The organism is Erythrobacter litoralis (genome assembly GCF_029760855.1).
Lineage (GTDB): Bacteria > Pseudomonadota > Alphaproteobacteria > Sphingomonadales > Sphingomonadaceae > Qipengyuania > Qipengyuania litoralis_A.
Genome location: NZ_SOSI01000007.1, coordinates 1 through 113,705, shown reverse-complemented (window position 1 = coordinate 113,705; position 113,705 = coordinate 1). Strand labels below are relative to the sequence as shown.

At 62.6% G+C, this 113,705-nt stretch carries 106 protein-coding genes, 2 tRNA genes and 1 pseudogene (1 of these 109 running past the window's edge); 71 read left to right on the top strand and 38 right to left on the bottom strand.

Features of this window, described 5'->3' with window-relative positions; all coding sequences use genetic code 11:
- The 3 genes in view from E3U23_RS13120 to ileS are tightly spaced (each overlapping or abutting the next) and all read right to left on the bottom strand, a layout consistent with a single transcriptional unit that may run on beyond the window.
- Positions 1–125, bottom strand: the 5' portion of a protein-coding gene (locus E3U23_RS13120) for a DUF3035 domain-containing protein (RefSeq protein ID WP_279351732.1). Its footprint begins 289 nt before the window's first position; the window shows 125 of its 414 coding nt (coding positions 1–125); it begins with the start codon at positions 123–125; its stop codon lies beyond the left edge, outside the window.
- Positions 125–664: a signal peptidase II gene (gene lspA / locus E3U23_RS13115; RefSeq protein WP_279351731.1), complete on the bottom strand. Its 540-nt coding sequence runs from the start codon at positions 662–664 to the stop codon at positions 125–127. Before lspA ends, E3U23_RS13120 begins: the two co-directional genes overlap by 1 nt.
- The gene (gene ileS, locus E3U23_RS13110; protein ID WP_279351730.1) at positions 661–3,501 is read right to left on the bottom strand and encodes an isoleucine--tRNA ligase; all 2,841 of its coding nucleotides are present in this window, start codon (positions 3,499–3,501) and stop codon (positions 661–663) included. Before ileS ends, lspA begins: the two co-directional genes overlap by 4 nt.
- Before the next feature lie 174 nt (positions 3,502–3,675).
- Between ileS and E3U23_RS13105 the strand changes: the two genes are divergently transcribed.
- Entirely contained in the window at positions 3,676–6,000 is a 2,325-nt protein-coding gene (locus E3U23_RS13105; RefSeq protein WP_279351729.1) for a glycosyltransferase family 4 protein, read from the top strand.
- Positions 5,975–7,291 (top strand): glycoside hydrolase family 130 protein, encoded by a 1,317-nt coding sequence (locus tag E3U23_RS13100; protein ID WP_279351728.1) that lies wholly within the window; start codon positions 5,975–5,977, stop codon positions 7,289–7,291. Before E3U23_RS13105 ends, E3U23_RS13100 begins: the two co-directional genes overlap by 26 nt.
- 14 nt (positions 7,292–7,305) lie before the next feature.
- Here the strand turns inward: E3U23_RS13100 and E3U23_RS13095 are convergent, their stop codons facing one another.
- The gene (locus E3U23_RS13095; RefSeq protein WP_279351727.1) at positions 7,306–10,089 is read right to left on the bottom strand and encodes a phosphoenolpyruvate carboxylase; all 2,784 of its coding nucleotides are present in this window, start codon (positions 10,087–10,089) and stop codon (positions 7,306–7,308) included.
- A 167-nt stretch (positions 10,090–10,256) separates the two neighbouring features.
- Between E3U23_RS13095 and mtnP the strand changes: the two genes are divergently transcribed.
- The 3 genes from mtnP to putA all read left to right on the top strand — a co-directional run bounded on the left by mtnP (position 10,257) and on the right by putA (position 15,841).
- The gene (gene mtnP, locus E3U23_RS13090; protein ID WP_279351726.1) at positions 10,257–11,129 is read left to right on the top strand and encodes an S-methyl-5'-thioadenosine phosphorylase; all 873 of its coding nucleotides are present in this window, start codon (positions 10,257–10,259) and stop codon (positions 11,127–11,129) included.
- Entirely contained in the window at positions 11,126–12,613 is a 1,488-nt protein-coding gene (gene glpD, locus E3U23_RS13085) for a glycerol-3-phosphate dehydrogenase (RefSeq protein ID WP_279351725.1), read from the top strand. Before mtnP ends, glpD begins: the two co-directional genes overlap by 4 nt.
- 75 nt (positions 12,614–12,688) lie before the next feature.
- Complete coding sequence (gene putA, locus E3U23_RS13080; RefSeq protein WP_279351724.1) at positions 12,689–15,841, top strand: bifunctional proline dehydrogenase/L-glutamate gamma-semialdehyde dehydrogenase PutA; 3,153 nt, start codon at positions 12,689–12,691, stop codon at positions 15,839–15,841.
- 98 nt (positions 15,842–15,939) lie between these two features.
- Here putA and E3U23_RS13075 read toward each other — a convergent pair whose 3' ends face one another.
- Together E3U23_RS13075 and gyrB are read right to left on the bottom strand one after the other, a co-directional pair.
- On the bottom strand, positions 15,940–17,037 hold the full coding sequence (locus E3U23_RS13075) for an AI-2E family transporter (protein WP_279351723.1): 1,098 nt from the start codon (positions 17,035–17,037) through the stop codon (positions 15,940–15,942).
- A complete protein-coding gene (gene gyrB, locus E3U23_RS13070) occupies positions 17,030–19,558 on the bottom strand; it encodes a DNA topoisomerase (ATP-hydrolyzing) subunit B (RefSeq protein ID WP_279351722.1) in 2,529 nt (842 codons plus the stop codon). Before gyrB ends, E3U23_RS13075 begins: the two co-directional genes overlap by 8 nt.
- Positions 19,559–19,686: 128 nt before the next feature.
- On the opposite strand from gyrB, the gene E3U23_RS13065 reads away from it, so the two are divergent.
- The 7 genes from E3U23_RS13065 (at position 19,687) to E3U23_RS13035 (ending at position 27,866) form a co-directional block, all read left to right on the top strand.
- Complete coding sequence (locus tag E3U23_RS13065) at positions 19,687–21,069, top strand: L-serine ammonia-lyase (RefSeq protein WP_279351721.1); 1,383 nt, start codon at positions 19,687–19,689, stop codon at positions 21,067–21,069.
- The gene (locus tag E3U23_RS13060) at positions 21,069–21,767 is read left to right on the top strand and encodes a ZIP family metal transporter (protein ID WP_279351720.1); all 699 of its coding nucleotides are present in this window, start codon (positions 21,069–21,071) and stop codon (positions 21,765–21,767) included. The genes E3U23_RS13065 and E3U23_RS13060 overlap by 1 nt, the downstream gene beginning before the upstream one ends.
- A 37-nt stretch (positions 21,768–21,804) precedes the next feature.
- The gene (locus tag E3U23_RS13055) at positions 21,805–23,364 is read left to right on the top strand and encodes a class I adenylate-forming enzyme family protein (protein ID WP_279351719.1); all 1,560 of its coding nucleotides are present in this window, start codon (positions 21,805–21,807) and stop codon (positions 23,362–23,364) included.
- Positions 23,365–23,694: 330 nt separating this feature from the next.
- Complete coding sequence (gene guaA, locus E3U23_RS13050; RefSeq protein WP_279351718.1) at positions 23,695–25,269, top strand: glutamine-hydrolyzing GMP synthase; 1,575 nt, start codon at positions 23,695–23,697, stop codon at positions 25,267–25,269.
- A 164-nt stretch (positions 25,270–25,433) separates the two neighbouring features.
- A complete protein-coding gene (locus tag E3U23_RS13045; protein WP_279351717.1) occupies positions 25,434–26,018 on the top strand; it encodes an endonuclease III domain-containing protein in 585 nt (194 codons plus the stop codon).
- Between the two features lie 60 nt (positions 26,019–26,078).
- The gene (locus E3U23_RS13040) at positions 26,079–27,212 is read left to right on the top strand and encodes an alkene reductase (RefSeq protein WP_279351716.1); all 1,134 of its coding nucleotides are present in this window, start codon (positions 26,079–26,081) and stop codon (positions 27,210–27,212) included.
- 3 nt (positions 27,213–27,215) lie between these two features.
- Positions 27,216–27,866: an endonuclease III domain-containing protein gene (locus tag E3U23_RS13035; protein WP_279351715.1), complete on the top strand. Its 651-nt coding sequence runs from the start codon at positions 27,216–27,218 to the stop codon at positions 27,864–27,866.
- Here the strand turns inward: E3U23_RS13035 and E3U23_RS13030 are convergent.
- From E3U23_RS13030 to E3U23_RS13015, 4 genes are read right to left on the bottom strand one after another with little or no spacing between them, the layout of a single operon-like run.
- Positions 27,856–28,407: a DUF924 family protein gene (locus tag E3U23_RS13030; RefSeq protein WP_279351714.1), complete on the bottom strand. Its 552-nt coding sequence runs from the start codon at positions 28,405–28,407 to the stop codon at positions 27,856–27,858. The two genes, E3U23_RS13035 and E3U23_RS13030, sit on opposite strands and share 11 nt — an antisense overlap.
- Positions 28,404–28,829, bottom strand: coding sequence for a hypothetical protein (locus tag E3U23_RS13025; protein WP_279351713.1), 426 nt, complete (start codon positions 28,827–28,829; stop codon positions 28,404–28,406). The genes E3U23_RS13030 and E3U23_RS13025 overlap by 4 nt, the downstream gene beginning before the upstream one ends.
- 53 nt (positions 28,830–28,882) lie before the next feature.
- Entirely contained in the window at positions 28,883–30,310 is a 1,428-nt protein-coding gene (gene tldD, locus E3U23_RS13020) for a metalloprotease TldD (protein WP_279351712.1), read from the bottom strand.
- A 39-nt stretch (positions 30,311–30,349) separates the two neighbouring features.
- On the bottom strand, positions 30,350–30,610 hold the full coding sequence (locus E3U23_RS13015) for a zinc-finger domain-containing protein (RefSeq protein ID WP_279351711.1): 261 nt from the start codon (positions 30,608–30,610) through the stop codon (positions 30,350–30,352).
- Positions 30,611–30,666: 56 nt separating this feature from the next.
- Between E3U23_RS13015 and E3U23_RS13010 the strand changes: the two genes are divergently transcribed.
- Together E3U23_RS13010 and nadB are read left to right on the top strand one after the other, a co-directional pair.
- The gene (locus E3U23_RS13010) at positions 30,667–31,605 is read left to right on the top strand and encodes an ABC transporter ATP-binding protein (RefSeq protein WP_279351710.1); all 939 of its coding nucleotides are present in this window, start codon (positions 30,667–30,669) and stop codon (positions 31,603–31,605) included.
- A 343-nt stretch (positions 31,606–31,948) separates the two neighbouring features.
- Entirely contained in the window at positions 31,949–33,544 is a 1,596-nt protein-coding gene (gene nadB, locus E3U23_RS13005) for an L-aspartate oxidase (RefSeq protein WP_279351709.1), read from the top strand.
- A 12-nt stretch (positions 33,545–33,556) separates the two neighbouring features.
- On the opposite strand, the gene pyk is transcribed toward nadB, so the two are convergent.
- On the bottom strand, positions 33,557–35,041 hold the full coding sequence (gene pyk, locus E3U23_RS13000) for a pyruvate kinase (RefSeq protein ID WP_279351708.1): 1,485 nt from the start codon (positions 35,039–35,041) through the stop codon (positions 33,557–33,559).
- A 50-nt stretch (positions 35,042–35,091) separates the two neighbouring features.
- Between pyk and E3U23_RS12995 the strand changes: the two genes are divergently transcribed.
- From E3U23_RS12995 to E3U23_RS12980, 4 genes are all read left to right on the top strand, one after another.
- Positions 35,092–35,406, top strand: coding sequence for a DUF1244 domain-containing protein (locus E3U23_RS12995; RefSeq protein WP_279351707.1), 315 nt, complete (start codon positions 35,092–35,094; stop codon positions 35,404–35,406).
- An 84-nt stretch (positions 35,407–35,490) separates the two neighbouring features.
- On the top strand, positions 35,491–35,724 hold the full coding sequence (locus E3U23_RS12990) for a DUF2312 domain-containing protein (protein WP_279351706.1): 234 nt from the start codon (positions 35,491–35,493) through the stop codon (positions 35,722–35,724).
- Positions 35,725–35,834: 110 nt separating this feature from the next.
- A complete protein-coding gene (locus E3U23_RS12985; RefSeq protein WP_431732689.1) occupies positions 35,835–36,713 on the top strand; it encodes an SDR family oxidoreductase in 879 nt (292 codons plus the stop codon).
- Between the two features lie 59 nt (positions 36,714–36,772).
- The gene (locus E3U23_RS12980) at positions 36,773–37,120 is read left to right on the top strand and encodes a heavy metal-binding domain-containing protein (RefSeq protein ID WP_279351705.1); all 348 of its coding nucleotides are present in this window, start codon (positions 36,773–36,775) and stop codon (positions 37,118–37,120) included.
- A gap of 7 nt (positions 37,121–37,127) precedes the next feature.
- Here E3U23_RS12980 and E3U23_RS12975 read toward each other — a convergent pair whose 3' ends face one another.
- Positions 37,128–37,910, bottom strand: coding sequence for a CPBP family glutamic-type intramembrane protease (locus E3U23_RS12975; protein ID WP_279351704.1), 783 nt, complete (start codon positions 37,908–37,910; stop codon positions 37,128–37,130).
- Positions 37,911–37,962: 52 nt separating this feature from the next.
- On the opposite strand from E3U23_RS12975, the gene E3U23_RS12970 reads away from it, so the two are divergent.
- Positions 37,963–38,709, top strand: a complete 747-nt coding sequence (locus tag E3U23_RS12970; protein ID WP_279351740.1) for a YebC/PmpR family DNA-binding transcriptional regulator — start codon at positions 37,963–37,965, stop codon at positions 38,707–38,709.
- A 16-nt stretch (positions 38,710–38,725) separates the two neighbouring features.
- Positions 38,726–39,196, top strand: coding sequence for a crossover junction endodeoxyribonuclease RuvC (ruvC, locus tag E3U23_RS12965; RefSeq protein ID WP_279351703.1), 471 nt, complete (start codon positions 38,726–38,728; stop codon positions 39,194–39,196).
- 78 nt (positions 39,197–39,274) lie between these two features.
- Here the strand turns inward: ruvC and E3U23_RS12960 are convergent, their stop codons facing one another.
- Positions 39,275–39,685 (bottom strand): energy transducer TonB, encoded by a 411-nt coding sequence (locus E3U23_RS12960; protein WP_279351702.1) that lies wholly within the window; start codon positions 39,683–39,685, stop codon positions 39,275–39,277.
- Between the two features lie 148 nt (positions 39,686–39,833).
- On the opposite strand from E3U23_RS12960, the gene E3U23_RS12955 reads away from it, so the two are divergent.
- The gene (locus tag E3U23_RS12955; RefSeq protein ID WP_279351701.1) at positions 39,834–40,199 is read left to right on the top strand and encodes an arsenate reductase; all 366 of its coding nucleotides are present in this window, start codon (positions 39,834–39,836) and stop codon (positions 40,197–40,199) included.
- Here the strand turns inward: E3U23_RS12955 and E3U23_RS12950 are convergent.
- Genes E3U23_RS12950 through E3U23_RS12925 form a run of 6 tightly spaced genes read right to left on the bottom strand, consistent with a single transcriptional unit; the run spans position 40,196 to position 44,032 of the window.
- Entirely contained in the window at positions 40,196–41,125 is a 930-nt protein-coding gene (locus E3U23_RS12950) for a bifunctional riboflavin kinase/FAD synthetase (RefSeq protein ID WP_279351700.1), read from the bottom strand. The genes E3U23_RS12955 and E3U23_RS12950 overlap by 4 nt on opposite strands.
- Positions 41,122–41,628 (bottom strand): dihydrofolate reductase, encoded by a 507-nt coding sequence (locus E3U23_RS12945; RefSeq protein ID WP_279351699.1) that lies wholly within the window; start codon positions 41,626–41,628, stop codon positions 41,122–41,124. The genes E3U23_RS12950 and E3U23_RS12945 overlap by 4 nt, the downstream gene beginning before the upstream one ends.
- Complete coding sequence (locus E3U23_RS12940) at positions 41,625–42,680, bottom strand: 5-(carboxyamino)imidazole ribonucleotide synthase (protein ID WP_279351698.1); 1,056 nt, start codon at positions 42,678–42,680, stop codon at positions 41,625–41,627. Before E3U23_RS12940 ends, E3U23_RS12945 begins: the two co-directional genes overlap by 4 nt.
- A gap of 7 nt (positions 42,681–42,687) precedes the next feature.
- Positions 42,688–43,170, bottom strand: a complete 483-nt coding sequence (purE, locus tag E3U23_RS12935; protein WP_279351697.1) for a 5-(carboxyamino)imidazole ribonucleotide mutase — start codon at positions 43,168–43,170, stop codon at positions 42,688–42,690.
- Between the two features lie 2 nt (positions 43,171–43,172).
- Positions 43,173–43,859 (bottom strand): 2,3-diphosphoglycerate-dependent phosphoglycerate mutase, encoded by a 687-nt coding sequence (gene gpmA / locus E3U23_RS12930; protein WP_279351696.1) that lies wholly within the window; start codon positions 43,857–43,859, stop codon positions 43,173–43,175.
- A 32-nt stretch (positions 43,860–43,891) separates the two neighbouring features.
- Positions 43,892–44,032: a hypothetical protein gene (locus E3U23_RS12925; RefSeq protein WP_279351695.1), complete on the bottom strand. Its 141-nt coding sequence runs from the start codon at positions 44,030–44,032 to the stop codon at positions 43,892–43,894.
- Between the two features lie 116 nt (positions 44,033–44,148).
- On the opposite strand from E3U23_RS12925, the gene E3U23_RS12920 reads away from it, so the two are divergent.
- From E3U23_RS12920 to E3U23_RS12905, 4 genes are all read left to right on the top strand, one after another.
- Positions 44,149–44,223 (top strand) — tRNA-Thr (locus tag E3U23_RS12920).
- Positions 44,224–44,342: 119 nt separating this feature from the next.
- A complete protein-coding gene (locus E3U23_RS12915; RefSeq protein WP_279351694.1) occupies positions 44,343–46,139 on the top strand; it encodes a BCCT family transporter in 1,797 nt (598 codons plus the stop codon).
- A 203-nt stretch (positions 46,140–46,342) separates the two neighbouring features.
- Positions 46,343–48,997, top strand: coding sequence for a TonB-dependent receptor (locus E3U23_RS12910; protein ID WP_279351693.1), 2,655 nt, complete (start codon positions 46,343–46,345; stop codon positions 48,995–48,997).
- Positions 48,998–49,084: 87 nt separating this feature from the next.
- Positions 49,085–51,052: a tetratricopeptide repeat-containing sulfotransferase family protein gene (locus tag E3U23_RS12905; protein WP_279351692.1), complete on the top strand. Its 1,968-nt coding sequence runs from the start codon at positions 49,085–49,087 to the stop codon at positions 51,050–51,052.
- Here E3U23_RS12905 and E3U23_RS12900 read toward each other — a convergent pair.
- On the bottom strand, positions 51,049–51,387 hold the full coding sequence (locus E3U23_RS12900; RefSeq protein ID WP_279351691.1) for a tRNA-binding protein: 339 nt from the start codon (positions 51,385–51,387) through the stop codon (positions 51,049–51,051). The two genes, E3U23_RS12905 and E3U23_RS12900, sit on opposite strands and share 4 nt — an antisense overlap.
- A 65-nt stretch (positions 51,388–51,452) precedes the next feature.
- On the opposite strand from E3U23_RS12900, the gene E3U23_RS12895 reads away from it, so the two are divergent.
- From E3U23_RS12895 to E3U23_RS12880, 4 genes are read left to right on the top strand one after another with little or no spacing between them, the layout of a single operon-like run.
- Positions 51,453–52,694: an MFS transporter gene (locus E3U23_RS12895; protein WP_279351690.1), complete on the top strand. Its 1,242-nt coding sequence runs from the start codon at positions 51,453–51,455 to the stop codon at positions 52,692–52,694.
- 21 nt (positions 52,695–52,715) lie between these two features.
- Positions 52,716–53,885 (top strand): acyl-CoA dehydrogenase family protein, encoded by a 1,170-nt coding sequence (locus E3U23_RS12890; protein WP_279351689.1) that lies wholly within the window; start codon positions 52,716–52,718, stop codon positions 53,883–53,885.
- A 31-nt stretch (positions 53,886–53,916) separates the two neighbouring features.
- Positions 53,917–54,405, top strand: a complete 489-nt coding sequence (locus E3U23_RS12885) for a PH domain-containing protein (protein WP_279351688.1) — start codon at positions 53,917–53,919, stop codon at positions 54,403–54,405.
- Positions 54,402–55,916, top strand: coding sequence for a PH domain-containing protein (locus tag E3U23_RS12880; protein ID WP_279351687.1), 1,515 nt, complete (start codon positions 54,402–54,404; stop codon positions 55,914–55,916). The genes E3U23_RS12885 and E3U23_RS12880 overlap by 4 nt, the downstream gene beginning before the upstream one ends.
- Here the strand turns inward: E3U23_RS12880 and E3U23_RS12875 are convergent.
- Positions 55,913–56,200 carry a GNAT family N-acetyltransferase gene (locus tag E3U23_RS12875; protein ID WP_279351686.1) on the bottom strand — a complete coding sequence of 96 codons (288 nt, stop codon included), beginning with the start codon at positions 56,198–56,200 and terminating at the stop codon, positions 55,913–55,915. The genes E3U23_RS12880 and E3U23_RS12875 overlap by 4 nt on opposite strands.
- Positions 56,201–56,253: 53 nt before the next feature.
- Between E3U23_RS12875 and E3U23_RS12870 the strand changes: the two genes are divergently transcribed.
- Together E3U23_RS12870 and E3U23_RS12865 are read left to right on the top strand one after the other, a co-directional pair.
- Positions 56,254–57,249 carry a threonine aldolase family protein gene (locus tag E3U23_RS12870; protein WP_279351685.1) on the top strand — a complete coding sequence of 332 codons (996 nt, stop codon included), beginning with the start codon at positions 56,254–56,256 and terminating at the stop codon, positions 57,247–57,249.
- Positions 57,246–58,190 (top strand): DMT family transporter, encoded by a 945-nt coding sequence (locus E3U23_RS12865; protein WP_279351684.1) that lies wholly within the window; start codon positions 57,246–57,248, stop codon positions 58,188–58,190. The genes E3U23_RS12870 and E3U23_RS12865 overlap by 4 nt, the downstream gene beginning before the upstream one ends.
- Here E3U23_RS12865 and E3U23_RS12860 read toward each other — a convergent pair.
- Positions 58,174–58,965, bottom strand: a complete 792-nt coding sequence (locus E3U23_RS12860; protein ID WP_279351683.1) for an SDR family NAD(P)-dependent oxidoreductase — start codon at positions 58,963–58,965, stop codon at positions 58,174–58,176. The genes E3U23_RS12865 and E3U23_RS12860 overlap by 17 nt on opposite strands.
- 42 nt (positions 58,966–59,007) lie before the next feature.
- Here E3U23_RS12860 and pepN point away from each other — a divergent pair, with 42 nt between their 5' ends.
- The 9 genes from pepN to E3U23_RS12815 all read left to right on the top strand — a co-directional run bounded on the left by pepN (position 59,008) and on the right by E3U23_RS12815 (position 68,737).
- Complete coding sequence (gene pepN, locus E3U23_RS12855) at positions 59,008–61,671, top strand: aminopeptidase N (protein WP_279351682.1); 2,664 nt, start codon at positions 59,008–59,010, stop codon at positions 61,669–61,671.
- The gene (gene pgeF / locus E3U23_RS12850; protein ID WP_279351681.1) at positions 61,664–62,329 is read left to right on the top strand and encodes a peptidoglycan editing factor PgeF; all 666 of its coding nucleotides are present in this window, start codon (positions 61,664–61,666) and stop codon (positions 62,327–62,329) included. Before pepN ends, pgeF begins: the two co-directional genes overlap by 8 nt.
- A 233-nt stretch (positions 62,330–62,562) precedes the next feature.
- Positions 62,563–63,135 (top strand): ubiquinol-cytochrome c reductase iron-sulfur subunit, encoded by a 573-nt coding sequence (gene petA / locus E3U23_RS12845; RefSeq protein ID WP_279351680.1) that lies wholly within the window; start codon positions 62,563–62,565, stop codon positions 63,133–63,135.
- Positions 63,136–63,160: 25 nt separating this feature from the next.
- Entirely contained in the window at positions 63,161–64,453 is a 1,293-nt protein-coding gene (locus E3U23_RS12840) for a cytochrome b (RefSeq protein ID WP_279351678.1), read from the top strand.
- A 30-nt stretch (positions 64,454–64,483) separates the two neighbouring features.
- The gene (locus tag E3U23_RS12835) at positions 64,484–65,350 is read left to right on the top strand and encodes a cytochrome c1 (protein WP_279351677.1); all 867 of its coding nucleotides are present in this window, start codon (positions 64,484–64,486) and stop codon (positions 65,348–65,350) included.
- Between the two features lie 87 nt (positions 65,351–65,437).
- A complete protein-coding gene (locus E3U23_RS12830) occupies positions 65,438–65,971 on the top strand; it encodes an adenine phosphoribosyltransferase (RefSeq protein ID WP_279351676.1) in 534 nt (177 codons plus the stop codon).
- A 93-nt stretch (positions 65,972–66,064) separates the two neighbouring features.
- On the top strand, positions 66,065–67,939 hold the full coding sequence (locus E3U23_RS12825; protein WP_279351675.1) for a cation:proton antiporter: 1,875 nt from the start codon (positions 66,065–66,067) through the stop codon (positions 67,937–67,939).
- Entirely contained in the window at positions 67,936–68,601 is a 666-nt protein-coding gene (locus E3U23_RS12820; protein WP_279351674.1) for an OmpA family protein, read from the top strand. Before E3U23_RS12825 ends, E3U23_RS12820 begins: the two co-directional genes overlap by 4 nt.
- Positions 68,602–68,663: 62 nt before the next feature.
- Positions 68,664–68,737: transfer RNA gene (locus E3U23_RS12815), tRNA-Gly, on the top strand.
- Positions 68,738–68,742: 5 nt separating this feature from the next.
- On the opposite strand, the gene panC is transcribed toward E3U23_RS12815, so the two are convergent.
- Positions 68,743–69,591, bottom strand: coding sequence for a pantoate--beta-alanine ligase (panC, locus tag E3U23_RS12810; protein WP_279351739.1), 849 nt, complete (start codon positions 69,589–69,591; stop codon positions 68,743–68,745).
- A gap of 136 nt (positions 69,592–69,727) precedes the next feature.
- Here panC and E3U23_RS12805 point away from each other — a divergent pair, with 136 nt between their 5' ends.
- Genes E3U23_RS12805 through E3U23_RS12790 form a run of 4 tightly spaced genes read left to right on the top strand, consistent with a single transcriptional unit; the run spans position 69,728 to position 73,503 of the window.
- Positions 69,728–70,537, top strand: coding sequence for a division plane positioning ATPase MipZ (locus E3U23_RS12805; protein WP_279351673.1), 810 nt, complete (start codon positions 69,728–69,730; stop codon positions 70,535–70,537).
- Positions 70,534–70,836 (top strand): J domain-containing protein, encoded by a 303-nt coding sequence (locus E3U23_RS12800; protein WP_279351672.1) that lies wholly within the window; start codon positions 70,534–70,536, stop codon positions 70,834–70,836. Before E3U23_RS12805 ends, E3U23_RS12800 begins: the two co-directional genes overlap by 4 nt.
- Positions 70,833–72,236 carry a phosphoglucomutase/phosphomannomutase PgmG gene (pgmG, locus tag E3U23_RS12795; RefSeq protein ID WP_279351671.1) on the top strand — a complete coding sequence of 468 codons (1,404 nt, stop codon included), beginning with the start codon at positions 70,833–70,835 and terminating at the stop codon, positions 72,234–72,236. The genes E3U23_RS12800 and pgmG overlap by 4 nt, the downstream gene beginning before the upstream one ends.
- 52 nt (positions 72,237–72,288) lie before the next feature.
- Positions 72,289–73,503, top strand: a complete 1,215-nt coding sequence (locus E3U23_RS12790; protein WP_279351670.1) for a hypothetical protein — start codon at positions 72,289–72,291, stop codon at positions 73,501–73,503.
- 52 nt (positions 73,504–73,555) lie between these two features.
- On the opposite strand, the gene E3U23_RS12785 is transcribed toward E3U23_RS12790, so the two are convergent.
- Positions 73,556–74,458 carry a BON domain-containing protein gene (locus E3U23_RS12785; protein ID WP_279351669.1) on the bottom strand — a complete coding sequence of 301 codons (903 nt, stop codon included), beginning with the start codon at positions 74,456–74,458 and terminating at the stop codon, positions 73,556–73,558.
- A 229-nt stretch (positions 74,459–74,687) separates the two neighbouring features.
- Here E3U23_RS12785 and E3U23_RS12780 point away from each other — a divergent pair, with 229 nt between their 5' ends.
- The gene (locus E3U23_RS12780; protein WP_279351668.1) at positions 74,688–77,150 is read left to right on the top strand and encodes a ligase-associated DNA damage response DEXH box helicase; all 2,463 of its coding nucleotides are present in this window, start codon (positions 74,688–74,690) and stop codon (positions 77,148–77,150) included.
- 546 nt (positions 77,151–77,696) lie between these two features.
- Here E3U23_RS12780 and E3U23_RS12775 read toward each other — a convergent pair.
- From E3U23_RS12775 to E3U23_RS12755, 5 genes and pseudogenes are all read right to left on the bottom strand, one after another.
- Complete coding sequence (locus E3U23_RS12775; RefSeq protein WP_279351667.1) at positions 77,697–78,104, bottom strand: ExbD/TolR family protein; 408 nt, start codon at positions 78,102–78,104, stop codon at positions 77,697–77,699.
- Positions 78,105–78,222: 118 nt separating this feature from the next.
- Complete coding sequence (locus E3U23_RS12770; protein WP_279351666.1) at positions 78,223–78,654, bottom strand: ExbD/TolR family protein; 432 nt, start codon at positions 78,652–78,654, stop codon at positions 78,223–78,225.
- Positions 78,655–78,703: 49 nt separating this feature from the next.
- The gene (locus E3U23_RS12765; protein WP_279351665.1) at positions 78,704–79,234 is read right to left on the bottom strand and encodes an ExbD/TolR family protein; all 531 of its coding nucleotides are present in this window, start codon (positions 79,232–79,234) and stop codon (positions 78,704–78,706) included.
- Positions 79,235–79,578: 344 nt separating this feature from the next.
- Positions 79,579–80,182: pseudogene (locus E3U23_RS12760) on the bottom strand (MotA/TolQ/ExbB proton channel family protein); the annotation flags it as partial.
- A gap of 51 nt (positions 80,183–80,233) precedes the next feature.
- Positions 80,234–80,929 carry a TonB family protein gene (locus tag E3U23_RS12755; protein WP_279351663.1) on the bottom strand — a complete coding sequence of 232 codons (696 nt, stop codon included), beginning with the start codon at positions 80,927–80,929 and terminating at the stop codon, positions 80,234–80,236.
- A gap of 342 nt (positions 80,930–81,271) precedes the next feature.
- On the opposite strand from E3U23_RS12755, the gene E3U23_RS12750 reads away from it, so the two are divergent.
- Positions 81,272–82,108, top strand: a complete 837-nt coding sequence (locus E3U23_RS12750) for a hypothetical protein (RefSeq protein WP_279351662.1) — start codon at positions 81,272–81,274, stop codon at positions 82,106–82,108.
- A gap of 97 nt (positions 82,109–82,205) precedes the next feature.
- Positions 82,206–83,513, top strand: coding sequence for a homoserine dehydrogenase (locus E3U23_RS12745; protein ID WP_279351660.1), 1,308 nt, complete (start codon positions 82,206–82,208; stop codon positions 83,511–83,513).
- Here E3U23_RS12745 and E3U23_RS12740 read toward each other — a convergent pair.
- A complete protein-coding gene (locus tag E3U23_RS12740; RefSeq protein ID WP_279351659.1) occupies positions 83,467–84,102 on the bottom strand; it encodes a hypothetical protein in 636 nt (211 codons plus the stop codon). The genes E3U23_RS12745 and E3U23_RS12740 overlap by 47 nt on opposite strands.
- Before the next feature lie 87 nt (positions 84,103–84,189).
- Between E3U23_RS12740 and glpX the strand changes: the two genes are divergently transcribed.
- The 3 genes from glpX (at position 84,190) to hisN (ending at position 86,991) form a co-directional block, all read left to right on the top strand.
- Positions 84,190–85,164 (top strand): class II fructose-bisphosphatase, encoded by a 975-nt coding sequence (glpX, locus tag E3U23_RS12735; RefSeq protein WP_279351658.1) that lies wholly within the window; start codon positions 84,190–84,192, stop codon positions 85,162–85,164.
- Positions 85,165–85,269: 105 nt separating this feature from the next.
- Positions 85,270–86,205 carry a ribose-phosphate pyrophosphokinase gene (locus E3U23_RS12730; RefSeq protein WP_279351657.1) on the top strand — a complete coding sequence of 312 codons (936 nt, stop codon included), beginning with the start codon at positions 85,270–85,272 and terminating at the stop codon, positions 86,203–86,205.
- Positions 86,206–86,991 carry a histidinol-phosphatase gene (hisN, locus tag E3U23_RS12725; RefSeq protein WP_279351656.1) on the top strand — a complete coding sequence of 262 codons (786 nt, stop codon included), beginning with the start codon at positions 86,206–86,208 and terminating at the stop codon, positions 86,989–86,991.
- Between the two features lie 9 nt (positions 86,992–87,000).
- Here the strand turns inward: hisN and E3U23_RS12720 are convergent, their stop codons facing one another.
- On the bottom strand, positions 87,001–87,543 hold the full coding sequence (locus E3U23_RS12720; RefSeq protein ID WP_279351655.1) for an acyloxyacyl hydrolase: 543 nt from the start codon (positions 87,541–87,543) through the stop codon (positions 87,001–87,003).
- A gap of 61 nt (positions 87,544–87,604) precedes the next feature.
- Positions 87,605–88,354 carry an SDR family NAD(P)-dependent oxidoreductase gene (locus E3U23_RS12715; protein ID WP_279351654.1) on the bottom strand — a complete coding sequence of 250 codons (750 nt, stop codon included), beginning with the start codon at positions 88,352–88,354 and terminating at the stop codon, positions 87,605–87,607.
- A gap of 110 nt (positions 88,355–88,464) precedes the next feature.
- Between E3U23_RS12715 and E3U23_RS12710 the strand changes: the two genes are divergently transcribed.
- The 9 genes from E3U23_RS12710 to E3U23_RS12670 all read left to right on the top strand — a co-directional run bounded on the left by E3U23_RS12710 (position 88,465) and on the right by E3U23_RS12670 (position 96,707).
- Positions 88,465–89,229, top strand: coding sequence for an SDR family NAD(P)-dependent oxidoreductase (locus E3U23_RS12710; RefSeq protein ID WP_279351653.1), 765 nt, complete (start codon positions 88,465–88,467; stop codon positions 89,227–89,229).
- A gap of 1 nt (position 89,230) precedes the next feature.
- The gene (locus E3U23_RS12705) at positions 89,231–89,977 is read left to right on the top strand and encodes an SDR family oxidoreductase (protein WP_279351652.1); all 747 of its coding nucleotides are present in this window, start codon (positions 89,231–89,233) and stop codon (positions 89,975–89,977) included.
- 119 nt (positions 89,978–90,096) lie between these two features.
- Positions 90,097–90,300: a 50S ribosomal protein L35 gene (gene rpmI / locus E3U23_RS12700; RefSeq protein WP_279351651.1), complete on the top strand. Its 204-nt coding sequence runs from the start codon at positions 90,097–90,099 to the stop codon at positions 90,298–90,300.
- A gap of 26 nt (positions 90,301–90,326) precedes the next feature.
- Positions 90,327–90,686, top strand: coding sequence for a 50S ribosomal protein L20 (rplT, locus tag E3U23_RS12695; RefSeq protein ID WP_279351650.1), 360 nt, complete (start codon positions 90,327–90,329; stop codon positions 90,684–90,686).
- 107 nt (positions 90,687–90,793) lie between these two features.
- Positions 90,794–91,720: a helix-turn-helix domain-containing protein gene (locus E3U23_RS12690; protein WP_279351649.1), complete on the top strand. Its 927-nt coding sequence runs from the start codon at positions 90,794–90,796 to the stop codon at positions 91,718–91,720.
- Between the two features lie 77 nt (positions 91,721–91,797).
- Positions 91,798–92,934 (top strand): phenylalanine--tRNA ligase subunit alpha, encoded by a 1,137-nt coding sequence (pheS, locus tag E3U23_RS12685; RefSeq protein ID WP_279351648.1) that lies wholly within the window; start codon positions 91,798–91,800, stop codon positions 92,932–92,934.
- Complete coding sequence (pheT, locus tag E3U23_RS12680) at positions 92,931–95,321, top strand: phenylalanine--tRNA ligase subunit beta (protein WP_279351647.1); 2,391 nt, start codon at positions 92,931–92,933, stop codon at positions 95,319–95,321. Before pheS ends, pheT begins: the two co-directional genes overlap by 4 nt.
- On the top strand, positions 95,318–96,061 hold the full coding sequence (locus tag E3U23_RS12675) for an SDR family NAD(P)-dependent oxidoreductase (RefSeq protein WP_279351646.1): 744 nt from the start codon (positions 95,318–95,320) through the stop codon (positions 96,059–96,061). Before pheT ends, E3U23_RS12675 begins: the two co-directional genes overlap by 4 nt.
- Before the next feature lie 106 nt (positions 96,062–96,167).
- Complete coding sequence (locus E3U23_RS12670) at positions 96,168–96,707, top strand: Dps family protein (RefSeq protein ID WP_279351645.1); 540 nt, start codon at positions 96,168–96,170, stop codon at positions 96,705–96,707.
- A 66-nt stretch (positions 96,708–96,773) separates the two neighbouring features.
- On the opposite strand, the gene E3U23_RS12665 is transcribed toward E3U23_RS12670, so the two are convergent.
- On the bottom strand, positions 96,774–97,430 hold the full coding sequence (locus tag E3U23_RS12665; protein ID WP_279351644.1) for a hypothetical protein: 657 nt from the start codon (positions 97,428–97,430) through the stop codon (positions 96,774–96,776).
- A gap of 152 nt (positions 97,431–97,582) precedes the next feature.
- On the opposite strand from E3U23_RS12665, the gene E3U23_RS12660 reads away from it, so the two are divergent.
- From E3U23_RS12660 to E3U23_RS12640, 5 genes are all read left to right on the top strand, one after another.
- Positions 97,583–99,157, top strand: a complete 1,575-nt coding sequence (locus E3U23_RS12660; RefSeq protein WP_279351643.1) for a peptide chain release factor 3 — start codon at positions 97,583–97,585, stop codon at positions 99,155–99,157.
- Positions 99,158–99,202: 45 nt separating this feature from the next.
- Positions 99,203–100,084 (top strand): alpha/beta fold hydrolase, encoded by an 882-nt coding sequence (locus E3U23_RS12655; RefSeq protein WP_279351642.1) that lies wholly within the window; start codon positions 99,203–99,205, stop codon positions 100,082–100,084.
- 43 nt (positions 100,085–100,127) lie between these two features.
- A complete protein-coding gene (locus tag E3U23_RS12650) occupies positions 100,128–100,841 on the top strand; it encodes an endonuclease/exonuclease/phosphatase family protein (protein ID WP_279351641.1) in 714 nt (237 codons plus the stop codon).
- 131 nt (positions 100,842–100,972) lie between these two features.
- A complete protein-coding gene (locus E3U23_RS12645; protein WP_279351640.1) occupies positions 100,973–101,311 on the top strand; it encodes a P-II family nitrogen regulator in 339 nt (112 codons plus the stop codon).
- Between the two features lie 17 nt (positions 101,312–101,328).
- Positions 101,329–102,699, top strand: a complete 1,371-nt coding sequence (locus E3U23_RS12640) for an ammonium transporter (protein ID WP_279351639.1) — start codon at positions 101,329–101,331, stop codon at positions 102,697–102,699.
- Between the two features lie 119 nt (positions 102,700–102,818).
- On the opposite strand, the gene E3U23_RS12635 is transcribed toward E3U23_RS12640, so the two are convergent.
- From E3U23_RS12635 to E3U23_RS12625, 3 genes are all read right to left on the bottom strand, one after another.
- Positions 102,819–104,405, bottom strand: coding sequence for a GMC family oxidoreductase (locus tag E3U23_RS12635; protein ID WP_279351638.1), 1,587 nt, complete (start codon positions 104,403–104,405; stop codon positions 102,819–102,821).
- 81 nt (positions 104,406–104,486) lie between these two features.
- Complete coding sequence (locus E3U23_RS12630; RefSeq protein WP_279351637.1) at positions 104,487–104,924, bottom strand: TIGR01244 family sulfur transferase; 438 nt, start codon at positions 104,922–104,924, stop codon at positions 104,487–104,489.
- A complete protein-coding gene (locus E3U23_RS12625) occupies positions 104,921–105,733 on the bottom strand; it encodes a TerC family protein (protein WP_279351636.1) in 813 nt (270 codons plus the stop codon). Before E3U23_RS12625 ends, E3U23_RS12630 begins: the two co-directional genes overlap by 4 nt.
- Positions 105,734–105,986: 253 nt before the next feature.
- Between E3U23_RS12625 and E3U23_RS12620 the strand changes: the two genes are divergently transcribed.
- The 7 genes from E3U23_RS12620 to E3U23_RS12590 all read left to right on the top strand — a co-directional run bounded on the left by E3U23_RS12620 (position 105,987) and on the right by E3U23_RS12590 (position 112,686).
- Entirely contained in the window at positions 105,987–106,691 is a 705-nt protein-coding gene (locus E3U23_RS12620) for a cold-shock protein (protein ID WP_279351635.1), read from the top strand.
- 131 nt (positions 106,692–106,822) lie between these two features.
- On the top strand, positions 106,823–108,016 hold the full coding sequence (locus E3U23_RS12615) for an aspartate aminotransferase family protein (protein WP_279351634.1): 1,194 nt from the start codon (positions 106,823–106,825) through the stop codon (positions 108,014–108,016).
- Positions 108,016–108,984, top strand: coding sequence for an ornithine carbamoyltransferase (argF, locus tag E3U23_RS12610; RefSeq protein ID WP_279351738.1), 969 nt, complete (start codon positions 108,016–108,018; stop codon positions 108,982–108,984). Before E3U23_RS12615 ends, argF begins: the two co-directional genes overlap by 1 nt.
- A gap of 31 nt (positions 108,985–109,015) precedes the next feature.
- Complete coding sequence (locus E3U23_RS12605; RefSeq protein ID WP_279351633.1) at positions 109,016–109,918, top strand: Hsp33 family molecular chaperone HslO; 903 nt, start codon at positions 109,016–109,018, stop codon at positions 109,916–109,918.
- A gap of 31 nt (positions 109,919–109,949) precedes the next feature.
- Positions 109,950–110,348 (top strand): DUF3617 domain-containing protein, encoded by a 399-nt coding sequence (locus tag E3U23_RS12600; RefSeq protein WP_279351632.1) that lies wholly within the window; start codon positions 109,950–109,952, stop codon positions 110,346–110,348.
- Positions 110,349–110,386: 38 nt separating this feature from the next.
- A complete protein-coding gene (queC, locus tag E3U23_RS12595) occupies positions 110,387–111,103 on the top strand; it encodes a 7-cyano-7-deazaguanine synthase QueC (RefSeq protein WP_279351631.1) in 717 nt (238 codons plus the stop codon).
- A gap of 38 nt (positions 111,104–111,141) precedes the next feature.
- Positions 111,142–112,686: a spinster family MFS transporter gene (locus E3U23_RS12590; protein WP_279351737.1), complete on the top strand. Its 1,545-nt coding sequence runs from the start codon at positions 111,142–111,144 to the stop codon at positions 112,684–112,686.
- Between the two features lie 6 nt (positions 112,687–112,692).
- Here E3U23_RS12590 and E3U23_RS12585 read toward each other — a convergent pair whose 3' ends face one another.
- Entirely contained in the window at positions 112,693–113,223 is a 531-nt protein-coding gene (locus E3U23_RS12585; protein ID WP_279351630.1) for a superoxide dismutase family protein, read from the bottom strand.
- An 88-nt stretch (positions 113,224–113,311) separates the two neighbouring features.
- The coding region (locus E3U23_RS12580) for an OmpA family protein (protein ID WP_279351629.1) at positions 113,312–113,705 on the bottom strand (394 nt) is incomplete at its 5' end.

Here is a 113,705-nt window from a genome sequence, read left to right as displayed (position 1 = left end):
AATGGGGCCTGACGCTGCACGGCGAACTCGTCGGGCCGGTCGCGGTTGAGGAAGCCGCCACTGCCGCATCCGGCAAGGAGGGCGGCGGAGCCGGCCAGAAGGGCGAGGCGGGTAAAGGTAATCATCAATTGCTCTCCGCGGCGTCGGCCGGTTGTTTGCCGTCCATCAAGTCGTCCACCTCGCTGTTGCGCATGAAGAACGCACGGGCAAGGATGATGACGACGCCGATGGTGATGGCGGCATCGGCGATGTTGAAGATGAGAAAGGGGCGAAAGTCCCCGAAATGCAAGTCGGCATAGTCAATGACATAGCCGAGTTCGTAGCGATCCTTGATGTTGCCGAGCGCGCCGCCGAGGATCAGGGCAAGACCCAGTATGTCGCCCAGCTTGGTTTCGCGCAGCATCCATATGGTGACGACCAGCGCGATTGCGGCGGTGACTAGGACGAGCAGCCAGCGTGTTTCCATGCTGGTCGCCTCGAACATGCCGAGCGAGACGCCGAAATTCTGCGTCCAGCGAAGGTCGAAGAAGGGCAGCAGATCGATGACGCCGCGATCACGCAGGCGCAGCGTCCACAGGATGTGCCACTTCACCCATTGGTCGATTCCGAAAATTCCGAAGGCGAGGGCGACGCCGATCAGGCGGTTGCGCAGGACCGGGCTCATGCCGCCGCATCCATGTCGGCGACCACGCTTTCGCACCGGTCGCACAGCGCGCCGTCCTCGGGCACGGACGGCAGCAGGCGCCAGCAGCGGCCGCATTTGGCCTCCGGAGAACGGGTGACGGTCACTTCGTCGCTATCGGAGCGGGTCACTGACGCGGTGATGAACAATTCGGCGAGGTCGGCGTCGCTGAAGCCTTCCGGCACGGCGGCGGCAGGCACGGTTACCGCGGCTTCGTTGCTGGAGCGGATCGTCTTGTCGCGTCGCAGCGGCTCGATCGCTTCGGTCACGCGCTCGCGCAAGTCGCGCAGCTTCGCCCAGCGCGCGCCATCGGCAGTAACGCCGGGAACCTGCGGCCATTCGAGCAGATGAACGCTGCCGCCGTCCGGATAGCGCGTCGTCCAAACCTCCTCCGCCGTGAATACAAGCACCGGGGCGGCATAGCGGACCAGCGCGTGGAACAGGATATCGAGCACGGTGCGATACGCGTTACGGCGGGTCGAGTCGGGCCCGTCGCAATAGAGCGCATCCTTGCGGATATCGAAGAAGAAGGCGGAAAGGTCTTCGTTACAGAAATCGACGAGGCTGCGGATATAGGCGTCGAAATCGTAGGTCTCGATCGCGGCCCGCAGCTTGCCGTCGAGTTCGGCGAGAAGCGCGAGGATGTAGACTTCCAGCTCCGGAATTTCCCCGGGATCGCCCATGTCGCCGACGAAACCGTCCAGCGCACCGAGGAGATAGCGGAAAGTGTTGCGCAGGCGCCGATACTGGTCGCCGACGCCCTTGAGGATCTCATCGCCGATGCGGTGATCCTCGGTGTAATCGACACTCAGCGCCCACAGGCGAATGATGTCGGCCCCGTACTGCTCCATGATCTTAAGCGGATCGATGGTGTTGCCGAGGCTCTTCGACATTTTCTTGCCGTCGCTCGCCATGGTGAAGCCGTGGGTGAGCACCGCATCGTAGGGCGCGCGGCCCCGCGTGGCAGAGCTTTCGAGCAGGGAGGACTGGAACCAGCCGCGATGCTGGTCGCTGCCTTCCAGATACAGGTCGGCGGGCCAGCGCTGATCGGGCCAGCGCCCGCTTTCCAGTGTGAAGGCATGGGTGCAGCCGCTATCGAACCAGACGTCGAGAATATCGGTGACCATCTCGAATTCGTTCGGATCATGGTCCGCGCCGAGGAACTCGGCCTTGCGGCCTTCGACCCAGGCATCGACGCCCTCCTGCCGGATCGCCTCGACGACGCGAGCGTTCACGGCGGGGTCCTGCAGGTAGCTGCCGTCCTTGCGCACGAACAAGGTGATCGGCACGCCCCATGCGCGCTGGCGGCTGAGCACCCAGTCGGGCCGACCCTCGACCATCGACCCGATGCGGCGGCGACCTTTTTCGGGATAGAACTTTACCCGCTCGATTTCGGACACCGCGGTTTCGCGCAGCGTCTTGCCATCGGGCGTGGTGCCGTCCTTGTCCATCGGCACGAACCATTGCGGCGTGCAGCGATAGATGATCTTGGCTTTCGAACGCCAGCTATGCGGATAGGAATGCTGGTAATCGTCGCTTGCCGACAGTAGCGCGCCCGCTTCTCGCAAGTCTGAACAGATCGGACCGTCGGGCGCGTTGAACTGCTTGTTGATCACCGCACGGCGGCGCTCGTCGTCGCCGCCCAGCCATGGCCAGTCGTCGCGATAGCGCCCGTCGCCCATGACGGCGAATTGCGGCTCGATGCCGTGCTCGCGGCAAAGCAGGAAGTCGTCCTCGCCATGGTCGGGCGACATGTGGACGAGACCCGTACCGCTGTCGGTGGTGACGAAATCACCCGCGAGCAGCGGACGCGGCTGGGCGTAGAACCCGCCGAGGTGATGCATCGGGTGGCGGGCGAGGGCTCCAGCGAGTGAAGCACCACCTTTAAAATAGGTTTGCACCGTATCACTGTTGTCGAATTCACAGCCGATACGCTTAAGAAAGGAGGGGACAAGCTCGGTCGCGACCAGCAATTGCCTCCCCCGCCACCGCTCTAGTTCTGGCTTGCCATCGATTTCACCGGTCTTGATTTCGAACAACGAGTAATCGACATCCGGCCCATAGGCCAAAGCCTGGTTCACCGGGATCGTCCACGGCGTCGTGGTCCAGATCACCGCATGCGCGCCGACCAGTTCCTCGATCGGCGATTCCACGATCTCGAAAGCCACGTCGATCTGGGTCGAGGTGATGTCCTCGTATTCGACCTCGGCTTCGGCCAGCGCGGTTTCTTCGACCGGCGACCACATCACCGGCTTCGATCCGCGATAGAGATTGCCGGCCTCGGCAAACTTCATCAGCTCGGCAACGATAGTCGCCTCGCTCTCGAACTGCATGGTGAGGTACGGATTGTCGAAATCCGCCATCAAGCCGAGGCGCTTCAACTGCTCGCGCTGCACATCGACCCATTTCGCAGCGTATTCGCGGCATTCGGCGCGGAATTCGGCCGGCGGCACCTCTTTCTTGTCGCGCTTCTTCTTGCGGTACTGTTCCTCGACCTTCCATTCGATCGGCAGGCCGTGGCAGTCCCAGCCGGGTACGAAGGGCGCATCCTTGCCCAACAGCGTCTGGCTGCGCACAACCATGTCCTTCAGGATACGGTTCAGCGCATGGCCGATATGCATGTCGCCATTGGCATAGGGCGGGCCGTCGTGAAGGATGAACTTCTCGCGGCCCTTCCGCTCGCGCCGCAGTTCTTCGTACAACCCCTGTTCCTGCCAGCGCGCAAGAATGCCCGGCTCCTTCTGCGGAAGGCCGGCTTTCATGGGGAAATCGGTCTTCGGCAGGAAGACCGTGTCTTTATAGTCGCGCTGTTCTGACATGTCGCCGCGCGCCTTAGCCGCTTGGCGACGCGCTGCAAATAGGCGTGCGCGGGTCATCATCCTCAGTCCGCCGATCCCGCTATGGGACATGCGTAGCCTAACTTATGTTGCAATGCGGAACGAACCCATATTCCGCTCGTAGACCAAGTTGATTTTCCGTTAACGAGGCGCCTTGTGATCAAACGCACATTCAAAAGCCCGGCACCCATCTCTTTGGTTGGTTCGAGCAACTCGACCAGTGCCGATAGCTCGGTAGCGCTGATCGGGAATTTCCCGCCGCTCAAATGCGGGATCGCCACATTTACCAATGACTTGGTCGAGCAACTCGCGATTCACCAGTCCGAAGTGAATACATTGGTCTATGCGTTGTGCGATGCCGAAACGCAGGCGCAATACGGTTCGGGCGTCCGCACCGTTTTACGCAGTTCGACCGAAGAATATCGCAGTGCAGCAAAATCGATCAATGCTTCGAAGGTCGACACCGTCTGGTTGCAGCACGAATACGGCATCTTCGGCGGCCCCGACGGTGAGATGGTATGCGATCTGGTGGATCGGATTGCCGCCCCGCTTGTCGTAACCCTCCACACCGTTCTGACCGATCCTTCGCCCAACCAACGACGCATTCTCGAGCACCTGGTCGCCCGTGCCTCGCGGATCATGGTGATGTCGGAGCATTCGCGGGAATTGCTGGCTACGCAATATGGTGCACCGAACGAGATCGTTCGGGTCATTCCGCATGGCGCACCGGATCGTCCGTTCGGACGGCAGAATGCGTTCAAGGAAATGCTCGGGCTTGAGCGCCGTGACGTTTTGACGACGTTCGGCTTGCTGGGACCTGGCAAAGGGCTTGAACGCGTGATTGAGGCCCTGCCGCGTATCGCGGAAAAGCATCCGCAGGTTCTGTACCGCATTGTCGGTGCGACGCATCCCAATCTTGTCGCGCAGGATGGCGAAGCATATCGCGAACGGTTGATAGCTTTGGCCGAGGATCTCGGTGTTTCGCGCCACGTCGATTGGGATGATCGCTTCCTCGATACCGATGAACTGCTCGATCAGTTGGAAGCGTGCGATATCTATCTCACGCCTTACCCCAACCTCCAGCAATCAACCTCCGGGACGCTGAGCTATGCCGTGGCGCTGGGCAAGGCCGTAGTATCATCGCCTTATGTCCATGCGCGCGAATTGCTGGCGGATGATGTGGGCTTGTTGATCGAGCCGGATGATTCCGATGCAATCGCCGATGCGGTCATCGACTTGCTCGACGATCGTGATCGCCTCTCCGAACTGCAGCGGCGGGCCTATGCCAAAGGGCGCGAGACGATCTGGCCTGAATTCGCGCGTCGCGCCGCCGATCTGGTGCGCGAGGCCGCCGCCGGTTCGCACGCGCGGGCGCCGGTTGCGAAAGCGCCGAACCCCGCAGGTTTTCTCGCCATGTGTGACGATACGGGGATGCTTCAACACGGTATCGGCATCGTACCCGATCGCAATCATGGCTACTGCCTCGACGACAATGCTAGAGCGCTCAGCCTTATAATCGCACTGGACGATATCTCGGACGAAGACCGCATGCTGCATGCTGGTCATTTCGCGTCGTTCATTCAGTCGGCATGGAACGACGATAAAAAGGCGTTCCGTAATTTCATGGCCTACGACCGGCAGTGGTGCGAAGATATCGGCTCGGAGGATTCCAACGGACGTGCCGTCTGGGCCCTCGGCAATTGCGCTGCGCACGCCCCCGATGCCGACCTTCGCGAATGGGCCGGTCGGTGGTTCGTCAAGGTCTTGCCGCACATGCTCGACATGGGTTCGCCCCGCGCAGTCGCCTTCACCATGCTGGGCGCGGCGTCCTACCTCGAAAGAGATCCGGAGCATGGAATATCGCTAGACTGTCTCCGCGATGGCGCCGACCTCCTCAAGCGCCTTTTTACTGCAGGCCGCAGACCCGATTGGGCGTGGTTCGAAGCGGTGCTTGGGTACGATAACCCCCGGCTCTGTCAGGCCTTGCTTGAAGCGGCACGTATCCTGGGCGACGAAGAGGCACGCGAGATCGGGTTGGACACCCTGAAATGGATTTCGGCGCAGCAGACTTCGGCGGAAGGGCATTTTCGTCCGATCGGTTCGGACAGCTTCGACACCGAATTTGAGCGCATGCCGTTCGATCAGCAACCGCTCGAAGCGCAAGCTGCCATCGAAGCGGCCTGCATTGCATACGATGCGACTGCCGATGTCGCCTGGCGCGATCACGCTACGCGAGCATGGCAATGGTTCTTCGGCGCGAACGATCGCGGTGCAGTACTCGCCGATCTCGACAGCGGGCGGTGTCGCGACGGGGTTACACCCCGCGGTACAAACGAAAACTGTGGAGCAGAATCCATTCTTGCTTTTCATCTCTCCCATTATTCGATGTTAAGAATAGTGGATTATGGCATTCATTCGGCAGGACCGCCGAGTGCCAAGACGGGAGAGCAAAATCGTGTTGACGTCTCAGGGCGCGTTTAGCTCCAGTCCGCTGACGATTTCTGAAGCGCGCCTGCATGCCGATCCGTCCCGGGTCGTGCTGCGGCCGTTTCACTTGGGATGGCAATCGCGAAAGGCTGAAGGCGGACGGGCGCAGCGGCTCATCCGTGACATCGCGGCATTGAACGAGGCAGAAGTCTCGCGCGAGTATCATGCTGTCCAAGCGGATTTCCAGGCCCGCCATTGGCAGACCGACACCATGTTCGCCGATCGGTTCGCCGAAGTCGAACATGCCATGGATTTGCACGACGAGGACTTCTCCGAGGAGCGGAAGCGCCTGATCGGGGCGTATTTCTGTCACGAATATACCTATTCCGCCGCCGCTTTGATGAACCCTTCGATCGTACCGCATCCCGATCAGTCGGGCATGGAAGGCGGCGCCTGCCGCTTCGTCATGTCTCTGCGGGCCGTGGGCGAGGGACACATCAGTTCGATCGCCTTCCGGGAAGGCATCATGCACCCCGGCGGCCAATTCGAGCTCTGGCCGCAAAGCGCGTTCGCCACTTCGGTCGAACTGGAGGATGAGACCCTTACGGATAGCGATGCCGGGGTCACCGTCCATCGCCATCGCGATTCTACCTTGTCGAACACGGTCATCTTTCCGATCACCGAACAACAGCGCAATGGTCTCGAGGACCTGCGTCTGGTCCGGTTCGATCATGGCGATGGCGATTACGAGTTCATCGGCACCTATACCGCCTATTCCGGATCGACGATCCGTTCGGAATTGCTGCGAACCCGTGATTTCAAGGAATTCTTACTCGAACCCATTGCCGGCGGGGCGGCGCGCAACAAGGGTATGGCCCTCTTTCCCGAGAAAATTGGCGGTGAGTTCGCGATGATCGGACGGCAGGACGGCAAGAACCTGTTCTTGCTCAAATCCGATGAATTGGAGCGCTGGGAAGGTGAGGGCACCTTGCTGATGGAACCTGAATATCCCTGGGAATTCATTCAGATCGGCAATTGCGGCAGCCCCGTGAAAACCGATGCCGGTTGGCTCCTGCTCACGCACGGCGTCGGCCCGATGCGCAAATATGCGCTCGGCTGTGCGCTGCTGGATCTCGAAGATCCGTCCAAGGTCATCGCCCGCTCGCCGAAACCGATCCTTACTGCAGTTGATGCGGACCGTGCGGGGTATGTTCCCAACGTCGTCTATACCTGCGGAATGCTGAAGGTCGGCGATGAGGACCTTCTCATTCCTTACGGCATTTCCGATAGCGCCGTAGGTTTTGCCACCACGACGGTAAACGAACTCATCGACTTCCTCGTGTAACGAGAACCGCCACCCTACCCGTGCGCGCCGAATATGTTGGCGACGGCGGTCGAGATGCGCAGGGTAAGATCGTAGGCTTCCTCTATCGGCTCGACATAGGTCTTGCGGATCGCTGCATAGCCCTCGCCTTCGCCAATCGGGTATTCGCCCTCCTCGTCCAGCGCGAAATCGCTCTTCCGCGCAAATTCCGTCGGATAGGCGCGGCGAAGCTGGGCGAGCGCGTCGTCGATCCGCAAAGTGAAGACCATTTCCAACACGTCGGTGCGGCTGATGTCGTTGGCGCGGCTGAAGGCAGGAACGGAGATGGCTTTCAGGAACATGTGCTGCAGCAGCGCGAGACGTAAGGCCTGCAACACCCCGATATTGCGGCGCACGCTCTCGCGTTCGGGATGCGGGGTCTCGTCCGCGATCTGGTCGAGCAGGCGGTGCAGCTTGAGCCCGTCGACGCGCAGGCGCGAGGCAAGGCGGCGGAACACGCCGTTGCGATCGTCCTTGATAAGATATTCGGCCAGCGCCTCGCATGGCCGTGCCAGCTGCGGTTCTGAACCGCGATAGGTCCGGCTGGCCCAATAGGCCGAATTGAACAATTCGCCATAGGCCGCCACCGTCTTGATACTTGCGAGCGCGTTGGAGGCGCGGACCAGTCGCACGATCTGCCGCCCGCGCGCGCTGTCGGAAAGGAGTGCCGCAATGTCCTCGTAATTGCCTTCCGCCGCGCTGCCGATGCCGGCGATGATGTTCACCGGATAGCCCAGCTGCTGGAGGATCGCATTGTGCGGGATCGCGCGGATCTGTCGCAGGTTCATGTCGCGATCGGCGCTCAAATCCGACTGGCGGCGCGATTTGCGGCTTCCGGTCGTGTTGAGAAGGCCGAGACCAAAGGCGGTGATAGCGCGGGAATAGGTGCGGCTTTCGAGGTGGTCCTGCTGATGATCCTTGATCGCACGATAGAAATCGAGACTGAGATCGGTCCGGCGGTAGAAGGGATCGGTCGGCGCATCGGGATCGGTCGCGGCGGGCGAGCTGTCGGCGATGGTAATTAGTGTCGCGAGCGCCAGTTCCGGCGTCGCGAAGAACAGGTAGCCGTCCCCGCCCTGAAAACTGGCCTCCGGTTCGAGGCGGATGCCGGCGCGTGCGAAGCGGCGGCGTGCCCAAGGGCTCAGCGGCCATTCCAGTCGATCGCCGAAACCCCCAGGATGGGCGCCGCGGCCCATGCCTTCGCCGTGGGTGTTGAAGATCAGCGCGGCGACATCGGTCAGGCCGTTGGCCGCCATCGCTTCGGCGAGGCGACCCTGAAGACGCTCGATGGCGAGGCTGGCGGGAATTTGCCCGACGAACCGGCCCGCGTCGGAAAAGCCGGTCTGGATCGCGATCCGGCCTCGTTTCTTCGCATAAATGCGGAACGCCTCTTCCGCGAGGAGTGCGTCTAGGAAGCGGCCCCCGTGTTCGAGAGCAGTCTCAGTTTCGAAGAGCGGCGAGACGTCGATCTTGTCCGAAATGCCGAACAATTCCCCAAAATACAGGGCGGCGAGGACGGTCGCAGGCTGTTCGCATTCGGCGATCAGCATCCGGATCGGCGTGTCGGCGTCGATGTGCTTGAGAATCTGCGCCATGGCGAGGAACTGGCGCGTCGCCGTGCTGCTCTCCACCGCAAGCGATCCGAAATTCGCGGTTAGCGGTTCGACATCGGCAAGCAGGCTGCGCAGTGCGGCGAGCGCACCGCGGCTTCCGAGATCTAGGTCGTCGCCGTTTTCCATGCGCGGGCGGATCGCGTTATGAAGTTGCTTGGCGTTCACCCGGAAATGCACCCAGCCCATGCCCAGCCCGTCTGCTCGCATCGCAGCGGCGAGCGTCTTCAAGCCGCGCGCCCTGTCCGGCTCGGCATCCGTCGCTTCGTTTTCGAGCCGTTCGATAAGCGGGGCAAGCGAGAGCAGTTTGTCTTCGCCCGGGTCGGTCAGGCGATTGGCTGCTTCGGACAGCTTCGCAGGATCCGATAGGTCGCCGGAGAAATCTTCGACATTGCGCTCGGTCCGCGCCTGCGCGGCGCGTAGCGTGTCGAGGAGGGGGTGGCCCTCGTCGATCGCTGCGAGGCTTTTGGCATAGCGGGCGAGCCGCTGCGCCTTTTCGGAAAGGCGGAAACGGATCGAGGTGTACCACGTAATGTCGGTCCGCCCGTCCATGTCGTAGCCCACCCAGCTGGCGAAGCGGAACGGTTCGGGCTGCATTTCGCGCCAGCGGTCGGGCCAGTCCTGCGACGCACAGGCCAGCGCGCGCTCCACGATCCGGTCGCGCGCATCCTGTGCATTGGCGAGCGCCGCCATCGCGTCGGCATGTTCGCTGTCGAGCGTGATGGCAGGCCGTTCGCCCTCTTCTATCCCAGCCACCTCGCCGCCATGGCTCGCCGCCTCGGCGACGGCATTCGTCTGCGCAGCCGTGAGCAGGAAGGTCGGGTGGGCGGTGAAGACCACATGCATATGCGGGTGCTCCCACCGCGCGCGCCAGCGTTCGAAATCGCCGTCAATGGGACACAGATCGTCCAAGCGCCGGCTCGCGCTCTCCGGGGAGACAAGGTATCGCAGCTTTTCCGCCCGCGCATCGAGCGACTGGCCTTCGAGTTCGCCGATCAGCCGCTCGAAATCCGCGAGCGCGATCTCGCCCGCTTCCAGCATGCCGGACAGTTCGTGCGCGAGCTGGAATACCGGATTGAACAGCGGGGTCGCCTTGGTGCGCTGGTGGAGTTTGCGCAATCTCTCTTCGAGGGCGGAAACGGTAATTAGGGCGGGGAGAGTGTCGGACATGGGATGGCGCTTTCCGTAACTGCGTTCGGCAGGGACAGACCGGAAACCGCGCCGCCCTGTCAACCCGCCATGCTGCAGCGCGGTACGAATAGGTTTGCGCGGACGATACTTTACACCGCTTCCAAAGCGCGCCACCCAATTAGACGTTGCGCAAAGAGGGGCACATAATGAGCGACTGGACCATCGGCATCATCGGCGGATCGGGCCTGTATGCGATCGACGCGCTGGAAGAAGCGCAATGGATCAAGGTCAATTCGCCATGGGGCGAACCTTCGGATGAAATCCTATGCGGCAAGATCGGCCATGTCCGCGTGCGCTTCCTGCCGCGACACGGGCGAGGCCATCCGCTAATTCCGTCCAAGGTGAACGCCCGTGCCAATATCGATGCGCTAAAACGCGCCGGCTGCACCGATGTCCTCGCCATCAGCGCGGTGGGATCGCTGGCCGAAGACCTGCCGCCGGGCCGCTTCGTCACGGTCGACCAATTCATCGACAACACCAAGGGACGCCCATCGAGCTTTTTCGACAGCGGCTTCGTCGCGCATGTCTCGATGGGCGATCCGGTCTGCGCCCGCCTGTCGAAATTCGCCGCCAACGCGGTCGAGACGGCGGGTGGTGATGTGACCGAAGGCGCGACCTATCTCGCGATGGAGGGGCCGCAGTTCTCAACCCGCGCAGAAAGTCGGCTCTATCGGCACTGGGGCGCGGAAGTCATCGGGATGACCGGCATGCCCGAAGCCAGGCTCGCCCGCGAAGCCGAGCTGCCCTACGCGCTCCTCGCCATGGTGACTGACTGGGACAGTTGGCGCGAGGGCGAGGCGGCGGTGGATGTCAGCGTCATCATCGAACAGATGCAGCGTAATTCCGAGCTGGCGAAGAAGGCGGTCGAAGCATTCTGCAAGGGCCTGCCCAAAAAGCGCAATCCCTCGCCGATCGACCGCGCGCTCGATGATGCGGTCATCACCGCGCCCGAACATCATGACAAGGAATTGATGACCAAGCTCGATGCGGTGGCGGGAAGGCTGTTCCGCTATCAATGAGCGAGAGCTACGATCTTTTGGTCGTCGGCGGCGGGATCAACGGGGCCGGGATCGCACGCGATGCGGCGGGCCGGGGCCTGTCGGTCCTGCTGGTCGAGAAGGACGATCTGGCCGCCCACACGTCCTCTGCCAGTACCAAGCTGGTGCATGGCGGGCTGCGCTATCTGGAACAATGGGAGTTCCGGCTGGTCGCCGAGGCGCTCCGCGAACGCGAGGTGTTGCTGAAGGCCGCGCCGCATATCATCTGGCCACTGCGCTTCGTGATGCCGCATATGGAAGGCATGCGCTCGCAATGGATGTTGCGGCTCGGCCTTGCGCTGTACGACCGGATCGGCGGCAAGGGCACGTTGCCGCGCTCGGGCCGGGTCGATCTGCGCGAACCGCCGCATAGGGGAACCTTGCAGGATGTGCTAGCGAAGGGGTTCGAGTATTCCGACTGCTGGGTCGAGGATTCCCGCCTCGTCGTGCTGAGCGCGATGGATGCCGAGGCGCGAGGCGCAGCCATCGCTACACGTACCGCCTGTGTCGGACTGAAGCGTGGTAAAGACCGCTGGACCGCCCGCCTCCGTTCCGGTCTTGTTGAGCGGACTGTGGAAGTGCGGGCAATCGTCAATGCGGCGGGGCCATGGGTCGACCGGGTGGCGAAGACCGCGCTCGGGCAGGGAACGCCGTCGCATCTGCGGCTGGTTAAGGGCAGTCACATCATCGTCACCCGCGCCTATCCTGGCGAACACGCCTATCTGTTCCAGCAGCCCGACAAACGCATCGTCTTCGCCATTCCCTACGAGCGGGATTTCACCCTGATCGGCACGACCGACCAGCTTTACGACGGCGATCTAGACATGGTCGCCATCAGTGAAGAAGAGCGGGTCTATCTTCGCGAATCCGCCTCGCGCTATTTCCGCAGCCCGATCGCCGACGACGAAATCGTACGGACCTATGCCGGCGTGCGCCCGCTTTACGAAGATAATGCGGCGAGCAATTCGACCGTCACGCGCGATTACGTCTTCGAGTTGGAACAGGAAGGCGGGGCGCCGATCCTGTCGATCTATGGCGGCAAGATCACCACCTATCGCAAGCTTGCGGAACATGCGCTGGCAAAGCTCGGCAAGGCGATGAAAGTACCGGGCGGCGAATGGACGAAGGGCGCGCCGCTGCCCGGCGGCGACATGCCGGAAGCCGACTTCGCGCAGTTCCTCTGGCGCGCGAGCGAGCGGTGGGATTGGTTGCCGCCCGAAACCCTCCTGCGTCTCGCCCGGGCCTATGGGACACTCATGGAGCCCCTCATAGGTCATGCCGCTTCGCTCAGCGATCTCGGCGAGCATCTGGGCGGCGATCTGTACGAGGCGGAATTGCGCTATCTCGTCGATCACGAATATGCCTGCACGGCGGAAGACGTGTTGTGGCGACGCAGCAAGCTCGGTCTTCATCTGCCGTTCGAGGAGCAGGCGAAAGTAGCCGACTGGTTCGAGCGGAAAAACTAGACGCTACAATGGTTGAAAGCGCACCGGTTGGGGGCCAAGTGGAACAATTGCCTTCCTCGAACCGACCGGAGTCGCATGGCCCTGCACGATCCAGCCCACCTCTCGCCCATTACCCGCAAAGACCTGCGCCAAGCCTATCGCGCGGAGGAAAATGCGTGTGTGGCCGAACGGCTCGAACAGGCCGGCATGGACGGCCCGACGCATGAGCATGCGTCCGATATCGCCGTCAGATTGATCGAGGGCGCCCGCAAGCAGAAGGCGAGCGGGATCGACGCATTCCTGCATCAATACGGCCTGGCGACGGACGAGGGTATTGCGCTGATGTGCCTTGCCGAAGCGTTGCTGCGCGTACCCGATGCACCGACCGCCGATGCGCTGATCCGCGACAAGATCGGCGACATCGACTGGTCCGAACACATGGGGAAAGGGTCCACCACCTTCGTCAACGCGGCGACGTTCTCGCTGATGCTGACCGGCGAAGTGCTGGAGCGTCCGGAAGAAGCCAGGCGCGGGCTCGGCACCTCGCTCAAGCGCGCGGTCAACCGGCTGGGCGAACCCGTCATCCGCAAGGCGACCCTGCAGGCGATGCGCATTCTCGGGGGGCAATTCGTCTATGGCCGGACGATCAACGAATCTCTGAAGCGCGCCGCGCCGGAACGCGCCAAGGGCCTAACTCACAGCTTCGACATGCTGGGCGAAGGCGCAATGACCTATGACGATGCCGAACGCTATCGCCAGAATTATGCCGATGCGATCGACCGGCTGGCGCGCGAAGCCAACGGCTCGCTGACGCAATCGCCCGGCATCTCGATCAAGCTGTCGGCGCTACATCCGAAATACACCTTCCTTCATGCCGATCTCGCAATCGGCGACCTGCTGCCGGCGGTCCGCGATCTGGCAATCCGGGCGCGCGATGCGAACATCCATTTCACCATCGATGCCGAAGAGGCCGAACGGCTCGAACTTTCGCTTGACCTGATCGAGGCGCTGGTGCGCGATTCCAGCCTGTTCGAACGGCCCGACGGCAGCCGCTGGGAAGGCTTCGGCCTTGCCATCCAGGCGTATCAGAAGCGTTCCGTCCCGCTATGCGACTGGGTGGTCCGGCTCGCCCGCAAGCACGATCGCAAGCTGTTCGTGCGACTGGTGAAGGGCGCGTACTGGGATACCGAGATCAAGCTGACGCAGGTCGGCGGATTGAAGGACTTCCCGGTCTTCACGCGCAAGGTGGCGACCGATGTGAGCTACCTTGCCAGCGCGCAACGCCTGCTCGATGCGCCCGAGGCGATCTATGCCGCCTTCGCCACACATAATGCCTATACGATCGGCGCGATCAAGGCGATGGCGGCGACGAAGCAGGGCGAACGGCGCGAGTTCGAATTTCAGCGCCTGCACGGCATGGGCGAGGACATTTACGGCGCGCTCGCCAAAATGGAGGGTAACGATCGCACCATGGTGCGCATCTATGCCCCCACCGGGACGCACAAGGACCTGCTCGCCTATCTGGTCCGCCGTCTGCTTGAAAACGGCGCGAACAGCTCGTTCGTCAATCGCATGGCAGATGCGGACGTGCCCGCCGAAGATCTGGCGACCGATCCGGTGGCCGAGATGAAGGCGCTGACGCCCTATCGCAATCCCGCCATTCCGCTGCCGAAAGACATCTTCCCCGGCCGCGTGAACAGCGCCGGGATCGATTTGTCCGATCCGCTCGTGCGCGAGCCGCTGATCGACCGATTGGAGGCGCTCGCCTTCAAGCACTGGCGGGCCGAGCCGACTTTCGTGTCCGACGAGGAAGGCGAAGTCGCGCCGATTACCAAGCCGCACGATCTTTCCTCCGAAGTTGGCACGCGTCGCGATGCGCTCGACTTCGAGGTCGAGGAAGCAATCACCCGCGCCGAAGCGATCCAGCCCGGCTGGAATGCGCTGGGCGGAGAGAAGCGCGCCGTGCTGCTCGAAGCGGCGGCCGATCTCTTCGAGGAGCACACCGAGGAGTTCCTTTCGCTCTGCCAGCGCGAGGCCGGCAAGACGCTGGTCGATGCCGTGCTCGAACTGCGCGAGGCAGTCGATTTCCTGCGTTATTACGCCGTCGAGGCGCGGCGCCAGTTCTCCGGCCCGATCCCGCTGCCCGGCCCGACCGGCGAGGAAAATCGCCTGACCCTGAACGGGCGCGGCGTCTTCGCCTGCATCAGCCCTTGGAACTTCCCGCTCGCGATCTTCATCGGCCCGCCGGCCGCGGCGCTTGCCGCCGGCAATACCGTGGTCGCCAAGCCTGCCGAACAGACGCCGCTTATCGCAGCGTTGGCGGTGAAGCTCTGTCACCAGGCGGGCATTCCCGAGGAGGCATTCCAGCTTCTGCCGGGTGCGGGCGAGGTGGGCGAATTGATCACCTCCGACACCCGCATCGCAGGCGTCGCTTTCACCGGTTCAACCCAGACGGCGCAGGCTATCAACCGCGGACTTGCCGCGCGGGACGGCCGCATTGCCACATTCATCGCCGAAACCGGTGGGCAGAACGCGATGATCGTCGATTCGACCGCCCTGCCCGAGCAGGTCACGCGCGATGTGGTCGGCAGCGCCTTCCAGAGCAGTGGCCAGCGCTGTTCGGCCCTGCGTGTCCTCTACATTCAGGACGACGTGTACGACGAGATGGTCAAGATGATCCGCGGTGCATTCGAAGCGCTGCAGATCGGCAATCCGGAAAACCTTTCGACCGATGTCGGCCCGGTAATCGATCCCGATGCGAAGTCCTCGCTCGAACGGCACGTCGCCCGCCGCAAGAAGGGCAGCGCGCAGGTCTGGCGCCGGCGCCTGCATCGTGGCGCCTCCGTCGGCTGCTACGTCGCGCCGACGATCATCGAAATCGAATCGATTTCGGACCTGAAGCGCGAGAACTTCGGCCCGATCCTGCATATCGCGCGCTTCAAGGGCCGCGATCTCGGCAAGGTGATGGATGAGATCAATGCGACCGGGTTCGGCCTGACGCTCGGTCTGCACAGCCGCAACGACGACACCCGCGCCTTCATCGAAGCGCGGGCGCGGGTCGGCAATTTCTATGTGAACCGCAACCAGATCGGTGCGGTGGTCGAAAGCCAGCCTTTCGGCGGCGAGGGTCTGTCCGGCACCGGTCCAAAGGCAGGCGGTCCGCACTACGTCGCCCGTTTCGCTACCGAACGGCTGGTGTGCATCGACACGACGGCAGCCGGAGGCAACGCGACCCTATTGGCGAGCTGACCTAGGCGTACTTTTAGCGCAGGTAAGGCAGGTCAGAGAGGCCGTGACCGCATCGTGAAACGCACGCGATAATAGTGGAGCCGCACTCCCGCTCGCAGTTAGGAGAAATTGCGGTCGGGGGCGCGTTGTTCGTCGAGGATGCTCCAGCCCGCGAGGAAGAGACCGGCGACGAGCGGGCCGACGATGATACCGGACAGGCCCATCAAGGCGATGCCGCCGAGCGTCGTCACGAGGATAAGCCAATCGGGAATGCCCGTATCCCGACCGACAAGGATAGGGCGCAGGACATTGTCGATCATGCCGATAAGCGCCACTCCGGAAACGATCACGACGATGCCCTGCCAGATCGCGCCGGTGGCGAGGAGGTAGATCGCGACGGGGATCCAGACGATCGCCGGGCCGAGCGCCGGGAGAAGCGATGCGATCGCCATGATGACGCCCAGCAGCAGGACTGACGGGATGCCGACGATCCAGAAGGTCAGCGCGCCGAGTGCCCCTTGTGCGAGGCCGACCACCACCGATCCCTTAATTGTCGCGCGCACGATATTGACGAAGCGTTCGCCCAGGTGGTCGGCGATGCCGCGCTCGAACGGCAGGCAGCGCAGGACCTGTTCGCCGATAGTCTTGCCGTCGCGAAGCAGGAAGAAGGTCACATAAAGCGCGATACCGAAACCGAGCACGAAGCCGAACACCGTGCCGCCGATGGACACGGCCTGCTGCGCGATCAGACCGAGACTGTCCTGCAGCAAAGCCTGCGCGCGCTGTTGCAGCAGGTCGAGATCGTTCCAGCCGGACGAGGTGATTGCCGAGCGTATGCGTACCGGCAGGGCGTTGATCACTTGCGTGAACCATTCCGCCACGTCGATCTGGCCGTCCCGGAACATCGCTACCAGCCGCGCGGCTTCCTCGACCACGGCGGTGCCGATGAACATGCCCGGCACGATGACCGCCCCGAAGATGACCAGTAGGGTCAGCAGCGCCGCCTGCCCTTCGTGCCCGGGGCGAAGCGCGAGAAACCTGGAGAACAGCGGCTTGAACATGATTGCAGCCAGCACCGCCCAGAGTACAGGCTGAAGAAACGGCAGGACGACGACGAGGAAGGCGAACGTCACCAAGGCGAGGAAAAGCAGGAATCCGCCCTGCTCCAATGGCTGTCCGCGCTTGTCCGCATCGATCCGCGGCGAGGTGTCAGACATCGAGGTTGGCGACGTTCAGCGCGTTCGACTGGATGAATTCGCGGCGCGGCTCGACCACATCCCCCATCAGGCGGGTGAAGATTTCGTCTGTCACGTCGGCATCCTCGACCTTGACCTGCAGAAGCGCGCGATTGTCCGGATCGAGGGTGGTTTCCCACAGCTGCTCGGCATTCATTTCACCAAGACCCTTGTAGCGTTGGATCTTCTGGCCCTTGCGCCCCGCACCCATGACGGCATCGAGCAGCTGCGTGGGCAGAGTGATGCCGGTATCGTCCGCCATGGCGGGTGCGTCGGCATCGGTCTCGTCGGCGGATTCGGGATCGACCTGTTCGACCTCGCCGCTTTCGCCCTTTACGAGACGGACCGGCGCGGCATAGACCTCGGCATGTTCGGCGGCGATGCGATGGAGTTTGCGCGCCTCGGCGCTGTCCATAAAGGCGGGATCGATCTCATGCACGTCGGTCACGCCGCGCCACAGGCGGTGGAAGCGAACTACGCCGTCCTCGCCGGTCTCTGCGGACCATTTTGCTTCCGGATCGCCCATCTGTAAATGCGCGGCGGCCCGGCTCAGCCCTTCCGCACGGTCACCTTCGGGATCGAGCGCACCGGCGACTGCCATCGCCTCGATAAGGTCGGTCATGTATTTGCGCGGCACAAAGCCGAGCAGGTTGCGCATCCTCAGGCCGTGCTCGACCAGCTGCTGCATCCCGGTGGCCGGAATGGTGCCTTCGCGGGTTTCGAGATGGTGGCCCGAGAGGCCCTGTTCGATCAGATAGCGATCGTAGGCCGGCTGGTCCTTCAGATAGACCTCGCTCTTGCCGCGCGTCACCTTGTATAGCGGTGGCTGCGCGATGAAGAGGTGCCCGGCCTTCACGATTTCCGGCATCTGGCGGTGGAAAAACGTCAAGAGCAGCGTGCGGATATGCGCACCGTCGACGTCGGCGTCGGTCATGATCACGATCTTGTGATAGCGCAGCTTTTCGAGATTGAATTCGTCTCGCAAGCCGGTGCCCATCGCCTGGATCAGCGTGCCGACTTCCTTCGAAGAGATGATCCGATCGAACCGCGCGCGCTCGACGTTGAGGATCTTGCCCTTCAGCGGAAGGATCGCTTGCGTCTTGCGGTCGCGGCCCTGCTTGGCGGAGCCGCCGGCGGAATCGCCCTCGACAAGGAAGAGTTCGCAGTTCTCGGGATTGCGATCCTGGCAGTCGGCGAGCTTGCCGGGGAGGGAAGCGACGCTCATTGCGCCCTTGCGGCTCATCTCGCGGGCACGGCGGGCGGCTTCGCGGGCGGCAGCGGCGTCGATCACCTTCTGGATGATCGCCTTCGCGTCGTTCGGGTTCTCCTCGAGCCACTCGCTCATCTTCTCGCCCATCAGGGATTCCAGCGGCTGGCGCACTTCGGAGGATACCAGCTTGTCCTTCGTCTGCGATCCGAACTTGGGATCGGGCAGCTTGACGCTGACGATGGCGGTCAGGCCTTCGCGCATGTCCTCGCCCGACAGACTAACCTTTTCCTTCTTCATCAAGCCGCTGGAGGTCGCGTAATTGTTCAGCGTGCGGGTCAACGCAGCGCGGAAGGCGGCAAGGTGGGTGCCGCCGTCGCGCTGCGGGATGTTGTTGGTGAAGGTGAGGACGTTCTCGTAATAGCTGTCGTTCCATTCGAGCGCGACATCGATCCCGATGCCCTCTTTCTCGGCGGAGACGGAAATCGGCTCGGCAACCAGGGGCTGCTTGTTGCGGTCGAGATACTTGACGAAGGCCGCGATCCCGCCTTCGTAGAACAGATCATGTTCCAGCGGTTCCTCGTGCCGCTTGTCGCGCAATTTGATGCGGACGCCCGAATTGAGGAAGGCGAGTTCACGGTAGCGGTGTTCGAGCTTTTCGAAGTCGAATTCGGTGACGTTCTTGAATGTCTCCTCGCTCGCCTTGAAGGTGACACGTGTGCCTTTTTTCAGGCCATCCTCGTCGCCGTTGAAATCGACGGGAGGCGCATCGCCGGTTACGCGCAGCGGCTCGACCGCATCGCCATGCTCGAAGCGCATCCAGTGCTCCTTGCCGTCGCGCCAGATGACCAGTTCGAGCCATTCCGAAAGCGCGTTGACCACCGATACGCCGACGCCGTGAAGGCCGCCCGAGACCTTGTAGGCATTGTCGTCGCTGGTGTTCTCGAACTTGCCGCCTGCATGGAGCTGGGTCATGATGACCTCGGCGGCGGAAACGCCCTCTTCCTTGTGCATATCGACCGGAATGCCGCGCCCGTTGTCCTCCACGGATACGCTGCCATCGGCGTTCAGTTCGATCAGGACGAGGTCGCAATGGCCCGCCAAGGCCTCGTCGATGGCATTGTCGCTGACTTCGAACACCATGTGGTGGAGGCCCGATCCATCGTCGGTATCACCGATATACATGCCGGGCCGCTTGCGCACCGCATCGAGGCCTTTCAGCACCTTGATGGAATCCGCGCCGTAACCGTTCTTTTTGGGGGCGTTTTCGCCCTCGTTTTTCATGTTCTCGTCCATGCCGAGTATATAGGCCGGAAGCGCGCAAAAGCCAAAGTTTGTAGGTTTGCATTACCCACAGGCAGAGCGACGCCCGGTTACGCGTGCAACCGGTTGATTTACCCTACGCAAACGCGCATCCCGCGCCGATGCTTTCCATACTCGATATCTTCCGGATCGGGATCGGCCCGTCGTCCTCCCACACGGTCGGCCCCATGCGGATCGCGCGGCTGTTCGCACGTGCGCTGGCGAAGGCCGACAAGCTCGATCGCGCGGCGCGCGTGAATGTCGAATTGCAGGGTTCGTTGGCGCTAACCGGCGTCGGCCACGGCTCGGTCGATGCAAGCATCCTTGGGCTCGCCGGGTTCCGACCCGACCGGACGTTTCCCGATGAAGCGGCCGCGGCGCTGGCGGACATTCGCGAGAGGGGCGCCTTATCGCTGCTTGGACAGTACGAGATAGCGTTCGATCCGCGGCGCGACATCGCGCTGGCCGGCGACGTCATCCCGGACCTTCACCCGAATGGCATGCGGCTTGTGGCACTCGACGATGCAAGCGACGTGCTGCTGGAACGGACCTATTATTCGACGGGTGGCGGGTTCGTAGCCTCGGAAGCACAATTGAAGCGCAAGCCGAAGGACGACCGGGTGAATGCGGGCATCAGCGTGCCGCACAATTTCGGATCGGCGGCCGAATTACTCGCAGCCTGCCGCGAAACCGCCCTGACCATCGCCGACCTCGTCCTTGCCAACGAGGACGCAGTCCGCCCGCGCGACGAGACGCTCGCCGGGATCGACCGGGTGGCGGGCGCGATGGACCAGTGCCTCGAACGCGGCCTTAATCAGCGCGGGATCCTGCCCGGCGGCCTCAAGGTGCATCGCCGCGCGCCGGATTTGTGGGACAAGCTATCGGCCACACCGCAATCGAACGAGCGCGAACAATTGTTCGACTGGCTCAATTGCTACGCCATGGCGGTGAATGAGGAGAACGCTGCAGGCGGCCGGATCGTCACTGCGCCGACCAACGGGGCGGCCGGCATCATCCCGGCGGTCATCCGGTTCTACTGCGTGACCGCCGAGGAAAGCCCCTGCCGCGACAGCCGCCGCACCTTCCTGCTGACGGCAGGCGCGATCGGCCTCCTTTACAAGCAACGTGCGAGCATTTCCGGCGCGGAGATGGGGTGTCAGGGAGAGGTCGGCGTCGCCTGCTCGATGGCGGCCGGGGGGCTCGCCGCGCTATGGGGCGGCAGCCCTGCACAGATCGCCAGCGCGGCGGAAATTGGCATGGAGCACAATCTTGGCCTTACCTGCGATCCGGTGGGCGGTCTCGTGCAGGTTCCCTGCATCGAGCGCAATGCCATCGGCGCGGTCAAGGCGGTCAACGCGGCCCGGCTCGCCCTTCACCGGGAAGCGGGCGCTAGCGTAAGCCTCGACCAGGTGATCGAAACCATGCGCCAGACCGGGCTCGACATGTCGAGCAAGTACAAGGAAACCAGCCAGGGCGGCCTCGCGGTCAACGTAATCGAATGTTGATGACGCTCGCCGTTGTCGCGGTGGTTTCCGCCGCGCTCATCGTGGGGGCGGCGTGGGGTATCTACGGCAAATTGCCCGACTGGCTCGACGGGTTCCTCGTCGCGCTGGCCGGCGGCGCACTGCTGATCTCGGTGACCAGCGAACTCATCCAGCCTGCGATCGACAACAGCTCGTTGTTGATCGCAGCGGGCGGCGTCCTCTCCGGTGCCATCGTCTTCACGGTGGCCGATTATCTTATCGACGAAAAATGGGGCGGCGATTCCGGAGGCGGTCTTCTCGCCGCGATCACGCTGGATGGCATTCCGGAGAACCTGGCGCTTGGCGTCGCTTTGATCGGGGCGGGGCCGATGGAGGTCGCGGCGCTTGCCGGCTCCATCCTGCTATCCAACCTGCCTGAGGCGGCAGGCGGCGGAAGGGCCATGCGCGGCAAAGGGCATTCGAAGGCGAAAGTGTTATGGCTTTGGACGGCGACGGCTGCGTTGCTGTCGGCGGCGGCGATCATCGGACACATCGCGCTCGACACTGCGAACGACGAAACACTCGCGGCAATCCGGTGCGTCGCGGCGGGCGCCGTCATTGCAAGTCTCGCGACGGAGGTCTTTCCCAAAGCCTTCAGGGAAGATCGCCAGCTTGCGGGTATCGCCACGGCGGGCGGGGCGGTTCTGGCGTTCGCGCTCGGCAGTCTCGGGGGCGGTTAACGCTCGACAGGACGCAGCGTTTGGGTAGGCTGGCGGCATGACAGCAGCACCCACCGCCGACGACCTTGCGCAACCCTTCGGCTCGTATTTCGAGGTTTTGCGACGGTGGGCGGCGGCGCAGCCCGACAAACCGGCTTTGATCGACGAGCATGGTGCGATCGTGTGGGGCGACATGCTGGACCGGATCGATCGGATCGCGGCGCGTCTTCTCGAAACCGGGCTGGAGCGCGGTCAGGCGGTGGCGATCCTCGGCGCTTCGTCCACAAATTATGCGCTGGTTTTCCTCGCCGCGGTTCGTGCCGGCGGGGTCGCCGCACCGCTGACGACCAGCGCGAGCGCCGAACAGCTCGCGGCGATGGCGAAGGACTCCGGTGCGCGGCACATCTTTGTCGACCGTGCGAAACTGGCCGAACTCGGAGACAGTTCCTTCCCGGATCTTGAGCGGATCGTGCTGGACGAGGATCTCGATGACTGGATGTCCGCACGCTCCCGTCCCGAACTGGACATGCCGCCGGGCGAACCGGACGAGCCGTTCAACATCATCTATTCGTCCGGCACCACCGGCACGCCGAAAGGCATCGTCCAATCGCACCGGATGCGCTGGCGGCAATTCGCCTCGACCGCGGCATCGTGGCTGGACAAGGGCATGGAGGTCCGCGCGCTCGCATCTACCCCACTTTATTCGAATACCACCATGGTCGCGTTCCTAGCGCCGCTGCTGGCCGGTGGGACGGTACGGATCGTGGGCAAGTTCGACACCCTGAAGTGGCTTGAGAATGCGCAGGGCGACCGGACGACGGTCACCATGCTCGTGCCCGTGCAATATCAGCGCCTGATGGACGAACCGCGTTTCGGCGAATTCGACCTGTCGGCCCTGCAATTGAAATATTGCACTTCCGCGCCCTTCTCCGCCGAATTGAAGCGCGAGGTGCTCGACCGCATGCCGGGCGCGCTGGTTGAAATCTACTCGATGACCGAAGGTGGCGTCGTCTGTCTGCTCGAAGCGCACAAGTTTCCCGACAAGCTGCATACCGTCGGCAGGCCCGGTCCCGGCAGCGAATTGAAGGTTCTGGACGACGAGGATCGCGAAGTCCCGCCCGGAACGCCGGGTAACCTCGTCGGTCGCAGCCAGACGATGATGATGGGCTATCGCAACCGACCCGACCAGACGCGCGAGGGATTGTGGACCGATCCCGCGAGCGGCGAGATATGGCAGCGCATGGGCGATATCGGCCGGGTCGACGAGGACGGCTTCGTCGAACTGGTGGGCCGCGCGAAGGACATGATCATCTCTGGCGGGTTCAACATCTATCCGGTCGATCTGGAAAATGCGCTTCTCGCGCGGCCCGGTGTGCGCGAGGCGGCGGTGATCGGCGTGCCATCGCGCAAATGGGGCGAGACTCCGGTCGGCTTCGTTACGCTAGCAGGCGACGCGCCCGATTCCGACACGATCTTGAAGGAGGTGAATGCCGGTCTCGGCAAGACGCAGCGCCTCGCGCAGCTTCATGCGATCACCGAAATGCCGCGCAGCCATATCGGCAAGTTGCTGAAGACGGAATTGCGCGAAGATGCAGAGCGGCGCGGATTGCCGGAATAGCAGCGTTCGAGACGCGGCGCCGACACTCGGGGGAGGGGGGAGAGGTTGTCGACGGCCGCGTCTCTACTCGCTGCCTGACGCCTTTGCGAAAGTGCGCGGGAAGATCGCACCATATGTCGCGAGGCTGACGATTGCCGACGGACGCGATAGGAAGCGTGGGCCGGCAACCGGTCGCTGGTCATGGCAGCGATCTTGTGAAGCCGAAATAATATTGCACGCCTCCGCAATAAAGTGCGAAAACATCAGGAGATGTTGAGAAAAGCGCAACGGCTGACCAAGCGGTTATCGCCACCGCTGGACTTGCCGGTAACGTGACCGTAACCGCGCGCCATGGACCAAGAGCACATCCCCGATTCCATCCTGATCGTCGATTTCGGCAGCCAGGTTACCCAGCTTATCGCTCGCAGGGTACGCGAAGCCGGGGTCTATTCCGAAATCGCACCGTTCACGATGGCCGAGGACGCGTTCAAGCGCATGCAACCCAAGGGGATCATCCTGTCGGGATCGCCCGCCAGCGTGCCTGAAGAAGGGTCTCCTCGTGCGCCGCAATGCCTGTTCGATAGCGGTCTGCCGATCCTGGGCATCTGCTACGGTCAGCAGGTCATGACGCACCAGTTGGGCGGCGAAGTTCGGCCCGGTCACGAAACGGGAGAGGGCGGCGAGTTCGGGCGCGCCTTTTTGACCGTAACCAAACCTTGCGCTCTGTTCGATGGGCTCTGGAACGAGGGCGAGCGCCACCAGGTCTGGATGAGCCATGGCGACAAGGTCACCCGTTTTGCCGACGGGTTCGAGATCGTTGCCACCAGCGACGGGGCTCCCTTTGCCGTGATCGCTGATGAAGCGCGCAAATATTACGGCATCCAGTTCCACCCCGAGGTCGTCCACACGCCCGACGGTGCGAAGCTCATCGCCAATTTCGCGCGGCACTTATGCGGGCTCGCCGGTGACTGGACGATGGCGGAGTTCCGCGAAACGAAGATTGCCGAAATTCGCGAGCAGGTAGGTGACGGCAAGGTCATTTGCGGCTTGTCCGGCGGGGTCGACAGCGCGGTGGCCGCCGTACTCATTCACGAAGCGATCGGCGACCAGCTGACCTGCGTATTCGTCGATCACGGCTTGATGCGGCAGGGCGAGGCGGAGCAGGTCGTCTCGCTGTTCAAGGGGCATTACAACATCCCACTCGTCCATGTGGACGCAGAGGAGAAGTTCCTCACCGGACTGGCAGGCGAAACCGATCCCGAAAAGAAGCGCAAGTTCATTGGGGGCGCCTTCATCGACTTGTTCGAGGAGGAGGCGCGAAAGATCGGTGGGGCGGACTTTCTCGCGCAAGGCACGCTCTATCCCGACGTGATCGAGAGCGTCAGCTTCACCGGCGGGCCGAGCGTCACGATCAAGAGCCACCACAATGTCGGCGGTTTGCCCGAACGCATGAACATGACTTTGGTCGAGCCTTTACGCGAACTGTTCAAGGACGAGGTGCGGGATCTGGGCCGCGAGCTCGGTCTACCGGACATCTTCGTCGGCCGGCATCCCTTCCCCGGCCCGGGCCTCGCGATCCGCATTCCAGGCGAAGTGACCAAGGAGCGGTGCGACATCCTGCGCAAGGCCGACGCGATCTATCTCGAGGAAATTCGCGCCGCCGGTCTCTACGAGGCGATTTGGCAGGCCTTTGCCGTGCTGCTCCCGGTCAAGACGGTCGGCGTAATGGGCGACGGGCGCACCTACGACAGCGTTTGCGCCTTACGCGCCGTCACCAGCACCGACGGTATGACTGCAGACGTTTATCCCTTCCCGAGCGAGTTCCTGAGCCGGGTATCGACCCGCATCATCAACGAGGTGAAGGGCATCAACCGCGTGGTCTACGACTATACCAGCAAGCCCCCCGGCACGATCGAGTGGGAGTAAGGGAAGCTCCGCTCTTAATCTGAGGAAACGGTCTGAGCTCCCAGCTTCCCCTTGGCGACGACCGTCGTACGGACATCCTGCGCCGGCTGCAGGCGCTGCTGATCCAGCGGTTCGGGCGGATCGAGAGGGCGGCGGCATCGTGGCGGCAGCCGGAGTGGGTACTGGTGCAGGGCGTCATCGGCGCGCGCACGAAGTCGCCCGTTTCCAATGCAGCGACCGATCGCCTGTTGAAACGCTATGGGTCGTGGGAAGCGGTTGCGAGGGCGCCTCTTATCGAATTGGAGGACGCGCTTTTAACCCAGACCTATCCCAACGTCGCCGCCGAGCGCTTGAAGGCCAGCCTAACCGCGCTGATCGAGAAGCGTGGTGCTGTCGACCTGTCGCATCTTGCGGGACTTGAAACGGCCGAGGCGATGGACTGGCTCGAGCAGCTTCCCGGCATCGGGCGCAAAATCGCGGCGGGCGTAATGAACGCCAGTACGCTCGACCGGCGCGCCATTGTTCTCGATTCGCATCACACCCGTATTCTCCAGCGTATGGGGCTCGTCCCGCCGAAGGCGACGACGGCGCGGGCGTTCGATGCGATCATGCCCGCCATGCCCGAAGAATGGTCGGCCGCCGATTACGACGAACACCACCTGCTGATGAAAAAGCTCGGCCAGACATGGTGCCGGCCTTCCTCGCCCGATTGCCGGAACTGCCCTGCGCTGGCCATGTGCGAAACCGGCCGGGCGCGGGAATCTGCCTGATAGAAGGAACGGCGCACGCGCATGATCCGTTTGATTGCCAAACCAGACAACGGAGTTTCCATGCCCAGCAATGCCCCCCTGTTCGACCCGATAACCATCGGCGCCTTCGAAGCACCGAACCGTATCTTCATGGCACCTCTTACGCGTAGCCGGTCGGAAGCGAAAACCAACGAGCAAACGGGTCTCCATGCCCTGTACTATGCCCAGCGGGCAGGCGCAGGGCTGATCGTCGGCGAGGCGACGCAGATCAGCCAGCAAGGGCAGGGTTATGCCTGGACGCCGGGAATCTTTACCGATGCGCAGGTGGAAAGCTGGAAACCGGTGACCGATGCCGTCCATAATGCCGGGGGCCGGATATTCTGCCAGCTCTGGCACGTCGGCGCGATCAGCCACCCGGTGTTCCAGCCGGACGGCGGGAAGCCCGTTTCGGCCAGCGCATGGACGCCCGAAGGCGAAGCGTTCGTCGGCGACCGGCACGAGGACGGCCCACAGGTTCCGTTCGAGGAAGCGCGCGCTTTGCGCACCGACGAAATTCCGGGCTTGCTCGACGAATTTCGCCATGCCGCGAAGTGCGCCGCCGCCGCCGGTTTCGACGGTGTGGAGATTCACTGCGCCAACAATTATCTTGTCGACCAGTTCATCCGTTCCGCCACCAACGACCGAGACGACGAGTATGGCGGAAGCCTCGACAATCGGCTGCGACTGATGTGCGAGATCGTGGATACGGTGTGCGAAGTGCTTCCCGCAAACCGCGTCGGCGTACGTCTGTCGCCGCAGGGCGGGCCGGGCGGTACGGAAGATGCCAATCCCGGGGAAACCTATCCGGCAGCCGCCAAGGCGCTGGCAGGGCGCGGCCTTGCCTATCTTCACGTGGTACGGCCCAATTCGCACACCGGCGACGGCAAGGACGAAGGTGGGGACCGAATCGTGCACGATATGCGGGCCGCGTTCGACGGGCCGTTCATCGCCAACGGCAATTTTCAGCCGGACGAAGCGGCAAAATGGATTTCGGACGGCCATGCCGATGCCGTCACCTTCGGACGGCTGTTCCTTGCCAATCCCGATCTGCCGACACGCATCGCGCAGGACGGACCGTATAACGAACCAGATGAGGACACGTTCTACGGCGGCGATGCCGAGGGCTACACGGACTATCCGAGCCTCGAAAAGGTCGACGATCCGTTACCGGCCTGACCGGTGCTGGACGAAGCCGCGGTCGGTGAGGTGTATCGCCGGCTGGCCGATGCCATGCCGGGCCGGACGAAGGGCGCCAAGGGGCCAAAAGGTCAACCTAGCGCCTTTCGCTCGTGCATATCCTGCATGCTTTCGGCCCAGTCCCTCGACCGCAATACGGCCAAGGCAGCCGATCAACTTTTCGCACTTGCGACCACGCCCGAGGATATCCTCGCCCTGGACGACGAAGCGATTGCAGCGGCAATAAAACCATGTGGGCTCTACAATATGAAGACGCGCAACATCCGCGCCTTCTGCTCCGCCCTGCTCGAACGCCATGGCGGGATCGTGCCGGACACACGCGAGGGATTGCTAAGCCTGCCAGGAATCGGACGCAAATGCGCCGACATCGTGCTGAGCTTTACTTTCGGCAAAGACGTGATTGCGGTGGACACCCATGTCCATCGCGTATGCAATCGCGTGGGGCTGACCGAAGCAAAAACAGCCGACAAGACGGCGCAGCAGCTTGAAGAGCGTTCACCCGAATGGGCGATGCGCGATGGGCATTTCTGGCTGATCCAGTTCGGCAAGCGCATCTGCGTTGCTCGGTCGCCCAAATGCGGCGCGTGTCCAATCAATGATTTGTGCGAGTATTACGCCGCGCTCACCAACTGAACCCGGCAGCGATCGCGCGTTTTTCCTCCTCGCTGGATGTCCGGCCCAGCACAGCGTTGCGATGCGGGAAGCGCCCGAACCGCGCGATCATCTTGTAGTGGGAGCGGGCGAAGGGGGAGGCGGCGGGCGCGTATTTTGCGAAGAGCGACACGGCCAAGCGCTGATCGACGATATCCTCGCTATGCATCAACGGCATCAACGCGAATTGCCGTTCGTCCCGATCGAAACGCGGCAGCCAGCCGGCGCGCAGGATGCCATGGCAGATCGCAAGCGCGAGAGGGTCGTAGGCATAGGCGCGCGTATCGTCGCGGTAGAGGTTGCGCGGAATTTGGTCGAACAACAGCACGGCCGCGAGGGCCGTTTTCGGTTCCGTCAGAAACTCGCAGGCAGGGCGATTGCCCAATCGTGCGAGATCCTTCGCGAACCGGCGGCGAAGAAGTGCGTCGACCTCAGGGCCGCCGCCATACCAATCGCCGCTTCCGAGTTCGTGAAACCAGACGCGCAGTATCTCTCGCGCCCAAGGGCGGGATGCGGCGGTCACCCGGCGTTGGTAGTTCCGTGTTCGGGCATCCTGTAGGGAATGAAATCATCGAGAATGATGACGCCGCTGAAGAAATTTCCGAAGCGGTCGCGCGTCGTCACCTGATCCGTACGACATAGCTGCGAGTTGGTGAACTTTCGGATCACCAGATAGTCATCGTCGTCGATCGAGGATGGCGATTTGGTGTAGTTGACCCAGACCGTGTCCCCGTCGCGGTAGACGAGAGCGGTATCGTCAATCTGCTGCAGGTTGCGCGAGCCGAAAGTCCGAATGCAGTTGCTCGGTTCTCCGGCGACGCGGCCTTCGAGCATTTCGGCGAGTTTCGCTTCGCCCTTCGTGACGGGTGCATCGTCCTGCGCGGCGAGCGGCGCGGATACGGCGAGGCTTAGAGTGGCGGCAGCGAAAGCGAGTGTCTTGAACATGGCGAGTCTCCTGCATCTTCAATACGCGCAGCACGCTGAACGGTTGCTGAGAATCAGCCCGTACCGCCCACGGTGATGCCGTCGATCAACAACGTCGGCTGTCCGACGCCTGCAGGGACGCCCTGCCCACCCTTGCCGCACACCCCGATGCCTTCGTCGAGCGACATGTCGTCGCCGATCCCGATCACACGGGTAAGTACGCTCGGCCCGTCGCCGATCAACGTCGCGCCCTTGATCGGGGCAACGATTTTGCCCTTCTCGACTTTGTAGGCTTCGGTACAGGCGAAGACGAACTTGCCGGAGACGATATCGACCTGGCCGCCGCCGAAGCTGGTGGCGTAGATGCCGTCGTCGACCCGGCTTAAAAGCTCCGCCGGATCGTCCGTCCCGCTTTCCATGAAGGTGTTCGTCATGCGCGGCATGGGCGCATGCTGGTAGCTCTGGCGGCGGCCATTGCCGGTCGCCGCAACGCCCATCAGCCGAGCGTTCAGGCGATCCTGCATGTAGCCTTTGAGAATACCGTCCTCGATCAGGACGGTGCGGCCGGTTGGCGTTCCCTCGTCGTCGATCGAAAGCGAGCCGCGCCGTTCCGCGATGCTGCCATCGTCGATCACGGTGACCCCGGGGGCCGCCACCCGCTCGCCGATGCGGCCCGAAAAGGCGCTGGTGCCCTTGCGGTTGAAATCGCCTTCGAGGCCGTGGCCGACCGCCTCGTGCAGCAGCACGCCGGGCCAGCCGGGGCCGAGCAATACGGTCTGTTCGCCGGCGGGCGCCGCCACGCTGTCAAGATTAACCAGCGCCTGCCGGACCGATTCGTCGATCGCGCGCAACCACGCTACTTCGTCGAACAGCCGGTCGTAGAGATAGCGACCGCCGAAACCGAATGAGCCGATTTCGCGCCGGCCGTTCTGTTCGGCGACGATACTGACATTGAGGCGCACGAGCGGGCGGATGTCGCGTGCGATGTGCCCGTCGGGCCGCACGATCTCGATCACGCTCCAGTTCGCGAGCAGGCTGGCGGAAACCTGCGCCACCCGCGGGTCCTTCGCTCGGGCCACCGCGTCGATTTTTTCGAGCAGCCCGACCTTTTCGGCAAAAGGCACGAGGTCGAGCGGGCAGGCATCGGTGTAAAGGTGGCGATTGGTCCGCTCGGGCGGGGCGGCGAGCGGGTTCTTCGTCGCGTCTAGCAATTGCAGCGTCTCGCCGGCGCGTGCGATGGCCTCGGCGCTAATCTCGTTGGCATGAGCGAAGCCGGTCGTCTCGCCCGAAACGCCGCGCAGGCCGAACCCCGAGTCGCGGCTGTAATCCGCTGTCTTCAACCGGCCGTCATCGAAGACGAAGGCTTCGTTGGCGGTGAATTGCAGGTAGAGTTCACCATCGTCGCAGGACGACAGCAGGCGCTGCGTCAGCGATTTCGCTTCGGCAGGGTCCAGCGTTTGTCCGTAAATCAGGGCATGCGGGTCGGTGAGCATATCGGTCATGCCCGCAATGTAGGGAGCCGCCCTGCGCTTGGCGAGCGTTTAGGGGTGCCCCGGGTCGCCGCCTTCACTGATGTCGCGCAGCATCGATTGATCGACGCCGTCCGCCGGGCCGCCTTCCAGCACGAAGCGCCGGTCGCAATAGCCGCAATCGACATAACCGTGCCCGTCGATCTCCAGATAGACCTTCGGATGGCCCAGGGCGGCGGCGCGGTATTGCTTGCCGCTGCGGATATCGGTCGCCCCGTCGCACCAGACGCGGCGGGTGGTGACTTTCACGACTTCGGGAGGAGGCACGTTCATGAGGGCGAGCCGATAATGGGTTTGAACCTTCCGCTCAAGAGCCTAGGTCGGGCGTCATGACCACGCCATCCGCCATTCGCATCACCGATCTCGTCAAGGAATACGCGCCGCCGGGACCGGGCGAACCGTCCAAACTGGCGCTGAAAGGCGTGAGTTTCGACGTGCCGCAGGGCGGCGTGTTCGGCTTGCTAGGCCCCAACGGCGCGGGCAAATCCACGCTCATCAACATCCTTGCCGGATTGGTGCGCAAGACATCGGGCAGCGCGGAGGTGTGGGGTTTCGACATCGACAGGCATCCGCGCAACGCCAAGCGTTCGATCGGCATCGTCCCACAGGAGATCGTCTTCGATCCCTTCTTCACACCTTACGAGGTGCTGGAGAATCAGGGCGGGTTCTATGGTATATCTGCCAAAGACAGGCGCAGCGAGGAGTTGCTCGGCGCCGTCCATCTGGCGGACAAGCGCGACGCCTATGCCCGCACATTGTCTGGCGGCATGAAGCGGCGGCTGCTCATCGCCAAGGCGATGGTGCATTCGCCGCCGATCCTTGTGCTCGACGAGCCGACCGCGGGGGTCGATGTCGAATTGCGGCGCCAGCTCTGGGAACTGGTCGGCGAACTCAACGCCGAGGGCGTGACGGTGGTGCTGACGACGCACTATCTCGAAGAGGCGGAGCAGCTATGCGATCGCATCGCTATCATCAATCACGGTGAACTGATCGCCAACAAACCGACCCGTGAATTGATCGGCATGGCGCGGGAGAAGATAGTCTCCGTCACGGTCGACAAGGACCTAGGCGGGCCGATCATGGAAGAGGCGTTTTTGAAAGCCGAGGTGGTGGAGCCCCGTCGGCTCGACATCACTTACGATCGCGATGCGGCGAGCGCGGGGCAGGTCCTGTCGCTTGTGCAAAGCCACGGCTATGCGATCGAGGACGTCACCACGCGCGAGGCCGATCTGGAAGACGTTTTCGTGCAGCTGACCGGGGCGGGTTAAGCCGCCCCGGCTTTACCTCATTCTATCGGCTCAGCCGAAGCTGCGCGGGCCGAGACCGGCGTCGCGAAACTGCAGCTTGCGCCAAGAATTCGGCGTCACCTCTTCCAGGGACGCATGGCAGCAGCGGCACTTTCCGACATGGATGCTGTGCGCATGCCGGACATTGGCAATATCGACGCGGTGGCGCCCAACGGCGCATGCAATTAGACCCAATTTCATTCCGTAAGACTCCCGTCCATTGCCCCGCCGGTCTACTGGCGAAAAGCTAACCATTCGTTAAGCATGATTTCGGCGAGCCGTTGGATACTTGCCGCCTCCCGAATGTGACGGCATGAGGGCGGGAATGACCGACACCCCTCATGACGTGCTTATCATCGGATCCGGCGCCGCCGGCCTGACCGCCGCGCTCGCTTTGGCGCAGACAAAACGCGTGCTGGTGCTGGCGAAGGGATCGCTCGACAGCGGCTCGACGGCATGGGCGCAGGGTGGCATCGCGGCCGTACTGGACGAAGGCGATACGTTCGAAAATCACATCCGTGATACCATGATCGCCGGCGCCGGGCTGAACGATCGCGAGACAGTAGAGTTCGTCATCGAACAGGCACCCGCCGCGATTGACCGGTTGTGCGAATTGGGCGTGCCCTTCAATCGCGAGAAGGTCGAAGGCGGCGACCTCCACCTCACCCGCGAAGGCGGGCACTCGCATCGCCGGATCGTGCATGTGAACGATGCGACCGGCTGGGCCGTGCAGGCCGCGCTATTGAAGGCGGCGGAGGAAAATCCGAACATCACGCTGCTGGCCGGGCAAAGCTGTATCGACCTGATCACGGCGCGCAACCAGCAGGACTATTCCGGTTCGGGGCGGGTCTGGGGTGCCTATGCGCTGGACGAGGCGAGCGGCAAGGTGGTCGCCCATGTGGCGCGGGCAACGGTGCTGGCGGCGGGCGGCGCAGGCCGGGTCTACCTGTTCAGCACCGCGCCGCGCGGTGCGACGGGCGACGGGATCGCGATGGCGTGGCGGGCCGGGGCGCGCGTCTCCAACATGGAAATGATGCAGTTCCACCCGACCTGCCTCTACAATCTCGAGGTCAAGAACTTCCTCATCACCGAGGCGGTGCGCGGCGAAGGCGGACATCTGCGCAATCCGGTGACGAGCGAGCGCTACATGGAGCGCTACGATCCCGACCGCATGGAACTCGCCCCGCGCGACATCGTGGCGCGTGCGAACGACGACCAGATCAAGCGCTACGGCCTCGACTACGTGCATCTCGACATCAGTCACCAATCACCCGAATTCGTGATGGAGCATTTCCCGACCATTCACGAAAAGCTGCTTGGCCTCGGGATCGACATGACGAAGGAGCCGATTCCGGTCGTCCCGGCTCAGCATTATACGTGCGGCGGGGTGAAGATCGGGCTCGACGCGCGGACCGATCTGCCCGGGCTGTGGGCGGCGGGCGAATGCACCGAAAGCGGGCTGCACGGCGCAAACCGGCTCGCCTCCAACAGTTTGCTCGAATGCTTCGTATTCGGCGAAGCGGCGGCGAAGGACATTCTGGCACGGTGGGATACGCTCGATGCGCCGCCCGAAATCAGGGCGTGGGACGAAAGCCGGGTCACCGATTCCGACGAGGAGGTGATCATCAAGCAGAACTGGACCGAGATCCGACGGTTCATGTGGAACTATGTCGGCATCGTGCGCACGACCAAGCGACTGGAACGCGCCGCCCACCGCATCCGCCTGCTACGCGAGGAAGTCGAGGATTATTACGGCCATTTCCGCGTGACGACCGACCTGATCGAGCTGCGCAACCTCTTGGAATGTGCGGACCTGATCGTGCGTAGCGCCCTGAAGCGGGACGAAAGCCGAGGCCTTCACTTCACGCTCGATTATCCGGAAACCTCGTCGATCGCGAAGGATACGGTGCTGGTACCGTAAGATCCTACGGGTTCAAGCCCGGTCGATCTCATCCTGGTAATTGTCGAGCTCGTTGCCGGTAATCGTCACCACATGCAGCAGATTGGTGGCGCCCGGCGTGCCGAAGGGGACCCCGGCCAGGGCGATCACCTTGCTGCCCGCGCTGCCAAAGCCATGGCGCAGGGCCATGCGTTTGCCCTTGGCGATCATTTCCTCGAAGCTGCCGATGTCCTTGGTGGCGACTGCATGGGCGCCCCATAGCAAGGCGAGCCGGCGGGCCGTCTTGACCGAGGGGGTGAGCACCAGCATCGGGACGCTCGGTCGTTCGCGGGCAACGCGCCGGGCAGTCGAACCGCTGCCCGTGAAGACGGTGATCGCGGAAATGCGCACCGTGTCGGCGATGGTCATGCAGGCATGGCTCAAGGCGTCGGCGGTGGTCTGTTCGGGCGGCGTATCGAGGAAGCGGACGCGCGCCAGATAGGCTTCATCGCCTTCCACCTGCTGCGCAATGCGGTGCATGATCGTCACCGCTTCTTCCGGCCATTCGCCCGCGGCGGTTTCGGCCGACAGCATAACGGCATCGGCGCCGTCGTATACCGCGTTCGCAACGTCGGAGACTTCGGCGCGCGTGGGAGCCGGGCTTTCGATCATCGACTCGAGCATCTGGGTCGCTACGATGACCGGCTTGCCCGCGGTGCGCGCTTTGTTGACGATCTGCTTCTGTAGCGGCGGCACTTCCTGCGGTTCCAGCTCGACACCCAGATCGCCGCGCGCGACCATGATTCCGTCCGAAAGCTCGATGATCTCGTCGAGCCGGCGCACCGCCATCGGTTTCTCGATCTTTGCGCAGAGCGAGCCGTAGCCGCCCATCAGTTTGCGCGCCTCCGCGATGTCCTCCGGCCGCTGCACGAAGGAAAGGCCGATCCAGTCGACACCCTGATCGATTGCGAAGGAAAGGTCGCGCCGGTCCTTGTCGGTCAGCGCCGGAATTGGCACTTCGGCATCCGGCACGTTCACGCCCTTGCGGTCCGAGATGACGCCGCCGACCTCGGCCGAGCACAGGATTTCGTTCTCGTCCGCCCGAATGACACGCAGGCGGATCTTGCCGTCGTTGATCAGGAGGCGCTGGCCCTTTTCGAGCAGGCCGAACAGTTCGGGATGGGGCAATTGCACGCGGGTTTCGTCCCCCGGTTCGGGATTACGGTCGAGCGTAAAATGCCCGGAATGGCGGATGACCGCCTTGCCGTCCTTGAACTGGCCCACCCGCAATTTCGGACCCTGCAGATCGGCAAGGATCGCGATGGGGCGGCCGAACCGCGCTTCCATGTCGCGGATGGCCTTGATCGTCTCGGCATGATTGGCATGTTCGCCGTGGCTCATATTGACCCGGAAGGCGTCGACCCCGGCGCGGAACAACCGCTCGAGCATTTCGGGCGAGCGGCTGGCCGGTCCCACGGTAGCGAGGATCTTGACCTTGCGGCCGCGTGGGTCGAGCGAAACGGTGGACGGTTGAGCCATACGCCGCGCTATGGCACCGCCGCACGACAATTCAAATACGAAGGACGGCGATGACTACGAATACACAGGACCCTCTGGACGGCCTCGACGACCGGGTAGCGGCGGACGCCTTCCGCCGCTTGGTGCGCCATTTGCAGCATCGCCACGATGCCCAGAACATCGACCTCATGGGCCTGTCGGGCTTCTGCCGCAATTGCCTCGCCGACTGGATCCGCGATGCCGGTTACGAAGGCGACAAAGCGCAGGCGCGCGAACTCATTCACGGCATGCCGCAAGACGAATGGAAGGCGACGCGCCAGACCCCTGCGACCGAGGAACAGCTCGAGCGAATGAAGGTTAGCGTCGCCAAGAACGCACAGGATTGAACCCACGGCCGGTTCACCTGCGCCCTCAGCGCCGCTAACGAGCGGCCCACCGATTCTCCAGATTGAACGAAAGAGACCTGACAGATGGCCGAAGCCACCGACGACCGCCTGCGCCTATTGATTGAGCGCATCGAACGCCTCGAGGAAGAGAAGAAGGGCATCGCCGACGATATCCGCGACGTCTATGCCGAAGCCAAGGCGACAGGGTACGACACCAAGATCATGCGCCAGATCATTCGCCTGCGGAAAATGAAGCCTGACGACCGGAGCGAGCAGGAAACGATCCTCGAAACCTATAAGGCCGCACTGGGTATGTGATCTTGTGCGCGAAAATTCGCGATGAATAGCGATGCGTTCGTGGCGAGTAACGGAACGCTCCGCTTCGGGCTTCGCTGATGGGGTGAACCCTTTCCAGCGGAGCCCCATCCATGTCCGACCTCACGAGAACCGATACCGCCACCTTCATCGAACCTATCTCGGAAGAGCCGCGCATGCCCGGCCACGAAGGCGAGATGGAGCGCAAGCCCGAATGGCAGCCGCGCTATCCCGGCTCGAACCGGATGAAGGGCAAGGTCGCCATCGTTACCGGGGCAGATAGCGGCATCGGCCGCGCCACAGCGGTGCTGTTCGCCCGAGAAGGCGCAAAGGTCGCCATCGCCTATCTAAGTGAAGACGACGACGCGGCGAAGACAAAGGAACTATGCGAGGCGGAAGGCGCCGAAGCCTTCACTTTTGCCGGCGATCTCGGCGACAAGGCCGTGGCCGACGATCTGGTCGCCAAGACTATCGACCGCTTCGGCCAGGTCGATTGCCTGATCCAGATCGCCGGCGAGCAGCACCCCGACAAGGATGTGACCGATATCACGCCCGAGCAATTGCAGCGCACCTTCCAGTCCAACATCTATTCGATGTTCTACATGGTGCAGGCCGCCCGCCCGCATCTGAAACGCGGGAGCACGATCGTGAACTGCACGTCCATCACGATGTACGAAGGGCAGCCGATCCTGCTCGATTACAGCTCGACCAAGGGCGCGATAACGGCTTTTACGCGCTCGCTGTCGCAGAACCTCATGGACGACGGCATTCGTGTCAACGGCGTGGCACCGGGCCCGATCTGGACGCCGCTCAACCCGTTCGGCGGGCAGCCGAAGGACAAGATCGACGATTTCGGCAAGGGCTCACCGATGGGTCGCCCGGGCCAGCCGAACGAGGTCGCACCGTCATTCCTGTTCCTCGCCTGCGACGATAGTTCGTACATGTCGGGTCAGGTCCTCCATCCCAATGGCGGCAGCGTGGTTGGCGGTTGATCCGTCACGCCGTATTGCCTATGCAATACACGCAAAGTCAGCCTGAAGGAGAAGCGAACATGCCCGGACCGTGGAAGGATGCGCGCGGAGTTACCGTGACGACGACGCCGACGATCGAAGGAAAGCCGATCCAGGATTATCTGGGCATCGTCACCGGCGAGGTCATTGTCGGCGCGAACCTGTTCCGCGACCTGTTTGCCAATATCCGCGACATCGTGGGTGGGCGATCCGGCAGTTACGAGCGCATCCTGCGCGATGCGCGCGAGCAGGCGATCGAGGAACTCCAGGCCGAGGCGGCGTCGCGCGGGGGCAATGCGGTGGTCGGTGTCGATCTCGATTACGAGGTGATCGGGGATACCGGCTCGATGCTGATGGTGTCCGCCAGCGGAACCGCGGTGAAAGTCTAGCCCGGCCTCAGCTGCTCATCTGCAAACCGACGAACACGATGGCGACGAAGGTGCCGTTGTGTAGCGCGTGAAGCAGCATGCTGGACCATAAACCGTACCGCACGCGGGCGAACCCGAAGATCGAGCCTGCGAGCAATTGCGGCAGCACGAAGGGCAGGACGACCCACACGCTCGCTTCGGGAAAGTTGAACACGTGAATAAACGCGAAGCCGATGGTGCTGATCGCGTAGAACAACGGAAACAGCTTCGCGAACCAGCGATACGGTGGCCGTCCCCGCCACATATAAAGCCCCGCCGCGTAGATCGCGATGAAGAAGGCCGCGACGATGGCAACGGCGACGGGCGCCTGTAGGGAACCGCCGCCCTGCGCCGCGAGGATCTGATACGCGACGAACTGCACCAGCGCCGGACCCAAAAGAGCGGCGATCGCCAGGACCGGAATGAGAAACAGGTGGCCGGGCTTGCCCGATAGCCAGCTGCGGAAGAGAATTTCCTCGATCACGGGCGCTAGCAGGACGATGGCGAGCGCGGTTTGCAGGCCGAACGGCATCTCGGCGACGCTGTTTTTGGGAATGGCCGTCCCGCCCGAAATCGCCAGCGTCGCGACGACGAGCAGCACCGCCATGAACGACAGATCCAGCGCATACAGCCGAAAGACGTCCTTCAGCGCCGCGCCGGAGAACCCGGTCGGTGCGGCCGGCAGTTTCGGGCTGCGCAGGAACGCGAAATAGCTGCGCCATTCGCCGCGCAGGCTGCCTGCATGCGCGAGGCTTGTCGATATGTCTGTCATGCGGCTAATGCGTGCCCCAACTTACCCACCACACCAAATCGAAGTGAAACCCATGGCAGGCCATTCCAAGTTCAAGAACATCATGCACCGCAAGGGCGCGCAGGACAAGAAGCGCTCCAACCTGTTTTCCAAGCTCAGCCGCGAGATCACCGTGGCAGCGCGTAGCGGCATGCCCGATCCCGACATGAACCCGCGCCTGCGTCTGGCGGTGAACAACGCCAAGGCGCAGTCCATGCCGAAAGACAATATCCAGCGCGCGATCGACAAGGCGAGCGGCGGGGACGACGAGAATTACGAAGAAGTGCGCTACGAGGGGTACGGCCCCGGCGGCGTCGCCCTGATCGTCGAGGCGTTGACGGACAATCGTAACCGCACCGCCACCAACGTCCGCACCGCGTTCAGCAAGAACGGCGGAAATATGGGGACCGAAGGTTCGGTTGCTCATGGGTTCGAGCGGCTCGGTCTGATTGAATATCCGGCCAGCGCGGGCGACGAGGAAAAAGTTCTCGAAGCGGCGATGGAAGCGGGCGCGCAGGACATCGAGAGCGGCGAAGACGGCCACACCATCTGGACCGCGGCGGATGATCTTCATCAAGTCGCCAGCGACCTCGAAAAGAGCCTCGGCGAAGCGGAGAACGTCAAGCTGGCGTGGAAGCCGAACGTCACCGTCGAGATGGAGGAAGGCCCGGCCGGCACGCTACTGAAGCTGGTCGATGCGCTCGACGACGACGACGATGTGCAGACCGTGTGGGGCAATTACGAGATCCCGGATGAGGTAATGAATAAGTTGGACGCCTGATCCCGACGGGCGACCCATGCTGATTCTCGGCCTCGATCCTTCGCTCAGTTGCACCGGGTGGGGCATTGTTCGGTCAGAGGGCGCGCGCCTTTCGCACATCGCCAACGGGCAGATACCCACCAAGCCGGCCGCGCCGATGGCGGAGCGGTTGGCGGCGCTTCAGGCTTCGGTTTCGCAGGTCATCGCGGAATATCGGCCCGATAGGGCGGCGGCGGAAGAAATTTTCGTCAACAAGAACCCGCAATCGACCCTCAAACTGGCGCAGGCACGCGGCGCTGTCTTGGCCGCCTGCGGCGCGGCGAGCCTGCCGGTAAGCGAACATGCCGCCCGGGAGGTCAAGAAAGCGGTGGTCGGCACCGGGGCGGCGGACAAGCGGCAGATTCAGGCCATGATTGCCGTGCTGCTACCAGGCGCAAAGATCACCGGCGCGGACGCGGCCGATGCGCTGGCGGTTGCGATTACGGCAGCACATCTTGGGAAGGGGTGAAGGGGATTTCCCTAGTAAGCCGCCCTCTTGGGAATGATCCCGGTGTCGAGCGGCGGTTTATGGGGTGGAAAGCTGACTTTATCCGCTTTCTGTTTCAAATCGGATTACGACCCGTGCTTCGGTCGCTCGAGATTTACCACTCTTGTCCCGGGCAGGCTCAAATCTGGCGCGATCTTCAATCACCGCACAGACTTCACTTTCAAAAACTGGTTTTATATCGATTGGTTTTAGTGCTTGGCAGTTGATGGCTTGGCCATTGGCATTGATTTGAAAAGCGACCAAAACCGAGCGAGGAATGTAATGATTTTCGGGATACCTAAATCCCGCAAACCAACTTTGCGGGCTTATTGGTTCTGCACCGCCGAACTCGTTGCCCGTTTCAATACCAGTAGGGTCTTCCTTTTCGGCAGATCGCCCCTCCTCGTTTCCTTGAGAGCAAGCAGCCAAGCCCAAAAATAAGGCCAAGAATATCAAACTCGCAGAGTTCACCGGAGCAGCATGGCCGCAGTCCATGGCGTCCGCAATGGGGTCGCTAACTGAAAGTCCGCTTCTTGCTATGGCATGCGAAAGCCGACACGGCTTTCTGGTTTGCGCATTCCAGTGCAACTCCCGAAAGCCGCAGGAGAGTCTATAAGGAATGACAGTGACTAAGGTCCAAATTTACGGCATTCCCAATTGCGACAGCGTGCGAAAAGCGCGCAAATGGCTGGACGCCAATGCGGTCCCGTACATGTTTCACGACTTCAAAAAAGAGGGCGCTGCGCAGGCGCGGCTAACTATCTGGGACGATGCGGTGGGATGGGAGACCTTGCTCAATAAGCGCGGGACGACGTTTCGCAAGTTGTCCGATGCGCAGAAGGCTGCTCTCGATCGCGAGAAGGCCATCGCCTTGATGGAGGCGCAGCCGAGCCTCATCAAGCGGCCGGTCGTCGAGCATGACGGCGCCGTGCTGGTCGGGTTCGACGAGGGCCGGTGGGGCGAGGTGTTCGCCCCGAAGGGCTAGGCCGCCAACATCCGCCGCGCCTCGGCACAGTCCCGTTCCATCTGGTCGGTCAGCGCGTCGAGGCTGTCGAACTTCGCTTCGCCGCGCAGGAAGTGGTGGAAGGCGACTTCGATTTCCTGCCCGTACAAGTCGCCGGAAAAGTCGAAGAAATAGGGTTCGAGCAACTCCTTCGGCGGTTCGAATTGCGGGCGCACGCCGATATTTGCGGCGCCTTGCAACTCTTCGCCGGTCGCGAGGATGCGACCCGTCACCGCGTAGATGCCGTATTTCGGGCGCAGATAGCTTTCCAGCGCGAGATTGGCGGTGGGATAACCGATGGTCCGCCCGCGCTTGTCGCCGTGCTCCACCACGCCGCGTATGGCGAAGGGGCGGGTTAAGAGGCGCGCGGCTTCCTGGGGATCGCCGCTGCGCAAGGCGTCGCGAACCCGGCTGGAGCTGACGGGCTCGCCGCCGTCCATTACCGGCGGCACGGCGCGGGTCTCGATCCCTGCCGTGCGGCCCAGCATCTCCAGCACTTCGCGATTGCCGCCACGGCCCTTGCCGAAAGTGAAATCCTCGCCCGTCACCACCCCCGCCGCGCCGAGCCGCTCGCCGAGCAGGTCGCCGACGAAGCTCTCCGCCGTCGTGTTCGCCAGATCGCCGTCGAAGTGAAACACCAGCATCGCGGTGGCGCCAGCGGACAGATAGAGTTCCTGCCGCTGCTCCAGTGTCGTGAGGCGGAAGGGTTCGGCATCGGGGCGGAAATGGCGCACCGGATGGGGATCGAAGGTCGCGATGATCGAGGGGCGGCCCTCAGCATGGGCCCAGTCGATCGCCTCGCGCGCGACCGCCTGGTGGCCGAGATGGAACCCGTCGAAATTCCCGAGCGCCACGATCGCTCCGCGCAGCGGCTCGGGCAGGGGCTCGCGGTGGTCGAGGAACCTCATGCCGACACCTCGCCCATCCGGCGATAGGTAATGAAAGAATAGGCCGGGCGGTCGCCCTCGGCTTCGAAATGCTCCTGCCCCGCATTGTCCCATTCGGGCCCGAGCGGCGGCATGAACACGTCCCCGTCGAAATCGGCATGGATCTGCGTGAGTTCGACCCGATCGGCATGGGGCAGGAAGACGTCGAAAATCGCCGCGCCACCGATGACCGCGACCTCGCCGTCGCCTGCTTTCGCCAAGGCCTCCTCGACCGAGCGGACATGTTCCGCGCCTTGCGAATCCCATCGTTCGCGCCTTGTCAGGACGATGTGGCGACGGCCGGGCAGGAGACCGGGCAGGCTCTCGAAGGTCTTGCGGCCCATGATCATCGGCAGACCCTGATTGTCCGGTCCCATCGTCAACTGCTTGAAGCGCTTCAGATCGGCGGGCAGGTGCCAGGGCAGGGTGCCGTTCTTCCCGATCGCGCCGTTTGCCGCGCGGGCATAGATGCAGAACACGCTCATCGCCGCGCCAATCGTGTAACGTGGCCCATCTTGCGTCCCTCGCGGATATCGGACTTGCCGTAATCGTGCAGATGCGTGTCGCCGTCATCGAGCAATGCATGGGCGCTTTCGATGTCCGACCCCAGGATGTTGCGCATCTCGACCGCTTTGGCGACCGTTCGCGTATTGCCCAGCGGCAGACCCGCAACGGCGCGAATGTGGTTCTCAAACTGGCTGGTCGCCGCGCCCTCGATTGTCCAATGGCCCGAATTGTGGACTCGGGGGGCCATCTCGTTGAACACCGGACCATCGTCGGTGGCGAAAAATTCGAGCGTCAGCACGCCGACATAGCCGAGTTTCTGCGCAACCTTTTTCGCCAGCGCGCGCGCTTCGTCCACCTGTGCCTCGATCTGCGGGCCGGCAGGAAATTGCGAGGCGGATAAGACTCCGTCTTCATGGATGTTGCGTGTCGAATCCCATACCCGCATCTCACCGTCCTGACCTCGCACCAGCACGATCGAAAACTCGGCCTCGAACGTGACGAATCCTTCGAGTATGGTGGGCGCAGCGGGCAGGTCTATCGCGGCGTCATCAGCCGAATGGATGCGCCATTGGCCCTTGCCGTCATACCCGTCGCGCCGGGTCTTGAGGATAGCAGGGAGGCCGATTGTATCGAGCGCCGCGTCCAGATCGGCGCGGCTGTCGACCGGGACATAGGGTGCCGTCCGCCCGCCCAGAACCTCGACGAAGCGCTTCTCATTCAAGCGGTCCTGCGCGGTTTCGAGCGCGGCCGGGGGCGGGAAGATACCCCCTTGCGGGATGGCGCGGGCGGTGGCGACGGGGACGTTCTCGAACTCCCACGTAACGACGTCGCACCGGCTTGCGAAATCCGCCAAGGCCGCTTCGTCGTCCCATTCGGCGGTAACGAAATCGCTGCACAGCAGCGCGGCGACGTTGTCGCCCTCCGGCGCGTATCCGATGCAACGATAGCCGAGCGGAGCAGCGGCAGCCGCCATCATCCGGCCGAGCTGGCCGCCGCCGAAAACGCCGATGGTGGAACCGCGTTTCAGCACCGTATACTCAATCCGACGGCCGGTCCGCTACGGCATCGCTGCGCGCCTGCCGCCATGCCTTCAGCCGACCGGCCAAAGCCTTATCCTCATTCGCAATGATCGCGGCGGCGAGGAGGCCTGCATTTGTGGCCCCCGCCTCGCCGATCGCCAGCGTGCCCACCGGCACGCCTGCGGGCATCTGCACGATGGAAAGCAGGCTGTCCTCGCCCGACAGCGCTTTCGATCGCACCGGCACGCCGAGCACCGGGATATGCGTCAGCGCCGCGATCATGCCGGGCAGGTGCGCCGCGCCGCCTGCGCCGGCGATAATGACCTTGAAACCCTCGCCTCCGGCTGCGCGGGCGAAATCGTACATCCGGTCTGGCGTGCGATGGGCCGAGACGATCCGCACGTCCGCCGCAACGCCAAGTTCCGCCAATACTTCGGCGGCACATTTCATGGTCGGCCAGTCGGACTGGCTGCCCATCACCACGGCGACTTCGGCGGTCATGCTCAGCTATCCTTGAGGTAGTAGCGCTCGCCCGCGACCTGTGCGCCGTCGAACTCGTATGCGATCGGCTGGCCGGTGGGGATTTCGAGGCCGGTGATCTCGTCGTCCGAGATGTTCGACAGATGCTTCACCAGCGCGCGCAGGCTGTTCCCATGAGCCGAGATTATCACGGTCTCGCCCTTGGCGACTTCCGGCAGGATTTCGCGTTCCCAATAGGGCAGCACGCGCTCGATCGTGAGCTTCAGGCTTTCGGTGTTCGGGATGTCGATGCCGGCATAGCGCGGATCGTCCGTCATGTCGTAGGCGTTGCCGGCTTCCATTTCCGGCGGCGGCACGTCGTAGCTGCGGCGCCAGATGTGCACCTGTTCGTCCCCATGCTTGTCGCGCGTTTCCTGCTTGTTGAGACCCGTGAGCCCGCCGTAATGCCGCTCGTTCAGGTGCCAGTCCCGGCGGACGGGGATCCATAGCCGGTCGCATTCTTCCAGCGCGATGTTCATCGTCTTGATCGCGCGTTTCTGCACGCTGGTGAAGGCGAGGGTGGGCAGGACGTCCTTTTCCTTCAGCAGCCGCCCCGCTTCCTTCGCTTCCTCGACGCCTTTTTCGGTCACGTCGACATCCCACCATCCGGTGAAACGGTTGGCGAGATTCCATTCGCTCTGGCCATGGCGGATCAGGATCAGTTTGGTCATGCAGGCTCCGTTTCGCGAAGGGAGGGGCGGGGTTAGCGATCCGCGTCCGGTTTTGGAAGTGCGCCATCCGAATCGCGCAGGTCGCGGCTTTGCGCCTTGCGGCGCCGCAAATTCTCGCGCAGCTTGGCAGCGAGGCGTTCTTCGCGGCTGGCCTTGTCGTTCGGGTCGCTCATCGCATGCCGCTTTCGCGAAAATCGCGCGGCGCTTCAAGCGAGAAGGTTGACTTTGCGGCCCTTCGCGACAATAGGCCGCGCCTTCACCCCCGCGGCACGTGGTCGCGGCGGTCGATGCTGCTGTAGCTCAGTGGTAGAGCGCACCCTTGGTAAGGGTGAGGCCGGGAGTTCAATCCTCCCCAGCAGCACCACATTCCCTCAAAATACCGACCGCGCCGGCGAGCCGAGTTGCCGTGTCACCAGCGGTCGCTCGCAATCGTTTGGGATGCCGCAACGGACCCCCTTTATTGCTGTAAGAAAGAGTAAGCCGGTGAGATCTGGCTCAGGCGTGTGCCACGCCCTCGGTTTGACCTCTGCGATGCATCCGCTAGTAACCTATATCAAGTTCCTCACCATGCAGCATTCGGCGGTTCCGCCGGGCGAGAGGTTTGCCAACATGTCATCCGATAGCGATCACCGCATCGCGCCCCCGCTTGTCGACCTGCCGATCGCGACGGCCGAGCGCGGCTTTTACGACGGGTTCAGCCGCCAGGTCACAATTCCCGGCAAGATCGTCATCACACTGCTGATCGTCTGGGCGATCTTCTTTCCGGTGAACGCAGCCGAGACGCTGGACGCGGTGAACAGTTCGATAATCCGGGAATTTGCAGGATGGTACATCTATCTCGTCGCGGCGATCATGGCCGTCTGTCTTGCGCTTGCCCTGATACCGATGACCGGACGCCTTCGTATCGGCCTGGACGACGAGCAGCCTGAATTCTCGCGGCTTTCGTGGTTTTCGATGCTGTTCGGTGCAGGCATCGGGATCGGCATGCTGACTTACGCAGTCGGGGAGCCGATGGCGCATTTTTCGAACAATCCCGCCATCATCGATGGATCCGTGGCAGCTCGTTCGGCGGAGGCGGTTCCTTCTGCCTATCTCTACACATTCCTGCACTGGGGCATCGCGGCGTGGGCGACCTATGCCCTTGTCGGACTGGCGATCGGCTATGTCGCCTATCGGCGCGGGCTTCCGCTTACGATCCGATCGGCGCTGGCTCCGCTTTTCGGAAGGGCGATGTCGGGCATTGCCGGTCATATCGTCGATGTGGTGGCAGTGGTTGCCACACTCTTGGGCGTCGCGGTAACGATGGGGCTGGGCGTCGAACAGTTCATTGCGGGCGCAGCGCGGCTGGGAGCGTCCGATATCCTCCTCGACGACGACGGAACATCGTCCGCCCTTGCGATCATCGTATCTCTCGTATTGCTGGTCGGCGCATCGACCCTGAGTGCGATGTCCGGGGTCGGCAAGGGGATCAAATGGCTCTCGAACATCAATCTCATATTGTCGTTCGCACTGCTTGCCCTGTTCCTTTTCGTGGGTGCCGGCTTCTTCGGTCTCGAATTACTGGGAACGGGATTGCTGACCTATCTCGCCAAGGTCGTGCCGACGTCATTGACCCATTTCATGTCCGATGGGACACCCGTTGGCGAGGCGCTCATGCAATGGCAGCTCGACTGGACGGTATTCTACTGGGCATGGTGGATCGCCTTCGCGCCATTCGTGGGGATGTTCGTCGCGCGGATATCGCGGGGCCGGACAATCCGGGAATACGTCCTCGGCGTGATCCTCGTCCCCTCGCTCCTGTGTTTCGTCTGGATGGCACTTGCCGGGGGAACGGCGATCGAACTCGAACTTGGCGGGGTAGCCAACGGCACCATCGTAGATGCACCGATATCGGATCAACTCTTCGCCACACTCTCCGTCATGCTTTCCCCTCTCGCGATGACGCTGGTCACGGGCCTGGTCGTCGTGCTGCTGATTACCTATCTCGTGACGTCGGCGGACAGTGCGATCCTGATCGTCAACACGATAAACGGTGCAGGTGAAACGGACGGTCGCAGGCGGCGCCATATCCTGTTCTGGGGCGCTTCGCTTGCCCTGATCGTGGGCAGCATGCTGATCTTGGGCGGGATCGACGCTATCCGGGTTACGATGATCATCGGAGCCCTGCCGTTTTCATTCGTGACGGCACTCATGCTGGTCGCAATCTTGAAGGCAATCGTGTTCGATCTAGTGCGATTGCGCCATGGTGTTGCAGTGACGACGGATGAAATCAAAGCTTGACGCGCATCTGAAAGCCGCAGTTCTCGGTCGAATCTGTGATCTAGAGGCCACAGTTTCCTGGCAAGACTGCGTATCCCAAGGTCAGGCGGTGGCCAGCTCGCGGTCCCGTTTCTAGTTAGGCGGTCCACGCAAAATCAGGCGCTTTAGGTCCGTTCCGGGCCTCGTTGTCGCGCGTGGTCCGCAAATCAACAAGGGACACAGACATGCTCAAATTCGTAACCGGCGTTTCCGTCGGCGCGCTGGCGACTGCGCTAGGCGCGCCCGCCGCTTTTGCGCAGGATAGCGCTCCCGCAACACCGCCGGCAGTCGAGCGTCAGGGCGGGGTTCCGACCATTGTCGTGACGGCGCAGCGCCGCAGCGAAGATCTTCAGGACGTGCCGGTTTCGGTGCAGGCGCTCGGCGAGGAGCAGCTCGACCAGCTCAACGTCAACACGTTCGACGATTATCTCGTGCAGCTTCCCACCGTCACCGCAGGGGGCAGCGGGCCGGGGCAGAACACGATCTACATTCGCGGCCTCGCCTCGACCACGCCGAACCTGACGACCGCAGGCGTCGCCGGCCTCGCGCCGAACGTTGCCCTCTATCTCGACGAGCAGCCGCTTTCGCTGCCGGGGCGTAACCTCGACGTATATGCCGCCGATCTTGAGCGGATCGAGGTGCTTTCGGGGCCGCAGGGCACGCTGTTTGGTGCGAGTTCGCAGGCCGGTGTCATTCGCCTTATCACCAACAAGCCGCGCCTCGGCATATTCGAAGCGAGCGGCACGGTTTCCACGTCCTTCACCAAGGGCGGCGATCAGAGCTACAAGGCCGAGGGCGTCGTCAATATCCCGGTGACCGACAGCCTTGCCTTGCGGGGTGTCGTCTATCTCGACGATCAGGGCGGCTACATCGATAATGTGCCGGGCACGCAGACGCTGCGCGAAAGCGCCCGCTTCCGCCCCGAAGGCACGATCCGCGACAACGGCGTGCCGGTTGCCGCCAATCGTGCGGGCTTCCAGGCCGATGCCGATCTTTCCGATGTCGATTTCATTGCGGCGAACAACAGCGCGCTGGTGGAAGACGATTTCAACGATGCGCAATATTCCGGCATGCGCCTCACCGCGCTGTACGAGATCAATCCGGACTGGCGCGTCACCCTCGCGCATTCGCGCCAGAGCTTGGAGACGGACGGTGTGTTTTTCGCCGATCCCGATCTCGGCACCGACGAACTCGCCATCCAGCGTTATAGCGACGAACGCCTGAACGACGATTTCTCGAACACCGCCTGGACGGTCGAAGGCCGCCTCGCGATGCTCGATGTGATCTATTCGGGCGCTTACACCGACCGTGAAACGGTGCAGAAGGTCGACTATACAGACTACCTTTTCGTCGGCCAGTACCTGCCCTATTACATCTGCGATGGGTCGGTGACCTATCCCGGCGATGACGATCCGAGCGGCACGTGCCAATCGCCCGCGACTTTCGTCGATTCCAACAGCGACACGACCGTGTTCACGCAGGAATTCCGCGTCAGCACACCAGAACAAAACCGCCTGCGTGCAACCGCAGGTGTGTTCTATTCGGAGCTGGAGCTGCGCGAACGCAATGACTTCACCTATCCCGGCAGCGCGATCGCCGATCCGTTCGGACCGTTCGCGCCGAACTTCCCCTTCCCGGGCTATACCAGCGATCCGGGTCCGTTTCCGCAGGGCGTGATCTTCCGCAACGACATCAAGCGGACGGACGAGCAATTCGGCATTTTCGGCGAAGCCAGCTTCGATGTCTTGCCCGACCTCCTATCGGTCACGTTCGGCGCGCGCTATTACGATGTCGCGGTCGATTTGGAAGGCAGCGCCAACGGTTCGTTCTGCAACAGCGGGGCCGCGCAGGACGCCAATGCCTTCGGTACCGATCTGAACGACCTGTACGACGGCGATGGCAGCTATACGTTCATCAACTCCTGCAACGCCGACCTTCGCCAGACCTTCACACTTGATGATAGCCTCGAAGACATTCAGGCGGCTGGCCTTAGCGAAGCGCAGGCGCGGCAGGTGTTCGCCGCCGTACGCGCGCCCGACAAAGCGGAGAGCGAGGGCGTGATCGTCAAGGGCACGGTGAACTTCACGCCGAGCGAGGACCTGTTGTTCTACGCGACCTATTCGGAAGGCTTCCGCCCCGGACTGCTCAATCGTCCCGGCGGCGCGCAGGGTCCGAACGGCTTCACCGTGCCGTTCGAGCTCGAGACCGACGAGGTGCAGAACTACGAGATCGGCTGGAAGATGGAGCTGCTCGACCGGCAGCTACGCTTCAACGGCAGCGCGTTCTACGTCGATATAAGCAACCTGCAGACGACGATCTTCGATCCCAGCATCACCAACCTGTTCTTCTCGGACAATGCGGCGAATGCGGAGATCAAGGGGGTCGAGGCCGACTTCACTTATGCGCCATACGCGCTGGAAGGCCTCACCGTAACAGGCGCGTTCTCGATCCTGGATACCGAGATTACCGAAGTGCTTACCCCGACGGACGATGTGCAGGCAGGGTCCGACCTTGCTTTCGCCCCGTCCTTCCAGGGCAATCTGCGCGCACGGTACGAGTTCGGGCTGAACACCGCTCTCGATGCCTATGTGCAGCCGCAGATCAGCTATTCAGCGTCGAAGCAAAGCGACGTGATCGATATCAACAATATCGAACTCGACAGCTATTTCCTCACCAACCTCGCCGTCGGCGTGGAAGCCGATCGCTGGTCGGCCGAAGTGTTCGGACAGAACCTGTTCGACGAACGCGCGCCGATCTCCGGCAGCTTCGTCTACGATGCGAAGCGCGTGGTCTATAACCGTCCGCTAACCGTCGGACTGCGCGTATCGTTCGACTATTAATACGCTGATCAGAGCAAAGAGGGCGGCGGGCCGAGCGATTTTTCCAATCCTCTGCCCGCCGCCCTTTTTCATGCTACCGAGCTATTCATGACACCGCGTGAAGACAGGTTGGCGAGCGCGCAGCGCGCCATGCAGGCCGGCGATTTCGGCCGTGGCCTGCAGGATGCAGAAGCCTTGCTTTCGCAGGACGGGGAAGATGGCGAGGCGCTCTACATGGCCGCCGTCGCGAGCCGCTATCTCGACCGATCGGAAGAGGCCGCGCGCTATCTCGCTCGATTGCATACCGCGATGCCGGAATATGGCCGCGCTTGGCAGGAGGCGGGGCATCTTGCGCGCGCTGCGGGGCGCAGCGAGGAAGCGATCGAGGCCTACGGCCGCGCGGTGAAATACAATCCGGCGCTGGAGGCGAGCTGGCGGGCGCTGGCGGACCTACAGAGCGCGGCGGGTCGTGCGGGCCAGGCGAAAGCGGCGACCGCGCAACTCGAGCGGCTGCGCGCCATGCCGCGCGAGCTCGTCGCAGTCTCCAACCATCTTCACGAAGGGCGGCTGATCCGCGCCGAGGAGGTATGCCGGCACTACCTGCGTGCCCATCCACGCGACGTAGAAGGCATGCGGCTGTTGGCGCAAATCGGCATTCGGCTCGGCATTCTCGACGATGCGGAATTCCTGCTGGAAAGCGCCGCCGCGTTTTCGCCGGATAACATCCAGCTCCGGCTCGACTATATCGATGCGCTGCGTCGGCGGCAGAAGTTCGAAGCGGCGCGGGCGGAAGCCGAAGCTCTGTATGCCCGTGATCCCGAAAGCCCCGTATTCCAGTCGCGGCTCGCTATCGAAAGCATGCAGTCCGGCGATTACGAACGGGCGTTCGCCCTGTTCGACGCGGTGCTGGAAGCATTGCCAAACGATCCGGCAACGCTCACCAGCAAGGGCCATGCCCTGAAGACGATGGGTCGGCAGGACGAAGCGATCGCAAGCTACCGCGAGGCCATCGGTGCAGCGCCCGCGCATGGCGATGCGTGGTATGCGCTGGCCAATCTCAAGACCTACATTTTCGCGGACGACGAACTTGCGGCGATGCGTGAACGGCTGGAGCAGCCCGGCCTCCCGTTCATGGTCCGCGTCCACTTGTCCTTCGCGCTCGCCAAGGCGCTGGAGGACCGGGAGCAGTACGAGGAGAGCTTTGAGCATTACAGCGAGGGCAATGCCCTCAAGCGTGCGCAGACGCAGTACAGCGCCGATCGCATGAGCGAGGAGATGGCGCGGCAGAAGGCGGTCTGCACGCCCGAGCTGTTCGACAGGCAGGCGGGGAAGGGCCATCCGGCGCCCGATCCGATCTTCATTCTCGGACTACCTCGTGCCGGTTCAACCCTTCTGGAACAGATCCTCGCCAGCCATTCGCAGATCGATGGTACGCTGGAATTACCCGACATCCTGGCGCTCGCGCATCGCTTGCGGGGGCGCAAGGCGGGTGTCTCACGCTATCCCGAAATCCTGCCCGAACTGGCTGCAGACGATCTCGAGCGGTTCGGTGCGAAATACATCGAGGATACCCGCATCCACCGCGGCGATGCGCCGTTTTTCATTGACAAGATGCCGAACAATTTTCGTCATATCGGGCTCATTCACCAGATCCTGCCAAATGCGAAAATCATCGATGCGCGGCGCGCGCCGATGGATTGCTGCTTCTCGGGCTTCAAGCAGCTATTCGCGGAAGGGCAGGACTTCACCTACGGCCTGACCGAGATCGGCCGCTATTATCGGGACTATGTCGACCTGATGGACCATTGGGACGCTGTCCTTCCGGGCAAAGTCCTGCGCGTCCGGCACGAAGACGTGCTCGATGACCTCGAAGGCCAGACGAGGCGGATGCTCGACTATCTCGGCCTGCCGTTCGAAGATGCCTGCCTCGATTTCCACCAAACCGCACGCGCGGTTCGCACGGCGAGCAGCGAACAGGTGCGCCGACCGATCAACCGGTCGGGGCAGGATGCATGGAAACCGTTCGATCCGTGGCTCGGCGATCTGAAAGAGGCGCTCGGCCCCCTGGCGCCCTAGGCGAGGCGCGAGCCGTTGGGCACGTCGTCACCCGGCGAGGCGAGCACGATACGGCCTTGCGCATCCGGGAAGCCGAGTACGAGCACCTCCGACATGAACGGTCCGATCTGCCGCGGCGGAAAATTGACGACCGCCATTACCTTTCGTCCGACCAGCTGTTCGGGTTCGTAAAGCTCGGTGATCTGCGCCGAACTCTTCCGCGTGCCGATCCCGTCTCCGAAATCGACGACCAGTTTGATCGCCGGACGCCGCGCTTCCGGGAAGGGCTGCGCATCGGTGACGGTGCCGCACCGTATGTCGAGCTTGAAAAAATCGTCTATCGTTACGTCGGTCATGAAGCGCGCCTAGCAACAACCAGCGGGACTGTCGAAGACGGTCCGATCCCGCTAAGCGACGCGCAATGTTCGCTTCGCTCGTCTCGGTCCGCACACTGCTTGTCGCCATCTTCGTCATCATGGCGGGGAGCGGTTTTCTTTCGACGCTCGTATCGATCCGTCTGGAAGCGGCGGGTACAAGTGCCTTCGCCATCGGCCTCGTCGCCGCTGCATATTTCGCCGGGCTAACCATCGGGTCGCTTCGCGTAACCCCGCTTATCGCGCGCGTCGGCCATATCCGGTCCTTCGCCGCATTCGTCTCGATCTTCTCTGCCAGCGGTCTCGCCTATTCGATTACCATGACGGCCCCGTTCTGGGGGATCTTGCGTTTGATCGACGGATTCATGATGGCGGGCGTCTTCGTCTGTCTGGAAAGCTGGCTCAACCGGCAGGCGAGCGCGAAAACGCGCAGTTCCATCCTCGCCGCATACATGATTGCCCTTTATGGCGGACAGGCATTGGGGCAATTCCTGCTCAACCTCGGGGCCGAAAGACCGAGCCTGCCCTTCGTCATTGCTGCCATCCTCCTTTCGCTCTCGGTCGTCCCGGTCGTGCTTACGCGGATCGACCAGCCTCGCCTCGAATATGTCGAGCCGTTCTCGCTGAAACAGCTTTACGCCGCCTCGCCGCTCGGCGTGATCGGAGTGTTGACGACGGGTGCCATACTCGGCGCATTCTATGCGCTGGGCGCTGTTTTCGTGCAGCGGCTTGGCATGGGCATCGCCGAAGTTGCCTTCTTCACCTCCTGCGTGATCGGCGGCGGGGTTGCGCTGCAATGGCCGCTTGGCCTCCTGTCCGACCGGTTCGATCGCCGCGCCGTCATCGTCGCCTGTCTTCTCATCGTACTCGCCGTGAGCATATCCCTCGCATTGTTCGCCGCGCCCGATCTTCGCCTGTTCGTGCTGGGCGCCTTGTTCGGTGGCTTTGCCTTCGCGTTATACCCGCTTTGCGTCGCACATTCGAACGACCACCTTTCCGAAGAGCAGCGCGTCGGAGCCAGTAGTGGTCTGGTCCTCGCCTATTCCGCGGGCGCCGTGGCGGGGCCGATGATCGGCTCGGCCGGCATGCAGGCGTTCGGAGTGCAGGGTCTGTTCGGAACGATCGCGGTCATCGCCTTGGGCGGCGTAATTTTTGCGCTATGGCGGCTCATCGTGGGCAAACCGGTCGAGGCGGCGGACCAGCAAAGCTTCCAGGCGCTTCCGCGAACCACACCGATGGTCGCCATGCTCGAAGCAGACCACGAAGAACACGTATCGAACGATAAATAAGCCAATCCGGGGAGAGCACGCATGGATTTCCGCCTGACCGACCAGCAGCGCGAACTTCAGGATGCTGCACGCAGTTTTGCGCGCAAGGAGCTGCCGGATCTGGCCCGGGAGATGGAAGCGAAGGATTTCCCGGTCCCGGCGGACATGGTGCGGCGCTATGGCGAGCTCGGCTTTCTCGGCGTCAACCTGCCGGGGGAATATGGCGGCCTCGGCCTCGGCCATCTCGAGGCGCTACTCGTGCTCGAACAGTTCGCGATGGTGTCGAATGCCGTCGCCTTCCCGGTGTTCGAGGCGCTGGTCGGCCCGGTCCGTACGGTCGAGCGGTTCGGTTCCGACGAATTGCGTGCACGGATCATTCCGCAGGTGGTGAAGGGCGAGGCGACGGTGGCGGTCTCGATGTCTGAACCCGAAGCCGGCACCGCATTGACCGACCTTGCCACCCAGGCAGTCGAGGATGGCGACGACTACGTTCTCGACGGCACCAAGCGCTGGACTTCGGGCGCGGGCCATGCGCGGTATTACGTTGTCTACACCAAGCTCTCGGACGATGCCGGCGCAAAAGGCATTGGCGCGCTGCTGGTGGACAAGGAGATGGACGGCGTTGGCTTCGGCCAGCGTGAGGAATTGATGGGTTTTCGCGGCATCGAAACCCGCGACATCACCTTCGATGCAGTTCGCGTGCCGAAGGCCAATGTCATCGTTGGCGCGGGTGGGTTCGGTAAGCTGATGAGCGCCTTCGGGCTGGAACGCTGCGGAAATGCGATCCAGTCGCTCGGCCTTGCCGCCGGTGCTCTCGAACAGGCAAGCGAATATGTGCAAGAGCGCAAGGCGTTCGGCAAACCGATCGTCGATTTTCAGGCAGTGCAATTGCGGCTTGCCGAAATGGCAATGCAGACCGAGGCCGCGCGCCTTCTTATCTACCGCGCCGCTGCCAACGCCGCCCATGCCGAGGATGGCTTGCCGAGCATTTACGAAAGCAGCACTGCCAAGTGCTTCGCCAACGAGATCGTCCGTTCCGTGACCGCGAACGGGATGCAGGTGATGGGTGGCTATGGCTATCACAAGGATTACGGGATGGAACAACGGGTGCGGGATGCCTTCGCGTGGGGCATCGCCGGGGGGACAACCGATGTGCAGAAGACCAACATCGCCGCCGCCATCGTGGGCCGCCGCTTCGACCAGCGGCGTTGACGCTGCCGCCGTTTCGCATAGGCAAGGCGACATGGACGAAATCGCCCTTCCAGACATTCAAGAACCCGACCTGACGCCGCTCGACCCGCGTTACAAGCGCGTGCTGCGTATCGTTGGTGCGATCTATGCAGCGGTGTTCCTGCTTGCAGCGACGATCGGGGAGATCGCGCTCGACGGCTGGGAGGGGGTGTTCTGGATACCCGCCCTGATCCTCGGGGCGCTGCTTGTGTTCGGATTGCCCGGTCGCCGCTATCGCTCGCGCGGCTATCGGCTGGGCGCGGACGAATTGCGTGTGGTCAAGGGGGTGTGGTTCCATTCCGACATCACCGTGCCGCTCGGCCGGGTCCAACATATCGATGTCGGGCAGGGTCCGATCGAGCGCGCGAACGGCTTGGCGACGCTTGTGCTGCATACGGCGGGGACGGATAATGCCTCTGTCTCGCTGGAGGGCCTCGCCCATGAAGACGCCACCGCCATGCGCGACGAGGTCCGCGAGGTGATGCGGGCCTTCATGCAATGAGAGACAACGCGCCCGATGTGCCGCAACGGACCGATCCGCGCGGTTTCGTAATCAAGGCAATCGAGGGTCTGCGCGCCGCCCTCCTGCCTGCCGCTGCCTTCGTGTTCACGCGGGGGGCGGATAGCGGATTGCTCGTAGGCGCCATCATCGGCGCAGCGTCGATCGTGATCTCGGGTGTGTTCTCCTACCTCGCCTGGACCCGGCTGACCTATGCTGTGAGCGAGACGGACATTCGCGTGGAAAGCGGCCTCCTGTCGCGGAATGCCCGCTCCGTGCCGTTCGAACGAATACAGGACGTGTCGGTCAAGGAAGGGTTGCTGGCGCGCATATTCGGCCTCGTCGAACTGACATTCGAAACCGGGGCGGGGGCGGGCGAGGATCTTTCGCTGTCCTATCTCTCCGCCGCGGAGGGCGAGCGGCTGCGCAATGTCGTGCGCGACCGTCGCGATACGCAGGCGGCTCTTGCTGGCGAACCGGCGGTGGAAGAAGCGCGCCTGCTGTTCGCAATGACACCGCGGCGGGTTTTCACGTTCGGCCTGTTCAACTTCTCGCTGGTCGTCTTCGGCGTGGCCGCTGCCACCGTCACGCAATACGACGATCTTCTGCCCTTCGATATCTGGGATGCGGAAGCGTGGGAGCGGCGATTGGCGGGTCCGGGCGCGTGGCTGTCGGGTCTGGGGGTATTCGCCCAAGCCGTCGGCATCGCATTGCTGCTGCTCGCCCTCGCGCTTCTCGGCTTCGCGACCGGAATCGTGCGAACCGCCTTGCGCGAATGGAACTTCCGCCTGGAACGGACGGACAAGGGTTTCCGCCGTCGTCGCGGTTTGTTGACCCGGACGGACGTGGTGCTGCCGGTTCGCCGGGTTCAGGCGGTGATCCGTTCGACCGGCTTCGTGCGAGCGCGGTTCGGGTGGCATGGCCTTTCGCTGGTCAGTCTCGCGGCGGATGCCGGGGCTTCGAACCACGATATCGCACCTTTGGCGAAGGAGGCGGAGATCGATCCGCTCGTTGTCGAAACCGGGTTCGCGTTGCCGGGTGCCAAGGCCGATTGGCAGCACATATCTCGCGTGTTCGCGTGGATCGAGGCGGGGAAGCGCATGCGCCTCTGGCTGTTTCTCGCAGCGGTGATCCTCGTTGTGCAAGCGATCGTCCAACCCGGCTCCCCGCTAGGCTCGCCGTTCTGGGCACTGTTTCCAGTGGCAATCGGTATCTGGAAGGCCGCGCGCATCTTCGTGGCAATGCGGCGAACCCGCTATGCCTTGGACAAGGACCACATCCACCTGCGCTCCGGCTGGCTCACGCCCTATTTCCTGACCGGCGCGCGAGAGAAGCTGCAGAGCGTGGAATTGAGCCGCGGACCGCTCGGCCGGCGCTTCGGCTATGTCGACCTGACGTTCGGCGTTGCCGGTACCGGCCTGACCATCCCCGGAATGCCCGTAGACGCGGCAGCAGCCCTGCGCACCGAATTGCTCGCCTCAATGCGTCTGCGCGATTTTTCGCGGCTGAACTAGGCGCGAAGTTCCGCCAGATCGGAATGGCGGCGGAAGTAGCTGTCTACATATGAACAGTCGGGCGCGATCTTGAAGCCTTCCTCGCGCGCATCGGCGATGATCGCCTTGACGAGGTTTTCGGCGATGCCTTTGCCACGTGCCTCCGGCGGGACGAAGGTGTGGTTCGCGTGGCGCACGCCGCCGCGCTCAACCCAGGTCAGTTCGGCTTCGCGGCTCGCGCCTTCCACGCTCGTAAAATAGCGCCCGCTGTCGCCGCTCGTCTCGCTGCGAATTTCGTCTGCCATGTCTCGAATATCCTTCCTGTCCAAGCAACGCTGGCGACGCTAGGGGCGTTCCGATGCAGTTCCTTTCCGACAATTCCGCGCCCGTCCATCCCAAGGTCTGGGACGCGATGCACGCCGCCGATGCGAACGACACACCCTACGATGGCGATGGGCACAGCCGGGCGCTGGACGAGAAGTTCGGCGCGCTGTTCGGACGCGAGTGCACGGTGTTGTGGGTGGCCACGGGAACGGCGGCCAACTGCCTCGCGCTCGCCACCATGGTCCAGCCGCACGGCGGCGTCGTCTGCCACCGCGAAGCGCATATCGAGATGGACGAAGGCGGCGCACCTGGCTTCTTCCTGCACGGCGCAAAGCTGATCCTGTGCGACGGGGAAAGCGCCAAGCTGACGCCCGACACCATCCGCGCCGCCATCGATCCGATCCGCGACGATGTGCACCAGGTGCAGCCGCACGCGATCTCGATCACGCAGGCGAGCGAATATGGCTGCGTCTATGCGCCCGATGAAGTGCGGGCGATTTCCGATCTTGCGAAAGAGCGCGATCTTGGCTTCCATATGGACGGCGCGCGCTTCGCCAACGCAGTAGCATATCTCGGCCTGCCGCCGGGCGAAGTAACGCAAGGGGTCGATGCGCTCAGCTTCGGCTGCGTGAAGAACGGTGCGATGAGTGCGGAGGCAATCGTTTTCTTCGACGGCTCGCTTGCCGATGTCGCGCGCTATCGCCGCAAGCGCGCCGGGCATCTGCAAAGCAAGGGGCGGTTCCTCGCAGCGCAGCTTCATGCCATGCTCGACGGGGACCTTTGGCTGGAGAATGCCCGCGCCGCCAATGCCGCCGCGCAGGAAATCGCCAGTGCATGCGGCGCCCGATTGATGCACCCGGTGCAGGCGAACGAGCTTTTCGTCCGCTGCACGCCGCAAGAGCGCGAGACTTTGCGCGATCAGGGTTTCGGCTTCTACGATTGGGGCGCGGATGCCGCGCGCTTCGTCACCGCATGGGATGCGCGCGAGGAAGATGCCGTGGCCCTTTCGAAAGCCATCGCGGTATTATGAGTTCGCCGCGCGGCGAGGAAAGTCTGCTCGCACCTCGTAATCTCGTCGCATTCCTGCTGGTCAGCCTTATCTGGGGCGGCACCTGGCTGGTGATCCGCGACCAGTTGTCGATCGTGCCGGCGCAATGGTCGATCACCTATCGCTTCATCGTGGCGAGTGCCGGGATGTTTGTGCTGGCGGCGGTGCGAGGCGAGGGTATGTGGTTGGCACCGGGCGGACAGAAATGGGCGCTGATCCTGGGCGTGCTGCAATTCACGCTCAATTTCACCTTCGTCTACAATGCCGAGCGGTTCATCACATCCGGCCTCGTCGCGGTGATGTTCGCGCTGCTGGTGGTGCCGAATGCCGTGCTCGGACGAATGCTGCTGGGCCAGCCGATCACCCGCGCTTTCGTGCTGGGTTCGAGCATCGCGGCCATCGGCGTGGCACTGCTGTTCGCGCAGGAATATCGCGCATCACCCGCAACGCTAAGCGAGGTTTTGCTGGGTGCGGCGCTGACCATCGGCGGTATCCTGTCCGCCAGTTTCGCCAATATCGCACAAGCGATGGAAGGGGCGAAGCGCCAACCTCTGGTCACCTTGCTCGCATGGTCGATGCTGTGGGGGACGGCCATCAACGCATCGATGGCCGTAGTGATTGAAGGCGCACCCGTGTTCGATGCGCGGCCGTCCTACGGTCTCGGCATACTCTATCTCGGGCTGCTTGGATCGGTTGTAACCTTCCCGCTCTATTACGGGCTGGTGCGCAAGATCGGGGCGGGCAAGGCGGCTTATTCGAGCGTCATCGTGCCGGTGGTCGCTATGGTCCTGTCCACCCTGTTCGAAGGGTTCGTATGGGGCTGGCTGCCCGCTTCGGGAGCGGTGCTGGTGCTGGCCGGAATGATCGTTGCCCTGCGCGGCCGGGCGGCACCCCCGCTCCGCCGCGCTACGCCCGAGCCATGAGGGCGCGCAGCCCTTCGCGATAGGTGGGGTAGCGCGGCTGCCAGCCCAGTACGCGCTTGGCTTTGCCGTTAGCCACGCGGCGGTTCTCGGCATAGAAGCCGCGCGCCATTGGCGAGAGCCCGGCTTCGTCCATCGTTTGCAGCGGCGGCGGTGCGACGCCGAGCAGGCGGCAGGCTTCCTCGGTCACCGCGTTATGGCTGGCAGGCAAGTCGTCGCCAAGATTGTACGCGCCTTCAGGGGCTCCCGATTCCAGCGCGCTCACAACCCCGTTGACGATGTCATCCACGTGAATGCGGCTGAAGACCTGGCCGGGCATGTCGATCCGGTGCGCCGAGCCATCCCGCACCTTGTCGAGGGCATTGCGGCCCGGACCGTAAATGCCCGGCAGGCGGAACACGCGGGCCTGGAGCTTCAGCCACAGCGCATCGGCATCCGACCGTGCCGAACGCCGCCCGCTACCGGTGGGCGAAGCTTCGTCCACCCATGCGCCGTTCGCATCGCCGTACACCCCGGTCGAGGAGAGATAGCCGTACCAGGCGGTGGGAAAGTCCCTCCCATAGGTATCGCGCACCGGATCGAGACCGCTCTCGCGGTCCGGCGGGACACTCGAGAGAACGTGGCTGGCATTGCGTAACGCAGCGAGTACGGCATTCCGGTCGCCGAAATCGACATCGCCGTCACTTCCGGTTGCCGAGATACGCCAACCGTCCGCAATCAGGGCATCGGCGCATTTTTTCGCCGTATACCCGAGGCCGAAGATGAACATTTGGGGCATAGGCGCGTAATAGCGACTGAAACCGAAATTCACAGGATCGATATGGACATCGCCCGCACGCCGACGACCCCGGACGGCAACCCGCATCTCGCCGATGCCGCGCCCGAACCGCAGCAGCCGCCCGAAATCTTACGCGAGGATTACACGCCGTTCCCTTGGCTGGTGCCGACGACGCATCTCGAATTTGAGTTGGGCGTCGACACGACGCGCGTCATCGCGACGCTGGAAGTGCAACGCAATTCGGCGGCCGAGCCCTCGCGCACGATCCGGTTGAACGGCGATGGTCTCGAACTGGTCGAACTCCATTGCGATGACGAAGACTGCCTTGCTCATACGCTGGATGGCGACGACCTGATCGTGACGCTGGAAGGCGAGCGGCATACCCTGCGCATCGTGACCGAACTCAACCCTTCGGACAATTCGCAGTTGATGGGGCTTTATGCCTCGAACGGGATGCTCTGCACGCAATGCGAAGCAGAAGGGTTCCGCCGCATAACTTTCTTCCCTGATCGACCCGATGTCCTGAGCACCTATACCGTGCGGATGAAGGGGCCGAAGGCACAATTCCCGATCCTGCTAAGTAATGGCAACAAGACGGATAGCGGCGAGGAGGGAGAGAGCCACTGGGCCGAATGGCACGATCCGTGGCCGAAACCTTCGTACCTTTTCGCGCTGGTGGCCGGCGATCTCGTCGCGCGCAGCGACAGATTCATTACGATGAGCGGCCGCGACGTCGAATTGAATGTGTGGGTCCGCGAGGGAGACTTGCCGCGCACCGAGCATGCCATGGAGAGCCTCAAACGCTCGATGAAGTGGGACGAGGAGACGTTCGGGCGCGAATACGATCTCGACCTGTTCAACATCGTCGCTGTCAGCGATTTCAACATGGGCGCGATGGAAAACAAGGGCCTCAACGTCTTCAATACGAAATACGTTCTGGCCGACCCCGAAACCGCGACCGATGGCGATTTCGACGCTGTGGAAGGCGTGATCGGCCACGAATATTTCCACAACTGGTCGGGCAATCGCATCACTTGCCGCGACTGGTTCCAGCTATCCCTCAAGGAAGGCTTCACCGTCCTGCGCGATCAATTGTTCAGCCAGGACATGGGCAGCGCACCGGTCAAGCGGATCGAGGATGTGCGAATCCTGCGCGGCGTGCAGTTCCCAGAGGATTCCGGCCCGCTCGCCCATCCGATCCGGCCCGACAGCTACCGCGAGATCAGCAACTTCTACACCTCGACCGTCTATAACAAGGGCGCGGAAGTCATCCGCATGATGCGGACGCTCGCGAATTTCGGGGCAGACGAGGACGCCTTTCGCCAAGGCACCGACACCTATTTCGATACCCACGATGGCGAAGCCGCGACGTGTGAGGATTTCGTGTCTTCCATCGAGCGCGGCACCGGCCTCGACCTCAAGCAGTTCCGCCTGTGGTACTCGCAGGCCGGCACACCCCGCGTCGAGATCGCGCAATCGCATGAGGGCAATGTCGCTGCGCTTCGTTTGAAGCAGCATGTGCCTGCCACTCCCGGTCAGCCGGACAAGAATCCGATGCCGATCCCGCTCAGGATCGCGCTGTTCGACCGCGAGACAGGCCGGCATTGGGGCGAACACCTCGTCGTTTTAGACACGGCCGAGAAGGAGGTCCGCTTCGAAGGATTCTCGCAGTCGCCCGTTCTGTCGATCAATCGCGGCTTCTCCGCGCCGGTCACCATCAAGCGCGACATCGCGCGCGAAGATCTGCTGTTCCTTGCCGCGAAGGACGACGATCCTTTCGCCCGTTACGAGGCGATGCAGGATCTGATGGTCGACCACCATGTGGCCGCAGTATCCGGCAATCTCGACGATGACGGCATCGAAGCGGGCCGGGCCGATATCTGCGCGGCCTTGAGCGCGGTCATTGCCGATGACACGCTCGACGATCTCATGCGCGGCGAACTGCTGAGCATGCCGAACCAGACCTATGTCATGGAACAGTTCGACAAGGCCGATCCGGAGCGCATTCACGAGGCGCGTGAGGCGCTGAAGGCGGCGATCGGCACGCGCCTGTCCTCCGAACTGCACCAGGCCTATGCGCGCGCCGAAAAGCTGCCGTTCTCGCACAGCGCGGAGGCCAAGGGCGCTCGCAAGCTGAAAACGCTGATCCTCGGCTATGCCGCCGCCGGCGATCCGGACAAGGCAGCCGAACTTGCCGCGCATCAATACGAACATGCCGACAACATGACCGACCGACAGGGCGCGCTGATGACCCTTGCGGGCCTCGATACCGTGGAGCGCACCAACGCCCTGCTCGATTTCTACAATCGGTATCAGGACAACGCGCTGGTGATCGACAAGTGGTTCGCCCTGCAGGCGAGCTCACCGCATCCCAATGCGATCGAGCATGTGAAAGCCTTGGCCGAGCATCCCGATTTTACGTTGAAGAACCCGAACCGCGTGCGTTCGCTCTACATGCCGTTCGCGGCCAATCCGCCCGCCTTCCATAGCGCCGACGGAGAAGGCTATCGCATGATTTCGGACCTTATCCTCGAGCTCGACCCCTTGAACCCGCAGACAGCGGCTCGCTTCGTTCCCCCGCTCGGCCGCTGGCGGCGGATCGAACCGGGACGGGCGGCGCTGATGCGGGCGGAACTCCAGCGGATCGCCGATGCGTCCAAGCTCTCCCGCGATACGTACGAACAGGTGACCCGCTCGCTTGGTTGAGACGCTGCAATCCACGCTCTTGGCCCCAATTCCCCACGCCTTTTCGCTGAAACACGGCTTGCCGGTCGAACCGCTGGTAGAGCGCGGAGAGGCCGTCCGGGTTAAGCAGGTGCACTCGGCCATCGTGGTGGACGCGGACGCGGCTCTGGGGGAAACTTTGGAAGCCGACGCGCTGGTTTCCGATCGATCAGGACCTATCCTGCAGATTGTAACTGCGGACTGCGCGCCGGTCCTGTTGGCGGATGTCGATGCCGGTGTCGTCGCAGCAGCGCATGCCGGCTGGCGGGGTGCAGTCGGAGGCATTCTCGGCCATACCGTCGCGGCGATGATCGAACGAGGGGCGCGGGCGGACCGGATCGTCGCCGCGATCGGCCCGACCATATGCCAGGCGAGCTACGAGGTGGACGACCGGTTTCGCGACGCCTTCCCAACCGATGCGGACCCATTCTTCGTTTCCGGCAATCCCGGTCACTTCCAGTTCGACCTGCCCGGCTTCTGCGCGCTTCGGCTGTCGCAAGCGGGGGTCCTAAACATCGACGACCTTGCACAGGACACCTACAGCCAACCCACGCGATTCTACTCCTTTCGCCGCGCGACTCACGCCGGCAAGCCGACCGGCGGAAGGCAAATCAGCGCCATCGCTTTGCCGCATGGCTAGAACCGCACGGCGTTGACGTTACGGCGCCGCGGACCTGCCAAAATCGCTGTTGGCAAGGGGCGCCAATCCGGCTAGGGGCCTACCGAAACCGGTGTTCCCGGCACCCTTGCGCGCAAGGTTTTTCGGGAGCCGGGGCCATCCCTGGTCCCGCCGGACGATCGGATCGCAACTCATCATGCAGCTGCCCTCGTAAAAGGGGCGGCGCACACGAAGGCAGGCAAGGCATCGCGCTGATGGCAGACACCACTGCAACCATGGAAAATTCCCCGAAGATCGAAAAGGACGAAGGCGTTCGTCGGCGTGACTTTCTCGATGTTGCCGCGCTTAGCGCGGCCGGGATCGGCGGGCTCGCCGTCGTCTATCCGTTGATCAGTCAGATGGCGCCGTCGAAGGACGTGCTTGCCGCGAGTACGACCGAGGTGGATGTCTCGGCTATCGAGGTCGGTCAGGCGATCAAGGCGGTCTTTCGTAAGCAGCCGCTGTTCGTGCGCCGCCTTACCCCGGCAGAAATCGCCGCGGCGCAGGCCGTTCCCGCGGGGTCGCTCCGCGATCCGCAGACCTTGGAGGAGCGCACCAAGGAAGGTCATCTCGACATGCTGGTGACGATGGGTGTCTGCACCCATCTCGGTTGCGTGCCGCTGGGGGCTGCCGAAGGCGAGAACAAGGGCGAATTCGGCGGTTATTTCTGCCCGTGCCACGGCTCGCACTACGATACGGCCGCCCGCATTCGCAAAGGCCCCGCGCCATCGAACCTCGAAGTTCCGGACTACGAATTCACGTCCGACACCGTGATCCAGGTCGGCTGACCCGACCGAGACGAAAGAGAAGACCATGAGCTTTCCCTGGGCCCGCCAGTATCAACCCGCCACCGGCCTGACAAAATGGCTGGACGAGAAACTGCCCGTGCCGCGCCTCGTTTACAACGCGGTCGGTGCCGGCTATCCGGTCCCGCGGAACCTCAGCTATTTTTGGAATTTCGGCGTGCTCGCCGGGTTCTTCCTCACGCTTCAGATCGTGACCGGCATCGTGCTCGCCATGCATTATGCCGCGAACGCGCAGGTCGCCTTTGCAACGACCGAACACATCATGCGCGACATCAATTGGGGCTGGTTGATGCGCTACGCCCACGCCAACGGGGCGAGCTTCTTCTTCATCGTCGTCTACATCCATATCTTCCGCGGCCTCTATTACAGCTCGTACAAGGCACCGCGCGAGATGATCTGGCTGCTCGGCGTGGTCATCTTCCTCCTCATGATGGCGACCGCTTTCATGGGATATGTGCTGCCGTGGGGCCAGATGAGCTTCTGGGGCGCCAAGGTCATCACCGGCCTGTTCGGCGCGATCCCGCTGGTCGGCGAGCCGATCCAGGTGTGGCTGCTCGGCGGCTTCGCGCCCGACAATGCTGCGCTTAACCGCTTCTTCTCGCTGCACTTCCTGCTGCCTTTCGTGACGCTCGGCGTGGTCATCATGCACATCTGGGCGCTGCATATTCCCGGTTCGTCGAACCCGACCGGCGTCGAGGTAAAGAGCGAGAGCGACACCGTGCCCTTCCACCCGTATTACACGGCGAAGGACGGCTTCGGTCTGGGCATCGCGCTGATCGGCTATTTCGCGCTGGTGTTCTTCCTGCCGAACTATCTTGGTCACCCGGACAACTACATCGAGGCGAACCCGCTTTCGACGCCGGCACATATCGTGCCCGAATGGTATTTCTGGCCGTTCTACGCGATCCTGCGCGCCTTCACTTCCGACTTCATCCTGCCGGCCAAGCTATGGGGCGTGATTGCGATGTTTGCATCCATCCTGCTCTGGTTCTTCCTGCCCTGGCTCGATAAGTCGCCCGTGCGCAGTGGCCATTATCGCCCGCTGTTCCGCAAGTTCTTCTGGTTCGGCCTGATCCCGACCATGGCAGTGCTGTTCTATTGCGGCGGCGCACCGGCGGAAGAGCCGTACGTCATGCTCAGCCAGATCGCGACGGCGTATTACTTCCTGCATTTCCTCGTGATCCTGCCGATCGTCTCGCAGATCGAGACGCCCGAACCGCTGCCCTATTCGATTACGGAGGCGGTGCTGCACTCGGACAAGAAGCCGGTGCTCGGCGAAAACACCGCGCCTGCCGTTTGATTGCTGCGTACGATCGAGAAAGACTGATTGATGAGTAAACTGATCTCTGCGCGCCTGATCGCCATCCTGGTGGGTCTCGGCTTCGTCGTCGTGGTACTTTCCGCTTTCGTCAGCGGTGCCTACACCGTCGCGACCGAGGGCATGGGCGAGGAAACGGCGGAGCATGAATTCCACAAGCATCCGAACGATTATCCCTTCGCGTTCGAAGGTCCGTTCGGCCGCTGGGACGTCGCGCAGCTTCAGCGCGGGTTGACGGTGTACGAGCAGGTCTGTTCGGCTTGTCACAGCCTGAAATACGTTGCCTTCCGCAATCTCGAAGGCCTTGGATACAACGAGGCGCAGATCAAGGCGTATGCCGCCAGCCAGACGGTCCCCGGCATTGATCCGCGCACTGGCGAACAGACGACGCGTCCCGGCCTTCCGACCGACTACTTCCCTTCCCCCTATCCCAATGCAGTGGCGGCGGCCGCGGCGAACAACAACGCCATTCCGCCGGATCTTTCGCTCATCACCAAGGCACGTCACGACGGGGTGAACTATGTCGCCTCGCTGCTGTCGGGCTATCAGGAAGTTCCGGCAGAGTTGCAGCGTGAGTTTCCGGATTTCACCGTGCCGCCTGGGCTGCACTACAACCCCTATTTCCCGAACCTCAACCTCGCCATGGCGCCGCCGCTGACGGCGACGGGGCAGGTGACCTACGACGACGGAACGGAAGCGACGATCCCGCAGATGGCGCAGGACGTCGCAGCGTTCCTCGCGTGGACGGCGGAGCCGACGCTGGTGCAGCGCAAGCAAACGGGTTGGCCCGTGCTCCTGTTCCTGGTCTTCGCCACGGTTCTGGCTTACATGTCCAAGAAGCAAATCTGGGCTGCGGTTAAACCGAAAAAGCGCGACTGACATCGTAGCCGTAGCAACCCTATTCAACGCCCTCTGCATCCGAAACGATGCGGAGGGCGTTTTTCGCTCGCAATGCGGTGGCCCCGCATGACTCCCGCAGAACTGAAGGCGCTGGTGAGGACGATTCCCGACTTTCCGGCAAAAGGCGTGCAGTTTCGTGATATCACCACGCTGATCGGTGACGGCGAGGGCTTCGCATCGACGGTCGCATGGCTGGCCGAACGGATACCTGCCGAAACGACCGCCATTGCCGGCATGGAAGCGCGCGGGTTCATCTTTGGTGCCGCCGTCGCCGCGCAACTGTCGTTACCGTTTCTGCCGATCCGCAAACCGGGCAAACTTCCCTGCAAAACCATCGGGATCGACTATCACCTCGAATACGGTACCGACCGGTTGGAGATGGACCCGGACGCGGTTGGCGAAGGCGCTTCGGTCGCGATCGTGGACGACCTGCTGGCGACGGGCGGTACGTCCTGCGCCGCCGCGGCGTTGTTGCGCAAGGCCGGGGCTCGGGTAGACATCGCCTGCTTCGTGATCGACTTGCCGGATCTGGGCGGGCGAGCGAAATTGCGCGAGATCGACGTCGCAGTCGATGCACTGATGGAATTCGCCGGAGAATGACCGTTTTCGCCACGCCTTGGAAATATCACGCATTTAAGGCATTGGTGAAAGGGTCGCAGTTGCGGCACCGGATTTAGCCGGACCGAGAGGGGCATGGAACAGACACTTGTCATCGCCTTGACGGGCATCCTCGGCATCGGGGCGCAATGGATCGCGTGGCGCACCGGTTGGCCGGCCATCGTCCTCATGCTGGCGGCCGGCTTTCTCGCCGGGCCAGTGCTCGACGTGTTCGATCCCGAACACGCCTTCGGTTCGCTGCTCGAACCGATGGTCGCCGTCGGCGTCGCGCTTATCTTATTCGAAGGTGGGCTCAGCCTCGACTTTCGCGAATTGCGCCACACGGGCAGCGCCGTTTGGCGGCTTGCCACGATCGGTGTGGCGCTCGGCTGGCTGTTCGGCTCGCTTGCCGGTATCTACATCGCCGGCCTCGAACCCGAGGTGGCAATCCTGTTCGGTGGCATCCTCGTGGTTACCGGGCCGACCGTCGTCATCCCGCTATTGCGTCAAAGTTCGATCCAGACGCGACCCGCATCGATCCTGAAATGGGAAGCGATCGTCAACGATCCGACCGGTGCACTGTGCGCCGTGATTGCCTATGAGTATTTCCGAAAGATCGCGGAGCAGCCCAACGCAACCCTGTTCGAGGTCGTGCCACCCCTCCTGATCGCGGCTGTGATTGCCGGCCTGATCGGCTATGTTGCCGCCCTTGCGATCGCATGGTCTTTCCCGCGCGGAGCCGTGCCGGAATATCTCAAGGTTCCGGTCCTGCTTATCACCGTCATCGCGGTGTTCGTCGTCTCGAACCTGATCGAACATGAAGCAGGGCTCGTCGGCGTAACCGTCATGGGCGTCGCGCTGGCGAACATGAACGTCTCGAGCTTGCGAAGCATTCACCCGTTCAAGGAGAATGTCGCGGTACTGCTTGTTTCCGGCATCTTTATACTGCTGTCGGCATCGCTCGAACTGGAAGACATTCGGTATATCAATTGGCAGATCGGCCTCTTCCTACTCGCCCTGCTATTCGTGGTCCGCCCGGCGACCATCCTCATCAGCCTTTTGGGTAGCTCAATACCGTGGAACGAGCGGCTGTTCCTCGGGTGGATCGCACCGCGCGGTATTGTCCTCGTCGCTATCTCCGGCCTTTTCGCCCTGCGACTCTCGGAGCTCAATTTCTCCGATGGCAACCTGCTGATCGGGCTGAGCTTCGCAGTGGTCGTCGTCACCATCGTCGCGCACGGCTTCACCGTGGACATTGTGGCAAGGTGGCTTGGTGTAAAGGGCGCGACACGGCCCGGCATCCTGATCGTTGGCAGCACGCCATGGACGGTCGCACTGGCCGAGCAGGTGCAGGAAATGAAGGCGCCGGTCATGCTGGTCGACTCAAGCTGGCAACGCCTTGCTCTCGCGCGGCAAAAGGGCCTGCCGACCTATCACGGCGAAATCCTGAACGAGGCGACCGAGCACAATCTCGAATTGACGCCGTACCAGAACCTGGTCGCCGCGACCGAAAACGAGGCGTACAACGCGCTTGTGTGCAACGAATTCGCGCACGAGATCGGGCGGGACAAGGTCTTCCAGCTGGGCGAAGCAGGCGATGCGGACAATCGCCACCGCCTGCCCGAGAGCTTACGCGGGCGCGCGCTGTTCGAATCCGGTTTCGGCGTCGAGGACGTAAGCGAGCGCCGGCGCCAAGGCTGGGTCTTCCGCAAGACCAAGCTTTCCGAAGAATTCGACTTCGAGGATGCGCAGGAGCGGCTGCCCGAAGCGGCGAACATGCTTCTCCTCATGCGCGAGGACGGTACGATCCGCTTTTTCACCCACGCTGCCCGGCCCGAACCGCGTGCCGGCGACACCATTCTGAGTTTCTCGCCGCCGAAAGCCAAATCGGCCGAGGAGAATGCGGCCAAGAAAGCGGCGAAAGCGGCCAAGGCATCGAAGAACAAGAACCAGGGAATTCAACCGGCATGACTGCGCGCAGCCTATCCGTCCGCTCCTACCTCGCAATGACGGCGCTCTCGCTCGGTCTGTTGACAGGCGCCTGCCGCAACGAACCTGCGCCCGCACCGTCGCCGACGCCGACGGAAAGCGATGCGCCGCGTTCGATCTTCCAGCCGGAATTCCAGGAAACCGAAAGCGCGGACGAATTGCCCATCGCGCCCGAACCCCTGCGCGAAACGGTCGGCTTTCCCGAAGGCGGATCGGAGATCGACGAGGCCGGTATGCGTATTCTCGAAACCGTCCTGGGTTCGTCGCAACTGGCGGAAGACTGGCCGATCGTCCTGCGCGGCCATTCCGATGCCGGCGGCAGCGGCGAGGTCAATTTGCGGGCCTCACGCGCCCGGGCGGAAGCCGTGCGCGAAGCTTTGATCGAAGGCGGTGTCGCCGAGGACCGCATAACGATCATTGCGTTCGGCGAACAGAATCCGATCGAACCCAATGCGCTTCCGAACGGTGAAGCGAACGAGGAAGGCCGCGCCGCCAATCGCAGGGTCGAGATCACGATCGATTCGCCCGAAGATATCGTAAAAACACCAGGGCGCGAACCCACCATCGTCGAAACCATTGCGACACCGGAACCGGGGCCGAGCCCACTGACCTCGCCAACGCCTGCCGCATCGCGCCGGCGCTGATCGCGCGTTTTCGCAGTTGACGGACCGGCACGGGTGGTGGCATTCGCGCTGACGCTGGATGCGCGGGTATAGCTTAGTGGTAAAGCCCCAGCCTTCCAAGCTGGTTATGCGGGTTCGATTCCCGCTACCCGCTCCAGCCCTTTAGCCGACAGCCATGTTATCGATCAGGCGCGTGCCACCGATCCGCGCGGCGACGAACAGGCGCGCATTGCCGTTGTCGCCTTCGAGCGGGGCGATACTGTTCGCATCGCGCAGTTCGGCATAATCTACCCGCGTGAAGCCCGATGCCAGAAGCGTATCGTGGAGATTGCCGAGAGCACGCGGCGCATCCGCTCCGTCGCGAATAGCTGCGATGGCGTCGCGCATGGCGCGCGGCAGGGCGGCGGCTTCGCTCCGCTGCTCGGGCGAAAGGTAGGCATTGCGACTGCTCATCGCCAATCCGTCCGCCTCGCGCACGATCGGCACGCCGTGGATCGCATCGACATGCGGGCGGGTAAGGTCGAGATCGCGCGCCATGCGGCGGATGACGGCGAGCTGCTGCCAGTCCTTCTCGCCGAAAAATGCCATGTCAGGCGAAACTTGGTTGAACAATTTGCATACGACGGTCGCGACGCCATCGAAATGCCCCGGGCGGTCCGCACCGCACAACCCTTCGCTCACGCCGGAAACGGAGATATTGGTCGCGTAGCCTGCGGCATAGACCTCGTCCGGCTGGGGTGCCCAGAGCAGCGAAACGCCTTCCGCATCCAGCGCCGCGGCATCGCGCTCCAATTGCCGCGGATAGGCATCGAGATCCTCGCCCGCCCCGAACTGCCGCGGGTTGACGAAGATCGAAGCGACGACGCTGTCCGCTGCCTTCCGCGCCGCGCGTACCAGGGTCAGATGCCCCTCGTGCAGCGCGCCCATCGTCGGCACGAGCGCGACCGTTCCGTGCGCTTGCAGTGGCGCGAGCGCAGTGCGCAGGTCGGTAAGCTTCGTGATCGTTTCCACTCGTATCTCCATCCGCAGTTCGCCATCGCGCATTGCTTGCGAGCCGGGCATTGTCCAGCGTGGACGCGTTGCGGCGTTCTCATGCATTGGCTAGGACAGGAGCGACCGCAATTCTTCCAATCACCCGGAAACCCGAATGGCCTCCACTCCCCACCGCATCGTCTTCGCCAACGAGAAGGGCGGCACCGGCAAATCGACCACCGCCGTTCACGTGGCGGTCGCCTTGGCGTATCGCGGGGCGGAAGTGGTCGCCTTCGATCTCGATCATCGCCAGCGTACCATGTGCCGGTATCTCGAGAACCGGGCGGAGACGGCTGCAAAGCGCGGCATCGAGCTGCCGAGCGCTGCGTGCCACACGGTCGAGGACCTGAACGAGCACGCTTTCGAGGCGCTCATCGAGCAGGAAGCGGCGGGCGCAGATTTCATCGTCATCGATACACCGGGGCGCGACGACCCCCTGGCCCGCCATTCCGCCACCACCGCCGATACGCTGGTGACGCCGATGAACGACAGCTTTGTCGATTTCGACCTCATCGGCCAGGTCGAAGGGGAAAGCTTCAAGGTCAAGAAACTCTCCTTCTATGCCGAACTGATCTGGGAGGCGCGCATCCGCCGCAGCCGCGCGCAGATCGAGGAACAGCGCCGCGAAATGGACTGGATCGTCGTGCGCAACCGCACCGGCTTTACCGAAGCACGCAATATGGCCCGGATCGAGAAGGCCTTGACCGAGATGAGCAAGCGCGTCGGGTTTCGCGTGGCGAAGGGCCTGTCCGAACGCGTGATCTACCGCGAACTCTTTCCCTCCGGCCTCACCTTGCTCGACAAGGGGCAGCTGGGCGATCTCGGCACCAGCCACCTCGTCGCGCGGCAGGAATTGCGCGGTCTCGTCGCCGGTCTGAACCTGCCGGGTTCGCCGATGCAGCACGGCGCCGGCGAAGCCGCATGACGAAAGCGCTCGTCCTGCTGGCCTTGGCCGCCCTGGCGGTACGCTGGCTGACGGGGCGGTGGCCGTGGGAATTTCTCCAGGCGCGGCAATCGCAGGCGGACAAACTTGCTGCGGCCCGTCGTTTACTCAGCGTGCCCCGGAACGCCACACCCGCGCAGATCCGCGAGGCGCATCGCCGCAAGGCCGCTATCGCCCATCCCGATCGCGGCGGCAGTACGCCCGCCCAGCAGGAACTCAACGCCGCGCGCGACCTTCTCTTGGCAGACCTTCCTCCCCCCGCAACGGAGCCCGATCAATGAGCCATACCTTCGATACCACAGTTCTTCGCGAATACGACATTCGCGGCATCATCGGTGAAACACTGGGCGCGGACGATGCACGCGCGATCGGGCGGACGTTCGGCTCGATGTTGCAGGAGCGGGGCGGTAGCAAGGTCGCGGTGGGCTATGATGGTCGCGTCAGTTCGCCAATGCTTTGCCACGCGCTGATCGAGGGTTTGAACGCTGCGGGGTGCGACGTCGCCAATGTCGGGATGGGGCCGACCCCGATGCTGTATTACGCCGAAGCCTCCAACGAGGAGATGGACGGCGGCATCCAGATAACCGGCAGCCACAATCCAGCGAATTACAACGGTTTCAAGATGGTCTTTCAGGGCCGGCCCTTTTTCGGGGAGGATATTCAGGAGCTCGGTCGCCGTGCCGCGGCGGGCGAATGGGCCGATGGTGCGGGCGAGGTGGAAGAGCGCGACATCATGGGCGCCTATATCGAACGCCTGCTGACCGGGCTCGGCGGCATCGACGACAGTGCGCTGGCGCAAATGCGCGTGGGCTGGGATGCCGGAAACGGCGCCGCCGGCCCCGCGCTCGAAAAGCTCGTCGCCCGCATGCCGGGCGAGCACCACACGCTGTATACCGAAGTCGACGGCAACTTTCCCAATCACCACCCCGATCCCACGGTCGAAGCCAATCTGGAAGACCTGAAGGCACTTGTGGCGGAGAAGAACCTCGATTTCGGGGTCGCTTTCGACGGTGACGGCGACCGGATCGGTGCGATCGACGGCGAAGGGCGGGTGATCTGGGGCGACCAGCTCCTGATGATCTATGCCGAGGATCTTCTGAAAACCCGTCAGGGTGCGACCATCATTGCGGATGTGAAGGCAAGCCGTGCGCTGTTCGACAGCGTTTCCAAGCATGGCGGCGAACCGCTGATGTGGAAGACGGGGCACTCCCTGATCAAGTCCAAGATGAAGGAAACGGGTTCGCCGCTCGCGGGCGAGATGAGCGGCCACGTTTTCTTCGCCGACGACTATTACGGGTACGACGACGCGCTGTATGCGGGCGTGCGCCTGATCGCGGCCGCGGCGCGGCTCGGCAAGTCGGTCACCCAGTTGCGCGGCGATATGCCGAACATGATCAATACGCCCGAAATGCGGTTCCAGGTGGACGAAAGCCGCAAGTTCGCCGCGATCGAAGAGGTGAAGAAGCGCCTTTCCGGCACCGACGCCGATGTGAACGGCACCGACGGCGTACGCGTCAACACGGCGGATGGCTGGTGGCTACTGCGCGCATCCAATACGCAAGATGTGCTGGTTGCCCGTGCCGAAAGCGACAGCGAAGCAGGGCTCGACCGCCTGATGGCGCAGATCGATGAGCAGCTCGCCTTGTCAGGGCTGAAGCGGGGCGAAAGCGTCGGGCATTAGCTACGCGGTATTGCGTGCTTAGTGCGGCTCAGAACGAAAGGTAGCGGATTATATGAGCGAGTGGCCCTGGTCGGACTTGGGCATCGCTCGCACGAAGGATCGAGATGCGATCCACGATGCCTATAAGCGGAAGAAGGCGCAGATCGATGGAGCGATGCCCATCTCCGCGTATACGCGGCTGACAGAGGCGCGGGAGAAGGCTCTCTTTCTCGCCGCCGAATTGCGTCGCCAAGCCAGTCGAGCGAATGCCGGATACGAGGAGCCCGCATCCGCCGACATCGACGCCGTCGTCACCCCGCCGGAGCCCGCGGAAACGCTTGACGTGCCGATGCCGGGGGCGGACGAACCCGAACCCGAACCCGAACCCGAACCCGAACCACAATCGGTACGCGAATTGCCTGCACGCAAACGCGTCGTATACGTCGATAACTCTCGTAGGGAGCAAGCTTCCCCACCGGTTCAGCGTCCGCCGGATGTCGTCGCTTTCGATCACGCTGCCGAGCAGCGGTCCTTCATCGAACGTCATGAGGTGCCGCAGCTTTATGTCTGGCTTGCGTTCCTGGGATTTTTCGGCCTTCTCACGATGTGTGCGGGCTTCGCTTCGCGCAATGACACTGAGAACACGGTTCCTGATGATCTGAACCCCCCCGTCGCAATCGAGGGTTGGGAAAACGATGACATTCCGATGGCGGAGGCCGACCGGGTCGCTGCGGAGCTGTTCGGCAAAGATATCCGTTTCTCAGACGTCGAGTATCGCAATCCGTCTTTCGCACGACGCTTATGGCGCGAGTTGAGTCAAGACCCTGCTGAAAGCACTCAAAATGCCCGGGCGTTTCTGCGCTATCACCTGATGCTATCGCGTGAGTATATGAGCGACCGTCAGCTTGCCGAAATGAACCGCCTGTATGTCGGTTGGCTACGGCAGGCGCGAACGGAGGGGGATGGCGCCTGCCGTGAGGTCACGGACGCGGCGTTTGCCGACGGTATACCCCACATGCCGCCGGAAGGTATCGAGGAAGAAACCACCTTCGCGCGCAATCTGCTGATGGATGGTACCTCCCGATCTCCGATCGAGGCGGAAAACCAACCGATTCCTCCTGCGCTCATAGATCGGACCGTTGCGACCACGGATTTATCACAAGCGAATGTCATCGACGCACTTTCGGATCCGATGCATCCAGACCGATGTGCTGTCGTGATCGCGGCGTTGGAAGCCGCCGCTACCGAACCCATCGACGCATACTTCGCCTTTACGCGCGGCCTGTAACAAAAAAGGGCCCCGGAAATTCCGGAGCCCTGTGTCGGATATATCGCTTGCCTTACGAGGTGGTCGTATCGGTTTGCGTCGTGCGGTTGCTTTCGCTGTAGGTGCGGTCGTTCGAATAGTTGTTCGAGCTGCTCCAGTCATCGTCCACACGCAGATTGTTCTGCACGTGCTTTACGCCCGAAATGTCGTGAACGCAGTCTTCCGCACGGCGCTTGGCCTGGCGGCTGGACACCGTACCGTCGAGCGTCACTTCGTTATTATCGGCGGTGACGTTGATCTTGCTCGCATCGACATAGCGATCATGCGTCAAACGTTCGCATGCATCTTCGAGCAAACGCTCGTTAGAGCGCGTGTAATTCGACGGACCGCGTCCGCTGTGATCGATCTCACGACGCCGGCGCTCAGCATCGTCGTCGCCGAACCAGCTCGCGATTTCGTCGCTCGCTTTGGCAATGAAGCCGCGGTCCTGGCCTTCACCGAACCGGTTATAGTTCTGCGAACCCGAACCGCCCCGGCTGCGACCGCTATAGCCGCCGCTGTAATTGCCGCCGCCGCGATAGCCGCCGCTTGCATAGGTACCGCGCGTGTAATCTTCGCCGCCAAAATCGTCGGGGCGGAAGAACTGATGCTCCTGATCGTTGCGATAGGACGTATAACCACGGTTCATCGAAGAGCGGTCGTAATCGCCCATCGGATCGTAGTCGCTACCGCGATAATTGCTGTCCTGGTTGTAGTCCGCATATTGACTGCGGCGGCCATAGGACTGATCGTTCATCGAACCGTTGCGACCCCCGAACTGGCTGCGATTGCCGTAGCTGCGGTCCTGCGAGCCATAACGGTCGTCACCGAACTGATCGTCGTCGTAGCTCGAGAACTGTTCCGACTGACGATTGTACCGCTGGTCGGAATCCTGCTGATAATTATCGTATTGCGAAAGTCTGTTGCGATCGGCCATGTTGGTCTCTCCAATAGATTGCCGGGTTAGCAAAGCTGTGGTCCGCTCCGGCGTAGCATAGCGGATCGCAGCAACCGTGCTTCGTGGCATAGTCATCAAATCAACGACTTATCTTGGTTAACGGTTGCACTTGTCGGCTCGCACCTCGCGCGGTTTGTCGCAAACCGCAAAGACGGGTGCATCCGGTTTCGCTGGGAATCCCAGACCGTGCCGCCATATTGCAGGGACTATGCCCGACACCCCCATCCCGCCCGAGATTGACCAGTGGTTTGCTGGCCGGGGCTGGCGCGTGCGGCGCCACCAGAGCGAGATGCTCGCCGCGAGCCGCGCGGGCAAGCATGCCATGCTGGTTGCCGATACCGGGGCGGGAAAGACGCTGGCGGGGTTCTTGCCTACTTTGGCAGCTTTCTCCCCGTCGCAGTTCGGGGAGGCGGGTGCGCCTGAAGGCCTCCATACGCTTTACGTATCGCCCCTGAAGGCACTGGCGCATGATGTGCAGCGCAACCTTATCACGCCGGTCGAAGAGATGGGCCTGCCGATCACGGTGGAAACCCGTAGTGGCGATACGCCGTCGGACCGCAAGCGTCGGCAGCGCTCGCGGCCGCCGAACGTCCTTTTGACGACGCCGGAAAGCCTATCACTGCTTTTGTCCTTTCCTGACAGCATCGAACTGTTCGCCGGATTGAAACGCATCGTAATCGACGAGGTGCACGCTTTCGCCACCGGCAAACGGGGCGATCTGCTGGCGCTCGCCATGTCGCGCCTGCAGGCGATCGCGCCCGATATGCAGCGTGCGGCTTTGTCGGCCACGGTCGCCAATCCGGAAGGCTTCCGCGAATGGCTGGCGCCGTGGGGCGATCTCGACGCGGTGGCGCTGGTGCAAGGCGAGCCAGGCGCGCCGGCCGAGGTGGAAATACTGCTTCCGATCGAGGAACGGGTGCCGTGGGGCGGTCATGCGGCGACCTGGGCGATCCCGCAGCTTTACGAGCAGATCAAAGCCAACCGCACCACGCTGATCTTCACCAATACGCGCTTCCTGGCCGAATACATCTTCCAGAACCTGTGGGATGTGAACGATGACAATCTGCCCATCGGTGTGCATCACGGTTCGCTGAGCCGCGAGGCGCGGCGCAAAGTCGAAGGGGCGATGGCGCGGGGCGAGTTGCGCGCGCTCGTCGCCACCGCCAGCCTCGATCTTGGCGTCGACTGGGGCGATATTGATCTAGTCGTGCAGATGGGTGCACCCAAGGGCTCCTCGCGCCTGCTGCAACGTATCGGGCGTGCCAATCACCGGCTCGACCAGCCAAGCCGCGCGCTTCTGGTGCCCGGCAACCGGTTCGAGTTTCTCGAGGCGACCGCGGCGAAGGAAGCGGTGGACGAAGGCCAGCGCGACGGCGAGGACTTCCGGCGCGGCGGGCTCGACGTGCTGGCGCAGCACGCCATGGCGTGCGCATGCGCCGCGCCCTTCCAGGAAAACGAATTGCTGGCAGAGATCCGCTCAAGCTTGCCCTATGCCTGGGTGGACGAGGCGGCGTGGGAACGGGTGCTGACCTTCGTCGCCACCGGTGGCTATGCCTTGCAGGCTTACGACAAGTTCAAGCGGATCGTACGCGACAAGGACGGGGTCTGGCGCCTTACCCATCCCGAACAGGCGGCCCGCCACCGGATGAATGCGGGCATCATCATCGACAGCGAAATGCTGGAGGTGCGTATCAATTCGGGGCGCGGGCGGGGCGGTCGTAGCCTCGGCAAGATCGAGGAACGCTTCGCCGCCTCCCTCAGCCCGGGCGACACCTTCGCCTTCGCGGGGATGAGCCTTGAGGTCGTCAAGCTGCAGGACATGGAGGTCATCGTGAAGGCGGCAATGGCCAGCGCGATGATCCCAAGCTATGGTGGGCAGCGTCTGCCTCTTACCACCCATTTGGCGGACCGGGTGCGCGAAATGCTGGTCGATCGCACCGGCTGGGCCCGCTTTCCCGACGATGTACGCGAATGGCTGGAGGTGCAGGACTGGCGCAGCCGGATGCCGGGGCCGCACCAGTTGCTGGTCGAGAGCTTCCCGCATGCCAAGCGGCATTACACCGTCTATTACACCTTCATCGGGTGGAACGCGAACCAATCGCTCGGGATGCTCGTCACCAAGCGGATGGAGGACCGCGGGCTGATGCCCGGCGGGTTCGTCGCCAACGATTACTCATTGGCTGTATGGGGTCTGAAACCGGTCGACGATCCGGCGCCTTTGCTATCGCCCGACATCCTGCAGGACGAATTCATCGATTGGGTGCAGAACTCGCATCTACTACGCCGCGCCTTTCGCGAAGTGGCGGTGATCGGCGGTTTGGTCGAGAGACAGCACCCGGGCAAGCGCAAGACGGGCAAGCAAGTCACCTTTTCGACCGACCTGATCTACGACGTCCTGCGCAAATACGAGCCGGACCATGTGCTGCTGGAGGCGGCATGGGCCGACGCGCGCACCCGGATGACGGATGTGGGCCGACTTGGCGACCTGCTCGATCGGGCGGCGGACGAACTTGTTCATGTCGAACTCGATCGGGTCAGCCCACTCGCCGTCCCGGTGATGGTCATGATCGGCCGCGAAGCGACGCCGCAGGGTCAGGTGGACGATGAACTGCTGCTGGAAGCGGAGAGCTTGGCTGGCGAGGCTATGCGGGTTGAGGCGCTTCCCGAGTAGGGGGTTCGCACGGGCGCGGATCGATGCGAGGTATCGGGTCGTGCGGTGGCTCCCATTTGAGGGAAAAATACATCGGCTTCGCTCGTCAGCTTTTGCCGAATGCTTTATAGCGCGGCAAATCCGCAAAGCAGAACGAGCGATCTGCCAATCCCGCTGCTTTGATAAGCCCCAGAACCTCTATTGCGCGCCCATAGGAAAGCTGCCCTTCCGGGGCGAACTGGATCCGGGGCGTCTCTCGAAGCCTTCGCAGGCGCGCTAGAGCTTCGGGGAGAACAATGTCTGGTACATAGGTCCCATTGATGAGGACACCCCCGCCTTCGCTGATCGCAATCTGATGTGTCGAACGGTCGGTATCGGCAGGATCCGGCGCTGCGACCGACATTGGGGGGTCGATCAGCAATGCATGGGTTTGCGGGCGTTATAGGAAAAGCGCGACGGCGACGAGCAGGAAGAGAAAGAAAAGGATCGGCAAATGGTCGATACGTGCGAGTGGCTGCCCGTGATCATATGGCAGCACGGCTGGTAGCGTTCGTCCTCGCCGACGCATTAGAATTCGCGGTAGCGCTCATTCCCGACAAAACCGAACTTCGTAACGCCGCTGGACTCGATCAATGCCAACGTTTTCGCTGTCGTGTCATAGCTCGCGCGGGCGTCGGGTTCGAACTGCAATTCCGGTTCCACCGGCATCGCCGTGGTGAGCTGCAGCGCCGATGCCAGATCGGCGGGATCGACCGCACGTCCGTTCCAGAGCAGGCGATCGTCTGCCGTGACGACGATCTTGTTACGATCGGGTTCGAGATCGGGAACGGGGCAGTCGGTGCAGGAGGGCAGATCGATCTCGATCGCATCTGTCGCGATGGGAACGCTGATAATGAACATGATCAGCAGAACCAGAAGGACGTCGATAAGAGGCGTCGTGTTCATTTCGCTAAGCGGGGCGTTCTGCGTGTTCATGGCATTCTCCCTATGCAATGTTGTGACATAACTGTTTTCAGGAAGAATATGCAAGCGGATACATGCAAAGAAAAAGGCGGCCGAAGCCGCCTTTCTCCGATTGGTTTGTCGGAAGATCTTACTTGCCGAATTCGCGATAGCGTTCGTTGCCGACGAAGCCGAACTTTGTGACGCCGGATGCCTTGATGATCTCAAGCACACGGGCCGAGCGGTCGTAACTCGCGAGCGCGTCGGGCTCGAACTGCAGTTCCGGTTCCGGATCGAGCAGGGTGGACTGCTGCAACAGATTCACAAGATCGCCATCTTGGATCGTTTCGCCGTTCCACAACAACTCGTCCTGTGGGGTGATGACGAGCTTGTTCTTGTCCGGTTCGACATCCACCGGCGGAGGATCGGGGTTCGGCTGCGGAAGATCGATGTCGATCGAATGGGTCGCAACCGGGATCGTGATGATGAACATGATGAGGAGCACGAGCAGGACGTCGATAAGCGGCGTCATGTTCATGTCCATCATCGGCGCGCCATCGTCTTTACCGCCTGACATTGCCATGAGGGTTTACTCCTGAAATTCGCTGACCTGTGACTGACCGCCGAAACGATCAGCCGTTGGGATCGATCGGGTTAGAAATGAACCCGACCGTGGGATAGCCGGCGGCCTGGACGTTGTAGATCGCGCCCGCAACACATTGCCACGGAGCATTGACGTCGCCCCGGATGTGGACCTGCGGGATCTTTTCGGGATCGTTCATGATCTGCTCGGGACCGCCTGCGCGCTGCACGATATTGTCCAGCCGGTTGAATGCGCGGTCATAAAGCTCTTCGGAACTTACCGGTGCGATATTGTTGAAATACACCCGGCATTCGCCATTGCGCGACGCCCCTTCGAAGCCCGGATCGCCCGCGCTGCGCCCCGCCTGGTCTGTCGTGCTGACAGTCAGGAGCAGGTTCTCGACCTTATCCTTGGATTCGGTGGATTCGATCACCGGAATTTCGAGCTGGTCGATGGTCTGAATGGCGACCGGAACAGCAATGAGGAAGATGATGAGAAGAACCAACATCACGTCCACCAGCGGAGTGGTGTTGATGTCGGACATCGGGGTCTCGCCGCCGCCTCCTGACGAAATTGCCATGGTTTATTTCCTAATCCCGAGAAGCTGATCGTTGAGCATATAGGATGGGGCGGTTCGGCTGAACCGCCCCGGAACCCGTCAACGCTTGGTTGTCGTAGTCGACGTCGTCGTGCCCGTTGCGGGGTTGCTCGACGTCGTAGTCGTCTTCGAAGCGGTCGACGACGTGGCACCGGCAGTCGCCTTGGCCGAAGCCGGGGCGGTGCGGGCGGCCTTGCCGGCCTGCTGGGTCGAAGCCGAGGTCATCACGGCCGGCTTGATCGTGCCGCCCGAGTTGATGTTGGCGAGCAGGTCGGTCGAGAAGCCCGAGAGCATTTCACCAATGCGCTTATTACGCTGCTGCAGCCAGTTGTAGGCCAACACGGCCGGCACGGCGACGATCAGGCCGATGGCGGTCATGATGAGCGCTTCACCGACCGGACCGGCGACCTTGTCGATCGAGGCCGAACCCGCCACGCCGATGCTGATCAGAGCGTTGTAGATACCGATAACCGTTCCGAGCAGGCCCACGAACGGTGCGGTCGCGCCAACGGTGGCGAGGAACGGGAGGCCGCCGGCAAGCTTCGAATTGATCGATGCTTCCGAACGGGCGAGCGTGCCGTGAAGCCAGTCATGCGCTTCGAGGCTGTCGTTCATGCGCGAGTGCTGGTCTTCGGCATTCACCGCATCGTCAACGAGCTGGCGCCATGCGCTGTTCTTGTCGAGCTTCGTCGAGCCTTCCTTGAGCGAGTTGGCGCGCCAGAAATTGCTACGAACGGTCTTGTACTGGTTCATGATCTTCTGCTGTTCGATCAGCTTGGTGAAGAGGATGTAGAACGAGCCGACCGACATGATCACGAGTACGGAAAGAATGAACCAGGAGATGAAGCCACCCTGCTCCATCGCTTCCCAAAAACCGAACTGGTTCTGCGGCGCGTCTCCGCCAACCGCTGCTAGAATTTCAAGAGTCATAGCGAATTTCCCTTTAAAGTAATTTCTGTTCCGCCCCGAAGGGCCAATCGCTTAGTCCAACCGATATTGAACGGCGGTGGTCACCGTATCGGTAATCGGGTTTCCTGCCCTGTCGAGAGCCGGGTTGTATCGCGCATAGCGACGCAGACCATCGCACGCACCGCTATCGAGATCGCTCGAACCGCTCGACGAGGTAACGCTGCAATTCGACACGCGACCATCGGCCCCGATAGTCAAGCGCACGCCGACAGTTCCTTCCTCGCCAGCACGTTCGGCACGGCGGGGATAATTATCCTGGATCTGACGCGCCCAGCGACCCTGGTTGTCAGGGCTGGCACCGCGCGCTTTCGATGGCGCCGGCGGTGCTGGCGGGGGCGCAGGCGGTGCTGGAGGCCTAGGCGGTGCCGGCGGCGGAATGCGCAACGCGGGCGGTGCCGGCGGCGGAATGTTCTGCTGCGTCCGGATCGGAGGGGGAGCCGGCGCAATATTTATCGGCGGCGGCGGCGCCACGGGCGGCGGCACAGTCTGCGGCACATCCGGCGCGGGCGGCGGAGGCTCGTCCGGCGGAGGCGGAGGCGGCGGAGGCGGCTCCGACACGTCGACTGTAGTCACACGCTCAACCAGCTTTTCAGCAGCCTCGTAGGCCAACCCGGTGATAAGCGCGTAACCGATAGCAATGTGGATAAGGGCAACGATGATAATCGCAACGATGCGACTGCCGCTCATCTGTTGGTCAGCATAAGCCATTCGGTTGCATCACTCCAAATTCATGCCCGACCATGGCCGGGCTTCAAAGGCATTCGTCCGGAATAGTCCTATTTCTATTCCCGATGCCGCGTATTGGTTCCGCCGGACTTTCGCAATCCTTCCTACGCGACCCTGCAGGTAAGTTACGAATGCCATTAACGGCGATACCGAGGCAACAATGTGTCATTGCGTGCCTTTTTCGGCCTTAGCCATCAAGGCCGAGCCTCGCAAACGGTTTATCGGTTAACAGGCAATTCACCGCTTGCCCGCGAGGAACGGGCTACCGATAAATTCGCTTAGAACACAAGTTATGTCCACGTGTCCGAGAGGCTTCCGCAAAAAATGAAAAGCTTAACCATTCTCGCTTCTCTTGCCTTGGCGTCCGCGTCAGTCGGCGCGCTGGCACAACAAGCGCAGAGCCAATCGATGCAGACAGGTTCGACCTATGCCGACCTCGTGGAACTAGCGGAGCGCGCACCACTGGTGATCAGAGCGGAGGTGCGTGACCAGGCGCGGGTGAAGGCGGAGCGCGCGCCCGGCCTCGCACCCGGTCATGCACGGCTCTATGTCGAAGCGCAGACCCGTTCCCTGCTCGCCGGAACTGTGCCGGTGGGGGAAAGCCTGCGCTATCTGGTGGACCTGCCGCTGACCGCGAAGGGCAAGGTACCCAAACTCAAAAAACAGGAAGTCCTGCTGTTCGCGCGGCCTGTTGCAGGACGACCTGGCGAGATCCAGCTAGTCGATATGGGTGCCCAGATGCGGTACGATCCGGCACTCGAAGCGCGGCTTCGCCCAATCCTCGCCGAACTCGTCGCTTCGAATACACCCCCGATTATAACCGGCGTGTCTGAAGCTTTAGCTGTAGAGGGAACCCTCGTCGGCGAATCGGAGACGCAGTTGTTCCTCGATACCGAAAGCGACGGTCCCGTATCGGTGACGATCGTTCGCCGGCCCGGCCAGGCCCCGCGGTGGGGCGTGTCATGGACCGAGATCGTCGACCAATCGGCGTCCGCCCCCCAGCGCAATACGTTGGCATGGTACCGGCTCGCCTGCTCATTGCCGCAAACCCTCCCCGCCGACGCGGTTCTCTCTCAGGACGACGCAGCGCGCGAGTTGGCGCAGCGCGACTATGCCTTCGTAATCGAGGAATTGGGGCCGTGCGAGCGCAGCCCCGCCTGAACCCCGCCTTGGCTACGCCGTAGACAAACTGGGTGCAACAGAGTGGTCGACCGCGCTAGGCGGCGGCCCATGACCTGCACAGCAAGCCTTTCGTTCGATGACTGAGCCCCTCCGCATTGCGATTGCCGGGCTGGGCACGGTTGGCACCGGCGTGATCCGGCTGATCGAAACCAATCGCGACATGATCGCGGCGCGCGCGGGCCGACCGGTCGAGATCGTGGCGGTGACGGCCCGCGACCGCGGGCGGGACCGCGGCGTGGACCTGTCGCCCTATGCCTGGGTGGACGATATGCAGGACATGGCGCAGCGCGACGACGTCGACGTCGTGCTCGAGCTTATTGGCGGGGCGGACGGGCCCGCGCTGGCGCTGGCCAGAAAGGCTCTGGGAGCGGGCAATGGATTTGTTACCGCCAACAAGGCGATGGTCGCGCATCACGGGTTGGAACTGGCCGAGGTGGCCGCCGCATCGAGCGCGCCCTTTGCGTTCGAAGCAGCCGTTGCGGGAGGAATTCCCGTCGTCAAAGGCTTACGCGAGGGCACCGCTGCCAACGCGCTTACCCGCATTTACGGTATCCTCAACGGCACCTGCAATTATGTGCTTTCCGAAATGGAACGGACCGGGGCGGATTTCCACGCCATGCTCTCGGAAGCGCAGGAAAAAGGCTATGCGGAAGCCGATCCGACCTTCGATATCGAGGGAACGGATGCCGCTCACAAGCTCGCCATCCTCGCCGCGATCGGCTTCGGCACACGTATCGATTTCAGCGCGGTCCGGACCGAGGGGATCGGCAAGGTTCGCGCCTCCGATATCGCGCAGGCCGATACGCTGGGTTATGTCGTGCGCCTCGTCGGCATCGCTTCGCTCAAGGATGCGGACGGCACCTGCCGCTTGCTCCAGCGCGTGCGCCCCTGCCTCTTGCCGTTCCGCCATCCTCTCGCCGCCGTTACCGGACCGACAAATGCAGTGGTGGCCGAAGGCGATTTTTCCGGGCGCCTGCTGTTCCAGGGTGCCGGGGCCGGGGATCGCCCGACTGCCAGCGCCGTGGTGGCCGACCTCATCGATATAGCGCGCGGACAATCGGGCGCGCCCTTCTCCGTGCCGGTATCCGCTCTCATGGACTGCGAAGCCGGCGATCCGGGTGAGCGCATGGGTAGCGATTACATCCGCTTTACTGTCGCGGATCGGCCGGGCGTACTTGCCGAAATCACGGCCGCGATGCGCGATGCGGATGTCTCCATCGAAAGCCTGATTCAGCGAGGGCGATCCGCCGAAGGCGGCGAGGTGCAGGTTGCGATGGTGACCCATGAAGGGCCGGAGCGATGTGTGTCGAAGGCGCTCGAACTGCTCGAAAACTCGCCTAGCCTGACGGCTCCGCCGCTGGTGATGCCGATTCTGGGGGACTGACTGTCTCATCGTCGGAAATCGGTGCTTCGCTTTCGGCGGGCGGTGGATCGAGAGGTGCTTCTGCTCGGCTGCCCAGAGGCGCCAACCCCCGCGCGATACGATCGGCGTCCGATCCCGGAGGCGCTTCGGGTATGGTGGAAAAATCGACCATGTAGGCGGGCGGCCTCGGGCAGGGCGGAACGAAGCATAATCCCGACACCGTGGCGGGGCCGCGAAAGATGCCGGCCCCGGCAACGTCTGGCGCGGCGATGATGCCTTCGTTCATCGTTTCTTCCGCGTAGCGCTGCTGCGCATCGTCCTTGCTGTATAGCCGGTTTTCGCTGCCCGTGACGCGTCGGCACACCACAATCTCTCCGGAGATTGCCGCCGCGTCCTCCTGTTGCGGGCTGCAATCCTCGACTTGGTTGTCCTGCGGGGTGGTGTCGACCTTGATATCGATAGCTACGGGCGGGGATGTGGTACGGCCGTCCGTATTCGACTGGGCGAAGCCGGGGGTGGCTGAAAGCGCGAAAAGCAAGCCAGCGAATGCCGCAGTAACGTAATAGCAATGCAAGAGTGGCATGCGGCGATGGCCCTCGCGTCTCGACATGCCTCACTCCCGTGTCTATCGCGCGGCGCGCATACGAATTCGTGTCGCCTTGCCTGACCATCTACCGCTTCGAGGACTGAACTTCCTATGAACTCTCCTTCGCAAAATCCGCTCGACCGTGTCCTCGTCCTCGAACTGGTTCGTGTCACAGAAGCGGCGGCGGTCGCAGCGAGCAAGCTGATCGGTCGAGGCGATGAGAAGGCGGCCGATGCCGCCGCGGTCGAAGCGATGCGCAAGGCGTTCGATACGCTGGAGATCGATGGCACGGTGGTGATCGGGGAAGGCGAGCGGGACGAAGCTCCGATGCTCTTCATCGGCGAAAAAGTCGGCGGCGCGCCGGGCCGGGGTCCCAAGATCGACATCGCGCTCGACCCGCTGGAAGGCACCACGATCACCGCCAAGGCTGGCCCCAATTCCCTCGCCGTTCTGGCTGCGAGTGCGGAGGGCTGCCTGCTGAATGCGCCCGACGTCTACATGGACAAACTAGCAGTCGGCCCCGGCTATCCCGACGGTATTATCAGCCTCGACAAGACGCCGACCGAGAATGTGAAGGCGGTCGCCGAGGCGAAGGGCGTGGAGCCTGCCGACATCATCGTATGCGTGCTCGACCGGCCGCGCCATGCCGATATCATCGCCGAATTGCGCGAAATCGGCTGCGGCGTGGTGCTGATCGGCGATGGCGACGTCGCGGGCGTCATCGCGACGACCGACGAGGATACGACGATCGACATGTATATGGGGCAGGGCGGCGCACCCGAAGGCGTGCTGGCGGCCGCCGCGCTCCGCTGCGTGGGCGGGCAATTCAATGGTCGTCTCGTCTTCCGCAACGACGACGAGCGCGCCCGCGCCGCGAAATGGGGCATCGAAGATCTCGACCGCATCTATACGCGCGACGATCTGGTGAAGGGCGACTGTATCTTCGCGGCGACCGGTGTGACTTCGGGGTCGCTCCTCGAAGGGGTCAAATACCGCCGCGGCGGCGTGATGACGACCGAAAGCGTCGTGATGCGCGCGAGTTCGGGCACAGTGCGCTGGATCAAGGGCGAGCATCGCCACACCTGATCCGGGGCGCCCGGCCGAACGGGGACAGGCGGACCTCCCCATGTTGCATATCCATGACCGTAGGCTAGGCGGGGGCACCTGTCGCTTACGAGGATTCGCAACCGCATGAAGATCATGGCCGCCAATTCGAACCTGCCACTCGCACGGGCGATCGCGGGCTATCTCGAAATGCCGCTGGTCGATGCAGGCGTGCGCCGGTTCGCGGACGAGGAAATCTTCGTCGAAATTCACGAGAACGTGCGCGGCGAGGACGTGTTCGTGGTGCAGTCCACCAGCTATCCCGCGAACGACAACCTCATGGAACTGCTGATCTGCATCGATGCGCTCAAGCGCGCATCGGCGCGGCGGATCACGGCGGTGGTGCCCTATTTCGGTTACGCACGACAGGACCGAAAACCCGGTCCGCGTACGCCGATCTCGGCCAAGCTGGTGGCCAACCTCATCACCGAAGCGGGCGCCGACCGGGTGTTGGCCGTCGATCTTCACGCCGGGCAGATCCAAGGCTTCTTCGATATCCCGACCGATAATCTCTACGCCGCGCCCGTGATGGCGGCGGATATTCAGGCGCGTTACGGCGATCAGGATCTGATGGTCGTCAGCCCCGACGTCGGCGGTGTGGTGCGCGCCCGTGCGCTGGCGAAGCGGCTCGACAACGCCCCGCTCGCCATCGTCGATAAGCGGCGCGACCGGCCGGGCGAGAGCGAGGTGATGAACATCATCGGCGAGGTGGCGGGACGGCATTGCATCCTGATCGACGACATTGTCGATTCGGGCGGCACGCTGTGCAATGCGGCGCAGGCCTTGCTCGACCAGGGGGCGGCAAGCGTGGCGGCCTATATCACCCATGGTGTGCTGTCGGGCGGCGCGGTTGCCCGGGTCGATAAGTCGGCGCTGAAGGAACTGGTCATCACCGATTCGATCCGGCCGACTGATGATGCGAAGGATTGCGACAGCATCCGCATCCTCACCATCGCGCCCCTGATCGGCGAAGCGGTGCGCCGGATCGCGGACGAAAGCTCCGTCTCGAGCCTGTTCGACTAAGTGAAATACGACCACGAAATCGCCATCGCCCACCGGCTTGCCGACGCCGCGCGCGACGAAATCCGGCCCCGCTTCCGCGCCGAGTTCGAAAGCACGACCAAGGGCGACGCCTCGCCTGTCACTGAAGCGGACCGCGCAGCGGAGGAGGCGATGCGCCGTATCCTCGACGCAGACTTGCCGCAGGACGGCATAGTCGGCGAGGAATTCGGCATCAGCGAGGGGCGCTCGGGGCGGCAATGGGTACTCGACCCGATCGATGGCACGATCAGCTTCATGGCCGGTCGCCCGATCTTCGGTACGCTGATCGCGCTTCTGGAAGACGGCTGGCCCGTGCTCGGCATCATCGACCAGCCGGTCAGCGGCGAACGCTGGGTCGGCCGTATCGGCGAGCGGACCACGCTGAACGGAAAGCCAGTGAGCACCCGCCGCTGCCGTTCACTGGAAGATGCGACGCTCGCTACCAGCAGCCCGCATTATTTCGATGCCGGGCAAGCCGATGCCTACATGGCGCTCGCCCAGAAAGTGGCTGGCAACAAGCGGCAGGGCATGATCGTCTATGGCGGCGATTGCTATAATTACGGCCTGCTCGCGGGCGGCCATATCGATATTGTCTGCGAGGCAGGACTCGAACTGTTCGACTATGCGGCGCTTGTGCCGATCGTCGAGGGGGCGGGCGGCCTTGTTGCCGACTGGCAGGGTAACCCGCTCGATGCAAAGAGCGACGGCACGATCGTCGCGCTCGGCGAACCGGCGCGGCTGGAGGACGTCCTTACGGCGATGGGCTGAAAAGAAGCGCTAGAGCTTCAAATTTACCCGCACGCCGATCGTGTCGATGCCGGGGTTCTGCTGACTGTTGAACAGGCGCGCATTGCTGATGTGCACCCAGCTCGCCTCCACCGAAGTGCGTTTATTGAGATCCATGCCGAATGCGATTTCCGGCTCGAACAACACTCGGCTGCCGAGATCGGTGCGAAGGCCGGTTTCGGGATCGACGCGCTGCGACGGCGCATCGTGAACCACCAGGCCGACGCCGGGGCGAAGGTAGAACCGGTCGCCGAGTTCCGCCTTCCAGCTCAATCCCGCGCCGACGAAATTCGTATCACCCGACAAATTGACCGAGCCGAACACGTAAGGTTGCGGCCCGCCCAAGGAGCGCAGCGCCTCGATTTCGCCGAAGCGATAACCGGCCTGCAGATCGATGCCGCCTTCGCCGGTGTCGAATGTGAACGGCGTATCGACGCCGTGCGCATAGACGCCGCCATAGACCTCGTCGGCCAAGGCAGGTGTGGTTACAAAAGCCAGCGGGGCGGCAAGCAACAGGACGGCTGGTTTGCGCAAATCGTTTCCTTTCTAGGATGGGCCGTATTGCGCAGCCGCGCCTTTCCGCCGCCTGAAGGCATCACAGCATGGTGAGCCCGCCATCGACGCGCAGTTCCGCGCCGGTCACGTAATTCGCATCGTCCGAGAGAAGGAAGCAAGCGACGCCCGCCACGTCCTCCGGTTCTCCTATCCGGCCGAGCGGCACCATTCCGGCAACCTTGTTCTTGTATTGCTTTTGCTCCTCTTCGCCCATGCCGCCTCGCGTATGGAAGCCCGTATCGGTTAGCCCTGGCGTCACCACGTTCACGCAGATGCCGCGACTGGCATACTCGCTGGCGAACGATCGCGCGGCCTGCCGGATGCCCGCCTTCATCGCGCTATAGACCAGCGTATCGGGTCGGTTGCCGCCGACCGTGCCCGAACCGATCAGCAGCATCTTGCCGCCATCCTTCACGAGGGGCTCGAGCGCCTTCGCCTGCAAGATCGGCGCACGCAGATCGATATCGAAATGCTTTTCGATGTGGCCCGGATCGATTTCGCTAAGGTCTCGGAAACTCCCGTAGCCCGCATTGAGGAAAACACCGTCGAGGCCGTCCGGAGCGAAATCTTTGGCCGCTGCGACCAAATCGTCGATGGCCTCGATCTTCGCGGCATCGTTGGCGATGACCTTCGCATCGGGAAGGGCTTGGCGCGTCGCCTCGATATGATCGGGGCTGTGCCCCGTCAGCAGGAGAGAGGCTCCTTCGCGCGCCAATCGCTCGGCCGTCGCCTTGCCGATGCCCGACGTCGCACCGGTGATGAGGATTTTTCGATCTTGGAAGCGGTTCATGGCAGCGACTTTCTTTGCTGTTTGCTCATTTTCAAAAGCGTGCCTCGCAGCCACGTTCCATAGGTGCGAGCTTTCCCGGCACCGCGGCGCGCGATCATCGTTCGGAACGCATGACAGACAGAAAGACCATCCTCGTCACCGGTGGCGGCAACGGCATCGGCCGCGCCATCGTCATGCATTTCCACAGCCTCGGCTGGCGCGTCGCGGCGCTGGATACGGATCGAGAGGCGCTGGACGAACTCGGGTCGGCGATCCCGCAGGGCGACAGGCTCTTCGTCAAATGCGACGTCGGTGAGGAAGACCCGGTGGCTGATGCATTCCGTTCGCTGGACGACTGGCTGGATGGCGACGGCCTCGATCTCCTCGTAAATAACGCCGCCATCGCCGATCCCTATTGCGGACCACTCGAAGACCTCGCCTTGGACGAATGGCGCCGCTGGCTCGACGCATCGCTGACGGCTGCGTTCCTGGTCAGCCGTTCCGCCGTCCCGTTCCTGCGCAAAAGCGAAGGCGCGGCCATCGTCAACATCTCCTCCACCCGCGCCGTGATGAGCGAGCGGGAAAGCTTCGCCTATGCGGCATCCAAGGGCGGGATCGATGCCCTGACCCATGCGATGGCGGTTTCGTTAGGGCCGGACATTCGGGTAAATGCCATCCGCCCCGGCTGGATCGAAACGCGCGACTGGCAGAAGGCGAGCGAGCGCAGCGATCCCGAACACCGCCCGCAGGACCGCGAGCAGCATCCGGTCGGGCGGGTCGGCCGTCCGGAAGATATCGCGCAAGCCGTCGAATATTTCTACCGCGCGGGATACATCACGGGGCAGCATCTTAACGTGGATGGCGGCATGACGGTCAAAATGATCTACGAAGACTGATATGGCGTTCTCGGGATTGGAAGGGCGTGTCGCATTGGTGACCGGTGCCGCACGGGGGTTAGGCTTCGCCATTGCGGAGCGACTGGCGCACGGCGGGGCGAAAGTCCTGCTCAACGGCCGCAATCCTGCAGCGCTCGAACAGGCGGCGGCGCGAATCGAAGGCGAGGCGGAAGTGCTGGCGTTCGATATCGCCGATGACCAAGCCACGGCAGCCGCCTTCGAGCAGATCGCGCGCGGCGGTGGCCTTTCGATCCTCGTGAACAATGTCGGACAGCGCGACCGGCGCGCTCTTGAAGATGTCGGGCGGGGCGACATGGCTGCATTGCTGGAAGCGAACCTCGTCGCGCCGTTCGACCTCGCGCGCCGGGCTGCCGAGCTGATGCGGCAGGGCGGGTATGGCCGGATCGTCAACGTCACTTCGATTGCCGCCGAAATCGCGCGGGGCGACGTCCTCTACACGGCGAGCAAGGGCGGACTGGCGGCTCTGACCCGCGGACTGGCGGCCGAACTCGGACCGCACGGGATCACGGTCAATTCCGTCGCGCCCGGCTATTTCAAGACCGACGCGAATGCGGACATGGTGGCGGATACGGACATTGCCGCCCACCTCGCCCGCCGCACTTCGCTCGGACGGTGGGGCGAACCACACGAGATCGCGGGCGCGGTCGCGTTCCTCGCATCGGGCGAGGCGAGCTACGTCACCGGACAGACCATTGCAGTCGACGGCGGGTATCTCGCCCACTTCTGACTTGCATTTCGCGCGGCAGACGGTATCTCGCGCGCCTTCACCGACACGTGATTCATCTGCCGGTCTGGCCGTAAGGGCTGCCAGGGCTGGTACGGCGTGTCCCCGAACAGGAGACGAAAATGCCCAAACTGAAGACCAAGAGCGGCGTGAAAAAGCGCTTCAAGCTCACCGCCACCGGCAAGGTCAAGCATGGCGTGGCCGGCAAGCGCCACCGCCTGATCAGCCACAATGCGAAGTATATCCGTCAACAGCGCGGGACCAAGGTTCTGGCCAAAGCCGATTGGGCCGCGGTCAAGAAATGGGCCCCCTACGGCCTCGATTGAGCCGCCAGAGCTAAGGAGACAACGATATGCCTCGCATCAAACGCGGCGTCACCACGCGCCAGAAGCACAAGCGGTTACTGGATCAGGCCAAGGGTTACCGCGGCCGCCGCAAGAATACCATCCGGGTCGCGCGTCAGGCGGTCGAAAAGGCCGGCCAGTACGCCTATCGCGACCGCAAGGTTAAGAAGCGCAACTTCCGCGCCCTGTGGATCCAGCGCATCAATGCTGCGGTCCGTCAGGAAGGCCTGACCTATTCGCAGTTCATGCATGGCACCAAGCTTGCCGGCATCGAGCTCGACCGCAAAGTGATGGCTGATCTCGCTATGAACGAAGGCGCAGCCTTCAAGGCGATTATCGATCAGGCGAAGAAAGCTCTTCCGGCCTAAATCGACACAGAATTGCGATGAACAAGAATGGGGCGCTCCTGTAATAGGGGCGCCCTTTTTCTTATGCCGACCTCGCTCGAAGTAAGAATAGATGGTATGTTGCGGCCATGCCGCGTGCGACTCCGACTGCTGACTTTCTTCCCGATGTAAGGGTGTTTGTTGCGCCCGACGATCTGATGCCGTGCTTCAGCCTGATCTATCGTTGCGAAGTCGATCTTCCTGAAGGAGAGGAGATCGCGGATTACCTTTTGCCGGAATGGGCGAATATCCGCTTCAGCACGCAAAACTATCCCATCGTTACCCTTTCCGGCACCGGGCAAGATATAACCGGTCCATTCGTAGCCACCGGACCCACGGCACGACCGCTGCGCTTTCGGCTCAAACGTACGACGATCTGGGGCATTGGTTTCTTGCCATTAGGCTGGGCCCGGTTCATCGATCTGCCGGCAAACGATTTCGCTGATACAATACAGGTCGGTGAAACCAGCGATGCATTCGCACGGTTCGCGCCGTTGGCGGACATCCTCTGCGATCCCGACGGTGATCCTGATACCCAGTTCGACGGTATGATCGCCTTTTTTCGCGATCTTGCCGGGCCGCCCAGAGATGCGACCCGGATCGCCAATATCCTCCAGGCCATGTTCGATCCCTATCTCACCCAGGTAACCGATTTTGCCGACAATGCAGGAATGACGAAGCGGACGCTGGAGCGGGTCTGTCTCAAGCATTTCGGCTTCTCGCCTCAATTGCTGCTGCGCCGGCAGCGTCTGATGCGCAGCCTTGCCTCCTTCATGCTGGAAGAAAAGGCGGTTTGGAGCCGGCGGATCGACAAGCATTATCACGATCAGGCCCATTTCGTGCGCGAGTTTCATACCTTTATGGGCATGAAGCCGACGGAATACGCACAGATGCCGCATCCCATGCTTTCGGCCTTCATGGTCGAGCGCAACCGGGTATGGGGGCCCGCCATACCGAGCTTCGAACCGCCGACCGCGACTCCGGGAGCCAGCCCGATCATCCCTGCGAAGACCTGATCAATAAGGGGGTTGGGCAAGGGCGGCGTTGCAGCTAGGCACGCGCGCGTTATCAATCAGAGCGACGAACGATTTCCATGACCACTGCCCAAGCCCTCAGAGACGACGCCCTGTCTCGCATCACCGGAACATCCGACCTCGATACGCTGGAAAGCCTGCGGGTCGAATTTCTTGGTAAGCAGGGTTCGATCTCCGCGCTGCTGAAGACGCTCGGCAAGATGTCGCCGGAAGAGCGCAAGGAACAAGGTCCTCTCATCAACGGTGCCCGAACCGAGGTTGCCGATGCGATTACAGCGCGCAAGGAGGCGCTGGAGGCGGAAGCGCTGGACCGGCGCCTGGCAAGTGAGACGCTCGACCTTACCCTGCCTGCACCGCAAGCGCCCCAAGGATCCGTCCATCCGGTCAGTCAGGTGATGGACGAGTTGGCGGAAATCTTTGCCGATCTTGGTTTCTCGGTCGCTACCGGGCCGGAAATCGAGGACGACTGGCATAATTTCACCGCGCTTAACATGGCCGAGACCCACCCGGCTCGCGCGATGCACGACACCTTCTACTTCCCCGACCGGGATGCTGTGACGGTACCTGCCTCAAGTAGCGAAGCGGTAGGCGAAAAAAGACGCATGCTGCTTCGTACGCACACTTCCCCGGTGCAGATCCGCTCGCTGGTTGAGCAGGGCGCGCCCATCCGCATCATCGCGCCCGGCCGGGTCTATCGCAGCGACAGTGATGCCACGCATACGCCGATGTTCCATCAGGTCGAAGGGCTGGTAATCGACCGCGATATCCATCTCGGCCATCTCAAATGGACTTTGGAGACCTTCCTGAAGGCGTTCTTCGAGCGCGACGATATCGTCCTGCGCCTGCGCCCGAGCTACTTCCCCTTCACCGAACCCAGCGTCGAAGTCGACGTCGGCTTTGCCATGGAGAACGGACGGCGCGTGCTGGGCGGCAGCGGCGACGACGAGGGGCATGGCTGGATGGAGCTGCTCGGCAGCGGCATGGTCAATCGCCGGGTGATTGAATTCGCCGGCCTCGATCCCGACGAATGGCAGGGCTTCGCATGGGGCCTCGGCGTCGACCGGCTTGCCATGTTGAAATACGGGATGGACGATCTGCGCGCCTTCTTCGACGGCGATAATCGCTGGCTGGCGCATTACGGCTTTTCCGCCTTCGACCAGCCGACCCTTTCCGCCGGCGTGGGAGCAAAGGCATGAAGTTCTCGCTCGAATGGCTTCGCTATTTCCTCGAAACCGATGCGTCGGTCGAGGAAATCGCCGGTGCACTCAATCGTATCGGCCACGAAGTCGAAGGCTTCGACGATCCGGCGCGCAAGCTGGAAGGCTTCCGCGTCGCCGAGGTGCTGACCGCCGCCCCGCATCCCGATGCCGACAAGCTGCAAGTTCTGAGTGTCGACACCGGTGAAGGCGATCCGCTCACCGTGGTCTGCGGCGCGCCGAATGCGCGAGCGGGCATGAAGGGCGTGCTCGGCCTGCCCGGCGCGGTGGTTCCGGCAAACGGCATGGAACTGCGCAAGAGCGCCATTCGCGGCGTCGAATCGAACGGGATGATGTGTTCGGTGCGCGAGCTGAAACTCGGTGACGAGCATGACGGCATCATCGAATTGCCTGACGATGCGCCGGTCGGCCAGAGCTTTGCGGAATATCACGACGCATCCCCGGTGTTCGACGTGGCGATCACGCCCAACCGCCCCGATTGCATGGGCGTGTACGGTATCGCGCGCGACCTTGCGGCGGCAGGCGTCGGCACGTTCAAGCCGATAGACGTGTCCGAGATCGAGGCCGACGGCCCATGTCCGGTTGAAATCCGCACCGACGACGTAGAAGGTTGCCCGGCATTCTATGCCCGGACGGTGCGCGGCATTTCGAACGGCGCCAGTCCGGAATGGATGCAGCGCCGCCTGATCGCTGCCGGGCAGCGCCCGATCAGCGCCGTGGTCGACATCACGAATTACCTGATGCTCGCCTTCGGCCGGCCGGCCCATGCCTACGATCTCGCCAAGCTGACCGGCCCCGTGGTCGCGCGGCGTGCGAAGGACGGCGAGAAGATCGAGGCGCTGAACGAGAAGGCCTACACACTCGATGAAACGATGACCGTCATCGCCGACGATAGCGGCGTGCACGACATCGCGGGAATTATGGGCGGCGAGCATTCGTCGGTAGGCGACGGAACGACCGACGTGCTGCTGGAGATCGCCTATTTCGATCCTGAGCGGATCGGCGTGACGGGTCGCAAGCTCGGTCTTGCGACCGATGCGCGCACACGGTTCGAGCGGGGCGTCGACCCCGAATTCCTCGACGACGGCCTAGCGATCCTGACGTCACTGATCCTGCGCATCTGCGGCGGCGAAGCGAGCGAAGTGGTTCGCGCAGGCAAGCCACCGGTCGAGGCGCAGGTGCTGACCTTCGACCCAGCGCTGACGAAGCGGTTGGGCGGAGTGGAGATCGCCGAGGACGAGCAGCGTCGGATCCTCGAAGGGCTCGACTTCAGGGTCGGAGCTGATTGGCAGGTCACGGTTCCGCCGCGTCGACATGACGTCGAGGGGCCGGCCGATCTGGTCGAGGAAGTAGTGCGGATATATGGCTTGGACAAGGTCGAGAGCGTTCCGCTTCCGCGCCGCGACGGTGTCGCAAAGCCGACCGCCTCGCCGCAGCAGCAAATGGAGCGCATGCTGCGCCGCTCCGCCGCCGCGCGCGGCCTGAACGAAGCCGTGACGTGGAGCTTCCTGCCGACCGGCGAGGCCGAACATTTCGGCGATGGCGGCGAGCTTTGGGTACTCGACAACCCGATCAGCGAGGACATGAAGGCGATGCGCCCCTCGCTCCTTCCCGGTCTGCTTGGCGCGGCGAAGCGCAACGCCGATCGCGGATCGGCGACCAGTCGCCTGTTCGAGATCGGCCGCCGCTATTTCAGGGGCAAGAACGGGGCAAGTGACGAGAAGCCGACCCTCGGCGTCGTGCTGGTGGGCGACCGCACGGCGCGCGGCTGGGCGAACGGGAAGGCGCAAGGCTTCGATGCGTTCGATGCGAAGGCCGAAGCGATGGCGTTGCTCGAAGCGGCGGGCGCGCCGGTTGGCAACCTCATGGTAATGGACGATGCAGGTGAGCAATTCCATCCCGGCCAGTCCGCCACCTTGCGGCTCGGCCCGAAGAACGTGCTCGCCCGTTTCGGGGCGCTGCATCCGCGCACGCTAAAAGCGTTCGACTTGGACGGTCCGGTGGTCGCGACCGAAATCTTCCTCGATGCAATTCCCGCGAAGAAGGGAGGAGCGAGCTTCGCCCGTCCGGCTTACGATCCGCCGGCTCTGCAGGCGATCACGCGCGATTTCGCCTTCCTCGTTCCCAGCGAGGTCACGACAGGCGATCTCGTGAAGGCCGTGCGCGGGGCGGACAAAAAAGCCATCGTCGATGCTCAGGTGTTCGACGTCTTCGTCGGTCAGGGCGTCCCCGAAGGACGCAAATCCGTCGCGGTCGAAGTGACGCTGCAACCGGGCGAGAAGAGCTTCACCGATGATGAGATCAAGGCGATATCGGACAAGGTGGTGGCCAATGCCGCCAAGCAAGGCGCGGAGCTTCGAGGATGAAAACGGCATTCGTAACCGGCGCAACGGCCGGGATCGGTGAGGCGACGGTTCGGGGACTTGCTGCGAACGGCTGGCGCTGTGTCGCCACAGGGCGGCGTAAGGAGCGGCTCGATGCGCTGGTCTCCGAACTGGGCGAAGACAAGGTCCACCCGGCAGTGTTCGACGTACGCGACAACACGGCGATGGACGAAGCGCTGGAGGCTTTGCCCAAAGACTTTCGCGGCATCGATCTGCTTGTTAACAATGCCGGCCTCGCGCAGGGTCTCTCGCCCGCGCAGGATGCCGATCTCGACGACTGGCAGACCATGATCGACACCAACGTGACCGCCATGGTCCGCCTTACGCGCAAGCTGCTGCCCGGCCTGATCGAGCGCAAAGGCGCGATTGTTACGATCGGGTCGGTCGCGGGCAGCTACGTTTATCCTGGCGGGAACGTCTATGCCGGCAGCAAGGCCTTTGCCAACCACTTCACACTGGCGCTACGGGCTGATCTTCACGGCACCGGCGTGCGCGTGACGAGCATCGAGCCAGGCATGGTCGAGACCGAATTCACCAAGGTCCGCACCGGCAGCCAAGAGGCCAGTGACGATCTCTATCGCGGCGCAGACCCGATGACGGGCGAAGATATCGCGAACACTATCCTGTGGATCGCCGAACTGCCATCGCACCTCAACATCAACCGTTTGGAACTGATGCCGGTAAGCCAGGATTTCGCGGGGTTTCGGGTGGCGCGAACATAGGTCACTGTCGCGAAACCGTCTTGCGCATCTAGCGACCCAGATCCGGAACGCTGTCCAATCTCTTCGCGTTTTATTACCGGACGGAGATGATCCGAAAGGGATAACGATGAAAAAGTTCGCAGCTGCGGTCCTTCCGCTTGCGCTCATTACCACGCCGGTCTTTGCACAAAATGCAGCACCGCAAAATTTTGCTGCGCACGATGCAGGTGACCGTCAGGCGTCCATTGATGCACTTCAAGCGACGACATACGATCTGATCGCCTTGTCGCAGGCGACGCACCAGATGCACTGGAACCTCGTCGGGCCGAACTTCTACCAGCTTCACGAGATGCTGGGAGAGTTCTACCAGGCACAAAACGGCATGTTCGACGTGACGGCGGAACGTATGCGTGCGCTCGGATCGCCGGCGGACGGGCGGCTCACCGCGTCCGCCCAGCAATCGCGTCTGCCTGAACCTCCGGTCGCCGAGCTGAACGGCATCGAGTCCGTCCGGCAACTGGCCTCGCAGTACAAGGCCGTATCCGACCGCATCAACCAGCGTATTGAAGCGACCGGTGACAGCGATCCTTCCTCGCAGGACGTCCTGATCGACGCCTCGCGCATGATCGACAAGCAATTGTGGATGCTCACTGCGCATTTGCGCTGAACCCGGTCGAACCGCGAACAAAGCTAATCGTCCCTGTGACGGAATGGAAGGATGGGCGGCTGGTTGTCAGTCGCCCCAACCGTCCGTTTTAGCAGCCTTTTCGGTTCCCCAACCATCGCGCTTCGATGGCGTTGTGGTCCCCCAATCGTCACCGTATTGTTCGCGGAAAGCTTCGTCCTGCATGTAAGCCGCGTCCTCGGCGGCCAATCGGTTAATTTCGTCGAAGTCCTGTGCCATGCCCATCGGCCCGGCAAGTGCCTTGGCCGTCGGATTGAACGCGAGCATGTCGAAGGGTCGGCCTTCTATCGCGGCGGCAACATGCTCCTCTGCCAGAACTTCCAGAAGCGACATCGCGAAGGTTTGCTCCTTCATCGCCTTGTGAGCCCGTTCGGCATGTTTGCCTTCAGGTTGGACGACGTCGGTCTTCACGGTCGCCCCTGTATCGTCGGGGGTTACCGTCGTGACGAAACGCATCAGTTCGACGTCGTTTTCGTCCAATAGCGCGGTCACGACCGTGCCATCTGCAGGCTGCGTCACGCGGCTGCGCTTTACGGTATCGCCCAGGATATGGACCGGCAGATAGGCCGAGGCGATCGCGCGCCGGATCTCTTCGGGCGATTTTTCGTAATAGGTTTCGCCGCTATCGATCCCTGCCCAAAGAACGACGGCCAGTGCCGGAACAAGACCGAACAGAAGACGAATTTTTAAAATCGTATGCCACATATCGATCCCCCTCGATGTCATGACATTGTGTTGGCGTCCGTCTTAAAAAATGGTTCGCGGGCAAACGCGAAGAGTAGCCCTCATGCAAAACCGCTCTCGCGCGAACAGGTCTTGTGGACGCGCGGCGTGGCTGCCGCTAGGCGCTCGCCACCATGTCGTCCGATAGCGCCCAGTCCCGCCGTACATTCGCGATCATCTCTCACCCCGATGCGGGTAAGACGACGCTGACCGAAAAGCTGTTGCTGCGCGGCGGGGCGATCCACCTTGCGGGCGAGGTGAAGGCGCGTGGGCAGGCACGGCGGGCGCGCAGCGACTGGATGAAGATCGAGCAGCAGCGCGGCATTTCCGTCACCTCCAGCGTGATGACGTTCGAGCGGGACGGGATTACCTTCAACCTGCTCGACACGCCGGGGCACGAGGACTTTTCGGAAGATACGTATCGCACGCTGACCGCGGTCGATTCGGCAATCATGGTGCTGGATGCGGCGGCCGGTATCGAGGCGCAAACGCTCAAACTGTTCGAAGTGTGCCGCCTCCGCAGTGTGCCCATCATCACGCTCATCAACAAGATCGACCGCGAGGGGCGCGATCCGTTCGAACTGCTGGACGAGATCGCTGAAAAGCTCGCCCTCGATACCGCGCCGATGAGCTGGCCGGTCGGCATGGGCGGGCTGTTCGAGGGCGTTTACGATTTCGAGGAGAACGAACTGTATCTTCCCGAAGGCGACGGCAAGGAATTTCGCGGAAAGACCGTGAAGGTCGAAGGGCCGGAGGATCCCGCGCTTGCCGAGCATCTTTCAAGCGATGGGGTCGAGCGGATCGCCGAAAACGGTTTGCTGGCGCGCGAGGGATATCCCGCCTTCAATTACGAGGCTTATCGCAACGGCGATCTCACGCCTGTCTATTTCGGCAGCGCACTGAAGGAATTCGGGGTGGAGACGATCATCGACGCGATCGCGAAATACGCGCCGCCGCCGCGCCCCCAACCGGCGGACGAGGGCGAAATCGCGCCGAGCCACGATGAGGTGACCGGCTTCATCTTCAAGGTCCAGGCGAACATGGACCCCAATCACCGCGACCGGATCGCTTTCATGCGGCAGGTCTCCGGCACGTTCAAACGCGGCATGAAGTTGACCCCTAGCGGGCTCGGGAAACCGATCGCGGTGCATTCGCCGATCCTGTTTTTCGCGCAGGATCGCGAGATCGCAGACACCGCTTTGCCGGGCGATATCATCGGCATTCCCAATCACGGCACACTGCGTGTCGGCGATACGCTGAGCGAGAAGAACGAGGTGCGCTTTACCGGCCTGCCGAACTTCGCACCGGAAATCTTGCGCCGCGTCCAACTGAAGGATCCGACCAAGACCAAGCAGCTCAGGAAAGCGCTCGACGATCTTTCCGAGGAAGGCGTGATCCAAGTGTTCTACCCGGAGATCGGCGCGCAGCATATCGTGGGCGTGGTCGGCCAGTTGCAGCTTGAAGTGCTGATCTCGCGGCTGTCGGCGGAATACAAGGTGGAAGCGGCACTCGAGCCGTCGCCCTTCGCGACCGCGCGCTGGCTGAAGGGCGACGACAAGGCGCTGGACGAATTCGAAAGCTTCAACCGCGCCAATCTCGCGCGCGACCGCGACGGCGATCTCGTCTTTATGGCGAAAAGCCCGTGGGACGTCAGCTATCAGCAGGAAAAGAATCCCGAGCTGACTTTCTCGGCCACCAAGGAGCGTTAGGCCGACAGGGCTTGCCGAGGGCTTTTAGTCGCGGCACATGACCGCATGCTCAACGGCCCTACCTCGCAAACCTTCATTTCTCAGCGCCTGCGCCTCAACTATCTCGATTGGGGCAAGAAGGACGACAGCGGCAGAGAAAAGCCGCCGCTCGTCCTCGTCCATGGCGGGCGCGATCATGCGCGCAGCTGGGACTGGGTCGCAGAAAGCCTGTGCGACGACTGGCACGTTACCGCGTTCGACCATCGCGGCCATGGTGACAGCGACTGGGTGAACGACGGCAATTACCAGGTCTCGGACATGGTCTACGATCTCGCGCAGTTCGTGCATCAGCTCGGCCGGGGGCCGGTGACGATCGTCAGCCATTCGATGGGTGGCAATGTCGCGCTACGCTATGCCGGCGTATTCCCCGATCAGGTGCGCAAACTGGTCGCCATCGAGGGGCTCGGTCCCAGTCCGAAGCGGCAGGCGGAACAGCGCGAGACCCCCTATCCCGAGCGGATGGCGGAATGGATCGGGAAGAAGCGGGGTGCCTCGGCGCGCAGTCCGCGCAAATACGAAAGTATCGAGGCGGCATTCCGCCGGATGATCGAGGAAAACAGCTACCTCACCGAAGCGCAGGCGCGGCACCTTACCGTCCACGGCGTCAACAAGAACGAGGACGGCACCTATAGCTGGAAGTTCGATCCGCATCTGAACGTCTGGTCCGTGGAGGATGTGGCGGACGAATTTCTGCATCAGATGTGGGCTGCGATCACCGCGCCGACCCTGCTCCTTTACGGTGCCGATAGTTGGGCTTCGAATCCGGAGGGCGACGGGCGGCTGGAGCATTTCTCGACTGCCGAAGTGATCGAGTTCGAGAATGCCGGGCACTGGCTTCATCACGATCAGTTCGACCGCTTCATGGCGACCCTGAGAGATTTTCTCTAGGCCGCGGCGAAACATAGCTGGCCGCTCGCGCATTGAATGCTGCGTGCCGATCACCTTTGCCAGTTATAACATTCACAAATCCGTCGGAATGGACCGCCGCCGCGATCCGGAGCGGATCATGGCGGTGCTGCACGAAATCGATGCCGACATCATCGCGTTGCAGGAAGTCGACCGCCGGATCGGCGCGCGTGAAACGACGCTTTCGCGCAAGGATATCGACGACAGTCCGTGGCGTCTGGTCAAGGTTGCCAAGCGGCCGCGCAGCATCGGCTGGCATGGCAATGCGTTGCTGGTTCGCCGTAGGTACGATGTGCATGAGGGCGAACCGCTCGATTTGCCGACGTTGGAGCCGCGCGGCGCGGCGTGCGGTGAAATTACCGTTGAGGGCACACGCATCCGCATAATCGGGACGCATCTCGACCTGTCCGGGCTGCGGCGGCGCGATCAGATCCGCTCGCTCATCGACGTGGTAAATACCTGTCGTCGCGATCTGCCCACCGTCCTGATGGGGGATTTCAACCAATGGGGCCGCGCAACGGGCGCGATGCGCGAATTTAGCAAAGGCTGGAACGTCATAACACCTGGGCGCAGTTATCCCAGCCGCAGACCGATCGCCAATCTCGACCGTATATGCACGACGCCGCACTGGACCTGCGTCGACGCGCACACGCATCACACCGCATTGTCTGCCGTAGCGAGCGACCATTTGCCTGTTGTGGCGACATTGAACCTGCACAAAAGCGCGGCAGCTGCTTAAAAAACAGGCAATAAATCGGCGCAAGCCCCCTTCGTCGCCCTCGGTAATCCTTCGGTAACATATTGGCACGGCTTTTGCTGCAGGTGCGAAAGCCGGGAACACCCGGATCGTTGGAACAAGGGGGTTCAGCCATGAAATTCATCATCGCTGTCATCAAGCCGTTCAAGCTCGACGAGGTGCGTGAAGCGCTCGGCGGGATCGGCGTTGCCGGGATGACCGTCACCGAGGTCAAGGGTTTCGGCCGCCAGAAAGGCCAGACCGAGATTTATCGAGGCGCCGAATACTCGACCAACATGCTGCCCAAGGTGAAGCTGGAAATCGCTACGAGCGACGACCTGGCAGCGCAGGTGGTCGAAACCATCCAGCAAGTCGCCAGCACCGAAGCGATCGGCGACGGCAAGATCTTCGTCTTCGACCTCGCGGGCGCAACCCGCATCCGCACCGGGGAAACCGGCGACACTGCGCTGTGATCGGCAAGGAGGGCACCATGACACCACGAAATCTCTTTACCGCTACGGCAACGCTCGGCGGTTCCTTCATCGCGGCCACCGCCGCCTTCGCGCAGGAGGCTGCTACGGCGGCAGGCGAAGTCGGCACGCCGATCGCCGGCGCGACCACCGAGGCGGCAGCCGCCGTCGCCAATCCGGGCAACAACGCCTGGATGATGACCTCGACCATTCTCGTCCTCTTGATGATCCTGCCGGGCCTTGCACTGTTCTATGGTGGCCTGACCCGCTCCAAGAATATGCTCTCGACCCTGACGCAAGTCGGCGCGACGGCCGCGCTGGCCATGCTGGTATGGGTGATGTGGGGCTATTCGACCGCTTTCGGTCCGGAGGGCAACAGCTTCTTCAGCTGGGGCAACCTGTTCCTGACTGGAACCACAGCAGACAGCACGGCGGCGACGTTCAGCGATGAAGTCATCAGCGAATATGTCTTCGTCAGCTTCCAGATGACCTTTGCCGCCATCACCGCCGCGCTGATCCTTGGCGCGACTGCGGAGCGGATGAAGTTCACTGCGGTGATGGTGTTCGTGCCGATCTGGCTGACGCTGGTCTATTTCCCGATCGCCCACATGGTGTGGTGGGACGGCGGCTTGCTGTTCGATGCCGGCGCGCTCGATTTTGCGGGCGGTACCGTTGTCCATATCAATGCGGGTGTCTCTGGCCTCGTCCTTGCCATGATGCTCGGCAAGCGGCGTGGCTATCCGGCCGAACCGATGCCGCCGCACAGCCTTGTGATGACCATGATCGGCACCGGCCTTCTGTGGGTGGGCTGGTTCGGCTTCAACGCCGGATCCGAACTGGAGGCGGACGGTGTTGCGGGCCTTGCCATGATCAACACCTTCGTCGCCACGGCAGCGGGTGCGTTGACCTGGATGGTGCTGGAACGACTCGCCGGTCACAAGGGGAGCGCGCTGGGCTTCTGCTCGGGCGTCATTGCCGGCCTCGTCGCGGTGACACCTGCGGCGGGCAATAGCGGCCCGTTCGGAGCAATCCTGCTGGGCATCGTCGCTTCGCTGGTGTGCTACTTCATGGTCGCCAAGGCGAAGGCGAAGTTCGGCTACGACGATAGTCTCGACGCATTCGGCATCCACGGCGTTGGCGGTATCGTCGGCGCGCTGGGCACTGCCATCGTCTACCAGCCGTGGCTCGGCGGACCGGGCGACGGATCGACCGGAACGCTCGCCCAATTCATTATTCAGGGCGAAGGCGTGGTCGTTACGATCGTCTGGGCCGCAATCGGCACTGTCATTGCCGGCTTCGTCGCCAAGCTTCTCACCGGGCTGCGTGTTTCGGAAGAAGAAGAGGTCAACGGCCTCGACATCTCCGAACACGGGGAGCGCGCCTACAACTGAACCAGTTCGGCGGCGGCGCCTTTCTCTCCTCTCCCGGTGCCGCCGCCAACCCTTGTTCCTCCTGCGAACAACGCCTTTCAAGGGCCGGAGCGAGAAAGCTTCGGCCCCTTTTTTGTCGATCAGGCCGCGAGGTGCGCCTTCACGAAATCGGCGCAGCGTTCGCCGATCATGATGCTGGGCGCATTCGTGTTGCCTGATACGAGGCGCGGCATGATGCTGGCATCGGCGACCCACAGCCCCTCGACGTCCCCCGACTTGAGGCGAGTATCCACCACTGCCGCATCGTCGGATCCCATGCGGCACGTGCCGACAGGATGGTAGACGGTGTCCGCACGGTTGCGGATCAGTTCGTCGAGCTGGGCATCGTCGTCGAGATCGATCGGATAGCGATCCTGCGGCTCGTACCGCGCGAGTGACGGCGAAGAGGCAATCCGGTGCGAGAAGCGCACGCCTTTGCGGAGCACCGCCATGTCGCGCTCGTCGTCTAGGAAATTGGGGTCGATCCGGGGCGCGTGGCTTGCATCGCGGCTGTCGAGCCGCACGGTTCCGCGGCTTTCCGGGCGCAGCACGCAGGCATGCAGCGAGAAGCCATGGCCTTTCACGCTGGTTCGGCCATGGTTCTCCAGCATGGCGGGGACGAAATGCCATTGCACGTCGGGCGCTGGGGCATCGTCCATCACCTTCCAGAAACCGCCCGCCTCGGCATAGGGCGTGGTCATGACGCCCGTTTTGCTGCGACGGTGTTCGAGCATGGCCCTTGCCATCTTAACCGTGCCGGACAGCGAATTGCCGATGAAGTCCTTGCTCTCGGTCTTCCAGCTCGAGACGTAATCGATATGGTCCTGCAGGTCGGCGCCGACCGCCGGCTTGTCGACCAGCGGCTCGATGCCGTGTTCCTTCAAATGCGATGCGGGTCCGATACCCGAAAGCATAAGGATTTGCGGCGAATTGAATGCCCCCGCGGAAAGCACCACACCGCTTCGTGCGGTGACTGTGCGGCTGCGGTTTCCGGCGGAATAGGTCACGCCGGTTGCGCGGCCGTCTTCGACTTCGATCTTCTGAACGGTCACCCCGATGCGGACATCGAGGAAATGCGACTTGCGCAAGGGTTCGACATAGGCGCGTGAAGCGGACCAGCGTTCGCCGTCCTTCTGCGTCACCTGATAGATCCCGAAACCTTCCTGGGTGTCGTCGTTGAAATCGTCGTTGCGCGGCAATTGGAGCTGCGCGGCGGCCTCGACGAAGGCATAGCTGCCGGGATTGAGATATTTCTGGTCCGACACCCAGAGCGGCCCTTCAGCGCCGTGATATTCGTCGCCGCCGCGTACGTTGCGCTCGGACTTCTTGAAATAGGGCAGGACGTCATCATAGGCCCAGCCGTGGCAGCCGAGCGCGGCCCAATTGTCGTAATCCCAACGATTGCCGCGGATATAGATCATCGCATTGATGGCCGACGAGCCGCCAAGGCCCCTGCCGCGCGGCTGATAGCCCTGCCTGCCGTTCAGACCCTTTTGCGGCACGGTCTCGAACATGTAGTTCGAACCGGGGTTCGGGATGGCGAGCATCCCGGGCATGGTGATCTTCGTGCCGGTGTTGCGTCCGCCGGCTTCGAGGAGGCACACGCTCCTTCCCGCTTGCGCCAGCCGTCCGGCCACGGCGCTGCCGGCGCTTCCGCCGCCGATCACGACGATATCGAATTCATCCATCTCCGCCTCTCCTTTTTGCCGAAAGGTTAGGAGGGGGCGGGACGCCCGGCAATAGCGTTTCGGAAAGAGACCTTTCGGGCGTTAGCGCCCTTGCGCCGCCAGAGCGTCCATGGTCGCGCGCACCGGAGAAACGTCGTAGCCTCCCCCGGCTGCGGCCTCTGCGATCGCATCCGGGCTTTCGCCGCGCTTCGCCTCCGCCATAGCCCACAATAGGGTCGAGCGCGTACCCGAGCGGCAATATCCGAGCACCTTGCCTTCCGCTTGTTCGAGGGCGTCCGCCAGTGCCTCGACCTGCTGCAGACTGAAACCGGCATGACCGACCGGAATGTAACAATAGTCCAGACCGAGTTCCTTCGCGGCGGCCTCGATGTCGGCCGATTGCGGCTCGTCCGGTGCCTCGCCGTCCGGCCTGTTGTTCACCACGCAGGTCACGCCGCGTTGTTTCGCTTCGGCGAGATCGCTCGCCGCGATTTGCGGGCTGGCGATGAAATCGCCGGTAATGGTTCGAAAATCGCTCATGCCTCGGCTCCTGCTGCGGCCGTTTCACGTGCCCGCTTGTTGCGCTGGACCATGTTGAGGATTTCCACGCCGACAGAGAACCCCATCGCGACGTAGATATAACCCTTCGGCACATGGAAGCCGAAACCGTCGGCGATCAGAACTACCCCGATCATGACGAGAAAGGCGAGCGCCAGCATCACCAAGGTCGGGTTCTTCTCGATGAAGCGCGCCAGCGGGTCCGCTGCGATCATCATGATGCCCACCGTGATGACGACGGCGGTGACCATGATCGGAATTTCATCGGTCATGCCCACTGCGGTAAGGATCGAATCGACGGAAAAGACGAGGTCGATGGCGATGATCTGCAGGATCACCGCGCCGAAACCGGCCGTGGCCGCGCCGACCGCGCTGGGCGTCTTGTCCATGATGTCGCCCGAATTGTCTTCCGGCTCCATCGAATGGTGGATTTCCTTGGTCGCCTTCCACAGGAGGAAGAGCCCGCCGACGAGCAGGATCAGGTCACGGCCCGAAAAAGCCGTTTCGAATGTCGGTTCGCCATATTCGTTGGGCGCTCCGCGGAGGCCGAGATCGAACAGGGGATCCTGAAGCGTCACGAGCCAGCCGATCAGCATGAGCAGACCGATGCGCATGATCAGGGCTAGCGAGAGGCCGATACGGCGCGCCTTCTGCTGCTGGTGCTCCGGCAACTTATTCGACAGGATCGCGATGAAGATAAGATTGTCGATCCCGAGAACGACTTCGAGAGCGATCAACGTCAGCAGCGCGAGCCAAGCGGCCGGATCGCTCAACAGGGCCATGATTTCCATGGTTGTGCGTTGCCCAATCCCGATTTCGATTTCAACAAATTCGAACATTCGGCAACCCGTGGGCCACGATCGGGTGTCGAATTGCGCGAATGGACACTAAAACATTCGCATCATGAGCCAATTGCCGTTATGCCTGCAGCTGATGAGGGGCAGGTCCGCTAGCTTGCTGGGGCCCGCTCGCACCCGGTGCAACTTGCAGTCTGCGCGCCGGGCCTGGGGTAGATGGGCTGCGCGACAAGGTACGATTTGAATTATGGGTTACGATAGAGGACGCCGTCGGGGACGGGACAAACGCGACGGTTTCGGGGAAGACAGTTTCGATCCGTTCGGTGGGCCGGGCGGCGGTTTCGAACCGCAGGGCGGCGGCTATGGCGGTGGTGACCGCTTCGGTGGCGGCGGCGATCGTTTCGGCGGTGGCGGTGACCGATTCGGTGGCGGAAATCGCGGCGGCGGTGGCGGCTTCGGCGGCGGCAACCGTGGCGGTGGGGGCGGCTTCGGCGGCGGTAATCGCGGCGGCGGCGGCGAAGACATCTTCGTCCACATCAGCGCAGTCGAACGCGCCGGTCTCGAAGGTTTGGGCGAAGGCCAGGAACTCGAGTTCAACCTCGTCGATCGCGGCGGTAAGGTCTCGGCACAGGATCTCCAGATCGTCGGCGACGTCGTTCCGGTGAACGAGCGCGGTTCGGGCGGTGCACCCGCCGGTCGCGATTCGCGGGATGCGGCGCCGCGTCGCGAGCTTACCGGCGAAAAAGCCACGGGTACGGTCAAGTTCTTCAATTCGATGAAGGGCTTCGGCTTCTTGACGCGCGACGACGGCCAGCCGGACGCATTCGTGCATATCAGCGCGGTGGAACGGTCCGGCCTTAGCGGGCTCAACGAAGGCGAGCGCTACGAGTTCGACCTGGAAGTCGATCGCCGCGGAAAGCATTCAGCGGTGAACCTCGTTCCTGCCGATTGATTTCCGGCCCGGGCTGCGGGTTTGACCGGCAGCTCGGCTCGGCATACATCGTTGGCAAACGCATTCATGGCGGCTCCCTCGTGCAGGGAGTCGCCATTTGATTTTACCGTTCGCATTCCCTCGGAGGCTTCATGTCGATTTCGCCGCTCATGCCCGTCTATCCCCGTTGCGGCGTCCGCCCGGTCGAAGGCGATAATTGCCATTTGATCGACGAGGACGGCACGCGGTATCTCGATTTTGCCAGCGGCATTGCCGTCAACCTCCTCGGCCATTCGCATCCGCGCCTGATCGATGCGATTCAGGAGCAGGCGGCGAAGCTGATGCACGTTTCCAATCTCTACGGCAGCCCACAGGGCGAGGCGCTGGCGCAAAAGCTGGTCGACAAGACTTTTGCAGATACGGTGTTCTTCACCAATTCCGGTGCCGAAGCGGTCGAATGTGCGATCAAGACGGCGCGTGCCTATCATCAGCACGAGGCCCGAAACCCTGAGCGGACGGAGCTGATTACCTTCACCAGCGCCTTCCATGGTCGCACGATGGCCACGATCAGCGCATCCAATCAGGAAAAGATGCACAAGGGCTTCCTGCCCCTGCTCGGCGGGTTCCACTATGCCGAGTTCGACGATCTCGAAGCTGCCAAAGCCTTGGTGACGGACAAGACCGCCGGCTTCCTCGTCGAACCGATCCAGGGCGAGGGGGGTATCCGCCCTGCATCGCAGGAATTCATCAGCGGTCTTCGCGCGCTCTGCGACGAACACGATCTGATGCTGGTTTTCGACGAGGTGCAATGCGGCGTCGCACGGACCGGCAAACTCTATGCCTACGAGCATTACGGCGTCGAGCCCGACATCATGGCAAGCGCGAAGGGCATCGGGGGCGGATTCCCGCTCGGTGCGTGCCTTGCCACCGAAAAGGCGGCGCGCGGCATGGGCTTCGGAGCCCACGGTTCGACCTATGGCGGCAATCCGCTGGGAATGGCGGCCGGCATGGCGGTGATGGAGACGGTGGCGAACGACGCGTTCCTCGGCGACGTTACGCAAAAGGGCGAACGGTTGAGAAGCCGCCTCGAACAGTTCATCGGCAATTATCCCGATCTGTTCGATTTCGTGCGCGGCAAGGGGCTGATGCTCGGCATTCGCATGAAAGGCGAAAGCCGGCCGTTCTTCGTGCATCTGCGTGACAATCACCAATTGCTTACTGTTGCCGCGGGTGATCAAACGCTCCGAATCCTTCCACCACTGGTGGCGGACGACGCCGAGTTCGACGAATTCTTCCAGAAGCTTTCCGCCGGTGCGGAAAGTTACGACCCTGCCATGGCTGCGTGATGGATCGCGAGGCGCTCGATCTCGCTCCGGCGGTTCGCAACTTTCTCGACCTCTCGGATGCTGGAGGCAATGCGCTCGCGGCAATGATCGGCGATGCGATCGACCGCAAGGCAGCGCGCGAAGGCCGGCCAAAAGGTTCGCCGGACGACGATGCACCGCTCGCCGGGCATGTGCTCGGAATGATATTCGAGAAGGCCTCGACCCGGACGCGTGTCAGCTTCGATATCGCCATGCGGCAGCTGGGCGGGTCTGCCTTGATCCTTGATTCGGGGACCAGCCAATTGGGGCGGGGCGAAAGCATCGCCGATACCGCCCGCGTGCTCAGCCGGATGGTCGATACGATCATGATTCGCACTGACGATCATGCCAAGGCGGAAAAGCTCGCGCATCATGCGCATGTACCGGTCATCAACGGGCTGACCGACAGGTCGCACCCCTGCCAGATTGTCGCCGATCTGCTTACCCTTGTGGAGCATGGCAAAGCGCTGCCCGGCCTCGATGTCGCATGGTTCGGCGATGGCAATAACGTCCTGAACTCGGTCATCGAGGCGGCCGGACTGATGAAGTTCAACGTGCGCGTCGCCTGTCCCATAGGATACGAGCCCGACCAGAGCTTCATAGAGACAGCCCGTACCGGCGATGCGCAGATCGAGGTCTTTCGCGATGCACGCACTGCGGCAGCTGACGCGGACGTGTTGATCACGGACACCTGGGTTTCGATGGGTCAGGATCATGCGGACGACAAGATCCGTGCGATGCAGCCTTACCGGGTCGATGGCTCGATCGTGGCAGCCGCGAAGAACGATGCGGTATTTCTGCACTGCCTGCCGGCCCATGTGGGCGACGAGGTTTCCGAGGACGTTTTCGAAGGACCGCAGTCTCTTGTGTTCGACGAAGCGGAAAACCGGATACACGCGCAGAAATCCATCCTGCTGTGGTCGCTCGGCAAGCTCGTGCCGCACTCTTAAAGAACCGCAATCCCGTTCCCATATGGACGGCATGACGAACGACGTAGATGCCGCCGAAACCTTTTCCGACAAGCCGCTAGCCTTTACCATTCCGTCCCGCGATGCGCGGGGGCGGCTGGTACGGCTGGACTCGGTGCTGCAGGAGATCCTTTCAGCTCACGACTATCCTGCACCCATCGCGCTTCTGCTGGCCGAAGCTCTCGTGATTGCGTCGCTTTTGGGTAGCCTGCTGAAAGACGACGATGCGCAGGTCACGATGCAGGCGCAGACCGAGGCAGGGACCGTGCGGCTCCTGGTGTGCGATTACCGGGCAGGCGAATTGCGAGGCTATGTCGATTTCGATCGCGAGCGTCTGGCAGAACTTGGCGCGAACCCATCCTTGTTCGCCTTGTTCGGCAAGGGGTTCCTCGCCATCACTTTCGACGGCGCCGGGAAGCAGGGCCGCTATCAGGGCATCGTTCCCCTCGAAGGAGAGACGCTAGGCGAAGCGTGCGAGACCTATTTCGTACAGTCCGAGCAGGTGCCTTCGCTGATCAAGACGGCGGTGCGGCTGGACGGCGATACGTGCTCTGCCGCTGGGCTACTGGTGCAGCACCTTCCCGAAGGCGAGGAAGGGCGCGAGCGTTTGCACACGCGGCTCGATCATCCGGAATGGGAGCACGTGATGGCCCTTGCGACGACCTTGCGGCACGAAGAACTGCTTGATCCCGAACTATCTCTCGAGGCGATTGTATGGCGGCTGTTCCACGAGGAAACCGAAGTCCGTACGATTGCGGGGCACTCGCTGGTCCGCGGTTGCCGGTGCAGTCCCGAACATTATCGTGACGTGCTTATGAAATTTCCGGAAGAGGAGCGAGCCGAGATGCGTGACGATGAGGGGATCATCACGGTCGACTGCGCGTTTTGCTCGCGAAAATTTCCGGTCGCGGCGTGAAACCTGCTTCTATCTGCTTTCTAGGACTGAAATGAAAACGAAGACCAAGACCCTCGCGATTGCCGGATTGTTGGCCGGTTTGGCCTGCGTTCCGGCGGCGGCACAGTCGTCCCTCGCAATGCTGGACAGCCTGTCGCCCGGCGCTTGGGAGCTGCGGTATCGCGACGGTGCCGCCAAACGGCGCCTCTGCGTCCGCTCGGGCAAGGAGTTCCTGCGTCTGCGTCATCCGCGCAGCGATTGTAACCGCTTCGTGGTCGAGGATGGCCGGAGCTCCGTAACCGTCCAGTACACGTGCCGTGGAGACGGTTACGGTCGGACCAGCATCCGCCGCGAGAATGCCGAGCTCGTTCAAATCGAAAGCCAAGGCATCAAGAGCGGTCGTCCGTTCCAGTTCGCGGCGGAGGCGCGACGGGTCGGTTCCTGCAGGTGACTGTTGCGGGCCGAACCTTGGCGCTTTAGCGCCGGGGAATGGCATCCAAGGATAAACCAGTCGCCGCCATCCTGCTGTCGGGCGGCCTCGATTCGATGGTCGTCGCCGGTCTGGCGCAGGAGCAGGGTTACGACGTTCATGCGCTGACCATAGATTACGGGCAACGCCATGCGCGCGAACTTCAGTCGGCCAGGCTGATCGTCGAAAAGCTCGGTGTCGGTCGGCATGTCGAACTGTCGCTCGATCTGCGACAGTTCGGCGGGTCTGCTCTGACGTCCGAGATCGACGTGCCGAAATCGGGTGTGACTGATGATATTCCAGTTACCTACGTTCCCGCCCGTAATCTCGTTTTCCTGTCATTGACGACGGCATTCGCTGAGACATCCGGCAGCAGCGACATTTTCATCGGCGTCAATGCCCTCGATTATTCAGGCTATCCGGACTGCCGCCCGGAATTCATCGCGAGCTTCGCCGCAACGGCGCGTCTCGGGACGAAATCGGGTGATGCCGGAACGCCGTTCACGATCCATGCGCCGCTTCAGTATCTCAGCAAGGCAGACATCGCGCGCGAGTGCGACCGGCTGGGTTTCGATCCGGGATGGAGCTGGAGTTGCTACGACCCCACACCGGATATGAAAGCCTGCGGGCGCTGTGATTCGTGCAGATTGCGCCGAAAAGGGTTTTCTGAAGCCGGGGTACGCGATACGACGCCCTACGCGCCGGATGCTCCGGCGATCGAGGGAGAGAATGCTTGACCAATCCGATAGCGGAAACGCCTGCGGGCGAAACCGGTATGCTGCCAGATCGGAAGGTGCCGGCCTATAGCTGGTATGCGCTTGGCGTTCTCGTCCTGATCTATGTCCTGAACTTCATCGATCGGAACATCCTTTCGATCCTTGCGGAAGACATCAAGGCCGATCTGGGTATCGGTGACGACGATCTTGGATTTCTCTACGGCACCGCATTCGGCGTGTTCTACGCGCTGTTCGGCATCCCGCTCGGCAAACTCGCGGATAGCTGGCACCGCGTTCGGTTGATGACACTCGGGCTGGCCTTGTGGTCGGCCATGACGGCACTGTCCGGTTTCGCGCGCAGCTTTGCGACCCTGAGTTTCGCCCGCATCGGCGTGGGCGTGGGGGAAGCGACGGCGAGCCCTGCCGCCTATTCGCTGATTTCCGACTGGTTTCCCAAGCGGATGCGCGCGACGGCACTCGCGATCTACAGTTCCGGCCTTTACCTCGGAGGCGGCATCTCGCTGCTGATCGGGGGCCTGATCGTCGAACGCTGGAACGCGAGCTATCCCGATGGCGGACCGCTGAACCTGGCCGGGTGGCAAGCCGCCTTCCTCGCGGTGGGCATCCCCGGCATTCTTCTTGCCGTCCTGGTGTTTACCCTGAAAGAGCCGATCCGCGGAGAGTCGGAAGGCATGGTCAGCGAGCCGGTGAAGGACCCTTTCCGGGGCTTCGTTCGCGAACTTTTCGCCGTGATCCCGCCCTTTACCTTCTTCCAGGCAGCCCGCTTCGGTGCGGGGGCACTCATCAAAAACATCGTGGCGGCCATTATCATCGCTTTAGTTGCTTGGGGCTTGGCGGTGTTTACCGGCAACGTTCCCCAATGGATCGCGGTCGGCATTGGATATTATGCAGTATTTTCTTGGGCGACGTCTCTCAAACGGCGTGATCCGCCGACGTTCGGCCTGATCTGGGGATCGCCTGCGTTCCTCTGCACCATCCTTGGATACGGTATGGTTGCGTTTTCATCCTACGCCGTGAGTTTCTGGGCAGCGCCCTATGCCATTCGCGTGCTCGGCGAAGCACCGAGCGTAGCGGGATGGTGGATCGGCGGTCCCGGTGCATTGGGCGGATTCCTTGGGGTGATACTCGGTGGACGAGCGGCGGACTGGCTGCGCGAGCGCAACCCATCGGGTCGGTTAATCGTGGTTCTGTTCGGCGTCCTTGCCCCGGTCATTCCGCTGATCATCGCATTCACTACCCAGAACGCGGCCCTGTTCTACTTCCTCAACTTCACCCTGAGTCTGTTCGCCAGTTCGGCACTGGGCGCGGCCGCCGCTACGTCGCAAGACCTGGTTCTACCAAGAATGCGGGGCACGGCGACCGCGACGTTTTTCCTCGCGACAACACTAATCGGCTTGGCACTCGGTCCGTATCTCGCCGGTCAGGTTTCGACGATGACGCAAAGCCTCTCCACCGGCGTATTGTCGCTGCTGATCGCGGCTCCGATCGGCACCATCTTGCTGCTTGTAGCATACAAGCTGGTGCCGATTGCGGAGACCACTGTTATCGAACGGGCGCGTGCGGCAGGGGAAACTGTCGCCTGAGGACCGTTAGGCGCGAGTAAGAACCCCGCAAGCGATCCGCGATCCGGCATCGCCCGAGGGGTTGGTCCGATAATCGTCGGCACCGGAATGGATCATCACCGCCGTGCCATCGGCATCGAACAGTTCCTCCATCAAGTAGTCGGGAGTGCCGTCGACCGGAACTTCCGTCGTGAGAGTGCCGCTGGCAGGGACATCGATATTGAGCAGATCGCCGAGATGCTTGCCATCCGGATTGAGGCGACCGTGTTCGTTGTCTTCGGGATTGAGGTGACCGCCAGCCGATTGGAAGTCGGGCGGGGTACAGGTTCCCGTCGTGTGAAGATGAAACCCGTGCGGTCCCGCCGGGATACCCGTAACCATCACGCGCATCGCTCGGCTTGTCCCGTAATCGACAAGCGTTGCCGTGCCGACAGGTTGGCCGCTTGAGTTGGAAAGGTTCGCCATTGCTAGCTCGCGAGGCTCCGCTCCATCCATGGTCGAGCATCCGGCGAGGGCCAAGGCCGACGCAAGTGAAAGACTGATTGTTTTCGTGTTCATTTCGCTTCTCCAATTCCCTAACTCGAAGAAACAACGAAAAAGGGGCCGGATCGCTCCGGCCCCTTTTCCAATTGGCTGGCAGCGTGGCTTACATGCCCGAACCCGGACCGTAGGTGATTTCCACACGGCGGTTCTGTAGTTCGCGCACACCGTCGGCAGTAGGAACGCGAAGCTGCGTTTCGCCGAAGGCTTCGCTGCTGATCCGGCCATCCGGAACACCGCGGGCGGTGAGATAGTCGCGCACCGAAGCGTTACGACGCTCTGCCAGGCCCATATTGTAGCTGGCGGTACCCGACGTATCGGTGTGGCCTGCAAGCATGACGGCAGCCGTTCCGCAGTTCGCATACGCCGAAACCGCGTTATCCAAGATCGTGGCCGCTTCCGGGGTGATGTTGGATTCATCCCAGTTGAAGAACACGATGTACGGACCCTGCTGGCACGTCGGAGCCGGCGGAGGCGGCGGCGGCGGAGGCGGCAGATCG

Excerpts from the sequence above, each read along its gene's own strand:
- E3U23_RS13025 (WP_279351713.1), bottom strand. The coding sequence starts at position 28,829 with ATGTTCAAGACACTCGCTTTCGCTGCCGCCACTCTAAGCCTCGCCGTA.
- E3U23_RS13065 (WP_279351721.1), top strand. The coding sequence starts at position 19,687 with ATGCTTTCCATACTCGATATCTTCCGGATCGGGATCGGCCCGTCGTCC.
- pheT (WP_279351647.1), top strand. The coding sequence starts at position 92,931 with ATGAAGTTCTCGCTCGAATGGCTTCGCTATTTCCTCGAAACCGATGCG.
- E3U23_RS12745 (WP_279351660.1), top strand. The coding sequence starts at position 82,206 with ATGACTGAGCCCCTCCGCATTGCGATTGCCGGGCTGGGCACGGTTGGC.
- E3U23_RS12970 (WP_279351740.1), top strand. The coding sequence starts at position 37,963 with ATGGCAGGCCATTCCAAGTTCAAGAACATCATGCACCGCAAGGGCGCG.
- glpX (WP_279351658.1), top strand. The coding sequence starts at position 84,190 with ATGAACTCTCCTTCGCAAAATCCGCTCGACCGTGTCCTCGTCCTCGAA.
- E3U23_RS12800 (WP_279351672.1), top strand. The coding sequence starts at position 70,534 with ATGACGAAAGCGCTCGTCCTGCTGGCCTTGGCCGCCCTGGCGGTACGC.
- E3U23_RS12990 (WP_279351706.1), top strand. The coding sequence starts at position 35,491 with ATGGCCGAAGCCACCGACGACCGCCTGCGCCTATTGATTGAGCGCATC.
- glpD (WP_279351725.1), top strand. The coding sequence starts at position 11,126 with ATGAGCGAGAGCTACGATCTTTTGGTCGTCGGCGGCGGGATCAACGGG.
- E3U23_RS12950 (WP_279351700.1), bottom strand. The coding sequence starts at position 41,125 with ATGAGGTTCCTCGACCACCGCGAGCCCCTGCCCGAGCCGCTGCGCGGA.
- E3U23_RS12995 (WP_279351707.1), top strand. The coding sequence starts at position 35,092 with ATGACTACGAATACACAGGACCCTCTGGACGGCCTCGACGACCGGGTA.
- pyk (WP_279351708.1), bottom strand. The coding sequence starts at position 35,041 with ATGGCTCAACCGTCCACCGTTTCGCTCGACCCACGCGGCCGCAAGGTC.
- E3U23_RS12755 (WP_279351663.1), bottom strand. The coding sequence starts at position 80,929 with ATGGCTTATGCTGACCAACAGATGAGCGGCAGTCGCATCGTTGCGATT.
- E3U23_RS12875 (WP_279351686.1), bottom strand. The coding sequence starts at position 56,200 with ATGGCAGACGAAATTCGCAGCGAGACGAGCGGCGACAGCGGGCGCTAT.
- ruvC (WP_279351703.1), top strand. The coding sequence starts at position 38,726 with ATGCTGATTCTCGGCCTCGATCCTTCGCTCAGTTGCACCGGGTGGGGC.
- E3U23_RS12890 (WP_279351689.1), top strand. The coding sequence starts at position 52,716 with ATGGATTTCCGCCTGACCGACCAGCAGCGCGAACTTCAGGATGCTGCA.
- gyrB (WP_279351722.1), bottom strand. The coding sequence starts at position 19,558 with ATGGACGAGAACATGAAAAACGAGGGCGAAAACGCCCCCAAAAAGAAC.
- E3U23_RS12945 (WP_279351699.1), bottom strand. The coding sequence starts at position 41,628 with ATGAGCGTGTTCTGCATCTATGCCCGCGCGGCAAACGGCGCGATCGGG.
- E3U23_RS12625 (WP_279351636.1), bottom strand. The coding sequence starts at position 105,733 with ATGGAAATCATGGCCCTGTTGAGCGATCCGGCCGCTTGGCTCGCGCTG.
- E3U23_RS12860 (WP_279351683.1), bottom strand. The coding sequence starts at position 58,965 with ATGCCCCAAATGTTCATCTTCGGCCTCGGGTATACGGCGAAAAAATGC.
- E3U23_RS12895 (WP_279351690.1), top strand. The coding sequence starts at position 51,453 with ATGTTCGCTTCGCTCGTCTCGGTCCGCACACTGCTTGTCGCCATCTTC.
- E3U23_RS12900 (WP_279351691.1), bottom strand. The coding sequence starts at position 51,387 with ATGACCGACGTAACGATAGACGATTTTTTCAAGCTCGACATACGGTGC.
- E3U23_RS12665 (WP_279351644.1), bottom strand. The coding sequence starts at position 97,430 with ATGTGGCATACGATTTTAAAAATTCGTCTTCTGTTCGGTCTTGTTCCG.
- E3U23_RS12830 (WP_279351676.1), top strand. The coding sequence starts at position 65,438 with ATGACTCCCGCAGAACTGAAGGCGCTGGTGAGGACGATTCCCGACTTT.
- E3U23_RS13015 (WP_279351711.1), bottom strand. The coding sequence starts at position 30,610 with ATGAACGTGCCTCCTCCCGAAGTCGTGAAAGTCACCACCCGCCGCGTC.
- E3U23_RS12905 (WP_279351692.1), top strand. The coding sequence starts at position 49,085 with ATGACACCGCGTGAAGACAGGTTGGCGAGCGCGCAGCGCGCCATGCAG.
- nadB (WP_279351709.1), top strand. The coding sequence starts at position 31,949 with ATGACCGACACCCCTCATGACGTGCTTATCATCGGATCCGGCGCCGCC.
- rplT (WP_279351650.1), top strand. The coding sequence starts at position 90,327 with ATGCCTCGCATCAAACGCGGCGTCACCACGCGCCAGAAGCACAAGCGG.
- E3U23_RS12670 (WP_279351645.1), top strand. The coding sequence starts at position 96,168 with ATGAAAAAGTTCGCAGCTGCGGTCCTTCCGCTTGCGCTCATTACCACG.
- pepN (WP_279351682.1), top strand. The coding sequence starts at position 59,008 with ATGGACATCGCCCGCACGCCGACGACCCCGGACGGCAACCCGCATCTC.
- E3U23_RS12630 (WP_279351637.1), bottom strand. The coding sequence starts at position 104,924 with ATGAGCGATTTTCGAACCATTACCGGCGATTTCATCGCCAGCCCGCAA.
- E3U23_RS12635 (WP_279351638.1), bottom strand. The coding sequence starts at position 104,405 with ATGGATGAATTCGATATCGTCGTGATCGGCGGCGGAAGCGCCGGCAGC.
- E3U23_RS12870 (WP_279351685.1), top strand. The coding sequence starts at position 56,254 with ATGCAGTTCCTTTCCGACAATTCCGCGCCCGTCCATCCCAAGGTCTGG.
- E3U23_RS12765 (WP_279351665.1), bottom strand. The coding sequence starts at position 79,234 with ATGGCAATTTCGTCAGGAGGCGGCGGCGAGACCCCGATGTCCGACATC.
- E3U23_RS12600 (WP_279351632.1), top strand. The coding sequence starts at position 109,950 with ATGAAAACGAAGACCAAGACCCTCGCGATTGCCGGATTGTTGGCCGGT.
- E3U23_RS12770 (WP_279351666.1), bottom strand. The coding sequence starts at position 78,654 with ATGGCAATGTCAGGCGGTAAAGACGATGGCGCGCCGATGATGGACATG.
- E3U23_RS12865 (WP_279351684.1), top strand. The coding sequence starts at position 57,246 with ATGAGTTCGCCGCGCGGCGAGGAAAGTCTGCTCGCACCTCGTAATCTC.
- E3U23_RS12885 (WP_279351688.1), top strand. The coding sequence starts at position 53,917 with ATGGACGAAATCGCCCTTCCAGACATTCAAGAACCCGACCTGACGCCG.
- E3U23_RS12910 (WP_279351693.1), top strand. The coding sequence starts at position 46,343 with ATGCTCAAATTCGTAACCGGCGTTTCCGTCGGCGCGCTGGCGACTGCG.
- E3U23_RS12805 (WP_279351673.1), top strand. The coding sequence starts at position 69,728 with ATGGCCTCCACTCCCCACCGCATCGTCTTCGCCAACGAGAAGGGCGGC.
- E3U23_RS12710 (WP_279351653.1), top strand. The coding sequence starts at position 88,465 with ATGACAGACAGAAAGACCATCCTCGTCACCGGTGGCGGCAACGGCATC.
- E3U23_RS13095 (WP_279351727.1), bottom strand. The coding sequence starts at position 10,089 with ATGTCCGACACTCTCCCCGCCCTAATTACCGTTTCCGCCCTCGAAGAG.
- E3U23_RS12660 (WP_279351643.1), top strand. The coding sequence starts at position 97,583 with ATGTCGTCCGATAGCGCCCAGTCCCGCCGTACATTCGCGATCATCTCT.
- E3U23_RS12640 (WP_279351639.1), top strand. The coding sequence starts at position 101,329 with ATGACACCACGAAATCTCTTTACCGCTACGGCAACGCTCGGCGGTTCC.
- E3U23_RS12730 (WP_279351657.1), top strand. The coding sequence starts at position 85,270 with ATGAAGATCATGGCCGCCAATTCGAACCTGCCACTCGCACGGGCGATC.
- tldD (WP_279351712.1), bottom strand. The coding sequence starts at position 30,310 with ATGACCGATATGCTCACCGACCCGCATGCCCTGATTTACGGACAAACG.
- E3U23_RS12825 (WP_279351675.1), top strand. The coding sequence starts at position 66,065 with ATGGAACAGACACTTGTCATCGCCTTGACGGGCATCCTCGGCATCGGG.
- E3U23_RS12605 (WP_279351633.1), top strand. The coding sequence starts at position 109,016 with ATGACGAACGACGTAGATGCCGCCGAAACCTTTTCCGACAAGCCGCTA.
- E3U23_RS12775 (WP_279351667.1), bottom strand. The coding sequence starts at position 78,104 with ATGAACACGCAGAACGCCCCGCTTAGCGAAATGAACACGACGCCTCTT.
- E3U23_RS12780 (WP_279351668.1), top strand. The coding sequence starts at position 74,688 with ATGCCCGACACCCCCATCCCGCCCGAGATTGACCAGTGGTTTGCTGGC.
- E3U23_RS12715 (WP_279351654.1), bottom strand. The coding sequence starts at position 88,354 with ATGAACCGCTTCCAAGATCGAAAAATCCTCATCACCGGTGCGACGTCG.
- E3U23_RS12880 (WP_279351687.1), top strand. The coding sequence starts at position 54,402 with ATGAGAGACAACGCGCCCGATGTGCCGCAACGGACCGATCCGCGCGGT.
- gpmA (WP_279351696.1), bottom strand. The coding sequence starts at position 43,859 with ATGACCAAACTGATCCTGATCCGCCATGGCCAGAGCGAATGGAATCTC.
- E3U23_RS12980 (WP_279351705.1), top strand. The coding sequence starts at position 36,773 with ATGCCCGGACCGTGGAAGGATGCGCGCGGAGTTACCGTGACGACGACG.
- petA (WP_279351680.1), top strand. The coding sequence starts at position 62,563 with ATGGCAGACACCACTGCAACCATGGAAAATTCCCCGAAGATCGAAAAG.
- E3U23_RS12925 (WP_279351695.1), bottom strand. The coding sequence starts at position 44,032 with ATGAGCGACCCGAACGACAAGGCCAGCCGCGAAGAACGCCTCGCTGCC.
- putA (WP_279351724.1), top strand. The coding sequence starts at position 12,689 with ATGGCCCTGCACGATCCAGCCCACCTCTCGCCCATTACCCGCAAAGAC.
- E3U23_RS13075 (WP_279351723.1), bottom strand. The coding sequence starts at position 17,037 with ATGTCTGACACCTCGCCGCGGATCGATGCGGACAAGCGCGGACAGCCA.
- E3U23_RS12750 (WP_279351662.1), top strand. The coding sequence starts at position 81,272 with ATGAAAAGCTTAACCATTCTCGCTTCTCTTGCCTTGGCGTCCGCGTCA.
- E3U23_RS12690 (WP_279351649.1), top strand. The coding sequence starts at position 90,794 with ATGCCGCGTGCGACTCCGACTGCTGACTTTCTTCCCGATGTAAGGGTG.
- E3U23_RS13055 (WP_279351719.1), top strand. The coding sequence starts at position 21,805 with ATGACAGCAGCACCCACCGCCGACGACCTTGCGCAACCCTTCGGCTCG.
- pheS (WP_279351648.1), top strand. The coding sequence starts at position 91,798 with ATGACCACTGCCCAAGCCCTCAGAGACGACGCCCTGTCTCGCATCACC.
- E3U23_RS12740 (WP_279351659.1), bottom strand. The coding sequence starts at position 84,102 with ATGTCGAGACGCGAGGGCCATCGCCGCATGCCACTCTTGCATTGCTAT.
- E3U23_RS12645 (WP_279351640.1), top strand. The coding sequence starts at position 100,973 with ATGAAATTCATCATCGCTGTCATCAAGCCGTTCAAGCTCGACGAGGTG.
- E3U23_RS12615 (WP_279351634.1), top strand. The coding sequence starts at position 106,823 with ATGTCGATTTCGCCGCTCATGCCCGTCTATCCCCGTTGCGGCGTCCGC.
- pgmG (WP_279351671.1), top strand. The coding sequence starts at position 70,833 with ATGAGCCATACCTTCGATACCACAGTTCTTCGCGAATACGACATTCGC.
- E3U23_RS12985 (WP_431732689.1), top strand. The coding sequence starts at position 35,835 with ATGTCCGACCTCACGAGAACCGATACCGCCACCTTCATCGAACCTATC.
- purE (WP_279351697.1), bottom strand. The coding sequence starts at position 43,170 with ATGACCGCCGAAGTCGCCGTGGTGATGGGCAGCCAGTCCGACTGGCCG.
- E3U23_RS12840 (WP_279351678.1), top strand. The coding sequence starts at position 63,161 with ATGAGCTTTCCCTGGGCCCGCCAGTATCAACCCGCCACCGGCCTGACA.
- E3U23_RS12655 (WP_279351642.1), top strand. The coding sequence starts at position 99,203 with ATGCTCAACGGCCCTACCTCGCAAACCTTCATTTCTCAGCGCCTGCGC.
- E3U23_RS12620 (WP_279351635.1), top strand. The coding sequence starts at position 105,987 with ATGGGTTACGATAGAGGACGCCGTCGGGGACGGGACAAACGCGACGGT.
- rpmI (WP_279351651.1), top strand. The coding sequence starts at position 90,097 with ATGCCCAAACTGAAGACCAAGAGCGGCGTGAAAAAGCGCTTCAAGCTC.
- E3U23_RS12705 (WP_279351652.1), top strand. The coding sequence starts at position 89,231 with ATGGCGTTCTCGGGATTGGAAGGGCGTGTCGCATTGGTGACCGGTGCC.
- E3U23_RS12785 (WP_279351669.1), bottom strand. The coding sequence starts at position 74,458 with ATGGCCGATCGCAACAGACTTTCGCAATACGATAATTATCAGCAGGAT.
- mtnP (WP_279351726.1), top strand. The coding sequence starts at position 10,257 with ATGAGCGACTGGACCATCGGCATCATCGGCGGATCGGGCCTGTATGCG.
- E3U23_RS12590 (WP_279351737.1), top strand. The coding sequence starts at position 111,142 with ATGCTGCCAGATCGGAAGGTGCCGGCCTATAGCTGGTATGCGCTTGGC.
- queC (WP_279351631.1), top strand. The coding sequence starts at position 110,387 with ATGGCATCCAAGGATAAACCAGTCGCCGCCATCCTGCTGTCGGGCGGC.
- E3U23_RS12675 (WP_279351646.1), top strand. The coding sequence starts at position 95,318 with ATGAAAACGGCATTCGTAACCGGCGCAACGGCCGGGATCGGTGAGGCG.
- E3U23_RS12790 (WP_279351670.1), top strand. The coding sequence starts at position 72,289 with ATGAGCGAGTGGCCCTGGTCGGACTTGGGCATCGCTCGCACGAAGGAT.
- guaA (WP_279351718.1), top strand. The coding sequence starts at position 23,695 with ATGGACCAAGAGCACATCCCCGATTCCATCCTGATCGTCGATTTCGGC.
- argF (WP_279351738.1), top strand. The coding sequence starts at position 108,016 with ATGGATCGCGAGGCGCTCGATCTCGCTCCGGCGGTTCGCAACTTTCTC.
- E3U23_RS13010 (WP_279351710.1), top strand. The coding sequence starts at position 30,667 with ATGACCACGCCATCCGCCATTCGCATCACCGATCTCGTCAAGGAATAC.
- E3U23_RS13040 (WP_279351716.1), top strand. The coding sequence starts at position 26,079 with ATGCCCAGCAATGCCCCCCTGTTCGACCCGATAACCATCGGCGCCTTC.
- E3U23_RS12975 (WP_279351704.1), bottom strand. The coding sequence starts at position 37,910 with ATGACAGACATATCGACAAGCCTCGCGCATGCAGGCAGCCTGCGCGGC.
- lspA (WP_279351731.1), bottom strand. The coding sequence starts at position 664 with ATGAGCCCGGTCCTGCGCAACCGCCTGATCGGCGTCGCCCTCGCCTTC.
- E3U23_RS12955 (WP_279351701.1), top strand. The coding sequence starts at position 39,834 with ATGACAGTGACTAAGGTCCAAATTTACGGCATTCCCAATTGCGACAGC.
- E3U23_RS13060 (WP_279351720.1), top strand. The coding sequence starts at position 21,069 with ATGACGCTCGCCGTTGTCGCGGTGGTTTCCGCCGCGCTCATCGTGGGG.
- E3U23_RS12835 (WP_279351677.1), top strand. The coding sequence starts at position 64,484 with ATGAGTAAACTGATCTCTGCGCGCCTGATCGCCATCCTGGTGGGTCTC.
- E3U23_RS12585 (WP_279351630.1), bottom strand. The coding sequence starts at position 113,223 with ATGAACACGAAAACAATCAGTCTTTCACTTGCGTCGGCCTTGGCCCTC.
- E3U23_RS12820 (WP_279351674.1), top strand. The coding sequence starts at position 67,936 with ATGACTGCGCGCAGCCTATCCGTCCGCTCCTACCTCGCAATGACGGCG.
- ileS (WP_279351730.1), bottom strand. The coding sequence starts at position 3,501 with ATGTCAGAACAGCGCGACTATAAAGACACGGTCTTCCTGCCGAAGACC.